Raw genomic sequence first — 115,343 nt, forward strand, 5'->3', positions numbered from 1 at the left:
GAGATCCCAAAGTGTGGCAAGAAGGAGACACGTATTATTGTGTAATCGGAGCGCAGCGAACAGATGAGACGGGATGTACGGTGCTGTATCGCTCAACAGATTTGAAAAGCTGGGAGTTTCTTGGCGAAATTCGTACGCAGTTAACTTCCTTTGGTTATATGTGGGAGTGCCCCGATTATATGGAGATGGACGGGAAGGGTATGCTTGTCTTTTCCCCACAAGGCTTAGATGCCACGGGAGATCATTATCAGAATATTTATCAATCCGGTTATCTGATCGGTGACCCACTGAATCTACAGACGAGAGAGTTCAATCATGGTGAATTTCAGGAACTGGATCGTGGATTTGACTTCTATGCTCCGCAGACGATGCAGGGACCGGACGGAAGACGCATTCTGGTTGGATGGATGGGACTTCCCGATCTGGCATATCCGACAGATGATAGTGGTTGGGCTCATTGCCTGACTATTCCTCGGCAGTTGTCACTCCGAGACGGCAAGTTAATCCAACAACCTGTTGCAGAGATGGTGCAATTGCGTCAGCAAGAGGAAGGGACTCATATTCGCACAACGATTGACAATGAGAGCCGATCCTTCGCTGGTTTTGAGGGGATTTCCTATGAGCTGAAATGTGAGATAAGCCATGTAGATGCAGAGGTTGTAGGCATCGAATTCCGGGCAAATGGAACAGAAAAAACGGTTCTTCTGTATGACAGAATTCAGCAGAAAGTTGTCCTGGATCGGACGATGTCTGGTACTAAATTGGCAGAGCAGAATGGCGTTGTACGACGGTGCACGCTTACTGCAGACGTGATTAAGTTTCATCTGTTCGTAGATTCGTCTTCGGTCGAGATCTTTGTGAACGATGGGGAAGAGGTCTTTACTAGCCGGATTTTCCCAAGCCGGGACAGCGTGGACATTCGTTTCTTTGCACACGGCGGCAAGGCTGATTTTGAAGCAACACAATGGCATTATTAAGTATTACGTGAGAGGAATGAGATAACATGTCGGAGAATCAACGCATTGCCCAGGAAGTCATTCATGCCATCGGGGGCAAAGAGAATATCGCATCATTTGCACATTGTGCAACACGTCTTCGCATCATGGTGAAAGATAAAGAAAAGATTGATCAGAAAACGGTCGAGAACATCGAGAAGGTGAAAGGCGCCTTTTTCAACTCAGGTCAATATCAGATTATCTTCGGTACGGGAACAGTGAATCGAATCTTTGAAGAGGTTGAGAAGCTGGGCATCGAAGGAACGTCCAAGGATGATGTGAAGAGTCAGGGCAAAAAGGAAGGAAATGCTTTTCAGCGGGCTATCCGCACGTTTGGTGACGTATTTGTACCCATCATTCCCGTTTTGGTCGCTACAGGACTGTTCATGGGATTACGCGGATTACTTACCCAGAATGAAATACTGGCTTTGTTCGGTGCAACACCTGATGATATCTCGGCCAACTTCCTGTTGTTCACTCAGATCCTGACGGATACAGCCTTTGCATTCCTGCCTGCGCTTGTAGCGTGGTCCGCGTTCCGTGTATTCGGGGGAAGTCCGGTATTGGGTATCGTACTAGGGCTAATGCTGGTCAATCCCGCATTACCGAATGCTTACGCGGTGGCAGATGGATCAGCACAGCCGCTGCATATGTTCGGTTTCATACCTGTCGTGGGGTATCAGGGATCTGTTCTGCCTGCATTCTTCGTTGGTTTGATTGGCGCCAAGTTCGAGAAGGTACTAAGAAGACGGGTGCCTGAGGCACTGGACTTAATTCTGACTCCTTTTATTACGTTAACGGTTATGATTACGCTCGGACTTTTCGCCATTGGTCCTGTATTCCATTCCCTTGAAGAGTGGGTGCTGCATGGAACAACTGCTGTATTGGATCTTCCGTTCGGAATAGCAGGTATTATCATTGGATTCTTCCATCAGATTATTGTCGTTACCGGTGTGCATCACATCTTTAATTTCCTGGAAATTCAATTGCTGGAGAAGACGGGATTCAACCCATTCAACGCAATTATCACCTGTGCTATGGCTGCACAAGGAGCCGCTTGTCTTGCCGTTGGTCTGAAGACCAAAAATATGAAACTCAAAGCACTCGCGTTACCTTCGTCTTTGTCCGCATTTCTGGGCATTACCGAGCCAGCTATTTTCGGAGTTAACTTACGTTATATGAAGCCATTTATTATGGGACTGGTTGGTGGTGGCGTAGGTGGTTTCATCGCTTCCCTGTTCCATCTGCAGGGTACAGGTATGGCTGTAACGGTTATTCCCGGTACACTGCTCTATCTGAACAGCCAACTGCCGTTGTACATCTTGTCCAACGTGGTTGCCATGGCCATTGCTTTTGCACTTACTTGGTTCTTCGGATATAAGGATCAACCGGTTGCAGAGGCATCGGTGAGCCATGACAACAGTGGAACGTCATCAGTTGAAGTTAATAGTGTGGATTCTAATTCACAAGTCGATTCAACTAAAAATGTGATTACAAGCAATCGTCCTAAGGTAGATTTACTCGAAATCGCTTCGCCAATGAACGGTACCCTCGTTGCTCTGGAGCAGGTTCCTGACCCGGCGTTCTCGGAAAAACACATGGGTGAGGGCATTGCCATTGAGCCATCAGAAGGTAGAGTGTATGCACCATTTGACGGTGTCATCGCACATGTCATGAACAAGAGTAAACATGCGGTGATTCTGGAGCATGAGACAGGTGTACAGATGCTGGTTCATATCGGAATTAATACGGTTGGACTGAAAGGAAATGGTTTTACCGCACATGTGAATAGCGGAGATCGTGTAACTGCAGGACAATTGTTGATTGAATTCGACATGGATATCATTCAGGCTGCGGGTCTGCCGTTGATTACACCTGTGCTGATTCCAAGCGGGAACGAAGCGATAACAACGGTTACAGCAACCTCAACCGGTCCTGTGCAAGCCAATGAGGAAGCAATACTTGTTGTGAAATTCAATGAACCTCAATAAGTGATCGTTTCAAATAGAAATGTAGTGGAACATGGATGAAGTAGAATGCAAATCATAAAAGGCAAAGGGAACTTGAGTGTATCATCAGGTTTCCTTTGCCTTGTTCTATTGCTTTTCTTCCAACCAAATTAATTCAAAAGGAATAATACGTCAGCGCATAATGCATCAGAAAAGTTCGAATTTCTTCCCGGCTCAATTTCGAGGAGCCATCATTTCGTGTTTCCAAGTTGAACAGCAGATTACGGACAGCTTCCTCCACGAACAGGACACGTTCGTTTCCCCAGATTTCTCGATGTTGCTCGATATGACGTATGGCCTGGGTGGGCTGCATGCCTCTTAGTCTTCTGAATACCGAAGCCCAGTGTACAAGATCTGTAGGGTGAGCTCCTTCAGATAGTTTGAATTCAGCGAATCCATGTGTCTCCCCGCATGAGATCTTGAATAATCCACAGTAGCAGGTTACATGTTCAGTCTCAATGCATGGCAATCTCTGCATATCGTATCGAATAATCTCCATCGAACTGATTCGAGGATCAGCACTCATCTCTCGCTGTATGCCCACATCACAACTTGCAATCAAACCGTTCAACCTCCATAGCTAAAATAAGCTTATTGTTATCGTTGTTCTGCCGATGATATTACGATCAAACGAGCATGAAGTAAAATAATCCAAGAGTATAATTATGCGTGTTTTAAGTCTTTTTTACTTTGAATCTGTTCATGTAAGCGATTAAAAGTAGATATATCTACGATTATGGCTCGGTTAATCAGGTTTCTCTAATCGCCTATGAATAACGGAGATATGAGGAGAACCAGAGCGTAAAGGGCAGATTAGACAGGAAATAAAGAGAAATACGGTCTGGAATCAATCAGAAAGGTGCAGAATCGGATACGGCTCAATTGCAGAAAGGCAGATAGAGGACTATGATTCGCACATAACGTACTTGAAACGAAATATGCAGGATCTGATGTGAAGGCGAGGTAGACAGCAATGGATGAGGCAATGATTGTTGTATCAACAGGACACAGTGTAGCGGGGATGAACTTTGTAGATGTATTGTTAAAAAAGGGGTTAGCCTTCGTCGTGCTTGTACACAGTGAAGAGGAACGGGAACAAGTTCAAACACTTGGAGCAGTGCCTGTGCGTCATATTCAAGAAATGGAAGGCATGCAACAGGTTCGTCCCGAATATATGGTCACAAACGCATTTGTGTTCGAGAATAATCTGCCTCAGTGTTGCCAGGATATCCAGTTGTGTCACAGCTGGTGTCCGCAACAGCTCTATGTCGTTTCCAGTAACAAATCTCCAGTAGGTCTTGTATATAAGGGACTTGGTGCAACGTATGTGATTGATAGCCAGAGTGGGGATGTTTCGTTTTTATTGTAAACGGGAAAAACGTTCTGTCTAAGCCGATTGCACTGGACAGAACGTTTTGTGATTCCCACGGGTATAGAATAAGTTGGGAATCTTTATACCTGTTATGAAGCTACGCCAATAACGCTGGTTCCATTTTTCGTGATTTTGTACGTAATCACATCTCCGTTCCAGAAGTGGAACTTAAGGGTTACTTCGCCATCATTGGTTTCATTGAAGAAGTTTGGTTTCAGCTCAATCACATTACGATCGTAATCTGGGCTAAATGTATAGGAGAACTCTTTGAACGAAGTCCAGTTCTGTGGACCGGCGTTTTCTCCGTTTGCATATGTCGCTTCCATGGTAGCGAGTTGATTGCCGTTAAACGTAGTCGGAATAGCAAATGCACTGGTCGTACCAGTCGCATCGCTCAACGTAGGTGTGTCATATTTAATGATATTGAAATTCCAGTCGGCACCTTGGTTGAATCCTACTGTGAGTGTGGCATTTACACCTAAATCACCAGAGGCTGTCAATTTGGTTAACAGGTTGGATTTTAACGTAAGTACATCTTTTCTTATCGTATAGTCTTTACCTCTGACAAGAGGCGTAGTGCCATTCTTCAAGGAATTGAATTTGTTGCCATTCAGATTAAGTTTTACTTTTTTATCTTGGATGGCTTCATTTTGTTTAAGATATACGAGGTCCGTTTCAGCTGTGGATGATCGACCAGTCCAGCTGGCTTGCATCGTATTGAATAATTCTTGGTCAGACCAAGTAAAGCTTGTACGTCCGAAATGCTGCCCATTGTCCCATAACATCGTTGCCATCTGTTTTTGACGCAGGTAATGTCCAACAAATTCGAAGAATTTCAGCTTTTCACCTTGCTCAATGACACCTGTGTGCTGATCAAATCCAAGCAAGCCATACTCACCAACGATCACCGGGATGCCTTTAGCTGTAAAAGCGTTGTATACCCGATCGAATGTATCGGTAATGTCTTTTTGTACTTCTTCGTTATACGTGGTGTTACCTGCGATGTTCACACTGAATGGCCAGAACCCGTAGTAGTGAACGGTTGCAATAATATTGGTGTCATTCAATTTTTGAATGGTCTTATTCAGTTCATCCAGATCAGGTTGAGCAGAAGAGGTATGCATCGTTGGAAGAACAAGCGGACGTGTCTCGTTGTTCCCACCCGAAGTTCTTACGATTTTGTGAAATGAAGTATTCAACTCGTCCAGCATGCGATATCCAATTGCTGCATCGGTTGTGCCGCCTTCGGAAAAGCGGGGTTCGTTAACACTTTCGAACATGAGCTTATCGGATGCATCTTTGAACTTGTCTGCAATCTGAGTCCAAGCAGCGTTATAACGTGCAAGCACGTTGTCATGGTCTTTCTCCATGTAACTGATCCAACGCCAGGAATCATGGTGAAGATTGATCATGACATAGAGATCGGCATCGAGGGCCCAGTTTACTACTTCTTGAACCCGATTCATGTAAGCGGAATCAATTGTATAGTCGGGTGCGTCACCGATGTGGGCTTCCCAGGTCACAGGGATACGGATACTGTTGTAGCCCTCACTTGCGATCGATTGAATCAGTTCCTTTGTAATGCGCGGATTGCCCCAGGCTGTCTCATCTTCACCAACGGCATCCAGAGAGTTACCCAGATTCCATCCAGGCTCCATGGCGTTCACGTAGGCCTGCATTTTGCTTGGCGCAGCTGAGGTACTGGCTTGTTCACTATTGTCAGTTGCAGCGGAAGCCATAGCCGAAGAGAACAGAGACAGAATCATGGCAGTTACAAGTGTAAGAGAGAGGACCGGTTTACGGTTTTTTTTCATCAATATAATCTCCTTATAAGATAGAATGGTTGAACTTGAATAGCTGTTAAGCAGGATTGAAAATAATGCTCAACGCAAACAAAAAACTACTTGTTAATACTGGAATCACCACCGATTTATGTACTGAAAGCGTTTTCGTAATTTACTATATCATGATTAAATTTTGGACAATACCAGCACAATTGGAATAAAAATCATGTGAAAATCAGTGGTTTTGTTATATTGATAGATTGTTTAGTAAGCGTTTATTTCATTGGAAATGAAAATCATATGGTTGCTTTTTAATGATAACTAGATTTAAATACCCTGGGAGGGATGTAAAATGAAGCTGGATGCACATCAACATTTCTGGGAATACAATGTCGCCGAGTACGGATGGATTGGAGAAGAGATGAAAGCCATTCGTCAATCTTTTCTCCCGGAAAATCTTGAACCTTTATTGGTCCAATCGGGACTGGAGGGATGTATTGCGGTACAAGCCAGACAATCACTGACAGAAACCCAATGGCTTCTGCAACTGGCAGATCGGCACGAGTTTATCAAAGGTGTTGTCGGATGGGTGGATCTATGCTCGGATGATGTTCGGAATCAACTTGAACTGTTCGCGTCCAATCCGTATCTGAGGGGAGTACGTCATGTCGTACAAGATGAACCTGATCTTCAATATGTATTGAGAGAAGACTTTCAGCGCGGAATTTCATTGCTCAAAGAGTATGATTTGGCCTATGATCTGTTGGTATCCAAGGAGCAACTGCCTTATGCCGTTGAACTGGTTAAGACGTTTCCTGAACAGCGATTTGTACTTGATCATCTAGCCAAACCCGACATCAAATCAGGTATACTCTCACCATGGAAAGAAGCGATTGAGTCATTGGCCGCACAACCTAATGCGTCCTGTAAGCTTTCAGGGATGGTGACGGAAGCAGATTGGGCAAATTGGACTCCGAGCGACTTTACAGCCTATCTGAATATCGCTATAGAAGCATTTGGAGCAGACCGGTTAATGTTTGGGTCCGATTGGCCAGTAAGCAATCTTGCGGCTTCGTATAATGATGTATGCGGTCTCATTACGACTCACATTAATGCCCTACCTATGGCAGATCAACAGATGATTCTTGGTGGTACATGTGCCACGTTTTATCAAATATCGTAGTGGGCGCTCCATAGTTAAATCAGTTTCAAGAAGTTGACAACTGTTCTGATTCTTGCTAAAGTTTTATCCAATCCGCATAATTGTGATCTGGGAATGTTACCGATATGGGCATAACCTGAGCTGGCTTGTTTACACGTAATCGTGTACCCAGGCTGGTTCGGGTTTTTTCTATTTAAGTTGAACAAACGATTTTACACGGGACGACTGCGCGGCCAGAACAATCTTCCAATCGCTGTTATCCCCAGATTTTTTGAATCCCTTTTTAAAGGGGAAATCCGGTGATAAAGGCGAACGCGCCGCTTCTCCAGATTTTTTCTGTCCTCTCCGTTTATGTGTAATCGTGTAGTTCAACTTAAATAGTTTGTCTTATTAATATTTCTTGCGATTTGAGCGGGTAGCTGAATTACATATTTGGAAGGAGAATGATGATGACTAATTTTAAATTTCCTAAAGATTTTCTATGGGGTGGAGCCATTGCTGCCAATCAGGCGGAGGGCGCGTATCTGGAAGATGGCAAAGGGCTGAGTATCGTTGACTTGCTGCCGACCGGAGAGAACCGCAGAAGTATTATGAAAGGAAATGTTCCAGCTTTTACGCCGCTTGCTACCGAGTTCTATCCTTCGCATGAAGCGATCGATTTCTATCACCGTTACCCTGAAGATATTGCTCTATTTACAGAAATGGGATTCAAAGCACTGCGTGTCTCCATTGCCTGGGCACGGATTTTCCCAACAGGAGAAGATGCGCAGCCGAATGAAGCCGGATTACAATTTTACGATAACCTGTTTGATGAACTATTGAAGAACGGCATTGAACCAGTGGTTACATTGGCTCACTTTGATGTGCCTGTGCACCTGATCGAGAAGTACGGCAGCTGGAGAAGTCGTGAACTGGTAACGCTTTTCGAGACTTACGCGACTACGGTATTCACTCGATACAAAGACAAGGTGAAATACTGGATGACTTTCAATGAGATCAACATGCTGCTCCATCTTCCGTTCCTTGGGGCGGGACTTGCGTTCAACGAAGGGGATAACATCAAAGAAATTCAATATCAGGCTGCTCACCATCAACTGGTTGCAAGTGCACTGGCAGTCAAGGCATGTCATGAGATTATTCCTGGTGCCATGATTGGTTGCATGCTTGCGGCAGGAAGCTTCTATCCGTATACCTGTAATCCGGAAGATGTGTTCCAGGGGATGGAAAAAGATAGAGAGTCCTATTTCTTCATCGATGTGCAGTCACGTGGGGAATATCCGGGTTACGCCAAACGTTTCTTCAAGGACCACGAATTGAACATCGTTATGCAGCCGGGTGATGCGGAAATCTTGAAAAATCATACCGTAGATTATATTGGCTTCAGCTACTATTCAAGTCGTACAACGAGTACTGATCCGGAAGTCATCAAAAATATGACCAGCGGTAATGTATTTGGCTCGGTAGCGAATCCATATCTGGCGAAGTCCGAATGGGGTTGGACGATTGATCCTAAAGGTTTCCGTATTACCGCCAATCAACTGCATGACCGTTATCAGAAGCCACTGTTTGTCGTTGAAAATGGATTTGGTGCCAATGACGTGGTTACACCGGAAGGTGAAGTGGATGATGCGTACCGGATTGACTACTTGAAACGGCATGTAGCTGAAATGGGTGAGGCCATTCAGGATGGGGTGAACATCATTGGTTACACCAGCTGGGGACCTATAGATATTGTGAGTGCTTCCTCAGGTGAGATGAGAAAACGCTATGGTTACATTTACGTGGATCGTAATAATGAAGGTCATGGTGAGCAGACACGACTGAAGAAGAAGAGTTTTGAGTGGTACAAAAATGTAATCGAATCCAACGGAACGAATCTGGGAGAAGAGTAGTTTATATTTTTCTGAATTAAAATGGTCTTGTACGGCATTAAAACATCGGAAGTTTCATCAATATAAATTGAACTAAGCATTTCACAAAACGGAGAGGTAAAAGCTTTCTATGGAAAGCTACTTCGTAAGCATAAACTCGCCTTTATCACCGGATTTTCCCTTTAAAAAGGGATTCAAAAAAGCTGGGGATAACAGCGATCGGAAGGTTGTTCTGTCATCGGAGTAGCTAGTGTGAATAATATCAAGTTTCAATTTATATAACCATGGGACTTCCGATTGTCCTCACATTGAAAGCGTTGACATATAGTCAGGTTCGCGCTATACTTGACGCAATTATATCGTTTCTGGGATTGTTACTACATGACGTAGGCAAAACCTAAGCACCAAAAAAAGCAGACCACCATGTCTTGTTTATTTTGTGATGCTTCAGGTTTTTTTTGTATGCCCAAAAGACGATGTATAACTGCCAAGAGAGTGGAACGTGACGGGGGGATTGAAGTGAAAATAGCAAAGGTTATCAACAATAACGTCATTAGCATCTATCAGGCGGATGGAGCAGAGCTTGTGGTGATGGGGCGTGGGATTGCCTTTAAGAAAAAGCCGGGGGATAAAGTAGACGAGACCCGCATCCAGAAAGTATTTGCATTGAAAAATAAACAAACATCCGATAATTTCAAAATGCTACTGCGCGAAGTTCCGATGGAACTGATTGAAATTGTGGAGGAGATCATCACGTATGCGCGTGAGAATCTGGGACGAAAGTTGAATGAGAACATTTATGTATCCCTTACGGATCATATTAACTTTGCGATTGAACGTTATCGGGAAGGTGTGGAGATCAAGAACGCATTAATGTGGGAGATCAAGCAATTGTACAAGCCCGAGTTCGGACTTGGCCTGAGGACGCTGGAACAGATCAACACTCGAATGAATATTGAGCTTCCAACCGATGAAGCCGCTTATATTGCTCTTCACATTGTCAACGCAGAGATGAATGAAGAAGTCATTACGACGATGAATATTACGAAGTTTATCCAGCAAATTATTAATATAGCGAAATATCATTTCAAAATGGAATTTGACGAGGATTCTCTAAGTTATTTTCGCTTCATCACACATCTGAAGTTCTTCTCTCAGCGTGTGCTTAGTGGTATGCATTACGACAACAACTATGATCATTTCTACGACATGATTAAGGAGAAGCATCCGGATGCGGCAGCATGTACGGAGAAAATTGAGTTGTTTGTCAAAAAGGAATACAACCATGAGCCGACCAATGAAGAAAAATTGTATCTGACGGTTCATATCGAACGAGTGGTTAATCGATAATATTTAAATGTTGACAATAATGGTTTAATTATAATAATATGTGATTAACAGGAATTGAATACGATTTAACTGGGATTGTTACTGGTTATGCAGGCAAAACCTAAGTCATGAGAAGGTCAGGACCATTGTGTCCCCTTGCTCAAGGCTTAGGTTTTTTGCGTGCAAAAAAATCGGTAAGAGGCCTGTTTGAGAAAAAGTGGGGGTGCAGATCATGAGTCAAGAGAAACTGGCCAAAGAGATTGTAGAACTGGTTGGCGGTGAGAAAAATGTGGAATCGCTGGTTCATTGTGCAACACGATTACGGTTTGTATTGAAGGACGATGCCAAGGCAGACAAAGCCAAACTGGAGAAAACAGAAGGCATCATCGCAGTCAAAGAAAATGGAGGACAGTTCCAGGTGGTTGTTGGTAACAAGGTGCCTGAAGTCTATAGTGCCATTGGACAGATCAGTAACATTCTGGACGATTCGTCAGATAAAGAAAAACCTCGCAAAGCTGCCAAAGGGCTCGGGGGGATTATCGATATCATATCCAGCATCTTTGCACCACTTCTTGGTGTTATGGCGGGAGCGGGTATTCTAAAAGGGTTATTGTTGATTGCAAGCAATATCGGATGGCTGGAAACGACAGAAACAACATATACGATCCTGTATGCAGCAGCAGATAGTCTCTTCTACTTCCTGCCTCTGTTGTTAGCGGTTACAACAGCACGTAAATTCCAGGGAAATATGTTTGTCGCGATGACGATTGCAGGAGCACTAATCTATCCGTCCATCGTCACGTTGAAATCAGAGGGAACACCAACGGATTTCTTCGGTATCCCTGTAATCCTGATGAACTATTCATCTACGGTTATTCCTATCATTTTAGCTGTCATTGTCATGAGCAAGTTGGAGAAGTTCTTTAATAAGTCACTTCATGATAGTGTGAAAAACTTTGTTACACCATTATTTTTGCTGGTCATTATGGTACCGCTGACACTGTTGGTATTCGGACCATTTGGCGTATACGTTGGTAACGCAATTGCAGCTGGACTCGTTGCCGCTTTTGGATTTAGTCCATTGCTCGCAGGAGCCGTTATGGGTGCAAGCTGGCAGCTGCTCGTTATCTTCGGAATACACTGGGGTCTCATTCCTGTATTCATTAATAATGTCGCCGTGTATGGCCAGGATGGCGTTAAACCGGCTGCAACGGCTTCAATCTTTGCCCAAACGGGTGCTGCTTTTGGGGTTATGCTGAAAACGAAGAACAAAAAACTGAAAACATTGGCGGGATCATCGACGTTGACGGCTTTGTTCGGTATAACGGAACCGGCCATCTATGGGGTAACATTACCACTGAAACGTCCATTCATTGCAGGAGTTATCGGTGGTGCAGTTGGTGGAGCTATCATTGGTCAAGCGGGCACATTGGCATTTGCATCCGGCGCACCGGGCTTGCTGACCTTGCCAATCTTCTACGGACCAGGTGGACAAGGCTTCCCAGGATTGATTCTGGGTATCGTAGTATCCTTTGTCGTCTCGGCTGTACTGACATACATCATGGGTTTCAAAGATCCAGTTGAAGAAGAAACAAAAAACGAACCTGCTGCATCTACCGAGCAATCTGTTAGTGCAGCGGATGCTTCAGACGAAGTTGTATTTAGCCCAATTGAAGGAACAATTGTGGAATTGTCGGAAGTTCCAGATCCGGCATTTGCATCCGGGGCAATGGGTAAAGGAATAGCGATTGAGCCAGCTGTCGGTAGAGTCGTAGCGCCTTTTGATGGTACCGTTACCGTTGCATTCAAGAAAAAACATGCCTTGGCAGTTGTGTCAGACACGGGTGCTGAAATATTGGTTCACGTCGGAGTCGATACCGTTAAATTGGATGGACAGCATTTTGTCTCCCATATCAAAGAAGGAGATCGAGTTAAAGCGGGGGATCTGTTGCTTGAATTCGATATTGCACAGATTAAGGCCGCTGGATATCATACGGTAACGCCTATTATCGTAACGAATTCCGCCAACTACGAGGAAGTCATTCCTCAGGCTACAGGTCAGGTTCATAGCCAGGAGCTTCTATTGAAGTTGAACAGCGGAAAGGGACAAGAATAAAATAAGAATAGATATAAATTCAATACTTTAGAGTTTACATGGTTCCGTTGACATGGTGGAATTGGAAAATTATAATTAGATTGGTATATCTATTACATGATACTGAAAGGTGGATTATTGAACATGACACATGCGATGAGACTGCGTTTTCTTCCTTTGAATCGGTAATTGAATACGTTCAAAGGCTCTGACCATTGGTTCAGAGTAAACGGGATCAGTCTGTCATTTTCAATCATCCTGACCTTAAAATACTTGTTTAACTTGTTTTCCGTTTACATTGAATCACAGGCCCTGGCCTGTGATTTTTTGTTTTTTTATCACTATTGCAATTAGATATGGTGTTCAATACAGACTACTGGAGGTACCGCTATGATGACGTTACTGTTCTATTGATACGAGCTGGCACGATAAGCTCGTATCGATAGAAGCATGCTTCGCTATCGATACGAAATAAATCTTATTTCGGAGGTAGCGAATATGGAAAAGACATGTTTTGAATTAGAACAGGTTGAGATGACCTATATGGATAAAGCAGTACTGAACATTGAGCGACTGGCTGTGCATCAACTGGATCGCATCGGTATAGTGGGTGGTAATGGTCAGGGTAAAAGTACGTTGTTGAAACTCATTGCAGGACAGATCCAGCCGACAGCCGGAAAGGTGAAAAGGTACGCTGAGTTTGGCTATTTGGAACAAGTGGAACCACCCCAGGCAATGGGAATCTGGAAGTTGACGGGGCTTTATTGAGTAAATTAGCCATACCTCAACACGACCAATTATGGAGTGGCGGAGAACAAACCCGTATGAAACTGGCTCAAATGTTCACTCATTACCACGAAGTATTATTACTGGATGAACCAACAACCCATTTGGACCAAGAAGGCATTACATTTTTACTGGATGAATTACGTTATTACTACGGGGCAATCGTGCTGATCAGTCATGATCGTGCGGTTCTGGATGAATTAGTGACCACGATCTGGGAAATCCATCAAGGTGAGGTTCACGTATATTCCGGTAACTATAGTGATTATCAGGCACAGAAGAGGCTGGAGCGTGAACAACAAAACCAGGCCCATGAACAATTCTCCAAGGAGAAAAGACGATTGGAGCTGGCCGCCCGGGAAAAGATGAAGAAAGCCGAGAAAATAACACAGGCTGGAAGCATGTCCAAAAAAGAATCCAAGGCAAAACCAAACCGAATGGTTGAAACGAAATCCAAAGGCACCAGTCAAAAAGCGGTACACCGCGCAGCTAAAGCGATTGAACAGCGGATGCAACAACTTCACGAGGTAAAAGCGGTGCAAGAGGATCGGCCTATGATCTTCCGTCAGCCAAAGACACTGGAGCTGCATAATCGATTTCCGATTATGGCAGATCGCCTTACACTTGAAGTGGAAGGTAACGTATTGCTGGAGGATGTAAGTTTTCAAATTCCATTAAAACAAAAAATAGCGATAACCGGAGCCAATGGCAGCGGGAAAAGCACATTGCTTAACCATGTTTTCCATGGTGGAGATCACATCACGATGTCTCCAAAAGCAAAGCTCGGTTATTTTCAGCAAATGAGTTATCGTTTCACGACAAAAGAGACCGTATTACAATTCCTGAAGAATCGTTCGGAATATGAGGAGTCAGAGCTGAGAAGTGCGTTGCATGCGATGCAGTTTACAGGTAATGACTTGCTGAAGAATGTTGGGACATTAAGTGGAGGGGAAGCGATTCGTATTCAATTATGTCACTTGTTTCTGGGCCAATATAACATTCTATTGTTGGATGAGCCAACGAATTTTCTCGATATGCATGCACTGGAAGCATTGGAGCGTTTTATCAAGGCGTATGAGGGAACGATTCTGTATGTATCTCATGATCAGAGGTTTATTGAAAATACAGCAGATCAACAATTTCAGATTTCAGATCGGCGATTGCTTCAGGTGACTATATAAGTTGAACTAAAGAATATTTACACGGATCACTCCGATGACAGAACAACTTTAGAGGGGAAGAGAAGTAACAAAAACAGCCAAAGTGATTTTGGCTGTTTTTGTTTTAGAATATGGACGCTCGTGATCTAATACCTTATGTAGCTTCTGTTAAGACTCCGCTTTTACAACCGTTGAATGCATGTTACCTGTGAGTCGTTGTGGTGGGAAAACCATGCGCACGGGCGCAATGATGATGGCAGCAAATACAGCTTTGATCAGATCCCCTATAATGTAAGGATAGAATCCTTGAATCATAGCCTCAGGTAGGTCCATTTTGTATGCATAGGCCAGCCAAGGAACTCCAGATACATATACGAGCAGTGAACCAAACAGTTCAAATATGATAAAAGCGAGAATGAATCCTGTGACACCTTTGATGTTGATTCGTGCAAGCAGTAATCCAATTAATAATGCGGAGATCGGCCACATCATCACATATCCTCCAGTAGGTCCAAGAAGCACCGCAAGTCCTCCGGTCCCGTGCAGTAATGGGAAACCTAGAGCAGTGAGCAGAACAACCATGGTAACGCTGAGGAAACCATAAAGTGGACCGAGTAATCCTCCGGCTAGCATGACAGCCAAGGTCTGTAATGTTATTGGTACAGGGGAGAAACCAATAGGAATGCTTATGTAACCAAAAAGCACTAAAATTGCGGCCATAAGTGCGCTGAATACAATGCCTCGCAAAGATAATTTCATGTTTGAACAATCCTCTCCATTTTGGTAATATGATTGTTAACCAATTGAATAAATGTGGTTAACGATTAGGATCGTACCACATAACTATAGAAAGGGAAAGGACTAATTTACAATGCAAGGCAACATGCCAATAATTATATTAGAGGACGTTCGTGTGCATTATGCTTCCGAAGGTGATCAGGTGAGGAAAGCGCTGGATGGGGTATCATTCACGCTGCAGCAAGGGGAATGGATTAGTATTGTAGGGGCGAATGGTAGTGGGAAAAGTACGCTCGCTGGACTACTGATTGGATTCACTCCGCTCTCGGGAGGGCTGCGGAATATCTCGGATGAACTTACCGTTCGGGGTGTATTGCAGCAACCAGATACACAGGTACTGGGCGATACGATTGAAGAGGAGTTTCATTTTGCGTTGTCACCATTAATGAATACTGTAGAAGAACAATCGGAGCGCAGGCAAGACGCATTACATACTGTAGGACTTCATTATCCACCGGAGATGGCCATCTCACACTTATCCGGTGGGCAGAAACAACTGCTAAACATTGCTGTGGCGCTCGCGGCCAAACCGGATGTATTGATTCTGGACGAGCCGACAGCCATGCTTGATCCAGGAGCAAGAGACCGCATCGAGGCCATCGTTCAGAAGATTACCGAGCGGGGGACAACGGTAATCTGGATAACGCACCATCTGGAAGAGGCGACCTTGTGTGATCGAATTATTGCTATTGAACGTGGGCGTTGTGTGTACGATGGGGAGCCTGAGTCCTTTTACTATGAAAAAGAGACAAATGAGAAGGTTACCCGGGAAAATCTAGTAAAGCTATCCCCCTGTCAACGGTTAGGGTTGGACCCTCCGTTTACGGTAAAGACTGCATTATTGCTTAAGCAAAAAGGCATGAGGCCAGAAGCCATGCCACTGCGGCCCGAGCAATTGGCTAAGGAGGTCGCACGTTGGAGATCGAATTAACCAATATACGTATAGAAGCATCGGATTCGAGCAAACGTGCACTGCTTGAAGATGTGACTATACAGTTAAACAGTGGGGAAGTCACCTTGCTACTGGGCTGTACGGGTTCGGGAAAAACGACTTTGCTACAGACACTGGCTGGCCTGAAACCTCCTGATGCAGGCAGTATTACATTGGATGGTACGCCTTTCTGGAAAGAAGGGAAAGTACCTCACTCGATTTTATTGCAAATGGGGCTAGTATTTCAATTTCCGGAGCAACAACTGTTTGCCCGAAGTATTCAGCGTGAATTCCACTATTCACTGCGTCCCTATCGACTTTCCGAGAACGAACAACAAGAGCAGATCACAAAAGCACTCAACCAATGGGACCCGCCAGTGTCTCCTGAGATGGAACGGCGATTTCATCTGGATAGGTCGCCATTTGCACTAAGTGGTGGGGAGAAGCGCAGGCTTGGACTTGCTCTCGGAAGTGTGACCAATCCACACTGGCTTCTGCTGGATGAGCCGAGCGCCGGGTTGGAAGCGCAAAGTGTCGGACTGTTGCTGGATGCAATGGAGCAACATCGTCTGGCAGGTGGTGGAGTTGTGGTAGCAACCCATGATCTGGATAGATTCTTGCCTTGTGCGGATCGGGTATTGTTGTTGCAGGGAGGTCGTCTAATCGCCGATCTCACACCGAGACAACTTCACGAAAGGCCTGAACTGCTGGAGCAGACAGGGATCGGCCTGCCACCTTCGATGAGACTGGCGCAGCAGTTCAGAACAGTGGGTCTTGATCTGCCTTTTACCGCGATGACGCCAGAGGAGATGGCTGAAAGCATTGTTCAGTCCACGTCAGTTGAGGTGGGAGCTCAGAACGAATCGATAGATGCGTCTGGGATAGGGAATATAGTTGCCCAGAGCGATGTAATGGAGACTATAGATGGGGAAGATCCGAAGTTTCTTCCGAACACCTTGACTCATTCAGGCGGATTATATGGAGTGATGGACCCTCGTCTGAAGTGGATTTTGTATATTTTACTGGTCACCGCCGCGATGCTTCAACAGCGCTGGCTGGGATTAACGTTAACACTGGTGCCGGTAGTGGCCGCACTTGCCGTTCTTCCGCGTCAGACGTTGGCTGGATGCATGAAACTAATGAAGCCACTGTTATTATTTTTCCTCATATCAACGTCGTTATCTGGAACCACCCTTTCAACTGAGGCAGGCGGTCTGCACTTTGGTTTTTCCCTGGCACAGGCGGAGGGCACTTTGCTTAATGTATATCGTTTGTTTATCGTTACTTTGGCAAGTCTGTGGTTTTCACTGACGACGCCTTATGGCCGGATGGTAGAAGGGCTGAACTGGGTACTCGGTATCGGTAAAAAAATGAAGCTACCCGTAGCTTCGTTTGCTCTTGCTGTATCGTTAATCTTTCGGTTTATCCCAATGATCTGGAGTGAGTGGCAGCGATTCTCACTGATCGTACGGGCACGTGGGAAGGCCGCTTTAAAACCCAATACCGTGCGAATTCGTGACCTAGGTCCGATGGTGATTCCTTTGTTAATGGCACTGTTCCAACGTGCAGAGGATATGACCATTGCGATGGAAATGCGTAAAGTTCGAGAAAACTCTTTGCTTGGAGCACGTTCTTCGTTATTGGTATGGTCCAAGCGCGATACCTGGATTAGCATGGCTGGCCTCATTGGTTTTGTACTATTAGTATGGATTCGCCAATTGTGATGGCGATGATGATCGTGATGGATCCGGTGATGGATCAGAATCTTAAACGCAGTGTTTTCCAATAATCATGCATAAATGTGTTTGACCTCGCTCACAATAAGTGTACGTTGATCATCTGAAGTGGATCAGGAGGGACGAACGATGAAAGATAAGTTTTTGCGTGAAGAACGGCAGGAATATACCGATGTGTCTACGGTGGAGTCGCAGCGAAACGATATCACACTCGAAGAATTCCCGGAGGGTCCTTATGGTTCTTCTTTGTTATCCGAGTCTCTTGGGAAAAGTTCTCCGTGGAGGGTGGATCAGCGGTCTGCACATCGTTTTGATTATGAAAATCATGAGCTTCATGAAGGAGAGGTACGGGATTACCCGGGTCAGGATGTCTTCGACCAAACGGTTCCGGATAATGTATCCAAGCCTCAATACCCGGAAGAATCGTAATGAGATATGGACATTAATTAGAGCGTAGCCTCCAACAGGTTTGTCCTGTTCGGGGGCTATTTTCGTTAGTATGGGTTATTATATTTGTAGCTTGGAGTAAAAATTGGTGGAATATGCGGAGGATTCATAATGAGAGAGATCGATTATAGCCATTATTTCTGGCAGGATGATAAGGTCAGATTGCGTGCTTTGCGTGAGGAAGATTGGGAAGATCATTATTATAATCGCTTTGACACACCTGCCCGTCGTTTATTGGAGTGTGCCGTAGAGCTGCCGCCAACCCATGCCGAGGTGAAGAATTTCACGGAAAACTTCTCTGATTTTTCTTTAGCCAAAGGACGGATCATGTTCACGATTGAGAATATGGATGGTGAGAATGTCGGAGGTGTGAATCTGAACAGCATTGATGAAAGGAACGGTACCTTTAGTATTGGCATCCAAATTGACCGGGATCATCGCGGGAAAGGGTATGGAACCAGAGCCGTTCGAATCTTGCTGAAATATGCCTTCTTCGAGCGGAGGCTTAACAAATTTAATGATTATGTGCTCGAAGGAAATGAACCTTCCGCAGCCATGATGAGAAAGCTTGGATGTGTCCAGGAAGGTGTGCGTCGCCAGGTGATCTATACGGATGGAAAATATCAGGATCTGATCCTCTTTGGATTAACCAAAGACGAGTTTATGGAAAAAGAAGGGCTTGTTTGAAGTAAAAGCGGATAAGTTGAAATTAAATGTATTTTAGGAGGCATTATGAACCGACCCGTACTAAACGATGAATTAATCATCGATTGCAAGGATGTTTATTTGCGCGAGTATCGACTTGAGGATTTGGAAAAATTGCAGGAAATTACCTGGCAACCCGAGGTGTATGAGTTCCTACCAGGATGGAACGCTACGATTGAAGAGAGGACCCTGTGGCTCACCGAATATGAAATTCCTGAGAATCAGCGTTTTAAACAAGCTGTGATGGCCGGAGGGGATATCGGAGAGTTATACTTGCGTATGGCTATCGTACTCAAAGAAAATGATGAGTTTATAGGATGGTGCTGCTCGGGCATCAAGGATGAACTGCCAGCACCCAATCGGGAGATTATGTACGGTATTTCGAAAGATTTCAGGAACCGTGGCTATACAACACAGGCAGTAAAAGGAATGGTACAGTATTTGTTTGAGCATACAAACGTTGAGGTGCTGAATGCCATCGCATTGATTACCAATCAGGCATCCAATAAGGTAATACTGAAATGTCATTTTGAACCGGTCAGCTCGATCGAGATTGAGGATGAAAAATATAACCATTACCAACTGCGGAAGCAACAAGGTCATGTTTAATGTATTTGTCTCAAGATGGTTGTATTGACGTGATGATGTCAGGGCAAGAACACAGTCCCCTGAAAAATAGCTATAACATTAGCATTTCAAATCAGGTTAGACAGTTATTACTGGCTGCCTGATTTTTTTCGTCGTTTAGTCTATAGGACAAGCTTAAATTAATAATTTTCTCCACGATAATAACGCTCCAATTTGTTATCCAAATGAACAAGCTGTGCCTTTTTCTCCTCGATATCATTCAACAACTTTTGCTTTTGATCTTCAATCAGTTGGGTTCTTTCCTTCAGGGTGGAGGTTCCTTCATTGACCTGATCATGATACTTTTTGATGTCTTCCACACTCATCCCGGTTTCGCGGAGACATTTGATAAAAACCAGCCAGTTCAGATCATCCTCCGAATAAAGACGGTTATTCTGCTCACTGCGCGCAGCAGGTTTCAACAGTCCCTTCCTTTCGTAAAAGCGGATCGCTCCGATCGAGACCTCAACTTTTTTCGCTACTTCTCCAATGGTTAACATGTTAAGCCCCTTTTATAAAAAAAATTTGACCTACACTAAGTGTAGCATAGTAACTTATACATTGTTCAATATAAATCAAATTAGGGAAAGAAGGATTCGCATGAAAAAGACTGTCTTTGTAACCGGAGCTAATAAAGGAATTGGATATGAAATCGTCAAGCAGTTGGGTGAAGTGGGTTGGAAAGTTATCCTTGGCGCACGCAGTGTCGAACGGGGTGAAGCAGCTGTTTCGCAGTTAACTTCCAGGGGATTAGACGTAGAATTTGTACAGATCGATATGAGTGACTTGAACAGCATCAAGCAGGCAGCCGACACGATTAACAATACTTATCCCACAATAAACCTTTTGATCAATAACGCGGGTATGCCGGGTGCGTTCTCTCATTCTTTTTTGGATACCAGAGAGGAAGATTTGCGGAACGCCTTTGAAGTTAACTTTTTCGGCACCTTCCGTTTGAATCAGCGATTGTTCCCGTTAATCAAAGATAATGAAGGCACAATCATTAATGTATCGACAGACATGGCTTCTCTGGACCATATGCAAAATGCGGAATTTACGTTAAATGCCTTCGATTATAACTCATCCAAAACGGCCAACAGCGCCATGACACTTTCGATGGCTTATGAAGTGAAAAACAGCAGGGCTCAAGTCTTTGCGGTAACGCCCGGGTTCACATCAACAGATCTTAATGGCAATGCCGAAGGTGGTAAATCAAAAGAAGCCGGGGCTGCGATTATCGTGGGGTATGCGACTGATGGCAAACGTCATAACGGGGAGTTTCTAGATGAGAACGGTGTGTACCCTTGGTAATCGACCGTTAGCAAAAGCAACGATAGTATGGAATGAATTTTAGAGCATGTCTTTAAACACACACTCAAACTCAGGAAAGCCACATGAGGATGGGGATGATGGTCAAAAAACTAGGTCCAATCTTGCTGATCCCAGTGAATGCGTAGACAATTTTCTAACGAACTCAGAACGTCTTATTCGTCCTTTAAGTACGCTTCTTAAATTGTAAGGAACATCAGACACGCTATTTCCCTAAATCCCCTGAGAAAAACGCAGTAAACGTCTGATTATTGTAATATAACGTGGCTCAGGTTCATTAGATTTCTGCGGGAGCTTCAAATCCTTGAATAAGACGTCTCAGATTCGTTAGCCTGAAAGTCTGAAAGCTTGAGACGTATCGGGCTACCACTCTACCAAACGGATACCCAAAGAATCCCCCACTCATTTCTCAACCGAAATGAGTGGGGGATTCGTCATGCAATGAAAAGCGGAATTAATGTGAAGATCGGAATTAAAATGGAAGAAAGGCAGCGTTTGGAGAGCTTGCCTAGAGCTAGCGTAATGATCAAGTAGATCTTGCGTAAAGCTGCGTATAGCCAACGTAAAGCCTACTTGCAGCCGAAGCTCAGCTTAGACATCAGCCTTATACAGCGGCATCAAAATCGTAAATTCCGTTCCCAAGCCTACCTGACTTCGTACCGTAATCTTCCCACTATACGACTCCACAATCGAGCGGGTAATGGCTAGACCGAGACCTGCGCCTCCTTGTTTTCGCGAACGAGAACTGCTTGTGCGGTAGAATCGCTCAAAGATATGGGGCAGATGTTCAGGTTCAATGCCTGTGCCGTTATCCTTCACGGACAATTCAGCCTTATGGTGCGTGGCATATAACGTTATGGAGATGGCCCCATGCTCTGGATCGGTGTGTTGCACCGCATTATGGAACAGATTCAGCACAACCTGCTTCAGCTTATAAGGGTCAGCCAGTACATGGACCGCAGCCGTCAGGTCGAGATGAATGGACCTCCGCTGAGCCATCATGGCCAGTTGTGGTTGCATTTCGAGTAGCAGACTGTCCAGCTGAATGACCTCCTGTTCCTGCTTTGGAGCCTGATCCAGCTTGGTTAGTAACAACAAATCTTCAACCAATTTGTTAATTCGCACTGATTCGCCGTGCATGCTGTCCAGCGCTTTATACAATTGATCTTGATTGGTCGCTGCACCCCGCTGCAGAACTTCAATAAATCCATGAATGGAGGTGAGGGGGGTACGCAGCTCATGGGAAGCATCGGACAAGAAACGCTGCATCTGTTCTTTCGATTCCCGCTCCGCTTCAAACGAGTTCTCCAGCCTTTCAAGCATGCCATTAAATGAAACTGCGAGCTGATCCACTTCTTCTTGTCCCTGAACGACGGGAAGGCGTTCTGCGAGGCTGCCTGCATCGATCTGCTGTACTTTATTCACCATGTTAGATAGGGGAACCAGCGTCCGGCGTAATACCTTAGTGTATAGAATAAGACCGGCTACCATGGCCAACAGCGATAACATGAGGAAGATTAGAAGCTGTTTAATAATCAAGTCTCTCAGTGGCTTCGTAGCCGTGCCCATCTGCACCATCGGTAAACCGCGATTGCGTGGACCAGGTGAAGCAAATACAATCAATTGCTCATTCCCTTGGCTATCCGTGACGATCCGGTAGGGAATATGTTTTTGTTCTTTCAACTCATCTGTAATGTCCTGATATTCAGCGGTTGATAGTTGAGGGGCTTTCAGACCATCTTCCCCAAAAACATCCTCGAACGTACCTTGGTTATCAAACAGGGCTAGTGAACGGTCAGGAATAAACAACACCCGATTGCCAGACCCGTTACCTGCTTGTCCACCGAAAGGATTGTTGGAAGAGCCACTACGTGACTGGATTCCGAGCCAAACCGGGGGCATGGACATGAGCTGTTCTTCCATGGTTTTCGCCTGATTGCGGTAGAGAAAACTTTCCATGATCCAGAATTGCAGAATGCCGATTAACAATAGTAGCCCGGCAAGCACGAACAGAGAACGTGAGAGCAATTGCGAACGCAGGGAACGAGGCCAGATCCATTGGTGTAGACGTCCTAAACGAAGTTTGGTTTTCTTAGGCAGCGAGTTCATCAGAGATCCACCCTATACCCGACACCCCGAAGTGTGCGAATGAGTCTATGCTCTTTATCCCCGAGTTTGTCACGCAAGGAGCGTACGTATACCTCTACAATATTTTCTTCCCCGCCAAAATCATATCCCCACACGCGGCTTAGAATGGTCGCTTTGCTGAGTACAATCCCGTGGTTAAGCACTATAAATTTTAACAGTTCGTATTCGGTAGGAGATAACTCCATGACTTGATCCTGATAGGTGATTTCTTTGCGCTGATCATCAATTCGAAAGGGACCATGAGTGACGGCTCCGATTAATAAAGGAAATTGATTACGCAGTCTGGCCTGAATCCGGGCGAGCAGCTCGTCGAAAGCAAAGGGCTTGATCATGTAATCGTCAGCACCTAGCCACAAGCCTTTAACCCGATTCTCGACTTCGTCCTTCGCTGTCAGCATAATCACGCCAACCTGGGCTCCGGTCTTACGCAGACGCTCGACCACTTCGAAACCATCCATCTCTGGCATCATCACATCCAAAATAGCCATATGTGGCCTGAATTCAAGCGCCAACTCAAGTGCAGCTGCTCCATCGGGTGCGGTGCGCACATCGAAGCCTTCATTGCTTAATCCAAGCTCCAGAAATTGCAAAATATGTGGTTCATCATCAGCCAATAGTATTTTAATTCCGCTGCTAAGCTTCATAGTGTACGTTCTCTCCTTGCTTGATCCATCTAGATTTCTCCCTCACTTCGGAGGGACTATATGTAGTATTATCGCTTGCCAAACTGAAATTTAGCTGAAAGGATTGTGAATTATCCTCAGACAACATTCAGCGGGCACTCATCCCAGCTTTATTTTGGCATGTCACAATACTAGACATGAAGAACTTTGAAGGAGTGATTACCATTGAATAACACCAAAAGAAGGATGGACCTTGTCCTTCTGCCGATCGTATTACTGGCGGCATTTCTGAACGGGTACGGCATCTGGAATGATCAATATGCCAATTCCTATTATACGACCGCCGTCGGCAGTATGCTCAGCAACTTCCATAACTTTTTCTATGCATCACTCGACTCGGCAGGCTCGGTAACTGTTGACAAACCACCTGTTGTCTTCTGGATCCAGACGGCCTTTGCCTATGTATTCGGATTGCACGGATGGAGCGTTATTTTGCCTCAAGTATTAGCGGGAATCGGTTCGGTGCTCCTGATCTATTTCATGGTGAAACCTACATATGGTCTTGCAGCAGCACGAATTTCGGCACTTTCATTGGCGACTGTGCCTGTCGTAGCAGCAGTCAGTCGGACCAACAATATTGATAGCATGCTGGTGTTTACGCTTCTGCTGGGTTCATGGTTTTTGTTCAAAGGCAGCAAACAAGGCAGTGCTTGGCGCATTCTGGTTGCCTTTGGGTTCATAGGCTTAGCCTTTAATATGAAAATGCTTCAAGCTTACATGATTCTTCCAGCTTTTTACTTGTTCTATCTGCTTGCATTTCAGGCGAAATGGAGAAGGAAGATCATCCTGCTGATCGGCAGCACAGCGGTTCTGGCGGTGGTTTCCTTATCCTGGGCGGTTACTGTGGATTCTATACCCGAAGACGAGCGGCCTTATATCGGCAGCAGTGAAACAAACTCGGTCATGGAACTGGCATTTGGATACAATGGCCTGTCCCGTCTAACGGGTCAGCAGAACACAGCAGGTAACGCGGGGATGCCGAACGCTGCTGGGCAGGGCAATAATCGTGGCAATCGAGCGGATTCGACTTCTGCTCCTAATCAGATGGGAAGTGGTGCCCTTGGTACGGGGCAAGATGTCAATGCACCGGATAACGATAATATGAATGGTTCGAACAGCATGAATGCCATGGGCGGTATGAATGGGCCGAATGGTAATTTCCCGAATGGGCAGATGCCGAATGATATGGAAATGCCAAACGGAAGAAATTTCGGCGGTAATGGTGGCGGAGGCATGGGAGGCATGTTTGGTACGGGGGAGAAAGGTCCTCTGCGTCTGTTCCAGACTGAACTGTCAGGTCAAGCCAGCTGGCTTCTGCCAGTTGTATTGCTTGGATGCATTGCCATATTTGCAGGATTAAGACGGAGAAATTTTACGAACAAGCACAAGGAGGCTTTGTTCTGGCTCGCCTGGTTGATTCCCGTTGCTGGCTTTTTCAGTGTGGCAGGTTTCTTCCACCAATATTATCTGATTATGCTTGCACCTCCAATTGCGGCGCTAACTGGCGCAGGATATGTAGCCATGTGGAAGTTATATCGTGAACGAATTGGCTGGCAGGTGTGGTTGCTTCCGTTATCCGTGCTGCTGACGACCTTGTTCGGCTGGTATATCATGCAGGTGTATAACGATACGATTGGTGCAGGCTGGTCCATTAGTGAATTGATCGCAGGTATTCTGGTCACGGTCATCCTGGTCGTTATGCTACATCGTACACATCGCTGGAAACAGGGCTTCATTATCGCAGGATTTGTAGTCATGCTGATCGGTCCAATCTATTGGGCATTCACCCCAATTACTTATGGTGGTAACAGTATGATTCCGGCAGCAGGGCCTACAGGTTCCAATGGCATGTTTGGCGGAGCCGGCATGGGTATGCCGATGGGTAATGGTGCAGGGGTCACAGAAATGCCTTCAACGGGTGGCCGCGGCGGAATGGGCAACCGTAACGAAGAAGTCGATACAGCTACACTGAATTATCTGAAAGAGCACAATACAGGCGAAACGTATCTCTTCGCCACAACAGACTATAATCAGGCAGCACCTTATATTATCGACGAGAAAGCATCGGTAATTACGCTGGGAGGTTTCTCCGGGTCAGACCCGGTGTACACAACGGAGGAACTGGAGCAACTCGTCAAGAGTGGGCAAGTGAAGTACTTCATGGTTGGTGGCATGGGTGGCCGAGGCGGAAACTCGGACATTAGTGATTGGATCAAAGAGCACGGTACCGAGATTCCAACCTCAGAATGGCAGACAGGTACCGACAGCGGATCTACGGATAGCGGTGCCGCAGGAAACAGAGCTGGATTCGGATTCGGCGGACAGACCACCTTGTACGAAGTGAAATTGTAGCCGAAATGAAAATCTCGAACGAAGTCCATTGGAAAAGGGAGGGGACAAACATGGCTCAAACGTACCGATACAGCATTATTATTCCCATGTATAACGAAGAAGCGGTGATCGAGGAGACCTATCGACGTCTGAAGAAGGTCATGGGCAGCACAGGAGAGAGCTATGAACTGCTGTTCGTCAATGATGGCAGCATGGATCGAAGTGCTCAAATGATCCGTGACTACGCCCGTTGGGACGAGAGTGTGAAGCTGATTGATTTTGCTCGTAACTTCGGTCATCAGATTGCGATAACAGCGGGTATGGATTATGCAGCGGGGGATGCCGTCGTCATTATCGATGCGGATCTTCAGGACCCTCCCGAACTGATTCTGGATATGATCGCCAAGTGGAAAGAGGGCTATGAAGTGGTGTATGCCCGTCGCACCAGACGAAGTGGGGAAACCCGCTTCAAGAAATGGTCAGCCAGTCTGTTCTACCGTGTACTGCGTGCCTCAACGGATACAGATATCCCGGTGGACACCGGAGATTTTCGCCTGATTGACCGCAAAGTATGTGATGAGATGAAACGTCTTCCGGAGAAAAACCGGTTCGTGCGCGGGCTGGTCAGTTGGGTCGGATTTCGTCAGACTGCCATTGAATATGAACGTGATGAACGCCTGGCAGGCGAAACGAAATATCCGCTGAAACGCATGCTGAAGCTGAGCCTGGATGGTATTACGTCATTTTCGCATAAACCGCTCAAGCTCGCAGGTTATGTAGGTGCGATCCTGTCGGTAGGCGGATTCATCTATATGTTAACTGTTATTAGTTCGGCCATCTTTACGGATTCAACGATGAAGGGGTGGCCCTCCATTGTGAGCATCATGCTGATGTTTAACGGATTCATCCTGATCATGCTGGGCATTCTGGGCGAGTATGTTGGCCGAATCTATGATGAGACCAAGGCGCGTCCGCTATACATTGTGAGAGACGTGGTTCAGGCCGATGCCCAGCAAGCACAATCCCGATTGACAGCCCGAGTTGCTCACCATGACTAATCGTCTGGTCACACTCTTCAAGTTCGGAATTGTGGGTGTCGCGAATACGGCAGTGGATACGGTGGTGTTTTCTTTGCTCGCATTGGTCGGCGTACCGGTTTTGATTGCTCAAGTAATCTCGTACAGCTGTGGTGTTGCGAACAGTTATTGGCTGAACGGCAGGTGGACTTTTCGAGATACAACACGAGGGGGCGGCGATAGAGCGAAACTTATTCGTTTTCTAATCACCAATCTCGTCGTTCTCGCGTTATCCGCCCTCATTCTGATGACTTTGCACGATGTGCTGGGTTGGAGTCTCGTGATGAGCAAGATCCTGGCGACCTTGATGGGGATGGTTCTGAACTATATGGCCAGCAGATATTGGGTGTTTCGTATACCTATCAAATGAAAGGAGTGTATGATGTAATGCGAATTAAAAAAGCAGTTATTCCGGCAGCGGGTCTTGGAACCCGTTTCCTGCCAGCGACCAAAGCACAACCCAAAGAGATGTTACCGATCGTAAACAAACCGGCCATCCAATACATTGTTGAAGAAGCAGTGCAATCAGGCATTGAGAATATCCTCATTGTGACTGGACGCAACAAAAAATCCATTGAGGACCATTTTGATAAATCGGTTGAACTTGAACACTCTTTATATGCCAAGGGCAAACAGTCTTTACTGGAAGAGGTGCAGGCGATCAGCGAGATGGCCAATATTCATTTTATTCGTCAAAAGGAACCGCTTGGACTAGGGCACGCGATTGGGTGTGCACGGCAATTTGTAGGGGATGAACCTTTCGCGGTATTGCTCGGAGATGACATTATGGTGTCTGATCCGCCTGCACTTGCACAGATGGTCCATCTCTACGAAAAGACAGGCAACCAGATCATCGGTGTCCGTCAGGTAGACGCGGCAAATGTGAGCAAATATGGCATCATTGATTCGAATGGTGCAGAGGACCGGGTTCACCGGGTTACCAATCTGGTCGAAAAACCTTCTCTTGCAGAAGCTCCATCCCGAACAGCCGTAATGGGACGATACATTCTGAAACCTTCCATCTTTCCCATTCTGGATCAGATCGAGAGAGGGGCTGGAGGGGAATATCAGTTAACGGATGCCTTGAAAGAAGTGAGTCAGGTGGAGGAACTGTTGGCCCTTGAACTGCAGGGGCGCCGCTACGATATTGGTGATCAATTCGGATATATTCAGGCGATCTTGGAGATCGGACTAATGCGCAAGGAATTACAGCCCATGCTGACCCCCTATCTTCAGAAGCTTGCAACCCAGTGGGCATAGGGATTGATATGTAGCTTCCTGTAACGCTACAATGAGCAAGAAGTTCAAGTTGCTCTTTGAGGAGTGAGGAATCATGAATGAGTCTATCATCAGGGACCTTATTAAGTATATGGACGTGGAGGACAACGCCGCCATTCAGTACGTTCAGACCGAGCATCGGATGAAACTGGGACTCTTTTGGGGAATAGAGGAAGGTAGCCGGGTTCTGGAAATCGGATGTGGTCAGGGAGATACAACGGCCGTGCTTGCACACTTGGTGGGGGAGCATGGGTACGTTCATGGTGTAGATATTGCACCTGAGGATTATGGTGCACCTCTGACCGTAGGGGAAGCGGCAGCCAAGCTGCGGAGATCTCCGCTGGGTGATCGAATTCGAATGGATTATGATTTTGACATACTAAGTGATCAAGCCCAATTCGCCGAGAATGAGTTTGATGTTATCGTACTTTCCCATTGTTCATGGTACTTGAAATCGTTTGACGAACTCGCCCAGATTCTTAGCAAGGTTAGGACGTGGGGACATCGGTTATGTTTTGCCGAATGGGATGCACGAGTTACAGATGTGAGCCAGCTCTCACATTGGTTATCCGTTCTGATTCAGTCCCAGGTCGAATGTTACAAGGAGAACAGCTTCTCCAATGTGCGCACGCTCTTTACACCGGAGGATATCCAAGAGCTTGTCTCTGCGGCGGGCTGGATGATTAAGGAAGAGACTTCGATCCATTCTCCCGAGCTGCAGGACGGTCGCTGGGAAACCGAAATGACACTGGCAGAAGCGCCTGTGGAACTGAAATTGCTTCCGATCCCGGACAAAGTAAAAGCGCTTCTTCTTTCCGAACTGAAATTACTTAAGACACATCATGTCTCGGGGCCAGGGAGTCCATTGGGAACGTATGCGATTGTTGCGAAAAAGCAGTAAAGAAATAGCCATTTGCAGCAAATTTTAAAAAATGTGTTTACTTCATCACAGTAATTTTGATATTATAATCGCAATATCAAATGCGACGAAGAGACGAGTAGATAAAATTCATTCTTTCAAAGAGAGCTCCGGTAGCTGAAAAGGAGTAAAGAACTTTTTATCGAATAAAGACTCAGAGCAGCACATCGGAACTTAGCATTTAAGGGATGGTGTGACAGGAGCTCCTGTTACAGAGCTAGAGTATGAACGGTCTACAGCAAGCATCATGGTTGTATTCCTTACTTGAAGAGGCGGATATGGTGACATATTGGCGAATCTGGGTGGTACCACGAGAGTTCAATCTCGTCCCTGAGACTATTGTCTTGGGGATGGGATTTTTTGGTTTTTCCGGGGCTGTGACTACACGCTTTGGAATTGCCTGAATAGTGTTAATTAGGAAGTCAATTTCATAATACGTTTTTGGTGAGTTATGATATTGATACAAAGAGAAGCATCACTCAAACCGAAAGGAAATGATGATTAAATGTCAGCAAAATTGAAAGTCGGTATCGTCGGAGGAACGGGAATGGTAGGTCAGCGTTTCGTGGACCTGCTCGATCAACATCCATGGTTTGAAGTAACAGCTATTTCTGCAAGCGCCAATTCTGCAGGTAAAACATATGAAGAATCCGTACAAGGCAGATGGAAACTGGCAGTTCCTATTCCGGAAGCTGTGAAGAAAATCGTTGTTCAGGATGCTTCCCAGGTAGATGCTTTTGCCAGCCAGGTTGATTTTATTTTCTGCGCGGTTGATATGAAAAAGAATGAAATTCAAGCACTCGAAGAAGCTTACGCTAGAACAGGCACACCTGTGGTGTCCAATAACTCGGCTCACCGCTGGACGGCAGATGTACCAATGGTAATCCCTGAGATTAACCCGGGACATCTGGACGTGATTGAAGCTCAACGCAAACGTCTGGGTACCAAAACTGGATTCATTGCAGTAAAACCTAACTGCTCGATTCAGAGCTATGTGCCAGCACTGCATGCCTTGCGTGAGTTCAACCCGACTCAGGTTGTCGCTTCCACGTATCAAGCAATCTCCGGAGCAGGTAAAAACTTTACGGACTGGCCCGATATGCTCGATAATGTCATTCCATACATCGGTGGCGAAGAAGAGAAGAGTGAGCAGGAACCACTGCGGATCTGGGGTAGCATCGAAAATAATCAGATCGTGAAAGCATCTGCTCCATTAATTACAACACAATGTATTCGTGTTCCGGTAACGGATGGGCATCTGGCTACTGTGTTTGTAAACTTCGAGAAAAAACCAAGCAAAGATGAAATTCTGGAGCGTTGGTTGCAGTTCAAAGGTCGCCCACAAGAGCTCGCTCTGCCAAGCGCACCAAAACAATTCATTACGTATTTTGAAGAAGAGAACAGACCACAGACGAAACTGGATCGTGACATCGAACGCGGAATGGGTGTTTCCACAGGCCGACTGCGCGAAGATTCACTCTATGATTACAAATTCGTTGGATTATCCCACAACACGCTCCGCGGAGCAGCAGGTGGTGCGGTTCTGATCGCTGAACTGCTCAAAGCTGAAGGGTATATTCAGCCGAAATAAGCATTAGATTAAAGAGATTACATTGACGAAAAACGCCGACAATCATGTCGGCGTTTTTTTACATTCAAGTATTTTGTTAGGCGGCAGATGTCTTATCCGACTTTTGCAGAAGCTGAGAGCGGCGACCGAGCAGATAACCTGTCAGGGAAGCGAGCATTTGTTGGAATACCATACCAAGCACGACGGGGACAGCAACAGGTGGTGGAAAATAAGAAACAGCCAGTACTGCGCCTGCGCTGATATTACGCATGCCTCCATTGAACACCAGAGCGACCTGATCGGCCTCATTCCAGCCCAGCAATCGGGCGATGAAATAACTCAGCGCATAACCGAATGATGCCAGGAAAACAATGATGACCGCAAGACCAGCCAACTTCCAGTTGAAATCCGCCAAGTAGGGTGCAACGACAGATCCGTTAATCGCGACAACAGATGCCATAAACAATTTGGATAACGGATTCAATCTCGGTCCCCAGACCGGGACAATAGCGCCTTTAGTCCACTCATTCAAAAGCATACCGAGCAAGGACGGCACAACAATCATCCAGAACAGACTGCTCATCATGGCTGCCGTATCCAATGTGACACTGGTGCCGATTAACAGAGATAACACGCCGGGCACAACGAAAGGCGCAAGCATGGTATCAATCAGGATGATGGAAAGTGTAAGTGCGATATTGCCCCGATAGATACTGACCCAGATGAAGCTGCTGATCCCTGTCGGAATCACGGCTGCCAGAACAAGGCCTGTTATGGTGTAAGCATCTGTAGGGAAGACCAGATGACCCATGCCCAGAGCGATGAGAGGCATAGCCAGATGCAAAATAAACAGACATACAAACAGGGGGAACGGCTTCTTCAGCACGTTTACAAAATCCCGTATCCCAAGACTGATACTTCCAGCGAACGTCATGAACGCAAAGAGCCAAGGGGATAAAAAGGTATAAGAAGAAAGAAAACTCCCGCATAACACGCCAATAATAATGCTGATTGGGGTAATCAGTGGCATGATGCGGTTCAAGCGTTGGTTTATGGCTTGAAGCATAATCATGACATCCCTTTACCGTGTGATTCTACTATTATACATGTTAATAACGCCGGCTGCAGACCCATTTGCAATGAAGCAGTCTGAAAAGGTATCATGGACTTGGAACAAGGATTCCGAATAGGAGAAGGGGAGATGATCATGTTCATAAGAAAAAGAAAGCACACGTTAATGATGACAGGCCTTATTGCATCAAGTATTCTGCTGATTTCAGCCTGTTCTGTCGTGGAACAAGCCAATCAAAGTCTAAATTATGTGAGCGGGGCTACTGATTATATAGAACAGGTATCGACCGCCGGGGCTGATCTGCAAGAGCTCGCTTCGGGTGCGGTGAATACCCCGGAGATTACGACGCAGATTCAAGAGAAAATCGATCTGATTCAAGCAGAAGCGAGCGAATTTTCTCAGCTGACGGCACCAGCAATAGGAGAAAGCATTCATGAGAATCTGGTCAGCTACAATACGCAATTAACGGAAGTCGTGGACAATTTCGAGAATACGATTGCAGAGCAAGGCTTTACGGCTGAAAACTGGGAGAAGACGGGCATTCCTGAACTGATTACCAACATCAATAATTTGAAAGATCCGCTAAGCGGGCTTCAGGGAGAATAAGATGAATTAATCTAACTACATGAAAAGGGTGAGACATCGGAGTGATTGAATTACCGATATGTTCGCCTTTTTTATTTTCCGAAAACTCATGCATATTTAATGTCACTGGAGCTAGACTATATCAAGTAATCATGAGATGCATATGACATTTATCTCATATTCATGTGAAGATGATCTGTGATTTGACAAGGCTGTGACAGAGGCGTATGATAAAAATATAAGTTAATAAAATATAGTTACTTACTATAAGTTTATGGTGTGACTAAATATATTTTGCCAAAGGAGACCTACGTTATGACTCAACACAATGGAAAAGTAATCATTATTACAGGTGGAGCTAGTGGTATTGGTAAAGAGACAGCACTTCAACTTTCGGATCTAGGTGCGACTATTGTTATCGCTGACTATAATGAAGAGGGTGCGAAGAAGCTTGCCGCAGAGATTGAAGCAGCAGGTGGAACAGCGGGCGCATATAAAGTGGATGTATCCAAAGGGGACGAAATTAAAGCTCTCATCGACTGGACAGTAGAGCAATATGGTACGCTGAGCGGTATTTTCAATAACGCAGGGATCGGACTCGTGAAGCCGTTTCTGGAGATGGACCCGGAATCCTATCACAGAGTCATTGATGTAGATCAACACAGTGTGTACTATGGCATGTATTATGGTGCGAAAAAAATGGTTGAATTGAATGTACAAGGTACCATTGTAAATACAGCTTCGATCTATGGAAGTGTTGCGGCAGTAGGTAGTTTCAACTACAACGCAGCGAAGGCTGCTGTTGTCATGATGTCCAAATCCGGTGCACTTGAACTTGCTGAGCATGGAATTCGTGTAGTTGGTGTAGCACCTGGCTTTATCGAAACCCCGATTCTGGGTGATGACCAAGCCATGAAGGATGCGCTTGCTACTCAACATATGCGTGGAGAGCTTATTCAACCGGAGAAAGTAGCCAGTGTGGTTACATTCCTGTTCAGTGATGCAGCAAGTGCAGTGAACGGGACAACCGTTGCCGTAGATGATGGATTCCTCAGCTTCAAAACTAAATAAGTACCCTTTTAATATAAAGGTACTCATTTCAGAAAAAAGAAAAACAGAAAAAAACGGTGCAGAACGATTTATTCGTTTTGCACCGTTTTTGTATTTTCATTATAAAGTAATCGTAGCGTATGAGATGGAAATAAGTTTGTCGAATCATCCCGAAAATTCAGAGATCATGATACAATTAGCAAGGTTGTATCTGTTTATCATTTTGTGGTGTCATATACAATTCGAACGCCGAGAGAGCCATAACTCTCTTCTTTGTAATGACATTGAGAACAGGTCTTGGTCGAGCATAATGCATCGTTATGAACTTGTAATTTTTCGTTGCACTGTGGACATTTATTTTCAAAAAGAGTCTTTAACACGTTAAACATGATTAATCACTCATTTCGGATTAATTTACTTGGTTTTCATTATAACGGATAATATTCGCCGTGTATACCACTTTTACGTTGAATCGAAATGAGATATATATTGCACGAAAGGAAGCGCATAACCGATGGATCTTTTGCTTTTTGTCATCATGTTTATACTGGGTCTGGTCGGTTCATTCTTCTCCGGTTTGTTGGGTATTGGTGGGGCCATTATCAATTATCCGCTGCTGTTATATGTTCCATCCTGGATGGGATTGGAGCCGTTCTCAGCACATCAGGTATCGTCGATCAGTATGTTTCAAGTGTTTTTCGCTTCACTTGCTGGTGTGATTGCATTTCGCAGAAAAGTAAAAACGGGTAGAAGTGGCGGGGCGATCGTTCACCGCGGATTGGTGCTGTACATGGGTTCCAGCATTCTTGCTGGCAGTCTGATTGGCGGGTTCATATCCGGTCATCTGGACGGAAGAATTATTAATCTGATCTATGGCATTCTGGCGATCATTGCGATTGTACTCATGCTCATTCCCGGAAAAGGGAAGCTTGAGACATCCGCTCCACTGGTGTTTAACCGATGGGTTGCGGCAGGTACTGCTTTTGCAGTAGGAATTGTGTCTGGAATTGTTGGTGCGGGGGGTGCTTTTATCCTTATCCCAATCATGCTGACGATTCTCAACATCCCCGTACGAACGACGATTGCTTCTTCACTGGCGATTGTATTTATCTCGGCCATTGGCGGCGTTATAGGGAAAATTACGGGTGGAGACATTCCGCTGGAACCCATCATCTATACGGTAATCGGAAGTCTGCTAGGGGCATCCCTTGGTTCACGAGTTAGTTCGATGATCAATGTGAGCTTACTTCGGTATGCATTAATTGTCATCATCGCCATCACGGCGGTTAAAGTCTGGTCTTCTATTCTGTAAAATCATCTACGTGGGAATGAACAATGACGATTTCGTAACCAAACGGTTGGATCGCCGTATATAGGTTATGAACATGAGCTGAAGCGTTGGATACACGATTAAATGAGTTCAGTTTTCGTCCATGGAGCACCTCATACTCCTTTCATGGATACATGTTTAACATTAATAGAAGTTGAGGTATCCATCCTATGAATAACGTACTTACAGACCAGGCTGATGCAGGTTATCGGCTAGCTGAGCAGAAAGCATCTCAGTATTTTACTTCTCTTAGACAGCAACTTATGGCTAATACGTATACTACAGCACTTACCCAAGATATTCATGTATGGCAAAAAAAACATATTCATCGTTTTGCCTGGCTTTCTCTTTTATCACCAAGCAAAAGAAAACCGGATCCTCGGGATGTTCATAGATATATCCATTGGCTGAATACTACTGGAAAGCTGGATGATTACCTGGATCGGAGTATCTCATATATTTATATGCGAGATTTGGGGCAAGCCCTTGATTCTCCAGATACGCAAGCCCGAGTACAGCACGTTGTCCAGAATACCAAAAAATACTTTATGGGCTCTGCTACTGGGCGCAAAGGACAGCCCGATTATATCAGTCTTGCTGCGTTGTACCGGTGGGGACAGAAGGAGCACATTGAACCTGCCGTCATCTGGGTAATGGACAAATTAAAGAACGTAGCATCCAACATCCCGAAAGAGCTGGATGCAGAGCAGGCGCAGCGGAAGCTCATCAAGATCATTCTCGGCGTGGTCCTTCATGTGGACGATGAGATGAACGAGCAGACACCACCTGAAGAACGTGCCCAAAGATTTGATGCAGCGATTCGACTCGGTTATTCGTACGGTTTGACGTATCCATTTGTGGACGACCTACTGGATTCTCAAGCCCTGACTGTTCAGGAAAAAGAGCAATATTCTCTGATGATACGTGATGCACTTCTTACCGGGGTCGTACCTGATCTTGGAGAATGGAAAGGCAGCAATCTTGAAGTGATTGAATATGTGCATTCCGAGCTTCGGGAAGCATTTGAGTATATCAAGAATTATCAGCATCCAGAGAAACAGCGCACGTTCCTAGAGCAATCCTATGTGTTCTTTCAGTCTCAGGAGATTGATCGTAGCAAGAAATTAGCCAATGCGAATTATAGCAATGAAGAACTGTACATTCCGATTATTATCAAATCTTCTTCCTCCCGATTAATCGTTCGGTCTGTTCTCAGTGCGCCAGTCGATGAAGGATTCGATCTGCGGACGTTCTATTACGGGATATATAATCAGCTGGCCGATGATTTTGCCGATATGTTTGACGATATGGAAGAAGGGGCAGTGACTCCGTATACGTACTATTTGAAATATCGAGATTTGCGCCCTGATCTGATTAATCCGTATGAATTGTATTGGGCAGTCATCTCTCATCTGATCCATGATGTATACAACTCAGACGCCAAGACCCGTGAGGTGATACTGGATCGTGCTATTAACGGGCTGAAGCGTTGTAAAGAACGGTTGGGGCAGGAGAAATATGATGAAGTGATGATGATTTTTGCCTCTGGGCAGCCTGAATTCAACCGACTGGTTCAGCAGATGGTGCGAAAAGCGGATGACGTTGATTTCTTGGATAAATTGTTACGGGATCAGGTCGTGCTTCAATTGAAAAACGACAAGCAGGAGAAAGAGGAGTTCAAGCAGACCATTCGAACGGTTCGCGAACAGATTAATGTGGAGTTGCAGATTGCGAAACCAAATGGCCTTCATGAGATGAAAGAAACGCTGATCGATGCAGCCAATTACAGCTTGCAGGGAGATGGGAAAAGGCTACGCCCCATATTAACCTGGGTTATGGGTGTCCGCGAGTATGGTTTACCTGAATCATCTATCGTTCCGCTGCTTAGATCGCTGGAGTACATGCATACCGCTTCCCTGATCTTCGATGATCTGCCTACACAGGATAATGCTTCGACAAGGCGTGGACGTTCTACGCTGCACCACGTACACAATAGCGCCACAGCAGAGCTTACCGGTCTATTTCTTATCCAGAAGGCGATTGGAGAGCAATCTTCATTGGATCGCTTTGATGCGGCAACCGTGCTCACACTCATTCAGTATTCAGCTGAAAAAGCAGAGGATATGTGTATGGGGCAGGCGATGGATCTGAATTCCAAAGGTAAGGCATTGACGCTTGAGCAGTTGAACATGATCTGTTTTTACAAAACAGGTATTGCCTTCGAAGCTGCTCTGGTCATGCCAGCCATTCTTGCCCAAGTGAAGGAAGCGGAGATAGCTACGCTGAAAAAGTTCGCTTATCATGCGGGGATCGCCTTCCAGATCAAGGACGACTTGCTGGATTTCGAAGGAAATCACCTCATTCTTGGGAAACCAGCAGGTCAGGATGAGCGGAACAACAATTCCACCTTTGTATCTATTCTCGGTGATGAAGGCGCGAAGAAAGCGATGTGGGAGCATTATTGTCTCGCCACAGATGCATTGACTGAGATGCCGAAGCCTATTCCGTTTTTGAGACATCTATTGGATTATCTCGTTGGTCGCGAGCGCTAACCCATTATTCTCACAATTCCTTGTTTCATATGACTTATAATGAGATATAACGACAAAGGTCGGGATTCCATACGGATGGATTCCAGGCCTTGTTTGGTTTTATAGACACAAATTCCTTGGAAAGATTTGTTTCAACGGCTGAAATTCTGGGTATTAAGCAGGTACTGTTGTGTTTAAACCGGCTAATTTTTATAAAACAATTTATATCAGGCGAAATTTAAATTTCGACATTCTTTATCTTGAGTTTATATGCCAAAAGGAGAGCTTACAATGCAGGTTCAAAAGGTCGATCATCATGAATTGTTCGAACAGATCTATAACCAAGCGCCTATTGGAATTGCACTCGTTGCTCCGACAGGACAATGGATGAAAGTGAACCCTGCTTTTAGCTATATGCTTGGTTATACAAGTGATGAATTAATGGCTCTCAGTTATCAGGATATTACGCATCAGGATGATTCACCACAAGATGTGATTTATAGTTACGAGTTATTTGAAGGTAAATCAAATGAGAATAAATACGAAAAGCGTTATATCAATAAAAATGGTGATATCTTATGGTGCTCCATGCATGTTTCCTTGGTTCGAAGTGAAATTACGGATGAGCCGCTTTACTTCATTTGTCATATTATTGATATTACCAATCGTAAACTGTCTGAACAAAAGCTTCTAGATAGTGAAGAAGTGTTCAAACTTATTACGGATCATGCTCAGGAGATCATTTATATTGCTGATTTAGAGGGAGTTTGTCGATTCTGCTCACCATCAGTCCAACGTCTATTGGGTTATTCTCCGGAAGAAGTGATAGGCCAAAATAATAACGCTTACTTCCACCCACAAGATCTGGAACGGATCTCACAGATGGACTTAACTAAAGGCAATCTGTTGAACATTAGAGTTCGCCATAAAGATGGGTATTATCTGTGGTTTGAAACGACATATAAGGTCTTTGGTGATGCTGAGCATGATCAGCAGATTCTTTCGATTGGGCGGGATATATCTGAGCGAAAAAAACAAAAGGATATCAGTGCAGAGGCGGAACGCATCGCATTAATTGGCAGTTGGGAATGGGATATGGTCAAAGACCATATTACAGTTTCAGATCAGATCTTTGAGATTTTTGAACTTGAACGCACGTGCAAACCATATCGTGTAAGTGATGTTTTTGATGCTATGGATTCTGCGGATCTAGCCTATTTACAAAAACATGTTACACGGGTAAAACAGGGTGAAGCGCTCGATTTTGAATACAAACACATCAGCTCTGACGGAAGTGAAAAGTATCTTCACTTGCGGGGGTTGATTACACTCGATGAGCATCGTCAGCCAATCCAGCTCAACGGCACACTACAGGATATCACGGAACGCAAGCGCATCGAATTTAAATTGCAGGAATCTGTGGAGCGATACACCTCGCTTAAGAAATACAATCATGATGCCATTATCTCGTTTAACATGGATGGTAATATCATGAATGCTAATCCAGTAGCGGTGCAAATGACGGGCTGTCCTGTGGCTGAAATGATTGGCACAAGCATAAGCAGATTTGTCGGAGCCAGTAATCTGGGTCTGATTCTGGGCATTGATTATGAGTTGGCTGAAAAGGAGATCAACGCTGTTCGGCACACGGATGGATCTGAGACAGAAGTTTTGGCTACACTTGCTCCGATCATTATTAATACATCCAATGTCGGGTTTTACCTGATTGCGAAGGATATTACGGAGCAGAAAAAACTGCTTGTAGCCAAAGAGACAGCGGAGAGAATGAATAAGGCCAAAAGTGAATTTTTGGCGATGATGAGCCATGAAATCCGCACACCTATGAACGGTGTAATTGGGATGACGGATTTGCTCCTGGATACCCCCGGACTTAGCGGGGAACAAAAGGAATATATCGAAATCATCCAGAAGAGTGGAGATTCTTTGCTGGCCATTATTAATGATATTCTTGATTTCTCCAAAATCGAGTCAGGCAAAACCGATCTGCTAGACGATCCTTTTGATCTCGTAGAGATCGTGACAGAGACGGTGCAAATCGTAAAACCACTAGCTCGTGAAAAAAAGCTTGACGTTCGTTTGTGCATAGATGATGCCATTCCATCTCCGGTGTATGGTGATGCTTATCGTCTTAAACAGGTACTTACCAATATCATCGGCAACGCCGTCAAATTCACTTCAGAAGGCGGCGTGGAAGTGAAGGTGGGGGTTAGGGAGCATTGCAGCAGTAACGTGCAGCTTTATTTTAAGGTAAAGGATTCCGGAATTGGGATTCCGGTTGAGAGAAAACAACAATTGTTTGAACCGTTCTACCAACTGGAGAATTTTATGACCCGCAAACCTCAAGGTACCGGTCTTGGCCTAGCCATTAGCAAGAAACTGGTGGAGCTCATGCAGGGAGAGATCTGGATCGAGGAATCGGATGAGCCGGGTACAATATTTATATTTACCGCCCGATTTAAATTAAATAACGGTGAAGAGAGCAACAGCATAGATCAACAGCAGAAGAAGAGCAGAACATCAGCCTTGCGGATTTTAATTGCAGAAGACAATGAGGTGAATCAGCTCGTCCTTAGCAGGATCATTGAGAAAAAAGGACACTTCGTGGATCATGTGGCGGACGGTGTTGAGGCGGTTGAGGCGGTCAAACACAATTCATATGATATTATCTTCATGGATGTGCATATGCCAAGGCTTAATGGATTCGAAGCGACAAAAGTGATTAAAGAAATTAAGCCATCTGAGGATTGTCCATATATTATTGCGGTAACTGCAAATGCCGTAAGAGGAGACATGGATAAATGCTTAAAGGCAGGCATGGATGCATATATAAGCAAACCGATTAAAATCGAATCCATTATGCAAGCTTTGGAGACCTATTACATCAAAAATAATCTCTGAGTGCACTAAAAATCGATCGGCATAGAGCCGCTAGCTTATCATAAATAGGCTAGCGGCTTTCGTATTATCAGGTTAGCCAGTAATTACTGGTTGGCCTTTTTTTGTGGTCGTTTTACGATGGGGGAAGCCGGGAGAACGTAGCGGCTTTAGGGGCTTGGACCTCGTAACAAAAACAGTTCTCCCACGACCTCCAAAAGACCATGTTTGGGCTGGTAGGGGCAGTTGACCCCGTATAACAAGCGAAGCTATGGGTTTGGAACCATCGTGGAAAAGACCGGCGAAACGAAAGATAAGGAGTGAGGACATGGAACCTGTTGTTGGTGTAGATGTCGCTAAAGGTTCAAGTGTGGTGCAGGCATTTCGAAAACGAAATGAGCCTATTGGCAAAGCAATTGTCATTGCGCATGGAGCGAGTGGGTTCGAACAATTCACGGAGATGTTAGGCGCGCTTCAAGTCGAAACGGGTGTTGCTCCAGTGGTCGTTTTGGAAGCGACGGGGCATTATCATCGTGCTTTGGTATCCTGTCTAAATCGGAGTGGCTACACCTACTACATTGTAAATCCCTTGCAATCCAAGCGAGCCAAGGGAACGCAGTTACGCAAAGTTGAAACAGACGCTGCAGATGCTTGGCATCTGGCAGAGATGTACTATCGCGGCGATGTGAAACCCCATCGAACTTGGGATGAGACATTTACGGAGCTACAGCATTTGACCCGGCAGCATGAGTTTGTCACGGGAATCTTTGTACAGGCGAAACTGAACAGCAGAGCCTTGCTGGAGCAAGTATTTCCGGTGTATGAGCAGATATTTTATAATGTGTTTTCAACAACATCATTGACAGTTCTGTCTCATTGTTTGGAGGGAAGTGTGACGAATTGGAACGAAGTCATTCAGGGAAATTCGGGACGATCCCATTCCAAGCGATGGACCGATGAAAAAGCTAGAAAACTGGAAGAAGTACTGGATGAATGGAGAGAAATTCAGCGTAGCCCGCTCAAAGCAAGGCACTGCTTGGCATGGTGTCTTTATTATTGACGATGATCCGACAGCTGGAGGAGCTTGAAAAGCAAATGGAGGACATGGCGAAAGGCCTGCCCGAGGTTGAACTGGTGAAAAGTATTCCGGGGATTGGAACGAAACTGGCCGCAGCCATTGTAGCTGAACTAGGTGATGTAAAACAGTTTAGTGATGCGAAGCAACTTGTGGCGTTTGCAGGCCTTGACCCCGGGATTTTCAGTTCGGGAAAGTTCACAGCGACCAGTACACGAATCACGAAACGAGGCTCTAAAAGGCTTAGACGTTCACTGTATTTAGCAGTGCAATGCGGAATGCGAAAGAATGCCAATGCAAGAATCCGGTCGTACTATGAGAAAAAAAGAAAAGAGGGCAAGCCCTACAAGGTGGCCGTGATTGCCTGCGCGAACAAGCTGTTGCATCACATTTTCGCCATCTTGCAGAAGAGCCAGCCCTACCAAGGGTAATCCATATTTAACTAAAACCTCCATAGCCGTGGAGGTTATTCGTGTTGGTCGGAAAAAGTATATCACGAAAAGAGAACTCATCCAACCAGAAATGCTTGACAAACATTAGCTGGTTTTTGTTTTTGTTTCAACTATTGAAAAGCGTGCCTATGGATTTTTGATCCACAGTTTGGAGATGTCCATATATCCGAATTCTGCGATTTGCATGCCGAAAATGCTCTGATCCAGTTCAGCCTGCTTGTTCATGTGACAGCCATGCAAGATCCAGCAGTGATCACGCAGCAAAGCCTCGACTTCATCCAGAAGCGCTGTACGGTCTGCCCGATGGAGCTGAGCGAAATGATCCAGTTTGTCATCCACCAGGGACTGGAAAGCAGGAGACATACACATATGAAAATGATTGGACAGGTTTTTGAAAAAATGAATCATGCCGAACTGCCAGTCTTCCTCCAGTATCTCCTCAGCCAGAATCAATTGCGCGCTCAAGGTTTCCTCTGAATTGAGATAATCCACAACAGCCTGCATGCTGATGTTCAGACCGATGGACTGCGCACGACACTGAAACCACTCCGCAACGTCTGCATCCTTATTATGCTTATACGATAATGTTATCGTCTCGCCTTGGTACCCACAGTTAAGCAATAATTCACGAGCATGCTCAAGAGAGGCGGCTGTCCAGTCTTGGGCTACACTTCTCCAGGGCAGGAAGCTGCTGGCTGGTGTAATTCGATTTCCACCGAGATCTCTGACAAGTGCGGCCGAATCATAGACGATCCGCAGGGCTTGTCGAAATAGGGGATGATGATGGATACCTTCCTTTTGAAAATTGAAAAGCATATACTGACAGCCCAATGTCGGATAATTGATACTGTTCGTCTGATCACAGCCTGTTGCGAGACTCAATCGATCTGTACCCGGTAGCTCATAATAGCGATCATTCGGACTCAAGTCAGGCACAAACCAAAAATGGACTTGATCCAGATGTGGCCGGATGCCGTAATACGCATCGAAAGCGGCAAGCTCTAGCACATCTTTATTCTGCTCTATGATCTGAAAAGGGCCGGTACCTATTAAGGTATTGGTTACATTGTAATCGTAGGGCAGGATCGTCATCCGAATGCAACTGAACAGATGCAAGAAGAACCGATTAGGCCGATGTAGAACAAACTTGATACAGTAATCTCCAGCTACTTCCGCACGTTCGATATCCCGATACAACCAGATGGACGGACTATGCACATCTATCAACCGTTGCAACGTCGCTTGCACATCCCGGGACGTCATGACACGGCCATTGTGGAAACGTACACCTTTCCGGAGATAGAAGGTCCATAAACGATGGTCCTCGCTGCACTCCCACATGTGAGCCAGTGCTGGCAGGAATGATTCCGTCTTGACATCATAAGTGATCAACGTATTACAGACCTGGCTCAGCAGATAGGTTTCAAATGCAGTATAAACAAAGGCTGGATCCAGATCACATAATTGGCGAGACCTCATGATGCGTAGAATATCCTGACCAGAGGCAGTTTCATCCTGGCTGTGAAATCCCATCTGTTGATGAAGGGAAAGCAGGAGCTGTTCTCGCAGTGAATCCTGCAACTGAACGGTTCCGATGAGTTCAATGGCTTCTTTCATTTTGCCTTTACCCAGAAGTTCGGTAAAACTCGCTTCCAACGCTTCATTCATGCTACGCAGCATCGTTAGCTCCGAATGATGTCCACGACCACGTCCGGGTTGCCAGTGAATGAAGCCTTGCTCCTCCAATTTTCTGAGAATGAATTTCACATTACGAGGGGTGCAGCACAAGGCGGCGGACAGGCTGTCAATCGTTACCGCTACAGGTTCATGAAGCTTGAAAGAAAGCTGTTCGGCCCCGGCGAGCCTTATAAAGTGTGTATGTAGGGTATCCATGGTCATGACTCCTCTATTAAAGGTGAAAAGTGTGATCATGTGTTTACACTTTTACTTCTCCCTTTTATCCTTACAATTATACATTAGTAGAGGTTGTTCAAAAAGTGCTGAAAACCGGACTTTTTGAACACGCATTGGAGCAGTCAGAATAGGAGAAGTTCGCATGAAGCAATATTTAAGGCAAATCCACCCCTTGGCATGGACCATCATTATTGGAACCATGTTTGGACGTCTTGTGACGTCGATGAGTATCCCGTTTCTATCCATCTATCTGACACGTGTACTGGAAGCGACCCCAACACAGACCGGTATTACTGTTGCGGTCAGCTCGTTGGCAGGTGTGATGGTCAGTTTTTATGGAGGTTATATCTCGGACCGGATCGGTCGCAAAATCGTGATGTTAGTCTCGGTCTTTAGCTGGGCAGGTGTGTTCTTCATTTTTTCGGCAGCAGAGCATCTATGGGTGTTCTTTGTGGCCAATACGTTAAACGGATTATGCCGCGCAGTATTTGAGCCCACCTCCAGAGCGCTGTTATCGGATATTACTTCACCGCAGAACAAATTGCTGGTGTTCAACCTCAGATATGCTGCAATTAATCTTGGTGTGGTTTTTGGGCCAATTATCGGCTTTCAGCTGGGATCATCAGAATCGACGTTTCCGTTTGTGATTTCCGGCTTGGTATACATAGCCTATGGACTTGTATTATTTCTGCAATTCAAGCTACAGCATGCCAATCTGCCAGAGCGTCATCATGCAACAGCTCCACGTTTGCGTGAAGCACTCATGACCACTGGCCGTGACAGGGTATTTCTGCCGGTATTGATTGGTACCACATTTTGTGTGCTGGGTTACGGACACTTTAGTTCTACGTTGGCACAGTACTTGGCGAGGAGTCCGATCTTTGAAAATGGAAGCCAGATGTTCTCGTATATGCTCTCTTTGAACGCCATAACGGTGCTTATTATTCAATATCCACTGGTACGAACCTTCCGAAACTTTCCACCACTGGTTCCTCTGATTGTGGGTAACCTACTGGTCGCAACCAGTCTGATGATGGTCGGAATCGCTGAAGGCGTACTCATGATGATGATGAGTGTCATACTATTTACCATTGGGGAAGTGCTGTTGTTCACGATGATGGATATGCTCATTGACCGGATTGCGAAGCCGGAATGGAAAGGAACGTATTTCGGGACCATCGGCTTCAATAATATCGGTAGTGTCATCGCTCCTGTAATGGGTGGTTTACTGTTAAGTCAATTTGGAGCAGAGAATGGACTCGCCGTCTTTGTACCGATTGCGCTGACGACTGCACTGGGAGTACCTTTTCTTCTGATCGCACATAGACGTCTTGTTGTTAGAGAGAAGCAAACAGAGCACACATCCATGAGTATGTAGCGGGAAAAGAAAAGATTAATGACATGAATTAAATAACAATTCAGTTAAAATTATCTTGACGGATGTTAATCCAACGAATACAATAAACAACAAATATGTGAAACGGGTGGGATGATGATTATGTTTATGCCTATACAGATTTCGAATCGATAACTGAATACGCATGAACATAGTGACATTAATCCAATTTTTTGCAATGATCGCGTTGGGACAGTCATGTTTGTGCACCCCTGTCGTGGACGCTCATCATTATTGCGATGCGGAGGAAATGCGGGAAATGCTTTGCATTTCATCCGGTCTCTTTTGCTTATAAGCTGTAGATGAACATTAGTTCATCTATGGCTTTTTTGCATGCATTCCACCAATCCGTTCACATGGAAAGGAGCATCTGAAGCGTTATTTTAGTAAAAAACTAACCTGTTAAGAAGGAGAATGTACAATGGTCAACTTACGTTTTGCATATCAAGTATGGGCGGGAAATCCCGACTTTAATGTCATTATGTATGACTCATCCTAGTGGCGATAACAGCGATCGAGAGGTTATTCGGTCATCGTAGTCGCAGTGCAATGTTCTTTAGTTCATTTTATATAAATAAACCGATAAAGAGGTGGGACCTGTGCCCAAAACAGAGAAACGCTCCATGTCATGGCTGCTGCGCTATCTGAAACCCGTTAAAGGACGGCTGGCCGTGCTTTTGATCATGTTGCTGACATCAACGGGACTTCAGCTTTTGAATCCTCAAATTATCAAACGATTTATCGATACAGCAGCGAGTGGGGGAGTGCTTACCAATCTCATTCAGCTCGCAGGAATATTCCTGGTTGTAGCCGTGTTTAATCAACTCATCACAGTAGCGGTCAGTTATCTTGGGAATGATGTGGCCTGGCGGGCCACGAATCAGCTGCGCGGAGATCTGCTGAAGCACTGTCTGCGTCTCGATATGCGTTTTCATAATGTGAAGACACCTGGAGAGATGATTGAACGTGTGGATGGTGACGTAACGAGCATCTCCAATTTTTTCGCGATGTTCATTGTGCAAGTGATCGGGAGTTTTGTACTGCTGGCCGGAATCCTCGGGTTCATGTTCAGCGTCAACGTACCTATTGCTTTGGTCATGACCGTGTTCACCTTGTTATCGATCCTGTTCATGGTGTTTATACGGAATCTGGGAGTCGACTCTTCCAAAAATGAGCGGGCGGCAAGTGCTTCCCTGTTCGGATTAATTGAAGAACGCATTGCCGGGATTGAAGATGTGCAAGCGAATGGTCATGTGCCTTATGTGATGAACCGGTTTTACCGCACGATGCGCACGGTATTCCGTAAGGGGAGAAAAGCTTGGCTGCTACGGGTTATTCCGTGGAATACGACGGTAGTTCTGTTCGCTCTGGCGGTCACTGCGGTGCTTTTGCTAGGTGTACATTACTATATGGAAGGTCTAATTAGTATCGGAACATTATTTCTAATCTACCAATATACGCAGATGCTGAATGATCCGATTGAGATGCTGGGAGATCAGGTGCAAGAGTTCCAAAAAGCAAAATCCGGCATGTTGCGCTCCAGAGAGCTGTTGTCCATGCAGAGTGAGATTGAAGAGGGCGCAGAGGAGCAATTGCCTGAAGGACCACTTGGTCTGGAGTTCAGTCAGGTTCACTTCAGTTATAACCAGGATAAACCCGTATTACAGGACATTAATTTTGCAATTAAGCCTGGTGAACGTCTGGGAATTATCGGTCGCACAGGCAGCGGCAAATCGAGTCTTAGTCGTGTGCTTCTCCGGCTTTACAATCTGGATCGGGGCACGATCCGTGTAGGTGGAACGGATATCACAAAGCTTTCATTACAAGCGCTCTATCGCCGGGTGGGAATGGTGACACAGGATGTGCAGTTGTTTGATGGCACGCTGCGTGACAATCTGACCCTGTTCAATGGGAATGTATCGGATCAGATGATCAAGGAGACGACGGATCGCCTTGGACTTAGCCAATGGATTAATTCACAACCAGAAGGACTTGATACGTATCTGGCTGCAGGTGGATCTTCATTGTCGGCAGGGGAAGCACAGTTATTTGCCTTAACCCGCGTATTCCTGACCGAACCGAGTCTGGTTATTCTGGATGAGCCGTCGTCACGTCTGGATGCTGCGACCGAAGGTATGCTTCAATCTGCAATTGACCAGTTAATGAAACGATCCACCGGAGTCATCATTGCTCACCGACTGGCTACACTGGAGAAAGTGGACCGGATTATGGTGCTCGGTGATGGGAAGGTACTGGAATTTGGAGCGAGAGAAGAACTTGCCAGTAACCCGGCATCTCACTATGCCAGACTGCTCATTACAGGCCGAGAGGAGGAATTGGCATGACTGTAGCAGGATTTATAGGCCGTTTGTTTCGATTCAGGCCTTTGTTATTTATAATCAACGGATTGTTATGGTGTATATTTCACTCCTTACCGCTAGCCATTGGTATTGGAATGCAATGGTTTTTTGATCGGACGACAGCGGGGTCCAATGACTACATGTGGCTTGCTGTGCCGCTCATCTTTATTGCTTTGGTCCGTATGGCACGGGTGGGTACATTTTTTGTAGCCTTCTATGCATGGGTTACGTATCTGTATCATGTTCAGGCAATTTTGCGAACCAACATGCTCGCAGCGATCATGCGCTGGCCGGGACGTAATCTTCCAGCTTCACCAGGGGAAGCGATGAGTCGCTTTCGGGATGATGTGGATGAAGTCGTTGAGTATGTGGAATCATGGGTGGACTTCTGGGGCCGGCTCGTATTCGCCGTCGTGTCTATCGCCATTATGGCGAACATTAATTGGCAGATCACATTGGTTGCCGTCCTGCCATTGGTGGTCGTGACCTTGCTCAACAATCTGTCCGGGAATCGGGCTCGAAAATATGCACAGGTTAATCGAGAAGCGACTGGGCGAATCACCAGTTTTATTGCGGAAACGTTTGGAGCTGTGCAAGCCCTGAAACTGGGCCAGGCCGAAGAGAATGTCTCTTCACGTTTTAACCAGTTGAATGAAGATCGTCGCCACGCTGCACTTCGAGACAATCTGTTTAAGCAGTGGATGAGATCCTTGAACCAGCATGTTCTAAGTATCTGTACCGGATTGATTCTACTGATGTGTGCAGCTGAGATGAAAGCAGGGAACTTTACCGTAGGTGATTTTGCCTTATTCACCAGCTATCTGGCCAATATCGGATTTAGCATTTCACTGTTTGGCTATATGGTGTTTCAGCACAAAAGGCTCAAGGTTTCCTATGATCGTATGCGTAAGCTATTCCGTCCAGGGGAAGAAGACCAGATCATGGATTCGAGAGAAATCTACCTGTATGAAGATCCGCCGGAGCTTGTAAGTGAAGAGAGAGATCCTAAGGAGAAATTGCAATCCCTTGAGGTGAAAAATCTGACTTATCAATATCCGAATTCTGCAAATGGTATAGAAGAGATCAGTTTCCGTCTGAAGCGCGGACAATTTTTGGTCATTACGGGACGGATCGGATCAGGTAAATCAACGCTCGTGCGAACACTTCTTGGACTGTTACCCAAGCAAAAAGGGGACATTCACTGGAATGGAGAAGCTGTTGATCCAGCTACTTTCCTGATGCCGCCTAGAGCCGCGTATACCCCACAAGTGCCCAGATTGTTCAGCGATACGTTGAAAGAAAATATCGTACAGGGCAAGCAGGGGAATATCGAGCAAACACTTGAAAAAGCCATTCGTCTGGCTGTGATGGATAAGGATATCAAACATCTGGATCAAGGGCTTGAGACCCCGGTTGGTCCGAGAGGGGTGATGCTGTCAGGCGGTCAGATTCAGCGTGCAGCCACAGGACGTATGTTAATGACAGAGGCGGACCTGTTTATCTTTGACGATCTGTCCAGTGCACTGGATGTGGAGACAGAACAGCTAGTATGGGAGGGCTTGTTCCAAGAGCCGGATGTAACCTGTATCGCGGTTTCTCACCGTAGGGCAGCACTTTCCAAAGCAGATCATATTATCGTGATGAAAGATGGACGCATTGAAGCTGAGGGAAGTTTAGCCGAATTGCTTGCCACCAATGAAGAGATGCAGCTGCTGTGGCAAGGGGAGCAAACTCCCGCCAAAGTTGGTTAGCTATAAAAAGTTAGAAACGATAATAAAAAAATCAAAAAAGCCTTACAGACAACTCTTCAAAAGAGGATAATCTGTAAGGCTTTTATCGTTATAACGAGTGAAACGATGGAATATTTTTATCTCATCATCTGAGCAATCAAGGAATACGCAATGATAACCAAGAAGATAATAGTGATATGGTTAATGGAGAAGATGAACATCCGTTTGGACCATTTCTCTGTTTCTTTCTTATCAAAGGTAGCCACACTAAGAATGAGCCAGGCCAAGCTAACCAGAAATGCCACAATAGCGACAAATGGACTCATCGGCCAGAATAAAAAGCTGGAGATCAGTAACAGTACCAGATACACATTCGTCTGAATGTATGTCCGTCTGATGCCTTTAACGACAGGCAGCATAGGAACGCCAGCGGCCTTGTATTCGTCAAAACGACGAATCGCAATCCCGTAGAAGTGAGGCATTTGCCATAAGAGCATCGTAACAACCAATGCCCAGATCTCGAAATGACCCAGTTCCGGTGAAATGGCTGCCCAACCGATGAGCGGAGGCACAGCACCCGAAAGACTTCCCACTTCCGTGTTGTAGATCGTTGTACGTTTGGTCCACATCGTGTAAGGGAACACGTAAAGCAACAGACCCAAAATACCAAATACAGCAGCAGATGGAGAAGCAATGTACAGCATGATGCCACCGATGACGGTGATTGCAATACCGAGAATTAGACCCGACTTGGTATCTACGCGTCCCGTAACTGTAGGACGTTTTTTCGTACGTTCCATGATCGCATCAATATCACGATCATACAGATTGTTAAACACCCCTGCAGCTCCGATAATGAGAGAAGACCCAATAAAGGAAAGGATGATCGGTACAATATTAGCTAAGATTGAAGCATCAAATACATATAAAGCCAAACTTAAACCCGCAAACATGGCGATCAGGTTGGACTTGATGATTCCGATTTTGATCGTATCGAAGAATACTTTCGGAATCGAGCTATACTCCAGGCTGATATTGGTCTGTGAACCATTATTCAATGTTTTCAAGAACTCACTTCCTATATCTATACTTGTATATTATGTCGCTATTATACCATTCAATACACTATGTGATTTAATTAACGTTTTAGTATTTAAAATAATGTCATTTGATTGTGAACAATTTAAAAACAAGGTGCTTTTTAATTGTTAAATAATTATTTCTGTGTTACAGGAGGGTATTTCTACGATATCCCGGCTGGGTTGAAAAAGACCGATGAAGATATGTCTTGCAAAATGCTTAAGTATTGTTTATTGTAGATATAAGATATCTTTAATGGTCTTGTTTGGATATGTTCTTGTAAATCTCCGATATTACTTTTCTTAAGAGAAAGCGGAGGTTATTTTTAAAGATAAATTAGAGATATTAAATGTCTTGAAAGGGTGAATAATATGAGTAATATGAATCAACTCTTGGATGTACTTATTATTGGTGGAGGACCCGCGGGGCTTAATGCAGCACTTGTGCTTGGCAGGGCTCGTAAGAATGTCATGGTCATAGACGATGAGACACCTCGAAACTGGGTCACAAGGGAGACTCATGGGTTCGTGACAAGAGATGGGGCCAGTCCTCGTGAATTCCGCAAGGCAGCCAAAGAACAGATTGCAGCGTACCCTTCAGTTCAATTTGTATCCGATACAGCGAGCACTGTGACAGGAACAGATGGTGATTTTCAAGTTACAACTGTACAGGGAGGCACGTATCAAGCTAAGAAAATTCTTTTTGCAGTAGGAAAAAAAGACCTTCCGCTGGATATTAAAGGTTTGACAGAAGTATACGGCAAAAGTGCGTTTGTGTGTCCATATTGCGATGGTTGGGAGTTAAGAGATCAAGAATTAGTTATTATTGTTAATGGAGCCAAGGCATTTCACATGGCCATAACCATATCCGGCTGGACGAGCCGATTCACGATCTGCACGAATGGGCCAGATGAATTAACGGACGAGCAGCGAGAAGAATTACAGCAGCATGGTGTTCGAGTACTGGATTCACCAATTCGATCCATTGAATCCAGCGAGGGAATGGTACAGCATGTATTACTGGAGGACGATACCCAAATTTCGTGCACCGGGATCTTCTTTGGGCCTAAACTGGCTACCGGCTCAGAACTACCCAAGGTGATCGGCTGCGAAATTACGGATGCAGGAACAGTTGTCGTTGACGAGTATGGCAAAACGACCGTTTCGGGTGTATTCAGCGCCGGAGATGCGGCATCAGAAATGTATCAAGCCATTACCGCTGCTTCTCTTGGAGCATTAAGCGCTGTAAGTATCAATAGTGAGTTAAATATGGAAGCATGGAATAAGCGAAGTAAATATTAAATGAAATTATAAAGAGCTACTGGCTCATGGAGTAGGGGATTGCATATGCAATCCTCTATTTGTTGTTGTTCAACTTAAACGTGGAATAGTTCAAATGAAAGTAATTCAGGCAGAAGAAAATTTGATTTTATATTAATTTTGGTTTATTTTATTATCAAATGATACATATTACTATCATTATTATTTATATTATCATCAAAGGAGAGATCACTTATGAATGAAAGCAGAGTAGTCATCAAATGGCTAACGAATACCTTGCTCCACGGCGTACAGATAAGAGGTGATCATCATGAGTGATGCAACATACATTCCACAGCCCAAAATGTATGGGCCACTTGGCAATCTGCCCTTAATTGATAAAGATAAACCCACGCTGTCGTTAGGCGTTCTGGCTGAACAGCATGGACCGATATATCGACTTACCGTTCCCGGTTATTCCGGTTTAATCGTATCTGGACCAGATCTTGTCGCGGAGTTATGCGATGTGTCCCGTTTTGACAAGTTTGTATACAATGAACTCGAAAACGTACGTGCCTTTGGAGGGGATGGTTTATTTACAAGCAGAACATCGGAGCCCAACTGGAAAAAGGCTCATAACATTCTGCTTCCCACCTTCAGCAAGCAGGCCATGAAAGGTTATCATCCCATGATGGTCGATATTGCGGAACAGCTGATCAATAAGTGGGCACGCCTCAATTCCAACGATACGATTGATGTTGCGGACGATATGACACGCCTTACGTTGGATACCATTGGACTATGTGGATTCAATTATCGATTTAACAGTTTTTACAGACAGGATCACAGTCCTTTTATTGAAAGCATGGTTCGGGCATTAAATGAAGCGATGCAAAAGAGCTCGCGTTTGAAAATTCAAAATCTGCTTATGGTCAAAACCAAACGACAGTTCCAGGAGGATATACAGACGATGTTCTCTCTGGTAGATCAGATTATAGAGGAACGTAAAGCGAGTTCAGCACCCGAAGAGGTCGACTTGCTCGCACGTATGTTAAATGGCAAAGATCCGGAGACTGGCGAAATGCTGGATGATGAGAATATTCGTTATCAGATTATTACATTTCTCATTGCCGGACATGAAACAACGAGTGGTTTATTATCCTTTGCCCTATATTTTTTACTGAAAAATCCGGAATCGCTCCAAAAGGCGTATGAAGAGGTTGATCAGATTTTGGTCAGTGACTCACCACAGTACGAGGAAATTCTTCAGCTTCCCTATATTCGCATGATTCTCAGTGAATCGCTCCGTCTATGGCCAACAGCCCCGGGATTTGACGTATATGCCAAAGAAGATACCGTCATAGGTGGCAAATACCCTTTGAAGAAAGGGGAAAGTTGCAGTATTCTTTTGCCCCAGCTTCACCGTGACAGAGAGGCATGGGGAGAGGATGCGGAGCTTTTCCGTCCGGAGCGATTTGAGGATACGACGAAAGTGCCTCATCATGCGTATAAACCTTTTGGTAATGGGGAGAGAGCATGTATCGGAATGCAGTTTGCTTTATATGAAGCAACACTTGTGCTTGGCATGGTCCTCAAACATTTTGAACTGATCGATTATAGCAATTATGAGTTGGATGTTAAACAGACGCTAACGTTGAAGCCGGGTGACTTCCGAATTCAGGTGAAAGCACGCACGACTTCGCAAACGATGAATAAGGCTGCTGTATATGCAGAAGAAAAACCTGCTCCTGTAGTTCATAAAAATGTAGCAAGTGACAGCCAGACGAGAGAAATGCTGACCGTTGAAGCAGACGGTAACCCATCGGTCCTGGTGTTATATGGTTCCAATCTGGGAACGGCAGAAGGCATTGCCAGAGAGCTTGCGGAGAAAGGCCGTTCTTATGGAATCCCAAGTGAAGCAGCCACTCTGAATGAGTGGAAGGGCCGATTACCTCAACAAGGTGTCGTTCTCATCGTTACTGCTTCGTATAACGGTAAACCACCGCAAAATGCTACGGCATTTGTAGACTGGTTGAGGGGAGCGGAGTCAGAGGAAGCACAGGGGGTGAACTATGCCGTTCTGGGCTGTGGAGATCGGAGCTGGTCCGGGACGTACCAGAGCATTCCGCGATTGATGGATGAGAAGCTTGAAATATTGGGAGGTAAAAGAATGTTATCCCGCGGTGAAGCCGATGCCGGAGGTGATATGGAGAAACAAGTTGAAGCTTGGCAACATATGTTGTGGCCTCAGGTGTTGAATGCTTTGGGGATTAACGCTGAAATGGTGGAGTCCTCCCTACCAAGCACTAGCAGGCTTCAAATGGAGGTTGTCCGTGAGAAATCGGATATGCCGCTTGCACGAACTTATGATGCCAGCTATGCTACGGTTGTGGTGAATAAAGAACTTCAGGCGCTGGGAAGTGGGAGAAGCACACGTCACATCGAGGTGTTACTGCCTGAAGGCATGAGTTATCGAGAAGGCGATCATCTCGGCGTGTTGCCTAGCAATCAGAAGCAGAATGTGGATCGGATACTCCGTCGGTTCGGACTAAGTGGGGATATTCAAATTCAATTAACTTCGGACGTCAGCCACCTTACACACCTTCCACTGAACCGTCCCGTCGAGCTATACGAGTTGCTCACTCACTGTGTGGAATTGCAGACGCCTGTTACCAGAATACAGTTGCAGGAGTTAGCTAATCATACGGTATGCCCACCTCATAAGCGGGAACTGGAAGGCATGTTGGACGAAAATAGCTACAGGGATTATATTCTTGCGAATAGAGTCACCATGCTGGAACTGCTGGAAAAGTATGAGGCGTGTGAGCTGCCTTTCGAAAGGTTCCTTGAACTATTGCCACCGCTCAAGCCCAGATATTATTCAATATCCAGCTCGCCAAGCCTCAATTCAGAGCAAGCGAGCATAACTGTATCGGTAGTAAGAGAGCCTGCATGGAATGGTAAAGGCGAATATCTGGGAGTTGCTTCATCGTACCTCGCTGGTTGTCAATCCGGAGAACGTATTCTGATGTTTGTACGCACACCTGAATCCGAATTTCATCTGTCGGAAGAGGCTGACGTTCCGATGATCATGGTGGGACCGGGGACGGGAGTTGCACCTTTCAGAGGTTTCCTTCAGGCGAGAGCTGTCATGAAACAGAGAGGTTTGTCTCTGAGTGAGGCGCATTTGTTCTTTGGGTGCAGGAATGATTCAGATTTCATATATCGTCAAGAGCTTGAACAATACGAGCAAGAAGGGATCGTTAAGCTTCACACTGCTTTTTCTCGTGCGGAGGGCAAGCCCAAAACGTATGTACAGCATTTAATGAAGGAGGATTCCGAGCAGTTGCTTCACATGCTGATGAACAAAGGAAAACTCTACGTATGCGGGGATGGAAGCCAGATGGCTCCTGCGGTGGAAGAGACTCTGCGGCAAGCATATCAGGAGGCGCAGGGAGCAACGGTGCAGCAAGCGAAAGACTGGCTTATCCAGCTTCAGGCCGAAGGACGCTACATGCAAGACGTGTGGGCAGGTAATAAACGAACAAGTGAATCAGTTAAGGCCGTGCATGAGGAGGTACATTAAGACGGATTCGACTCCATTATGTGCTTTCACAGTCCTTGATCTAATTATTTTAACAAACAGCCGCTTAATCTGGAGCTTTGCATCCAAATTAGCGGCTGTTTTGATCGGTTGATACATCTTATAAAGTGCATTAAGGATTACAGATTATAGCTCATAGAGTTGCTCGTATTTACTAGTCAAATATCGGATCAATGGAGCGGTGTTAATTCCTTTCCCAGTGATAGACTGGATTAGCTCGTTCGCCGATCGTGATTTACCAAATTGATGAACATGAGTTGTTAGCCATTCGGTAATGGTCTCGATATTGTCTGATTCAATCAAATGATCATAATCGGGGAGATCGCGGCGAATGGCTTCGTGCAATTGTGCTGCATACACAAAACCGAGCGTATAGGAAGGGAATAAGCCAAAGCCTGCTGTCCAATGTCCATCCTGTAAAATCCCATCCAGATGAGTAGGGGGACGAATCCCCAGATATTCCTCATATTTATCATTCCACGCGTCAGGTAACCCATCATAATCTACTTCTCCAGCGATAATGGCCTGTTCCAGCTCATACCGAATAATGAGATGTAGGTTGTAGGTAAGCTCATCGGCTTCAAAGCGGTTAAACGTAGGTTTTACGGCATTTAATGCAAAATAAAAATCATCCAGATTCACGTTGCCAAACGTTTCAGGTTTGATTTTTTGCAAGCTGAGATAGTTATTTTCCCAGAATCCTTTATGCCTGCCAATGAATTTCTCATAGAAGATCGATTGTGATTCATGAATGCCATATGAAGTGAAGATACCCAGTCCGGTATGAATCAAATCGGGATTAATATTCTGCGTATAGAGCGAGTGTCCTCCTTCATGCAGTGCACTCCACAGGGAAACACGAACGTCATTCTCTACAAACTTGGCTGCGAGCCTTGCATCGTATGGATTAATAGCAGAACTGAATGGATGGACGGTTGCACCGAATTGCCCGGCATCAAAATCGTACCGAATAGCATCTAACAGTTCAATGCCAAGCTGTCGTTGCTCTGCTAGCGGGAAAGGACGAGTGAATATGGATGTATCCGGTTGCTTGGAGGAAGCCGCGACACGGCGGATCAGAGGTAACAGGGCGGATTTCAGTTCACTGAAAATGCGGTTTAATGTGACGGTATCCAGGTCGGGGTCGAATTGCTGCACGAGTGGATCGTATGCATGCTGCTCGTACCCCCAATAACCGGCAAACTTCAGGCTTGCATCGAAGATCTGCTTCAAATGCGGGGCGAAAATGGAGAAGTCATTGGCGGCTCTGGCTTCGAGCCATGCAGCGTTAGCAAGACCTTGTTGGTGTACAAACGCCTGATATTCTTCTCTGGGAATCGCGCTCCAGCGTTGATATGTTTTCAGATGCTCCGCAACAATTCTACCGGTCAGTTCATCAACGTTCGCATTCCGTGCTTCTTCCTCCAGTCTCAAACCAAAATCCGGTTCCGTCTGTAAACGAAATAGCTCTCCGGCTAAGGTCGCTTTGGCACGTGCAGCGTATGAAGCGCCTTTTTTGGGTGCTCCTGTGCGGGCATCCCAGGCGAGCAGGGTTTGAACCTGCTTATAATGTTCTATTTTTTCGATGTGCTGATTAAGCGCAGGGTCCAAACGTTCGAGTGTGGTCATGAATGATGACTCCTTCCAGATAAAGGATGAAATTTAAGTTGAATATTACCATCGGAATACTTGGATGTATATAGTTTCACGCTTTTTTCATAGTTTACAAAAAATGAATTAACACATTAATAATGCTTATTTTACAAAAACACGCCTTTCCCTTAGCCTGAAAATACCAATTTTCACTAATCCGACATGAACACTTGTATATCATTCAGGATCGTGAAATCGGATTTACCATTATGCATGAGAGCGAGAGGGGTTACATGATGAGAAATCGAACCAAACCTGCATTAATTATGATTCTGGCATTCCTGCTTCTGGCAGGTTGCGCATCGGGTGGACAAGATGAGAACACGCAAGCTTCATCATCATCAGGGGACAATCAATCCCAACAAACGGGTGCTGAAGTCAAGACCGGCGGGACATTGAACGTTGGTTATCCAACACAACCGGTCACGCTGGATGCACACGTTTCTTCCAATACAGCGGTCAAGGATATTTCACGTGAGATCTATGAGCAACTGGTGACGTTGGATAAAGACGCACAGGTCATTCCACTACTGGCTGAATCTTATGAGATCAGTGAAGACCAATTATCGTATACATTCCATCTGCGCCAAGGTGTGAAGTTTCATAATGGCAAGGAGCTACAGGCAGAGGATGTAGTAGCTTCCCTGAATCGCTGGATCAAGCTGTCCAGTCATGGTAAAGCGAATTTTGTAGGTGCAGAGGCGAAAGAAACTGATCCATCTACCGTGGTCCTGCAATTAAAGACACCATTTCTGTTAACTCTTCAACTCCTTGCTGATCCGATTCCGGCAGCAGCCATTTATCCGAAGGAAGTCGTGGATGAGGCAGATGACAAAGGCATCAAATCCTACATCGGAACAGGTCCGTTTCAGTTGGAGGAGTGGAAACAGGATCAATATATTCATTTGAAAAAATATGAGGATTACTCTGCCCGTTCCGAGCCAAGTAATGGAGCGGGCGGCAAAAAGGAAGCGCTGGTTGATGATTTGTACTTCCGCTTTGTCACAGACGAGTCGACCAGATTGGCCGGAATTACGTCTGGGGAATATGACATTGCCTTAAATATCTCTGTGGATAATGAACAGCAAATTGCGGGCAACCCGGAGCTGCAAACGTTCCTCAGTCCAGGAGGAATGATTGGCTACTTCTACAACAGCAATGACGGCCTGTTCAAGAACGTCAAGCTTCGTCAGGCGGTTAATGCCATCCAGAATGCGGATGACATTCTGACGTCTGCATTCCGTGATCCGCAATTTTATGTGAAGACGTCCTCGCTGGTCCTTCCGGAATATCCGAACTGGTACTCGGAAGCGGGCAAGGAAGCTTACAGCCAGGCCAATGCGGATAAAGCAAAGCAATTGCTTCAGGAAGCCGGTTATAACGGCGAAGAGATCAAAATTTTCACGACGAGAGATTATGTGGACCAATATAACGTAGCCGTTGTTTTGCAGCAGGAGTTGGAGTCGATTGGGATCAAGGTCAAGCTGGATGTCTATGACTGGCCAACGTTGCAGGAGAAGCTCGGGACAGGTACAGGATGGGATATATACCCAATGAGTTATGCATTCCGGCCTACGTTCTATCAATACTCGTTCTGGGGAGGCGGAGCGGGGCTGTTAAAAAGCGAGAAGCTAAACGAGCTGCTTCAGGGAATTCGCACGTCTGAATCGGTAGAAGCCGCAAGGCCGCTGATCGATGAATTGCAGCAATTTGTATGGACCGAAGTTCCATTCTCTCAGATCGGACATACGAAGCAGGTTACAGCGCTATCGAAAAACATCAGTGGATTCCAAAATATTTTGGGTCCTATATTCTGGAATACAACCAACAACAAGTAGCTGAAACAAAGGGCAACGGGTGAAAAGGCGTAGCATCGCTTTTACAGGAATACGCCTTTCCGTGTGCCAACACGAGAGTGAGGTGCCCTCTTATGGGTGGATATATCGTTCGGCGGTTATTATCCTTGATTCCGGTTTTGTTCGTCGTCGCCATCGTTGTGTTCTCCATCATTCATGTCACACCGGGTGATCCGGCTGCCATTCTGCTGGGTGAAGAGGCGACAAAGGCCGACATTGATGAGTTAAGAAGCAAATTGGGGCTGGACAGACCCATCTATGAGCAATTTGGCATTTGGATGCTGGGGTTGTTATCAGGGAATCTGGGGGAGTCCATCTTTCTGGACAAGCCTGTGACAGAGGCATTTTTTGAACGGCTGGCGCCCACATTATCCCTCGCCATCATTGCACAGGTGATCGGTGTTTTTCTTGCCTTGTTCCTTGGCATTACAGCGGTCAAGCGAAGAGGCACGATCGTGGATCAATCGGTGATGGGATTCTCCATGCTTGGTATATCAATTCCGAGTTTTCTGCTGGGATCACTGTTAGTCATGTTCTTTAGTGTAAAGCTGCGCTGGCTACCAGTTGCAGGATATCAGCCGATTAGCGAGGGACTGTGGCAGCATATCAAATACTTGCTGTTACCAGGCATCGTGCTCGGCATCATTCAGGCAGCGCTCATTACCCGAATGACAAGATCGTCCATTCTCGATGTGATGTCCGGCAATTTTATCAAGACCGCGAAAGCCAAGGGAGTCAAAGAAAAAACGATTGTGTATACGCATGCGTTACGTGTTGCGTTTATCCCGATTCTAACGGTGATTGGGGAATCATTCGGTGGGCTGGTTACAGGCGCTGCGGTCATTGAAACGTTATTCAATATTCCGGGCGTTGGGCAACTTATCGTGAACTCGATTAGTCGAAGAGATTATTCGGTTATTCAGGGTTCGGTGCTGCTGGTTACGGTGGCTTATGTGTTCGTGAATCTGATTGTTGACTTGTTGTACGGTTTGGTCGATCCACGGGTTCGATTAAGCAAGAAATAAACGGGAGGTGGACACCACGTGATAACCAATCCGGGAACGACCATCGCTCCGTCAGGACTTCACAAGAAGGGAAAGAATAGACGTATCGCATTCAGGCGTTTTATGAATAATCCCTTGTTAACTACAGGGGCGGGAATTTTGTTGGTTGTTGTTCTGCTGGTCATCGTTGGGCCCTTAATTACGCCGTACAGCCCGTTACAGATTGATCCGGTGAATCGCCTCAAAGGTCCGAGCGGGCAGCATGTTTTTGGTACGGATAACTTTGGTCGTGATGTATTCACTCGGGCCGTATATGGTTTGCGTATTTCAGTGGCAGTTGGTTTCGCTGTTACGGCCGTGGCATCTTTAATCGGTATGATTGTGGGACTGTTATCTGCAAGTTACTCGGTGCTGGACCACATATTTATGCGTATCTGTGATGGTTTGTTTGCTTTTCCATCCATTCTGCTCGCTATCTCCATTATGGCTGCACTTGGTCCAAATCCGGGAAATGTCATTATTGCCTTGAGTATTATCTTCATTCCATCCATGGCTCGAATTATTCGTTCCAAAGCGCTGGTGATTCGTGAGCTGACTTATATCGAAGCGTTGCATGCACAGGGAGCCAGCAGCTGGCGGATCATCTGGATTCATATGGCACCCAATACACTGTCCCCGCTTATTATCCAATCCAGTTTTATATTTGCCGTATCGATCCTGACGGAAGCTTCATTAAGTTTCCTGGGTGCGGGTATTCCTTCACCCTCCCCAAGTCTTGGGAATATGCTCTTTGACGGGAAAACGGTAATCTATAACGCTTGGTGGATGACAGTCTTTCCTGGCATTTTCCTGGTACTCGTTGTGTTGGGGCTTAATCTGTTCGGTGATGGTCTAAGAGATCTGCTCGACCCGCATGCTAATAAGGTGAAAAGGGGGAGACGACGTGGGAAAACAACCGCTGCTTGAGGTGAAGGATCTGAAAGTATCCATTTCAACCGAAAAGGGAACGATTCACCCGGTGGAAGGTGTATCCTTCCACGTTCTTGCTGGTGAGACGCTTGGCATCGTAGGCGAGTCCGGTTGTGGAAAAAGCGTAACCGCCGAATCCATCCTCAGATTGTTTGATGAAGACTACGTGGATTACTCCGGTGAAGTCCTCTACGAGGGAACCGATCTTTTAAGCTTATCGAAAAGACAAATGGAAAGCATTCGTGGCAATGAACTGTCGATGATCTTTCAAGACCCCATGTCTTCCCTGAATCCGGTACAGACCATCGGTAAACAAATTGCCGAGAGCTTGAAGCTGCATCAGGGCATGAATGGCAAGCAGGCGCGCCTTGCTGCGGTAGACCTGCTCCGAATGACGGGAATTCCTTCACCGGAAAAGAGAGTAGATGAGCATCCGCATGAAATCTCAGGTGGTATGCGACAACGGGTCATGATTGCCATGGCGTTGGCCTGTAATCCCAAACTGCTGATCGCGGATGAACCAACGACTGCGCTGGACGTAACGATTCAGGCTCAGATTCTGGAACTGATCGAGAGTCTGCAATCGAAGACGGGGCTGGGGGTTATCCTGATCACACATGATCTGGGTGTTGTCGCAGAGACATGTACAAGGGTGGCTGTTATGTATCTGGGCCAAGTCGTGGAGGAGGCCAGTGTGGACGATTTATTTTTCGATCCGAAGCATCCCTATACGTCAGGTTTAATGAAATCCATTCCACGAATAGATGGTGAACAACACAGCAAGCTGCACGTCATTGAGGGAACGGTTCCAGCGCTACATCAGATTCCCGAGGGATGCAGGTTTGCTCCCAGATGCGCTTATGCAGATGAACAGTGCCTGCGAGCAGCACCTCCATTGAAACAGGTGGATGAGAAACATTCGGTACGCTGCTGGTATCCCGGAATAGCAACGATTCAGGAGGAGACACATGAACTCGAAATCATTGGTTGAGTCGAAGCCGCTATTACAGGTAAGCAATCTGAACAAACATTTCCCAGTTCGATCTTCTTTTGGGCGAACCAAAGGACAAGTCAAGGCGGTGAATGGTGTGTCCTTCGACATCCATACCGGGCAAACCTTCGGTTTAGTAGGAGAGTCCGGTTGTGGCAAGAGCACACTTGGTCGATCCATTCTCAGACTTGTCGAACCGACGTCCGGGAAAGCATTTTATGAGGGGACAGACATTCTCGGATTAAACAAAAAAGAATTGCGAAATTACAGGCAACATATGCAGATGGTTTTCCAGGACCCGTATACCTCGCTGGACCCTCGCAAACGTGTGGGATATTCAATTGAAGAACCGCTATTAATCCATAAGAAAGGCAATAAACGGGACAGAATGGAGACAGCCCTGTCATTGCTGCGCAAAGTCGGATTCAGTGAAGAGCATTATGAGCGCTTTCCTCACGAATTTTCCGGCGGTCAACGCCAGCGGTTGGGCATAGCCAAAGCGCTGGCCCTTGGGCCGAAGCTTATTATATGTGATGAACCGGTATCGGCGCTGGATGTATCGATCCAATCCCAGGTCATCAATTTATTGGAAGAGGTTCAGGAGGAGCTGGGAATTTCCTATTTGTTTATTGCCCATGACCTTAGCGTGGTACGTCATATTGCCGATCGCATTGGCGTGATGTATTTGGGCGAAATGGTAGAGCAGGGACCCGCAGAAGCGTTGTTCGCCGATCCACTCCATCCGTATACCAAATCTCTGTTGTCAGCGGTACCCATTCCGAATCCGCGTGTGAAGCGGGAGAGAGTGGTACTAAGCGGGGAGATTCCCTCTCCACTTAATCCTCCCTCGGGCTGTGTTTTTCATACCCGTTGTCCTTATGTGATGGAGACCTGCCGTCAGGTCGTTCCGCAGAAACGCTTCGTCACACCAGAGCGAGAAGTGCAGTGTCATTTATATAACGAATAGTGGTCAATTCAACATGGAAGAGGAGGAATACAACGATGAGTTTTCGTATCACAGCTGAAAAGTGGAAGGACGAGGCGATTCGGCTCCGCCGCCATATTCACCAGAATCCGGAGCTTGGTCATCAGGAATTTGAAACGGCCAAGCTGGTTGCCCAATTTTTAACGGAGGCTGGCCTTGAAGTACACACGGGTGTAGGTGGAACAGGGGTGGTTGGGCTTCTGAAAGGTGGGCGTGACGGCAGAACGATTGGGATTCGCGCTGATATGGATGCCCTGCCTATTGAGGAGAAGACCGGATTGCCATATGCCAGCACTCGCGAAGGTGTGATGCACGCTTGCGGGCACGATGTGCATACAGCGATATTACTCGGTACAGCAGCGGCCTTAAGTGAGCACAGGGATGAACTTCAGGGAACGGTGAAATTTATTTTCCAGCCTGCGGAGGAAGTACGGGGAGGAGCTACGGATCTGATTGAGGCAGGTGTATTGCAGAGCCCTGAGTTGGATGCGATTATTGCCCTGCATGTATGGCCGGATTTGCCCGCAGGCAAGATTGGATTACGTAAAGGAGCCATGCTGGCCGCGGCAGATGCTTTTGATATTCGGGTGACGGGAAAAGGGGGGCATGCTGCGTATCCTCATCGCACGGTTGATCCGGTTATTATTGCTGCCCAGATCATAACTGCGCTGCAAACGGTCGTATCCCGCAACCTGTCTCCACTGGATTCTTCGGTCATCTCGATCACGAAGCTGCAAAGCAATAGCAACGCCTATAATGTTATCGCTGGTGAAGTGCAACTCAGAGGTACGATCCGTACGCACAATCCCGAGACGCGTGAAGCCGTGCCAGTATATATGAAGCGTCTCATTGAGACGATTGCGGAAGGTTTTGGTGGTCAAGCGGAATTCGACTATTACCGCGGCGGTTCTCCTGTTATTAATGATGATTACGTAGTCGACGTGATTGAACATGCAGCGGGGTCTGTGATTGGTAGGGAATCGGTCGTTTATCTGAAAGAACCATCCATGGGCGCCGAAGATTTTGGTGCTTATCTTGAATATGTGCCTGGAGCCATATTCCGGCTCGGAACGGTGGCAGAGGGAGATGCCCGCTCACAGCTTCCTCTTCACAGTGATTCAATTATCTTTGATGAGCAAGCTATTGTCACAGGCATATCGGTTCTTGGCGAAACGGCCATTCATTATTTGAACCAGAGCAATGATGATGAATCATGGGTTGCATTAGGCGTTGCAGCAGGCAAAGAGGAAAGGGGGAATGCAAATGGCTGAGTTGCAGCAACAAACGGAGCTGAATGTCGTTCTGCATGAGATCAATCGTGATCTGCTGCTTGAATACAACAAAGAGATTGCTAAGGAGATTCGTTTGTCCGGATCTGAAGAAGAACTGCGGGCATTTCGTTATATTCAAGAGCAATTGGAGAGCTTCGGTCTGACCACGGAGCTTACGTTTAACGAGGCTTACATTAGTATCCCGCTCCGAGCAGAACTCCGGGTTGGTGATATCTCTTTCACGGCTATTACACATTCGATGTCGGCCCAGGCGGAACAATTGAACACGGAATTGAGATTCCTGGATCTGGAAGAAAAAGACCAGAACTCCAAGGAAGGTCAGCGGATCAACAGCGCGGTGATCGTGCACGGACTGGCGAATTGGACAACCATTCACCGTTTGCAGCAGCAGGGTGCCAAGGCAATCATATTTATTAATAATGGTGCGTATACGCATGAGATGATCGTTTCTTCCGTCTGGGGGAATCCGACACCAGAGGATGATGGCTATCCTGACATTCCGGTGCTATCGGTCAATAAGGCTGACGGAGAGCAACTTAAGTCGCTGATATCCGCGAGTGATGGTGATTCGGTAAAGGTTACGCTGCATGCCGAGGTGAAAACGGGCTGGGTCAAGATCCCTACACTGATTGCAGAGATACAAGGCACGGTGGAGCCGGAGTCCTTTATACTTTTCAGCGGACATGTGGATTCCTGGCATTATGGTGCGATGGATAACGGCTCCGCTAATGCAGTCATGGTGGAAGTGGCACGTGTATTATCTCTGTACCGTCATTCTCTGCGGCGTTCGGTTCGGTTCGCTTTTTGGTCCGGGCATTCCCATGGCAGATATGCGGGTTCTGCGTTATACAGTGATCTTCATTGGGAGGATTTGCACGAGAATGGCGTGCTCCATATCAATATTGACTCTGTGGGCGCCAAGGGTGCCAGCAATCTGGCTGCGGCGAACACAATGGCAGAGACTAAGGGGTTATGCGAGCAGGCGATCCGGATTGTAACGGATGAGCCTTTCCGTGGTTCGCCTTTTGGCAGGTCGGGGGATCAGTCCTTTTGGGGCGCCGGACTTCCGTCGGCTTTCATGGGTTTATCCTATCAGCCTGAAGGCTGGTTTGGCTGGTGGTGGCATACGACGGAGGATACGTTGGACAAAATTGATGGAGATGTTCTGGCAAGGGATTGCAGAGTGTATCTAGCAGCACTCTACCATGCCGCGTCATCTCCGATCATTCCCATTGATCAGAGACCAGCTGTTCAGACGTTATCGGACAGAATCGGCTATTACGCCGAGCTTGCCGGGGAGCATATAGACTTTTCATATATAACAAGCAGGGTACAACATCTTCAGGCTATTACGGATCGATTCTATGAACGAGTTGAACGTGGTTCCTTGCCGGATACATCACTTTCAGAGGTGAATCGAACAATATTGGCACTCAGCAGATGGCTTGTTCCCATCAACTACGTTCAAGGCAGCCGTTATGATCATGATCTCGCAGGCAGTCATGTGCTGGTACCCGCTCTTGCGGAAGCCGAACAGTTGGCTACGGCCGCAGGGGGCAGTGAAGTCTTTTACAGGTTAAGAACATCACTTGTACGTCAGGTGAATCGTATCGGTTATGAGATTAAACAGGCGATTCTTCTTGTGACCGAAAGCGAGAGGCATGTCCATTCCAACTGAATTGCATAAAGGAGAGAACATCATGACTGAACGAAGATTTATTGGTAAAAAGGTAGTCATTACTGGGGCTGCTGGTGTATTTGGACGTTGGATTGCAAGAGCATATGCAGCCGAAGGGGCGAAACTTTATCTGTCCGATATTCGAGAAAACGCTCTAAGGGATGTAGCGGATGAACTGAAGCAGGAGGGTGTGGAGTTGCACTGGCATGTGACCAACCTTGTTGACGAACACTCCGTCAATGAATTGGTTCACGTGGTTGAACACCAATGGAATGCGCCAGATGTTGTGATCAATAATGCAGGGATATACCCATATCGCACACTGATGAACATGACGCTTCAGGATTGGAATGATACGATGGATCTAAATCTGGCAGCACCGTTTCTACTCACACAGCAGTTTGCCAATCAGATGATTGTAAGCGGGGTGGAAGGCTCCTTCATTAATATAAGTTCGGGAGCCGCTTCCACCGCCGGTGTTGGCATGGGGAATTATTCCGTTTCCAAAGTAGGGATCGAGATGCTCACCAAAACCTTTGCACTGGAATTGTCACCATATCGAATTCGGGTTAATGCCGTTGTACCGGGATATGCACCCGGCAGTGAGGTTAGTGTGATGACACAGGCACATACGGAACATATGATTAAAATTACACCCTTAGGTCGGACGTCAGGTCCCGACGATGCTCCTCAAGCCATTTTGTATCTAACCTCGGAACTGGCTTCATTTATAACGGGCAGCATACTGACGGTAGATGGCGGACGCACAGCGGGCAGACTGAAGTAGCGAATGAGTCCTATACTATGATTGCAGCTGGCAAGTCATTTTATGGCAATGCCAGCTTGGAAGGAAGCTCGAACTCTGGAACGTACAGGTTACTTTGGAGTAGGGCGGCTCGAATATCCATCATCAGCTTCTCGCTCGCAGTACCAAGCGGAGTATTTCGTTTACGCAAAACGCCCACGATGGGGCCAACCTTCAGATCGGCAATAGGTTGGATAACCGTTCCCGGAATGGCAGGAGAGATCGTAGCTATGGGAGCAATCGTTATACCCAATTTGGCTTGTACATAATATTTGTGAGATCGGATATTACTTATTTCGATACCCTGATAATCACTGTCAATTTTCTCGGCCAACAGTTGTTCAATTCGAATTCGAATCGGGCAATTCGGAGGTGTGAACAGAAACGGTTGCCCTTTGAGATCCTGCAAATGTATTTCAGTAGCTTGAGCGAATGGATGCGTGTTGTACAACAATAAGGCCATGGGTTCAAAAAGAAGAGGCTGAAACTCGGTATCCAGACTAGTTTCTGGAGAAGGGCAGACGGCAAAGTCAAGCTGTTCATCCACAACCAGCTCATTTAGCAACTTGCTGTCCCCAATACGGATGCTGAGTCTGATCTTTGGATTCTTCTCCACAAACGAAGACAGAATCGCCGGAAGTCTGTGACTCGCTGTTGGCTCGGATACTCCGATTCGCACATAACCGGCTTGCCCTTGCTGGATGTCCGAGATTGTATTCGTTAAGTACTCATATTCTTTAAGAAGCTGATCGGCTCTGGCGTAAAAAATTTTCCCCGCTTCCGTCAATTTAATCTTCTTTCCTCTGTCAATTAATTTCACACCGAGATCCCCTTCAAGCTTCTGAATGTGTTGTGTGATGGCGGGTTGTGAATACTGCAATGCTTCTGCTGCCTGCTGAAAGCTTCCAAGCTTTACAATGGTTTGAAAGGTCTTAATCATTCGCATTTCCATAGCAAACACCTTTCTTTATAAATGTATGTTTTAAATAATGATCTACAATTTCTCGATTAGTATAGCATGAATAATGCATACTATTCCAATTGGAATTTAATATTTTGATAAACTCACCAAGCGCAGTCGCTTGGTGTATTTTCTTACTTTTGAACTGTTAACGTTTACATTAAAATTTGAAATAAAAATGATTGACAGTACTGATCTGAGCGGGTTTAATTATATAGACCGATTGTTATAATTATTTGAAGGAAGTGGCTTTCGTTGAGTGAAAAGTCTAATGCTAGAGAGTCCATTGTCAGCACAGCAGCCAGACTGTTTTTTTCACAAGGATATCATGCGACCGGTCTGAATCAGATCATCAAGGAGAGTAGTACGCCGAAAGGGTCGTTGTACCATTATTTCCCGCATGGCAAGGAAGAGCTCGCGCACGAGTGTATTCAAAAAGCCAATGAACATATCCTGGAGACATTTGAGAAAACATTTGCAGCTCATGACAACACGGGGGATGCCATTCAGGGATTTATTCATGATTTGGCTCATGAAACAGAAGCAGCTGGTTTTACCGGGTTTTTGCCATTCAGCTTCTGGGCAGCTGTGGAGACATCATGTATTAGTCAGCAGTTGCGTGTTGCGTGTCAGGGTGTATTTGCAGATTGGCAGCATGTGATTAAGAAACATCTGATTCTGGATGGCGTTGGTGAAGAGAAGGCGCGGGAGACGGCACTGCTGGTGATTTCCTTGATCGAGGGAGCACTGATTATCAGCCTGACGAATCAGGATAAACAGCCTCTGCTGACGGCTGCTGATTATTTGTCGGTTGTGGCGAAGAATGCCAGACAGATTCAATAAGTTATACCAAGAGACAGAGAAAAAGAAAGTTCGATACGTTTGAGGAGGATGGGATCGTGGAGGTTTCCATGAAGGCTGATTCTGCACAGAATCAAGAAGAAACAAAGCAATATAAGGTATTTCCGATTTTGTTCGCCATGCTGCTGAGCGGCTTTATTGGTCTGTTTGGAGAAACGGCATTAAACGTGGCTTTGACGCCACTTATGACTCTACTTGAAGTAGGTCCTACAACAATTCAATGGTTAACCACAGGTTATTTGCTTGTGTTGGGAATCCTGGTACCTGTATCCGGTATGCTGTTGCAATGGTTTTCCACAAGACAGCTGTTTACAACATCCTTGATTTTCTCAATTGCAGGAACATTTGTTGCTGCACTTGCACCTAGTTTCGAAATTCTGTTGGTGGCACGCGTACTGCAGGCGATAGGTACAGCGCTATTGTTGCCACTGATGTTTAACACCATATTGGTTATTTTCCCGATTGAGAAACGTGGCGCGGCCATGGGATTGATCGGTTTGGTTATCATGTTTGCACCAGCAAGTGGTCCGAGTATCTCCGGTTTGATCCTGGCTAATCTGAGCTGGCACTGGATCTTCTGGATCTCCTTGCCGTTCTTCCTGATCTCACTGGTATGCGGCTTGTTGTTCTTGCCGAATATTTCGAAGTTGACCAAGCCCAAAATTGATGTATTATCCATCATTCTATCTACAGTCGGCTTTGGTGGTATCGTATACGGCTTCAGTAGTGCAGGAGGACATGGAGAAACTGGCGGTGGCTGGACAAGTCCAGTTGTTATCTCCACGATCGTCATTGGCGCACTGTCCTTGTTGTTATTCAGCATCCGTCAGCTGAGAATGAAACAGCCAATGATGGATCTGAGAGCGTTCAAATATCCGATGTTTACGATTGGTCTGATTCTGATCTTCATCTGTATGATGATGATGCTGTCATCCATGCTGATCCTGCCAATGTATCTGCAACAAGGTATGGCGGTTACAGCGTTAACTGCCGGACTAGTTCTATTGCCGGGTAGTTTGTTGAATGGATTACTGTCTCCAGTTATGGGGCGTCTATTCGATAAATTCGGTCCGAAGTGGCTTGTGATTATTGGTCTGGCTATCGTAACGATTGTACTCTTCATGTACACTGGAATTACACCAACAACAACACTGGCTAAAATCATTACACTGCATGTGTTCATGATGGTCGGAATCTCGATGATTATGATGCCTGCACAGACGAATGGTCTGAACCAATTGCCACGTGAGTATTATCCACACGGTACTGCCATCATGAATACACTGCAACAGGTGTCCGGAGCGATCGGTACAGCAGTTGCGGTAAGTATATTGAGCGCAGGACAATCCAGTTTCTTAAGCGGTGTGGCGAACCCGGAAAGTCCAGAAAATCAACTGGCAGGTTTCACGTCAGGTGTACAGAATGCGTTTGTATTCGCATTAGTTCTGTCGATTATCGGTTTGATTACTTCACTCTTTGTGAAACGGGTCAAAGTTGGAGCTCAGGCTGGACAACAAGGTCCTATGCATTAATCCACTAACTAACAATAACAATTTGATATTGTATAAGAGCGATGTGTTCCTTAACCTTAAGGACGCATCGCTTTTTTTTGCGTACGTATTCTGTCTTTTTTGTCTTGACGTGAAACGGGTTTCAGCGATTAGAGTAAATATATAGCCGGACTATAGTGGTTCGCAGGAATGATTTTCAGAGCAAATACTTCATGTTCCGGCAAGATTGTATATGTTCATATTAATATAAAAGGTTAATATAGAATGTATTAGTGCAATTTTTAACCATTTCGAAAACGGTTTATATTTTATTTTTACTCAAGGAGACATCGTTATGATAATCATCAATTCCATAGGCAATAACATCGAAAAGATGCTGTTGCATTACGAAAAAAATAACCATCTAACTCTACAGGCTTCGCTTATTAGCAATAGCTCGGTTGTATATAGATTGCAGGATTATTGTCTCAAAGTATACGCTTCACGTGCAAAATTGGATGGGGAAATGGAAAGTGAGGCGCTTAGGTCACTGCAAAGTCATCCTTATGCACCTAAATTGTATGCGTATTCACCAGGAGAGTATACCCTGACAGAATGGATTGAAGCATTCAATCTAAAACAGTACCGTGAGGCATATGGACAGATTCCTCCCAACTTGATATACGATATGTTTACGACGGAACTTCAGCAGATTCATGCAGGATATTGGGACTGGGATGTCATCCGATATGAGAATTTGCTATGGACGGAGACAGGTGATGTGAAAAGAACAGACTTTTGGTTGTGTGAACCTGTGAAATCCAAACGTGAGAGTTTGTATAACCAGGTCATTCGAAGAGTTGATAACATCTACAATGGGGATCAAACCGAGATGGAGGCGATGGAACATTACTTCTATCGTCACCAGTTGACGTCGTCGGAGATCGAAAAAGCCTTCGCCGATTTCAGATCCCAACGGCCAAGACTGGCGATAGCACAATAAATCTCATACTTAAAACCCCAAAGAGTTCGAGAATCTTTGGGGTTTCTTTCAAGTTACTTCTTCACCAGGGCCAATATCTCATCCGCAACGAGATCCGGGCGATATTGATGGATGTAATGATCGGTATCTTTAATGGTTATTTGTTTCGATTCATTAGACCAGGATTTGAATTCAGCTTGAGTTTTATCCCATTCTGGTTCACTGGCACCGAGGTAATCAGCCGTCAGTATGGTGAGCGGAAACGGTAAGGTTTGCTTGTGATCTACGACCACTTTGGCATTGGCAGCTATTTCTCGTAATTCATCCAATGTGTTCGCATTGCCATAGTTATATAATAGGGCAGTTGTATCCAACTTTTTCAGATTGTCGGGTACAAGTTTCAGTTCATTGCGATTGGCATTGGAAGTCTCGACAACCATGTCAGATTGCATGGAGAGGCGGAATAGTCCGGTTTGGATACGGAATTTATTCGCAAAACCACCAATTGTATCTGCCAAAGAGTCATCGTCATTCGAATAATATTCGGGACTTCCGCCATCAATCATGACGATGCCTTTCACGAGATCCGGGTACTTCTGTGCGAAACGGATGGTTTCCAGCGAGCCGAGTGAATGTCCAACTAATACATAAGGTGGCTTCTGTCCAGACACCTCTAACAACTCGTGTAATTCCTCTGCCACGGTATCGACATCACGTTTCTTATCTGTTCGATCACTATATCCATAGCCAAATCGATCGTATACAGCGAATTTTGTATTGGGAGCAAGTTTTTCATATAATGGATAATAATCCACATAGGGATTAGCTGTACCCCAGCCAGATGCGAGCACTACCGTTACATCACCTTCTCCACCAGTATATAGATGCATATTGTCTCCGTGGACTTTGTACAGCTTTCCGGGAGGCACGAGCATTTTTGCATCCTGTCTTATACCCACTTGTTGGTAGATCACGCCAGTACCCAGAAGTAAAATAACTAACGAGAGGTCAAATATCAAAAACTTAATTAATCTTTTGCGCCATTTCTTCATGTTCTCTCACATACTCTCCATGTATTTTCTCTATCATATATGCCCAATCTTATACGAGAGAAAACAGAGTCTTAATTCTATCTTAATTAACCGAAAATTGAATATCAACGGCCAATGAATTACTATATAGCTACGATATAAGTTGAACCTAGATTGATTATATAGAACAGAAGGTATGCACAATGACAAAATACGAAAATCAGCTCCCGACATCAGCCGGCATGAACTTCAAGTCCCTGATCAGTATATTGAGAGATTCCATGCGTGGCAATGTAGAGCGGAGGCCATCTGGCACGATGCCTATGGAGATATGTGAACCTGCTGAAACCTTCAGTGCATCCGATAATCCACAGGTTACATGGTTCGGACATTCGGCTTTTTTACTCGAAATTGAAGGGCACAGATTACTCTTTGATCCTATGCTTGGCAATCGTCCATCACCTGTATCCTGGGTGGGTACCAAACGTTACAGTACCAATCTACCGATTCAACCAGAGGATTTCCCGGCTCTGGATGCAATCATTATATCGCATGACCATTATGACCATCTGGACTATGACTCCATCCGCAGATTGAAGAATAAAACAAAACGATTTATCGTGCCGCTTGGCGTACGTCGGCGACTGATTCAACTGGGTGTGCCTTCGGAACAGATTACCGAGCATAACTGGTGGGATGAGTTATCGTTCAAAGGTCTAACATTCGCTTGCACACCAGCGCGACATTTTTCGGGCAGGGGCTTGTTCGACCGTAATTCTACCTTATGGTGTTCGTGGGTTATTGCTGGACAACATACGAAGGTGTTCTTTAGTGGCGATAGCGGATACGGTCCTCATTTCAAAGAAATTGGTAGTAAATATGGTCCATTTGACCTGACGTTGATGGAGTGCGGGCAATATGACGAGCGTTGGTCCAACATTCACATGATGCCGGAAGAAACAGTGCAAGCACACTTGGATGTTGGTGGTAAGTTGCTCATTCCGATTCATTGGGCCGCATTTACGCTCGCCTACCATGCCTGGAATGAACCCGTTGAACGAATCACGAAGGCTGCTCATGCCTTGAAAGTTAACATTGCAACACCCAAAATCGGTGAGAAGGTTGTGCTTCATACGGAGGATTATCCTACACATCCATGGTGGAGACCGGAATTAGGATAAAAAAATAAAAGCGTTCAGCTCATCGAATGAGTGGACGCTTTTTCTATTACATTTTACATCAGGATTGACAGTGCACTGTAGATTAACAACATACCCATCACGATATTAACAGGGCGCTCATATTTTAATAGAAAGCTCTGGAATAACAGACCACCGAGCGCCCAGGTCATATTGGCACTAATACCGATAAAGGTGAGCAGCAAGGAGAATGCGATTAGTTGAACATGGGACTGCCCAAGAGGCAGAACAAACACGGATATGGCAGTAAGCCCATACAGAATGACTTTGGGATTGATGAATTGTAGGGTGAACCCAAATAGAAATGAATAATGATTAACCTTGTTTTCTTGCGAATCTGCAGGTTTACTTCGCATGATTTTGAGCGCCAGATAGAGCATGTACACACAACCTAACAGGTTCAAGACGGGTGTAATCCTCGGGATGTATTGATGAAGAATAAGGTTGAAATAACTGGACAAAAACATAATAAGCAGGCAGCCGGCTGCAACTCCACTGATAAACGGAAGGGTCTTGCGAAAACCCTGATTTCTTGCATGCGTCATGGAAATAATGTTGTTCGGTCCAGGTGTAAATGAAGCGATGATTGCGTATGTCACTAAAGGTATGATGTTCATGTGTCCTCCACGTTTTCTTGGTTGTGTGATATAATGGTCTGAAATGTACGCTATAACGTACGTTCTTTATCATTGTACAGTATGTGCGTTATAAAGCACAATTGAATTTTAAAATGAGGAGGATGGATTTTGAAAAACATTAATAGTATTCTTGCCCAGAACTTGAAAGAGCTTCGGGAAGTAAGAAAGCTTAGTCTGGACAAAGTTGCTGAAATGTCCGGCATTAGCAAAACCATGCTTGGTCAGATTGAACGTGGCGAATCCAACCCATCGATTGCAACCGTATGGAAGATTGCCAACGGTTTGAAGATTTCCTTTACTGCTTTGATCCACGAGCCGAAGTCTGATACTACCGTTGTAACGGGCGAAGATATTCAAGTATTGATGGAGGATGAGGGAAGGGTTCGCATATATCCGCATTTTCCTTTTGAAGAGGGTCGTCGTTTTGAAATATATATGATGGAGATGGACCCTAAGTCTGAGTTGAATGCTGAACCGCATATCAAAGGTACGGAAGAATTTATTACGGTCTTTGAAGGTGAAGTTACGATTCGAGTAGGGGCGGAAGATTATAAGGTGAGTTCAGGGGAGTCGATCCGTTTTGGAGCGGACAAGCCTCACGCCTATGTTAACTCAGGTGCTAAGATGAACAAATTAAACATGGTCATTCATTATCCGAAGTGATATGTAATTCAATGAAATGCCAACAAAGCAGCCTGATGTAATGAACTGCAACTCCCTTGTTAGTCGTCTTTAACAAATGGGGTACAGTTCACTACATTGGCTGCTTTATTGATGTGTGCACTAATGGAGTCTAGCGCATATGATATGACTCTTAGTTAAGGTTTTTCTTTGGCCTGACGCTGAATTTCCTTGGCTGTTAATGCTTTGTCATACACTCTTACGTTATCCAGACTGCCTTTGTAGAACGGATCAGCCGCATAACGACTCTTGCCTACATAAGCTTCCGTTACCTGCAGATCTTTCGGGTTAAAGGTGATTTCAGAGCTGCTTGCAACCGATGTACCATTCACATACAGAGTACCTACATCACCCTGAAGGGTTACAGCCACATGAACCCACGCTTTGGAAGGCAGTGGATTTGCAGCAATCAGACTCTGATCCCGACCCTCGTTATGAATGGTGAATTGTAGCGCTCCATTATGCTGGGAGGGAGTAAGGAACATATGCCTAGTCAAACCATTTCCAAAGTCAAAAATACGCTGCCAGGACCCGCCGCCGTCCCAATTGACCCAAGCGCTAAACGTGAAATCCGTTGTATCTGTGATCAGGCCAGGTAATTGGATGAAACTGTCTGTCCCGTTAAATGTGGCAGCCTGATTTTTGCCACCAGCAGCAGAACTGACCACGTTAAAAGCTTGTCCGTGATATTCATTTTTACTGGAATCCTGTGCGACTTTGGCAAGTTTCTTGTGTTCAAAAGTATACTCCCCGAGCAACGGGCTTATCGCTTGCTGTGGAATGATAACGTTAAACGTTTTGGAGCTTAGCGCAGTTCCTTTACGAATCGTTGCGGTTAATTTTACTTTGGAATCACCCTTACCAGCGCGTGGTCGCTGCACTACACCTGTAGCGGATAGAGCCGAAGTGTTGGAGCTTTTCCACGTAATCTCTGCATCACTTGTTCCCTTAGTAGGCAGAGATAGGTTGAAGAACACATGATCCGTATTGCTAATGCTCAGATCCTTTTTCACCGCATCTACAATGTCTTGATCGCTCCGTTCAACACCTTGACTTCCCCAGATGGCTACCCCGGAGGAGGAGAGGGCGCTAAAGGTCAGAACCGTACTTTGAGATTCCGAGTTCCATTCATGCGTGAAAACGCCTTTGTAGACAACGTTATTCGATGTGATCTGAACCTTGTTGTCTGCGCCAAGACTCCATGTTCCTGTCACGGCACCATGAATCTGCCCATCTGCCGTGAACTGAACGGTCCGGGATGGCTTGATGTCCGCCGTGATGTCCTTACCATGATTCACCCATTGGTACTGACCAGCAATATCCTGAGTTGTCAGTTGCGTTGTATCCTCTCCCAAAGCCGCATAGCGATAGGGAGAAACAACGGGCCATCCATCTGCATTCATATGCATCTCATGTACGCGAACTTCATGTTCTTCGCCACGCCCTGGAAAGCGAGTATGGAAGATGAGAAATTGTTTGCCAGTCTCCGGATCAACATAAGCAGAGTTATGTCCTGGCGAAACATAGCCACTACCTAGGCCTGTGCCTGGATCACCGATCTGTCTCTCGAACAGGAAGTTCCCCATCAATTTGACTCCAAAAGGCTCGATAGAACGATCATCAAACAACGGTTTATCCTTGTCCGCTTTAACGTTGATCATATCGTTTCCTTCCGCATCGAGGAAAGGTCCATCCGGTGTTTGGGAGCGGGCTACACGAATGTTATATCCTCCATCAGCACCTAGCCCGCCGTAAGACAGGTACAGATAATAATAATCGGTTTCTGGACTGTAGAGCATGTATGGGGCTTCAATACGACTATGGTTGCCTCCCGTCAGCTTCTTGCCATAACCTTGATTCGGCAGCGGTTTGCCTGTCGTCTCATCCATCTCCAGAATGAAAATCCCTCCGGAATACGAGCCATACACCATCCATAACTTGCCGTTCTTATCATAAAAGACATCTGGATCGACCACATTGGGATGAATCGTTGCATCGTAAATGGTACCATCCTCACTGATCTGATCCCACATGCCGGATTTCAACAGAATGCCTTGATCCTTATAAGGCCCTTCGATATTGTCTGCGACAGCAATGCCGAGCGCTGATCGGGGAGAGTCGCCTTTACAAGCATTGTAGTACATATAAAATTTACCGTCCGCCAATTGAATGACATCTGCTGCCCATAACGTATCCGTCTGCGCCCATTCCAGCGCTTCAGCGAATTCCTTGGTTACATTGGGGACAACGGGGTTGTTATCCGTAACACCGGATGCGACCAAATCCCAGTTCAGAAAGTCTTTAGAATTAGCGACTTGCAGGTGTGAACCAAAAATATAAAACGTATCATCCACCTTAATGACAGAAGGGTCATGAACGGAAACATTTTTGAATGATGGAGCAGGATTTGCGAAAGGTGTGGTGGAAGTCTGCGAGTTACCAAAGGTTGCCCCTGAACCATTTGCGAACACCGAGACCGGCGCCAAAGCTGTTGCAGTAAGTAATGTGGTGCTTAGTACAGAAATGTTAAGTACGCGTACCCAATAACGTTTCATACGTTTCCCCTTTCCTATTCCCCGGAATGAAAAATCAACCGATACTTGGCAACACACGATAAAAGGTTCGGCAGACCTCCTTTGAGTATTTCATTATATCAAGCGCTTTCATTTGTTATATTATCAATTGGTTTATATGTTTGTAAACCATAAATGTAATGTTTATAAGACTAAAATGAAAAAATGAAGAGAGCCGGTAAGAGCTGATAAGGCTCATTACATTCAAACAAAACAGGTATTATTCTCAAATTTAGGATTGAAATTAGGTTATGTGATGGGATATTATTACGTTTAGATTAGGTGTTTAACTATTTATCAATCATTTTATATTTATACGAATTAAAGGCGAGTATTCTGTAACGACAATTCCAAACTACATAGGAGGTAAGAACATGACCACATATCAAAACCATTTAATCGCACAATACACGTTCGAAGATGCTGTTCAGATTGGGAAAGACAGCTCCGGGAACGGAAATGATAGTTTGGCAAAAGGCGAGTTCCCCCCTGTCATATCCGAGTTAAAAGGAAGATCGGCGGTAACTTTCAACGGGGGAGCGAATGGAACTTCTTATCTACAATTACCGTCGGATCTGCTTCGTGATGTAAGCGATAACACGGGAATTACTATTGCAACTTGGGTATTTCTCGGCAAAGGGTCCAATGTGTGGGAGCGCATTTTTGACTTTGGTAAAGGGGAGAAGGGGCCGTATTTGTTTCTGACGCGTCAGCTCCTGGGTACGTTATATGCCGGCGATAATCTGGTTGTCCACCCAAGTCGAGGAGTTGCAAGTGGAGAATGGTTGCATATTGCACTCTCTGTGGCAGGCAGCCAAGGGGGAACGTTGAGCAGTGCGGGTCCGATTGTGTATGTGAATGGGGAGAAGGCCGCAGACGGTTCAATCAGTCAGACATCCAGTGGCAATTATGCCAAATTGCGCGAATGGTTTGATTCGTTCACCGATCCTGAGAATTATAGCCAGAATTATATCGGACGTTCCCAGTATGCAGCGGATGTGGATTTTGCAGGTTCGTTATCCGACTTTCGGATCTATGGGGCAGCGCTCACCATGGATGAAGTCATTGAAGTGATGTGTGAGTCACTGACAGATGAAGCGATTGTGAAGCTTGCGGCGGACAAGTACTTGTCCTTCCCAAACCGAATTATCACCAAAGATGTGTCACTGCCAGCAGATTTGCTGGGTGGTAAAGTGAAGGTTCAGTGGAGTTCCAGTGAGCCGGCAGTCTTGTCCGAGAACGGAGAGGTTCAGGCAATCACATCGGCACAAGAGGTTACCCTCCGTGCGCTTCTGCACAGAGGAGATCGTAAGCTGAGCCAAAGCTTTGACGTGTCTGTTGTGCCGGCGCATCTCCCACCTTATACGGTCACCATCCATGGGGATCAGAAGGTGGCAGACATCAGTGAAGTCATGTATGGGCTTTTCTACGAGGATATTAACAACGCGGCAGATGGCGGAATCTATGCAGAGCTTGTTCAGAATCGATCATTTGAATCCTTTGCATTCGATACGTACTCGCATGACTCTGGAGAATGTGGTTGTTCGACAGGGCGAAACCGTGAGCCTTTGTTTGCTTGGTCAGGCGATACGGAGAAAATGCTCGTACGGCATACGGATGGACTGAACGTTCACTTTAACGTGGAAGACCCTGAAGTCAATGCTTATTATGTAACGGTTCAGGATGGGGCAACGATTCGAAATCGCGGATTCTCAGACTCCAACCAGCATTGTGCCATGTCCATCAAGCAGGGTGAATCGTATGACTTTACTGTATGGGCAAAAGCAGAATCGGCAGGAATGATCACCGTTCAATTACAGAATGGAAATGACACTTCCATCAGTGATTCGGTAACACTACATGTTGAAGGCGGGAACACATGGAAGAAATACGCTTTGCTTCTGACTGGAACCGAGACCGTACTTGGTCAACTGGCACTTACGTTTGAAGGTGAAATCTCCATCGATATGGTGTCCTTAGTCCCTCGGAATGTATGGGGAGCTGATCCGGCAGAAGAAGGAATATCGGCTACAGCACATGCCAACTATACAGGTAATCCGAACTATCGATTGAGAAAAGATCTAATCCAAGCACTCGCAGATCTACATCCGAAGTTCCTGCGTTTTCCGGGAGGATGTATCTCGGAGGGATCTTTCATCTGGGATAACGTATATGACTGGAAGGATTCTGTGGGTCCGGTTGAGCTCCGCAAAGAGAATTATAATGTCTGGGGTTACATGATGACGATGGGGCTTGGCTATATGGAGTACTTCCAACTGGCAGAAGATCTGAATGCTGCTCCGGTTCCAGTCATGGCTTGCGGTGTGTTATGTCAGGCACGCTCGGATTATGCTCACCCTGCGGGTGGCGCTTTGCGGGAGTATTATATCCGGAACTTTACAGACTTGATCGACTTTGCGCTCAGTACAGACTTTGAACACAATGAATGGGCGGCGGTACGAAGCCAGATGGGACATCCTGAACCGTTCGATCTTCGTTATCTCGGCGTAGGCAATGAGAACTGGGGCACTGAATTTTTTGCCAACTTCGAAGTATTCAAACGTTCAATAGATGACTACATGAAGCAGAACTATCCTGATCATGAACTACACATTATCTCGACGGTTGGTGCTCAGGCGGATGATGATGCGTACCAGGAAGGATGGAAATTTCTCAGCGGGAATCTGACCGGATCAGCTCAGGTTGCTTTTGCAGATGGCACAGAGGTGATTGAGGAGACGGTAACCTGGTATGAGAATCAGGACAATTACATGGATACCATTGCGGATGAGCACTACTATCGATCCAATGAATATTTGCTGAACAACGCGGATCGGTACAATTACTATGACCGGGCTTATCATGAAGATGGAAGTATCGATTGGAAAGAAACATCCAAAGTATTTGTGGGAGAATATGCTTCCACGGACAAAAATACGCTGGCGGGTGCGGTTGCAGAAGCTGCAATCATGACTGGCTTTGAAAATAATGCGGACGTTGTTCGTTTGGCTGCCTATGCGCCATTGTTCAACAAAGTACTAACGGACGGTACCTACCGCTGGACGCCAGACTGCATCTGGTTTGATGATGAAACGGTGTGGTACACACCGAATTATTATGTACAGCAGCTCTTTGCAAAATATGTAGGGGATCAGGTGCTTGAAACTTCGTTTTCCACCTATAGCAAAGGCAAACCACTGAATCTCATTCCGCGTGGTGGTATTGAAATTGCAACAGGTCATGCAGACATCATAGTGAAACGAGTCATGGTCACGTCCAATGTGGATGGCAGTATGATGTTTGATGAAGATTTCAGGGAACGTACAGCGCCTAGTGAGGCATGGAGACAGATTCCTGGATCGGAAGGATACACGTTAATCGCAGGGAAAGGGATCATTTTGAAGGCACAATCAAGTGGATTGAATGGATTGTATCTGCTGAATGACAAATGGACCAACTATAAAGTTCAAGTTGAAGCTGAAAGAATTTCAGGTGAGGATGGTTTTTACATCGGCGTGGGATTGACGGATATCTCGCCCGAGAACAAGGATGTCATCGAGTACGCGATCAGTTACGGTGGAAATGCCTCGGGAGTGAAGGTGTACAAACAAGGGATCGAGGGTTACACATTGGGGGATTATTCATCCAGTTCGGCAGCAGGTAACCTGAGAGCGGCCAACTATGAACCACTCGTGAATGGGACCGATTATACGATCACGGTTAACTATGGTGGTGACACAGGTAAGAACCTGATCTGCTCTTATACAGACGGTCGCAATACCAGTAACGTTCTGGATTACAAGCTGGAAGCTTACAACCGGGAAGTATTCCACTCTGTTACGAAAGACGCACGATATGTGTATGTGAAACTGGTGAATGCAGATAGTGTAGATAAATCAACCCGGATTTGCCTTCAGGACCTAAAGGTTGATGCTTCAGCCAGACTAATCACGCTTACTGGAGAAGATCACTTAGTGCATGTTCCGAATGTGAATCAGAAGAATGATGAGAAAGTGGTTCCCCAAGAACAGGAGATCACACTGTCCGATACATCGGTGGTGGTTAATTTAGCTGCTCATTCAGTGAATGTATTGGTGATGGAAATCCTGAATTAAATCAACATCGTGAACAAGAGACCGCGGATATCGCGGTTTTTTGGCGTTCCAGGGGAGAGAGTCAACAAAAGATACCCAAAGTAAATAGCCCACACTATTGCGGTGATCTGGCTGCTCCTATAATAAATGTTGAAGGAGGAGTCAGCTTATGCGTTCCAACTACAAACAATTTATCCGAAATGTTCCGCTTCATCTCATGATTCTGCCTGGACTGCTCATTATTATTGTATTCGGTTACATTCCGATGGCGGGACTCTCTATTGCCTTTCAGAATTTCTCTCCCATTGCCGGATTCAAAAATATGAATTGGGTGGGTTTGGACAATTTCAGGTACCTGTTCGATCTACCGGGATTCTCGCAGGTTGTATGGAATACGGTATTTATATCGACGATGAAAATTGTTTCCGGCTTGGTGATTCCGGTACTTGTAGCCTTATTGCTCAATGAGGTTCGCAAGACAGGATTTAAACGAACGATCCAGACCGTGATTTATATGCCTCACTTTTTCTCATGGGTTATTCTGGCGGGAATCATCGTAGATGTGTTATCTCCAAGCACCGGGATCGTTAATATGTTGTTGAAAGCCGTGGGGATTGACCCGATTCAATTCCTGGCCAGTAACGAGTGGTTCCCTTACATACTTGTCATCACAGACCAATGGAAAGAATTCGGATTTGGAACGATTATCTATCTGGCTGCGCTCACTAATATTGATAAGTCTCTGTATGAGGCCTCTGTTATGGATGGCGCGGGAAGATGGAAACAGACATGGCATATTACACTGCCAGGCATTCGCCCGATCGTGATTTTGATGGTAACGCTTAGTCTGGGAAATGTACTCAACGGTGGCTTTGACCAAGTGTTCAACCTCTATAATCCATTGGTATATGAATCAGGAGATATCCTGGATACGATGATCTACCGGATCGGATTACAGGATGCACAGTATTCTGTATCGACAGCGTTGGGTCTGATCAAATCTGTCGTTTCCTTCATTTTTATCGGACTTGGTTATTTCTTGGCCTATCGGTTCGCGAATTATCGGATATTCTAGAAAGGAGGCAGAATCATGCACCACGCTTCAAGAGCTTATCGGTGGTTCCTAGGGTTTAACTACGTCATCCTGACGATTCTTGCCTTGTTATGCCTGTTCCCGATTGTGAATATATTAGCGATTTCATTTAGTTCGAGTGATGCGGTCAAAGCGGGCAGTGTCACATTCTGGCCTGTGGATTTCACGTTGTCCTCATATCAATACATTCTGGAAAATCAGCAGTTTCTGAACTCATTCGGCACGAGCCTTCTTCGTGTCGTTCTGGGGGTTACGACCAATTTGATCTTCACGATTCTGGTAGCTTATCCGCTCTCAAAAGAGGCTGCCAAATTCCGCTCAAGAACGTTCTATGCGTGGATTTTTGTATTCACGATGTTATTCAGTGGAGGACTAATTCCTGGTTATCTGGTGGTTAAGGAAGCAGGCTTGTTGGATTCGATCTGGGCATTGATTCTGCCAGGTGCCGTTCCGATCTTTAATGTGCTCCTCATGCTCAACTTCTTCAGAGGTTTGCCGAAGGAGCTTGAAGAAGCTTCCTGGATGGATGGGGCAGGACATTTTCGCACACTATGGAGCATTTATCTTCCGATCTCTCTACCAAGTATCGCTACCATTACGCTGTTTGCCATGGTAGGACACTGGAACGCCTGGTTCGATGGCATGATCTACATGAAGAGTCCGGAAGGCTATCCGCTCGCTACGTATCTTCAGTCCATGTTACAGCAGGTGACGATGATCCAGAGCGAGATGATGACGCTGGAGGATGCGACGCTCTTAAGTCAGGTATCGGATAGAACGACTCAAGCTTCCCAGATCTTTTTGTCCGTTATTCCGATTCTGCTCGTGTACCCATTCCTGCAGAGGTATTTCGTGCATGGGCTTGTTGTCGGAAGTGTAAAGGGATAAGATCGATAGGAGGAACACCGATGGAAGGAGCCGATTTCCGGCTCCTTTTTTGCAATTTAAGAGAGTGAGGAGAGGAGGAGGGAAATATTGCATTTCATCCGGGGGAGCTGGAGAGAGACATCTATTGTCGTCAAATTAATGATTGCTTTTGTGCTGGTCATTCTGCCCTTGTACGGGATAAGCATTATGATAACACAAGTCAGCTCCAAGCAGATGCAGACAGAGGTGGAGAAGGCGCATGAGTCCAAATTGTACTTCTACCATAATCATCTGCAATTCGAATTGGAGCGAATGAGTGCGCTGGTGACCGAATTTTCATTTGATGAACCCATGTCCACGCTAAGTACACGAGCTGCGATTATGAGCAGGTATGAAGTCACGTCCAGTCTGAACAACATTCACAACAAGCTGAGTCAGATCATGGTAACGAGTCCCTACATTAGTGATGTGGTGTACTACGTTCCCGCTCTGCATAAACGGGTCAGTGCAGCGGACGGAATTCGGGACGTAGAGGATACCGAGTGGAAGAATCTGCTTGCCACGATGGGCAATCTGAATGGCGAATTATCGCATTCCAATAACGATCTCTATTTCCTGAAAAGTAATCCATATAACATGAACCATGAGGAACCGCCTAATTTCATATTAGGAATACGCTTGTCTGCTGAAGAATTGAAACACCGATTGCAACAGCTGTCGGAAACGGGGGAAAGTGAGATTACGCTGAGTTTCGGTGAACAGCAGCATGTGGTGATCTCTTCATCGGAGCAGCCAGCACCTGTAAAACCAATTCGAACAGTTTCGCCTGAACCGACCGAGTCCATGCAAGTTACGAAGTTTCAATCTGATCCATATCTCTATTATTCGTTACATGATAAGGATCACTCGTTCACGCTGACTGCCACTATTCCCCAAGATGTGCTTAGGGCGCCACTGGAACAATACAAATTGTGGTTATGGATGGTGACCTTTCTGTCGATTGTCATCATTATCATCTTCTCGTTTTCGATCTACAGAGCGATTCACCAACCTTTATCGGTGCTCATTCGAGGATTCAGAATGGCAGAGCAGGGCCAGACAAGCGTACATATTCCTTCATCCAGAAGGGATGAATTCGGCTATTTGTACTCTCGATTCAACCATATGATAGAACGCTTACATATTTTGATCGATGAGAATTATGTTGCACGGATCCGAACAAGTGAGGCAGAACTCAAACATCTGCAATCCCAGATTCAACCTCACTTTCTATACAACAGTCTGTTCAGCATCAAGCAAATGGCGGAAGTTGAGAATGTGGAGCTCATTCAGGAATTCACCGACTATCTGGGTCAATATTTCAGATACATGTCCCGGGATTCCCATAGCGAAGTATCGTTGGGGGCTGAGATTGACCATGCGCTGGTCTATGCATCGATTCAGAAAATTCGGTTTGGTTCAAGGATTCAATTGGAATTGGAGGATCTGGATGCGAGGTACAGAATGATTTCGATTCCCAGAGTCATCATCCAGCCAATCGTAGAAAATGTGTTCGAGCATGCACTTGCGAAGCGTAGTCAGGGAGGTACTCTACAGCTTTCATACCAACAGGGCCAGGGATACCTGTCCATTCGTATTGAGGATGATGGGGATCAATTAACAGATGAAACCTTGAATTACCTGCAATCTGCTTTCGAGGAAACAGAGCGGAAACATGGAAACGAAGAGATAACCGGACTCATGAATGTGAATCAGCGATTAAGAATCAAATTCGGGGCCGCCTATGGTCTTACAGCGCAGCGAAGTGAGCTGGGTGGGTTGTGCATTCTAGTGACAATTCCATGGGAAGGGGAGTAGCGTTATGCAGCGGATGCTTATTGTAGATGATGAACCCGTTATTTTGGATGGACTATACGCTTTCTTTCAAAAGGCGAACTTTCAAGACATGGAGATTATTAAAGCGTACTCTGCCTTTGAAGCCATCGATTGGCTGAACTCGGTCAAGATTGATATTGTACTCAGCGACATCTGTATGCCTGGTATGGATGGCATGCAATTGATCGAGCAGATTATGGATCGGTGGCCACGATGCAAGGTACTATTGCTGACCGGTCATAACGAATTCGATTATGCACACCAAGCCATTCGTAACCCTTGCGTTGTGGATTACCTGTTAAAGACAGAGGGAATGAGTCACATTCGAGCTGCGGTAGAACGGGCGTTAACACAGATATCAGAAGAAAATGATTTTCACTACCAAGCTGCATGGTTTCGTAGTAAATTGCCGCGAGCGTTGCCCCAGTTACAGCGTCAACTGTTACTGGATGTGCTTAAGCGAACGGATAGACATGATATCATTTCACTTCAAGAAGAACTGGATGCTGTGCAGCTACCTTTCGAATCCGATCAACCCGTTATTCCTGTGATTATACGAGTAGAGGAGTGGAACAACTATCAATCTCAGGCGGATCGTAGTCTCATTCGCTATGCCGTTGCCAATGTTGCGGAGGAGTTGCTACAGGATAAGGCCAAGGTGAAGGCGATAGATCTGGACACTCAGGTTATCGCATGCTTTATTCAATCGCAAGAGAAGCAACCATCACACGGATCTAATACGCAAGGGGAAAAAGGGAGTCAGCTGGATAGCTGGGTACAGACCCTCCGTTTTGTCTATGGCACACTGGAGTCTGTACAGCAATCCTGTGCGGACTGTCTGAACCTGTCTGTATCCATCATGGTCAGCGAGCAGGCGTTAGAGTGGACTAGGCTCAATCAGGCTATTGCGCAGTTACGTCTGTCGGTTCATGAGAGTCCGGGGCTGGGGATGGAGAAGCTGCTGCGTGTAAATATCCAGGATGAATTGCCATACACCCCTAGCATTTTGAATCAACAGGGTGCGGTAGCACTGCATCTGGAACAGATCAAACAGCGAATAACAGCTGGTGACCGGGAATGGATAGAGTCCTTCCGTAAATGGACCGAAGCTGCGAAGGAGGGACTTCAAGATCCGTTTTTTCGCATGAAAACGTATACGGGTGCAGCCAACGTACTCATTGAAGTTCTGCACGAATTAGGGTTGTATGAATCGGCAATGGAAGAAATATCGCTGTCCCGAATGCTGCATTTTGACATCCATACCGCATGGTCCGATCTGGTCATCTTTTATCAATCTGCATACGAATGGATGATCTCCAAACGAAGCAATGCCCGCCTGAATGACCAATCACAGATTCTGATTACGATCCATCATTATATCAAGCACCATCTGGAGGATGACCTCTCACTCACACGGATCGCACAGGAAGTCTCTCTTAACCCTTCTTATCTGTCGCGTTGGTACAAACGGATTACAGGTAAAGGCATATCCGACTACATCCATGACCGCAGAGTAGAGCGAAGTAAAGAGTTACTCCTAGGTTCTTCATGCAAAATGCATGAAATATCGGCAAAGGTTGGATTTAGCGATCAGCATTATTTTTATCGTTTCTTCAAAAAAGCAACGGGCTGTACCCCTCAAGAGTATCGGGATCAGAAAAGTTAGATCATATCTCAAATGGTAAATCAAAGATACCAGATGTCAATGGGATACACTCGAAGTGATAGCGCTTTCTTTGTAAGATGAAAATATACCTCACGGGAGGATAAAAAGGGGGATTCGCATGAATATATCATTCAAGAAGTTCTCATTATTAACGTTAACCATGGTGCTGGCCACCACGCTTGCAGCCTGTTCGTCTGGTGCGGGAAGTGCCGAGAATGAAGCTGAGCCGAACACACAGCAGGATGCAGGAGGACCACTTACGAAATATGACCCACCCATTAAATTGACTTCCACCATGAATGAAACGGGGAAAGAATCGCTCGCCCAAGGAGATACACACGCTAATAATATCTGGACCAGAGGATACAAGGATGAACTCGGTATCGATGTAACGTATGAATGGATTGTTCCGGATGCCAATTATAACGATAAGATGAATGTCACGCTCGCGAGTGGTGATCTGCCGGATGTACTGAAAGTGAGCGCTGTTCAATTCGAACAACTTCATGAAGCGGGAATGCTGGAAGATCTGACCGAAGTATATGACAAGTATGCATCCGAACTGGTTAAGGAGTTCATGTCCGCTGAAGATGGAGCGGGTTTGAAGCCGGTAACGAAGGATGGCAAAATATATGCCATGGTGAGCTTCCCAGGTTCGCTGGATTCCTCGGATATGATCTGGATTCGTCAGGACTGGCTGAAAAAGGTCGGTCTTGAAGCGCCCAAGTCCATGCAGGATGTCATCCAGATTGCAGAAGCCTTTACCTTCGAAGATCCAGACGGAAATGGCAAAGACGATACGTATGGCATTGCCTTGAACAAGGATTTGCCTATAAACGCGTTCTTGCTCGGTTATCATGGGTATCTGGAAACCTGGATTAAGGATGCTTCAGGTCAAGTCGTGAATGGAACGATCCAACCGGAAGTGAAAGAAGGATTGCGTGAGCTCCAGAATCTGTATCAGAAGGGTGTACTTGATCCCGAATTTGGCGTGAAGGATTTTGCTAAAATGATGGAGGATGTGAATGCAGGCAAGTCAGGCATGTTCTTCCTGCCACAATGGGCACCTTTTCAGGTTAGCAGCATGATCAAAAAAGACAAGAACATCGACTGGATGGCTTACCCGGTTCAATCCATAGATGATCAGCCAGCCAAAACACAGAATCATCTTAGTCTGGGCGGTATATTTGCCGTTCGCAAAGGCTACGAGCATCCAGAAGCGTTAATCAAGTTGCTCAATTTCCAGGCTGAAAAAATGTTCGGTGAGTCTGCCAAGGACGAACGGGCTGCTTATTTGAATGGACTGACAGGTCTTGGTTTTCATAATGCGACGGTCTCCAACCTGCCAGCCAACAAAAATGTGAAGGCACAGGATGAAGTAGAGCAGGCGCTCAAAACAGGAGATACGTCCGGATTGGAACTTGAAGCGAAGCTGTTCTATGACGATATTATGGATTATCGGAATGGGAATCTCGACAAGTGGCATATGGAGCGTATCTTTGGCCCAGAGAGCTCACAAGGTGTGATTAAGTATTATCGGGATCATGACCTGATTGTCATGAATGAATTCATCTATGCACCGACGAGAACGATGAATACCAAGCAAGCTACTCTGGATAAACTGAGAGCCGAGACGTTCCTGAAAATCATCTATGGTAACTTGTCCATTGACGAGTTCGATAACTTTGTTGGCAATTGGAAGAAACTCGGTGGAGATCAGATCACACAGGAAGTGAATGATACCATCGCTGCTAACCAATAGAATCATTGAATTCATATCATACAAGTACGAAAAACGAGAAAATGGTGCGCTCCCCAATGGGAGGCACCATTTTTATGCTTTTGATCATTTGCGTTTCAATAACAGAATTCCACTGATTTCTGACGTTTTGTAGCGGTATACCACTTTGAATCCAATATCATTGTCCAGCAAGCAGTTCAGTGCATTGATCAGGCGTGCACCGGGAACCAATGTAAATGTACATGGAGACGTATTACCAATCACACGCACACTTTGGATTCTGCGCGCAGAACCGGGAACGAGCGGATTTCTAGACCAATAGATTAATACCAGATCCGGCTGTGGAACAGCATTGACACGAGCCATCTAATCATCTCTTTTCTATTAAAGGTTCTTAATAGTAGATGACAAGGTGATGTAGAAGGTGCTAGACAAAAGACTTCATGAGCAATAAATGGGATTAATGTCTGCCATCCATATCGAGCACCCTTACAATTCACATCAATGCATGGGTATAACAGGTACTCATAAATGCATTTTCATTCCCATACATATATTCTGGAGGTGATTGGGATGAGCAAGGAACCTGTGGATGAGAACAAAAAGATTGAGCAAAGAAACACCTTTCTTCGGGATAATAACGGCAAAGAGATGTCTTCCAACGAAGGGGTTAAAATATCGGATGACAGCAATTCGCTAAAAGCGGGCGATCGCGGGCCCACGCTGCTTGAAGACTTTCTGATGCGTGAGAAACTGTCTCACTTTGACCGGGAACGCATCCCGGAGAGAGTTGTGCATGCCCGGGGATATGGAGCGTATGGTGAATTTGAGTTATATGAATCGCTTGAAGAATTAACATTGGCCCATTTTCTTCAAAATCCAGGTGTGAAGACACCGCTGTTTGTTCGTTTTTCCGAAGTTGCCGGTTCCAAAGGGGTCAACGAGACGAATCGGGATGTAAGAGGGTTCGCTGTGAAGTTTTATACCGAGGAAGGAAATTTTGACTTGGTTGGCAACAATATTCCGATCTTTTTCATTCAGGATGGGATCAAGTTCCCGGATCTGATTCATGCACTGAAGCCGGAACCCAATAATGAGATTCCACAGGGCTCGACTGCGCATGACACCTTCTGGGATTTCATTGCGAATAACCAGGAGTCGGCAGCCATGGTCATGTGGATTATGTCGGATCGCACGATACCGCGAAGCTTTCGAATGATGCAGGGATTTGGAGTACATACCTTCCGGCTGGTCAACAAAGAAGGCAAATCCAGGTTCGTGAAATTTCATTGGAGGCCCGCACTTGGCATGCATTCTTTGGTTTGGGATGAAGCTCAAAAGCTGGGAGGTGCAGATCCGGACTTTCATCGCAGAGATCTGTGGGAAAACATCAATTCCGGCAATTTTGCGGAGTTTGAACTTGGAATACAAGTTTTGGAGGAAGCGGATGAATTCAAGTTTGATTTTGATATTTTGGATGCAACCAAATTATGGCCTGAAGAAGACATACCAGTGCGAATCATTGGCAAAATGACGATTAACCGTAATGTTGAAAATGTATTTGCGGAAACCGAACAGGTTGCTTTCCATCCAGGGAACATCGTACGTGGTATTGACTTTAGCAATGATCCGTTGCTTCAAGGGCGACTGTTTTCATACACGGATACTCAATTGGCGCGGGTGGGCACGAATTATCAGGAACTGCCGATCAATCGTCCGGTATGCCCTGTACATAACAACCAGAGAGATGGAGCCTCTCGCTACACCATTGATCAGGGGAGAGTCGCCTATCATGAAAATTCGCTTGCCAATAACTCACCTTATACTGTACCAGGTACAAAAGGAGGGTTTGTGACATATCCTTCCCCAGTGCAAGGTCTTAAAGAACGGAAAACGGCGCCCAGTTTCCTGGATCATTTCTCGCAGGCACGTCTATTCTGGAACAGTATGTCAGGCTTGGAGAGAAGTCATATCATTCAGACACTTACGTTTGAACTTGGGAAGGTAAAGGATGTTTCTATACGTCAGCAGGTTGTAAATATGTTGGGTCATGTCAGTACAGAGCTGGCGACCATTCTGGCCGTTGAACTCGGAGTCAATGTACCTGACGTTCCTGAATCTCAAGTGACGAAGTCATCTCCTGCGCTCAGTATGGCGAATACGGTGTTTTCTCCCAAGACATTGCGTGTGGGGGTAATTGTCGGTGAAGGATTCGATGGCCCGAGTACACAATACATTTTGGAAGAGCTTAAGGCAGCGGGACTTCAACCGGTTATTGTTCATGAAAGACAGGGTGTGGTGCGTGGAGAGGGAAATGCCGAACTCAAGGTGGACGACAGTTTTTTAACCGGCTCGCCCTTGGTATATGATGGCCTGTTCATTGTTGGAGGACAGAAGGAAAACGAGTATTTTCAAAAATACACCCGATCCTATGCCATCGAAACGTACAATCATTTCAAACCGATCGGTGCGACACCAACGGGGGCAGCGATGATCCATCCGGTCGGCATTATAGGCAAACCCGGCGTCATTGTGGAACAACAGCCTGCGGCGTTTGCAGAGCAATTCATTCAAGCGATGACCCAGCAGCGCTTTTGGGATCGGACGTAGCCAAGTGGGATCAACTGGACATGGGAAGTTCATGCGTCTAAACTAGATAGACCAGACACAATTAGAAGGGATGCGCCGATCCAAACCATGTTACAGAAATTCGGGTTTACACAATATGAAAGTCAGGTATATGAGGCTATATTTGCGCAGGATGAACCGCTTGATGCCACATCCATTGTTAATCACTCCAACGTTCCCAAAGCGAAGATCTATGAAGTGCTCAACCGGCTGATCGACAAGGGAACGGTGCTGACAACGATGGATGGGAAGAAAAAACTATATATGGCAGTGGATCTTCAGTCCATTATTCATAAGATCAAGGCTGATTTTGAGAAAGATATTGAGGAATTGAAGAGTTACAAAATCAAACGTACCTTCACGGACGAGCATATCTGGACGTTGAAGGATGAGTCATCCATTGCTTCGAATATTGAACAGCTTATCGAGGAAGCAGACTCATCCATTCTTTTTCTGGCCTGGAATGAGCGAATGGAGAAATATCGTGAACTGCTGGAGCAGAAGGAACAACAGGGAGTATATGTTGAAGTGCTTGCTGTTGGGGGTATGGAGACATCCTTAACCCGGAAATACTCGTTGATTCCATTACTTGATGCGCCGGAACCTTCACAGCTGCTCATTGTAGATCATGCCTATTTGTTGTTTGCTGGTGTGGAACACGATTCATGGAGAGCCATCAAAACGATGTCCAAACCGATTGTCAAAGCCATGACCGATTATTTCTATCATGATGTTGCACTTACTCAAATTACGAAAAAATACGGTGATCAATTGTTACAAGATGCTGAAATCGAGCGACTGTTAACCAGGTTGATCTATTAAAACTATTCTCTCGGAGGATAGTTTTTTTGTTATATCTGTGTATGAAAACGATCATGAAAATAACTATTGAAACTTTCAGTTTTATAGGTTACTATCGTAGTTGTAACTTTTTGAGGAGGATTCAACATGAATAAGAAAGTATACGTGCTTGCTATTGCAGCATTTGTGGTCGGAACCGTTGAATTGATTTTGGGCGGCATTCTGGACCTAATTGCTACAGATCTTCATCTTTCACTGGCGAAAGCCGGGTATTTAATTTCTATTTTCTCACTGGTCTATGCATTGTCTGCACCGATCTTATTAAATATGACGGCCAGATTTGAACGTAAAAAAGTATATATGTGTACGTTGTTTGTATTTCTGATCAGTAATCTAATCTCTGCATTCAGTACCAGTTTTTATATGCTGATGGCGGGTAGAGCACTCGGAGCCGCAACGGGTTCACTTATATTTGTACTCTCCCTGACACTTGCAGCGCGCATTGTGGAACCACAGTATAAAGGACGCGCCGTGGGGATCATAACCATGGGAGGCAGCGCATCACTTATCCTTGGTGTACCACTTGGTATCTTTGTAGGCAACATGGCAGGCTGGCGTGAGGTGTTTATGTTGATTGCTGTTCTGACCGCAGTGGTTATGGTAGCGATCTGGATTGCAATGGACCGTGTGCAGCCGATTCCTGCTGTATCCCTGAAGAAACAGCTTACGGCGCTGTGGAATCCGAAAATGTTGGCAATCCATGCTACGACTTTGCTGGTACTCGCCGGTCACTTGACTTTATATGCTTATTTCACGCCATTTCTGCAAGAAACGCTGGGAGCCAGCGCGACGATGGTTACCTTTATCTATATGATGTTTGGTATCGCCGCTGTGGCAGGGGGAGGCATCGGAGGCATGTTATCCGATCGTCTGCATCCCGCTAAAGCTATTGTTATTGTGCTGATTCCCTTTATCGTGAGTATGGCTATCATTCCGTTCAGCGTAGGATTGCCTTTGATCGCCTTCTTGCTGCTGTTAAGCATCTGGAGTGCACTGAGCTGGACCGTTACGCCCGTTCAGAATAGTCTCATTATCAAAACTTCACCGGAAACAGCAGAAACACTAATCAGCACCAATTCAGGGATTGCACATGCAGGGATTGCACTGGGTACCTATATCGGTGGTATGGTGATTGATCATTCATCGATTCTGAATACCGGATGGGTTGGTTCGGTGCTGATTTTACTTGGTTTGGTGTCTGCCATCTATGCGATTAGTGTTAAGGAAAAAACTGTTCAGGCGGTTGCTTAAAATAAATACGTACAAAAACTTGAACCTCTGCATCCCATAGTCAATGGGGTGTAGAGGTTTTTTTGCTGTATCAGAAGAGCACGCAAGAGTGGATTAAACTACTTTCATGTCGAGCAAGACTTGCTTTATCCATCGTAATCTATATAATTAAAATAGTTTTAAAAAGTATTGTCTAATGTCGAAATACACGATGTGTACCAAGGAAGCGGTGATCATTACTATGAAGACGGAAAAACAAAAAATGTTAGATGGAGAGCTGTACATGGCTTCGGATCTCGAATTGTCTGAGGACAGGGAGTATGCAAGAAGAATGACGCGGACGTTCAATCAAACGACGGAAACGGACGGTGAGCTTCGCACCAAGTTATTGAAGGAATTGTTGGGATCTACAGGTGAACACCTGAGTATGGAACCTAATATTCATGTGGATTATGGATATAACATTCATGTAGGTAATTATTTTTATGCCAATTTTAACTGTACGATATTAGATGTGTGTGAAGTTCGTATTGGAGACTATTGCTTAATGGGACCTGATGTACATATCTATACGGCTACTCATCCACTACATCCACATGAACGTAATTCGGGTGCAGAATATGGCAAGCCAGTCAAGATTGGAAATAATGTATGGATTGGCGGTAGAGCCGTTATTAACCCGGGGGTTACCATTGGAGATAACGTGGTCATTGCTTCCGGGGCTGTGGTTACGAAGGATGTTCCGGATAATATGATCGTGGGAGGCAATCCTGCTAGAATCATTAGAGAGATAGAGCTTTAACTTATTTTAGATAGAAGATGGGAAGTGCTTACGAAATGATGACTGAAAAAGAGAAATCTCAATTAGGGCTCTTATATAATGCCAATTATGATCAAGAGTTAATTGAAGAGCGTTTGTATGCCAAAGGACTTTGTTACGATTATAATCAGCTTCATCCAGCTAAGATCAATGAAAGAGAAGCTTTAATCAAGAAACTGCTGGGGAAAACGACCGATCGTTTCCTGATTGAACAGCCATTTGTATGTGATTACGGCTATAATATTGAAATTGGTGAGAACTTCTATAGCAATCATAATATTGTGATGCTGGATGGCGGCAAAATTACTTTTGGTGATAACGTTTTTGTTGCTCCAAATTGCGGATTCTATACTGCAGGTCATGCTTATGATGTAGAGCAACGTAATGAAGGTCTGGAGGTCGTTGGACCTATCACGGTGGGGAATAATGTGTGGATCGGAGGAGGCGTGACTGTTCTGGCTGATGTAACCATTGGTGACAATACAATTATTGGTGCAGGGAGCGTCGTTACCAAGGATATTCCATCTGGTGTGATTGCTGCGGGGAATCCTTGCAGGGTCATTCGCAAAATAACGGAAGAAGACAAAACAAAGTACAGCAGGGAAATAGCGAAAAACATATAGTGAAGAATAAATGGTAAACAACGTGATAGTGGCTAATGAGAATGCCTGATGTGTATCATCGGGTGTTTCATTTTGAAAATAAAATCCCCCAGACAGAAAACATGCCAAGGTATCGTATAATCGACACTTTTTCATGTGATTTGTCTGGGGAATACGGATGTATCGCTACATTTGCTTAAAGATCCTTAACGCTGCAAACTTTTCCCGTTGCTGCTGATCACTTCTTTGTACCAATGGAAGGATTTCTTGCGATAACGTTCGAGTGTTCCTGATCCATCGTCATGACGATCAACATAGATATAGCCATAACGTTTTTTCAACTGGGCAGAAGACGCACTGACAACATCAATACAACCCCATGATGTATATCCCATAATCTCCACGCCATCTTTAATGGCTTCGCCGACCTGAACCAGATGATCATTCAAATACTGGATGCGGTAGTCATCTTCGACGGTTTTCTCGCCGTCAGCACCCGTGATCAACTCATCGACAGCGCCAAGACCATTTTCTACGATAAACAGTGGTTTTTGATAACGGTCATAGAACATATTAAGCACATAACGCAATCCTTGCGGGTCAATCTGCCATCCCCATTCACTTGCAGGCAGGTAAGGGTTAGGTACACCACCAAGCAGGTTACCTTCTCCTGCGACTTGTTTCTCCGGGTCTGCTGTCTGACAGATACTCATGTAATAACTGAAAGAGATGAAGTCTACTGTGTTCAGCAGCATTTCCTCGTCGCCAGCTTCCATCTGAATCTCAATCCCATTTTCCAAGAAGTATCGTTTCATATAACCAGGGTAGCGACCTCTTACATGCACATCACCGAAGAAATAGTTGCTATGCTCGAATTCCATGACTTTGATCATATCATCTGGATTTGGTGTCAGCGGGTAAGTCGGCATGCTGAGCATCATACAACCAATCTGTGCCGTAGGAATAATCTCATGACAGAGCTTCACAGCAGAAGCACTGGCTACAAACTCATGATGGATCGCCTGATACAGATCTTGTTTGCTAAGCTTCTCCTTCGGCGTATAGATGCCACCGCTCATGAACGGTGCTTCGAGAATGGAGTTGATTTCGTTAAAAGTAAGCCAGTATTTTACTTTGTTCTTATACCGTTTGAATACGGCAGTCACATAACGCTCATAGAATCCAACCATTTTCCGGTTAACCCAGCCGTCGTATTCTTTGGACAGGTGAAGTGGTGTCTCATAGTGTGAAAGTGTAACCAGCGGTTCGATCCCGTATTTGTGACACTCGTCAAACAGATCATCGTAGAATTGCAGACCTTCTTCATTCGGTTCCAACTCATCACCGTTCGGGAAAATCCGGGACCAGGCGATGGAAGTACGGAATACTTTGAAGCCCATCTCGGCAAATAGTTTCACATCTTCCTTATAGCGATGATACAGATCGATACCGATCAGTTTCATGTTATCTTCAGTTGGTTCTTCTGTGATTGGCCCCATGATGCCTTTGGGAGCTACGTCCTGAGTAGACAGGCCTTTGCCGCCTTGATTGTATGCACCTTCAGCCTGGTTGGCTGCAATTGCACCACCCCACAGGAAATTTTCCGGGAATTGATAGGTTTGATTTTGAGAGTTGTTCATGTGTATCGCTCCATTCATCCAAAATTGATTGTTGTAGATTAACAATAATATTGCATAAAAAAAGCTTAAACGTTGTAACGGGTTACACGTCAAGTTTTACTTTTGACCCCAATCTAAGGCATACTATTATTCTAAATAAGTTCAACTAAAATTTACACGAAAACGGAGAGGACAGAAATAACCAGAAGAAGCGAAGCGGTCGCCTGAAAGCTTTCTGAAAGAAAGCTACATCGGAAGAATACGCTGTCCCCGGATTTTCCCGATTAGATAAGGGAGTCAAAAAATCTGGGGATAACAGCGATCGGAAGGTTGTTCTGTCATCGAAGTGCCAGTGTAAATAATCTTAGTTGAACTTATATAGTTCGTTAGCAAGAAGGGAGTCTCCGATGTCCAAGTTTGATGAAATTATGAAGCGGTCCGGTTACTCAAAAGCGACCGTGTCACGGGTGATTAATCATTCTCCGCATGTTAGTGATGAAGCAAGACAGATCATAACGGATATTATGAAACAGTTGAATTATATTCCCAACCGAAATGCGGTATCGTTATCTACCGGGCAGACCAAGCAGATTGGAATTGTGACATCTACCACAGGTGAGATCATTCTTACGTTCATGAATCAATTCATTGATACAGCCATGGATTTTGGATTTCAGACGATTATCTATACATCCCGTGGAGATCGGGATATTGAATTGCAGGCGTTCGAGGATCTGCGCAGTAAACGAGTTGATGGGCTTGTTATTATTGCTTGTGTTAATGACCCACGCAAACTAAAGGCATATTGTGAGTATGGGCCCATTGTCTCCTGGCAGCGAATGGGGAACGACGAGATCCCGTCAGTTGCGATGGATCAGGCTGAAGGGTACAAGTTAGCTCTGGAGCATCTGGTTTCGAGAGGATACACTCGAATTGCCAATGCATTTGGCAGGGCTGAAAGTTTGAATACCCAGAGCCGCCGAGAAGCCTACGAATCTTTCATGAAGAGTAGAGATATGCCTGTGTGGACTGAAGCGTATCAATATTCCGTGTTCAGCTCCTCCGATGGTGAAGAAGCGATGCGAAGAATGGCAGAGGGACCAGAACTTCCACAAGCCGTATTATGTTCGAATGATTATGCAGCCATCGGCATTCTGAGTGAAGCACGCAGACGAAATATTCAGGTACCGGAACAACTCGCCATTGTGGGGTTTGATGATATCGAGCTTTCCCGTGTTCTCGGAATTACGACCATACACAATCCGATTGCGGAGCAAGCCACCCAGGCTTTCCATCAATTGTGGGCCATATTGGGTAAAACAGAGTTGAAGACAGAGCGGCTGACATACCAGCTGATTGAACGTGAGACGACTTGAATCCGTAAGACCTGAAGTGGGAATCAGGTTTTATGGATTCAATAATTATTCAAATTTGAAGCATCTTCGAATCAAACCCATACGTTATACTGAAGATGAGCTTCAGAACGACATATCTGTACGGAGATGTGGCGTGAAGTTTTCGTATCATGTTACAAGTTACATATTTCACAAACGATTTGCGGGAAAGGTGAGAACTAACTTTATGAAGACAGTGACAGGCCGGTTTAGAATTGCGGGCATATGGGAAGGTGTATCTTTACTTTTATTGATTTTTATTGCTATGCCCCTGAAATATTTTGCAGATATCTCTTCCGCCGTAGCCGTAATGGGCATGATTCATGGTGTTTTGTTTCCGTTGTACCTTATAGCGCTTGTACACTTGGCAGTGGTCAAAAAGTGGAAGGTAACACGCTGGTTGATGGGTGGGCTCGCTGGCCTTTTGCCGTTTGGAACTTTCGTATTTGAATCCTATCTTCGGAAGAGAGATTGGAAATAAAACGTAATAGAAAAAAGCAGGCGACTAATTCGGAGGTTATCCAAATGGTCGCCTGCTGGCTTCTGTACGAGTACTACTTTACTGTACCTTGCTGACGATCAGACAGCAGGCTTACTCCAATATCACCAGAGGCATTCGATACAGGTGCATACGCCGAGAAGGAAGTAACAACTACCAGGGCAGTGAACAGAAATAAGAATGATTTTTTCATACCATAACCTCTTTCATATGGGGATATATTCCATTTGATTCTAACGCACATAGGCTATACTTGAAAAGAAAAAGTTTAAATGAGCAAGCTATTGAATGACTGAAAGGGTTGAGCTTCAATGAAAGATATTCATGAGTTAACTTCCATAGAAATGGTTGAAGAAGTTATTCAACAACATGAATTGGTTTTTTTGTATGTATCTCGTCCAGAGTGCAGTGTATGTCACGCTTTACTCCCCAAGATCAGGGCTTTGCTTGAACCTTATCCATCAATATACCTGGGTCACATTAATGCTAATGAAGTGGAAGAGGTTGCGTCCAAGTTTCTTATTTTTACCGTTCCAACAATGATCATGCTTGTGGAGCAGAAGGAATATATTCGAGCGGATCGTTTTGTTCGCTTGGAACGCTTGGAAGAGCAACTGCAACAGATTCACTCCATGTATATGCAGGATGAGGAATAGAAAGCTAAAGCTTCATGAAGGCGGCACAAGTGAGCCGTTTTTTAGCGTCCGCAGTGGCATATAGCTATAGATAGAGAACGCGATGTCTAAACTCACAAATTAAAGTGTTGCCATGAAAACGGTTTTATGATAATTTAAACATTATAAAAACGTTTTTATAGCAAAGGAACAAAATCTATGGCAAAGATAACGATTAAAGATGTAGCAAGGGAAGCGGGCGTATCCATATCTACAGTCTCCAATGCCTTAAATGGTGTGGATGTCTTGAACCCGGAGACGAAATCGCATGTTCTCAAGGTGGCAGAGCGTTTAAACTATGTGCCCAACCTGAACGGCAAGCTATTGAAGTCGGGTCAAACCAAAATGCTGGGTTTTTTCACCACAAGTGTATCGGGTCCGTATTTCTATAAGCTGGTGGAGTCGATGTCTCGCGAATGTGACCGGCTTGGGTATGGTTTGAATGTATTTGTGACCAAGGATAAACATGTTATTATGAGTAACATTCTGGGGCGGCGGGTGGATGGTGTCATCATTTACGAAGAGCTTCGGATCGACGAGCAGGATATTATCGCCATGGAGAAAGACAAGATCAAGGCTGTTTTTTTGGATCGGGTCTATCAGAGCGATACGATGGGCAGTGTCATTTTTGACTCGTACGTGGCGGCTTGCGAAGCTACCAAGTATTTAATTGGGCTGGGGCACAAGAAAATTGCTTATATTTCGGGTGTGGATACGATGTTTGACAGTGTACAGCGTAGAGATGGCTATCTGGCTGCCCTGCGTGAATACCAGCTTCCAATCGATGAAGATTACATTATACAGGGGTATTTTGAGGAGGAGAGCACGTATAGTGCTATAAAATCTTTTCTTCACTTGCATCCTGGCAAGCGGCCAGATGCATTTCTTGCAGGGAATGATTTGAGTGCTATTGGTTGTATGCATGCGTTGAAATCTGGGGGCTTTGAAGTGCCCCAAGATGTTAGCGTCGTGGGTTTCGATGATATCGATATCGCCCAGTATTTTTCCCCACCGCTCACAACGGTAAGAAATCAAATTGCAAGACAGGGTATCCTGGCCATCAATCAACTGGTCGGTATGATCAAGGAGAAGGAACAAGGGGCTGCACAGAAATTGGCGGGTGAGCTGGTGGTGAGAGGTTCAAGCCACGTGAAGATTGACCGGAAAGACTATCGTACATAAGCTGGCTCAGCTTCTCCGGTCTTTTTTTACATAAATAAAAGCCAAGGGGGTTTTTATGTCGAAAAATAAAAACGTTTTTATAACTAGTGAAAATGGAGGGGAGTAAAAGAACGTGGATAAATTAGCCGTAGAAACATCAACCGGTAAAAATGCGATCAGTCCCAATGGAAAGAAGCCGATCGGACAACGAATCAAAGAATTCATAGTGGATTATCGAAGACAATGGGAGATTCAATCAATGATCATCCCCGGCATTATCTTTATGATTATATTCTGTTATATCCCAATCTACGGGTTGACGATTGCCTTCAAAAATTACACGGTCATTGATACACTGGCTACTGCTCCTTGGGTAGGGCTGGATAATTTCAGAATCATTTTGTCAGACAAATACTTCTGGGATGCGGTCGTGAATACACTGGGAATCAGTTTTTTGAAACTGGGTATCGGGTTCGTCATTCCGATCATTCTCGCGATTATGATCTACGAGTTAAACAGCGGACGATTCAAGAAGTTTGTGCAAACGGTTTCATACTTACCTCACTTTTTGTCCTGGATCGTACTTGGGGGAATGCTGATCACCTGGTTTTCAACAACGGGGTTATTTAATCAGTTGTTGCTTAGTCTGGGAGTGATCTCGCAACCGCAGAACATTTTGCTGGATGCAGGCAAGTATTGGTGGATTGCTACGTTATCGGATATCTGGAAAGAAGCAGGTTGGGGAACGATTCTGTATCTGGCGATCATGGCGAAGATTGATCCTACGTATTATGAAGCTGCCAAAATCGATGGTGCAAGCCGTCTTAGACAGATATGGAATATCACATTGCCTAACATGAGATCAATCATCAGTTTAAATTTGATTCTAACTGTAAGCGGTTTATTAGGGTCCAATCTGGATCAGACACTGGTTCTCATGAACTCCCAGAACCGCGACAAAGCGGAAGTCATTAACTCGTACGTCTATCGTATGGGGATGTCTCAGGGTGACTTTTCATATGCAACGGCCGTTGGCTTGGGTGTCTCAATCATATCTGTCATTCTACTCGTCACGGCAAACAAAATCACAAGCAAATTAAACGATAATCAATCTGTGTTGTAGAAGGAGGCATCCCGCGTGAATGGAAAGGTGGCAAAAGAAGATCTCGATAGCCGGATCTTTGATACCTTAAATATAATTTTGTTAATCATCTGTACGGTTGTTATCCTGGTTCCGCTCTGGAATGTCATCATCTCTTCATTTAGTTCAGGCAAAGCGCTGGCGGAAGGTGGATTCATCTTCTGGTCACCGGAATTCTCGCTGGAGAATTACAGAGCTGTATTCAACGATCAGGGCATCTGGCAGGCCTTCTTCATATCTGTGTCCAAAACAACGATTGGCGTTGTTACACATGTGTTCTTCTGTGCCATGGTTGGTTACGGTCTGAGCAAAAAGTACATAAGAGGCCGTAAATTATACGTTGCCATGGGTGTCATCACCATGTTCTTCTCCGGCGGCATGATCCCAACATACCTGTTAATCAAATCACTCGGATTGTTAAACAGCTTCTGGGTGTACATTATTCCGGCGTTATTCAGCTTCTATGATGTCGTGATTTTGATGAATTTCTTCCGGAATGTCCCGGATTCGCTGGAAGAATCGGCCAAGATTGACGGCGCAGGGGATTGGCATATTTTCCTGAAAATCTTCATTCCACTCTCCATGCCTGCCATGGCTACAATTGCGCTATTTAATGGGGTGGGGCAATGGAACGACTTTATGACAACCAAGTTATATATTACCGATCAGTCGCTGTATCCACTCCAGATGATGTTGTACGAGATTATCGTACAGTCACAGACACAATCCATGCAAAATGTCGGGGGTTCGGCCGTTATTGAAACAACGACCAAAGGCGTGCATTTAGCCACCATTGTCATTACAACACTACCTATCGTGCTCATCTATCCCATCGTTCAGAGATACTTTATCTCGGGAATGATGCTCGGAGCAGTCAAGGAATAGGAGCAACAAATACCCCATTTTGAGGAGGAACAAAAACATGTTGAAGTTGAACAAGGCATCAGGAAAAAAAGGAATTAAAATGTTCGCAACACTGCTCGCGGCCGTACTTATGATCGCAGGTTGCAGCGGTGGATCTGGGGGATCTAGTGAAGGGAATTGGGTATCTATTGAAGATCGTTATACGGTTGACCCGGAAAAGCCAGCTTGGCAGCTGGATAAAAAGGAAGAGGCTACCGACCTGACGTGGTACGTCAATGCAGACTGGTGGAACACCGATTTTGGCAAGGATATTGTCACCAAGAAAATCAAAGAGGATCTGAACATCAATATTAAATTCATCACGGGTGATGATACCAAGTTAAATACCTTTTTCGCCGGTGGAGATATGCCTGACTTGCTGACCGTATTTGATTCGAATTCTCCAGTGGTGCAAAAAGCTGCAACTTGGGCTATGCCGCTGAATAATCTGTCTGAAAAATATGATCCTTACTTCAATAAAGTTGCGGCTGCCGATACATTGAACTGGTTCCAGTTGGCAGATGGTAAAACCTATGGTTATCCGAACTATTCCAATACACAAAAGGATTATGATAGCGGTAACATTCCAGCCAAGACGGCATTCATCATTCGTAAAGATGTGTACGAAGCTTTGGGCAGCCCTGTTATTGGAACACCAGAAGAATTCCAGGGTGTGATGAAACGAATTAAGCAAGAGTTCCCCGCGCTGATCCCGTTTGGATTCAACTCCATTGGTGAAGGAACAGGTTCACTAGGGGATACGTTGCAAGATTTTATCGGCGTTCCGCTGGAGACTGAATCAGGAGAATTCTATGATCGTAATCTGGATGAAGATTACCTCACGTGGTTGAAAACATTGAACACCGTGTACAGAGACGGCAATATCAGTGATGACAGTTTTGCCGATGATGGAACCGCTTTTGAAGAAAAAGTGAAGTCCGGTAAATATGCGACGATGCTGCTTGACGGTACACCTCAACAAGGAGGAAACCTGCAAATCTACATGAGTGCCAATCCAGGCAAAGAATATGTTGCTATTGATGGACCGCAGAGTACCAAAGGTAATGCACCAACATTGAATCAATCCGGAATAACCGGGTGGATGATCAATTTCATATCCAAGGACTGTAAAGATCCGGCCAAGGCCATTCAGATATTCACATACTTGTTGAGTGAAGAAGGGCAGACGCTCATGAATTACGGGATCGAGGGGGAAACCTACCAAACCAAAACCGACGGTAGTGTAGAATTGCTGCCAGCGGTGAAAGACCTGCAACTGAATAACGCGGATCAATTCAAAAAGGACTATCGGATGGGTGAATTTATGTTCTTCGGTCATGATCGCCATAAAGCGCTGAGTGCAGATGCATTTCCGGAAGCCATCAAACAGATGCAGGAGTGGGGCAAAGGCAAGCTGAAACCACATTTCATTCTGGAGAATATTAGCCCGGATCAAGGTACACCTGAAGCTCGTGCGTTGTCAGCAATCAACACAAAGTGGAATACAACACTGGTCAGTATGGTACGTTCCAAGGATGATGCCTCGTATGAAAATGCACTGGCTTCTTACAAATCATTTTTAGGTGAGAACCGTTGGGAAGAGATTGTGAAGGTACGCAGTGAGAAGATGAAATTGAACAAAGAGAAACTAGGCATTCAATAAAACAAATATGGAGGGAAATTCTATGACTACTTTCAAAATGTACAAATCGACAGGAGAAGATGAATTATTTGTATCCGTGTCCTCGGATCAATTTCAAGTTCTTGCTCCTGATCGGAAAACAACGACTATCCATCTGGATGATCAGCTAACGTATCAGGAGATGGACGGCTTTGGTGCTTCTTTTACCGATTCTTCTGCCTATTTAATCAACCAAGTCTTGAATGAGGAGCAGCGGGATGAGGTCATGTCCCGATTGTTCCATCCGGAGAAAGGAATCGGGCTCTCGGTCATCCGTAATCCGATGGGGGCTTCAGATTATGCGAGAACGGTATACAGTTATAACGATATGCCAGAACAGCATACAGATCCAGAATTAACTCAATTCAGCATTTCACATGATAAAGAGGACGTTATTCCTTTAACGCAAAAGGCTTTGGCACTGAATCCTGAACTGAAACTGTTTGCTTCACCATGGAGTGCACCGGGATGGATGAAAACGAGCGGATCGATGATTACCGGACAATTAAAGACGGAATGGTATCCCGTTTATGCTAAATATTTCGTGAAATACATTCAAGCCTATGCAGAGCATGGATTACCGATCCATGCCATCACACCACAGAATGAGGCGCTTTATGAACCGGGGCATTATCCTGGTATGTTGATGCCTGCCGAAGCGCAAGCAGATTTTATCAAAAATCATCTCAAACCAGCCTTTGTCAAAAACGATATTTTTACGAAAATTCTCTGTTACGATCACAACTGGGACCAGCCGGACTATCCGCTTACCGTGCTGGAACAAGCGGGTGAGGAAGTGGACGGAGTGGCCTGGCATTGGTATGGGGGCGATGCTTCTGCTCAAACGAAGGTCTATGAAGCATTTGCAGGTAAAGAAGTGCACTTCACCGAAGGCTCAGGCGGGGAGTGGATCCCGCCCTTTGAACAGGCCTTCTCAAATGTGATGCGAACGGGAATTCAGATTCTTCGCAATTACAGCAAGTCTTTTGTACTGTGGAACATGGCACTGGATGAGAACAACGGGCCTACGGTTCCGGGCTTTGGACGCAGTACGTGCCGTGGGATCGTGCAGGTGAATCAGCAAACAAAGGAGCTTACGTATACACTCGATTATTATGCCCTGGCTCATTTTAGTGCTTTGATCCGTCCAAAGGCTGTTCGCATTGAATCAACGTCCAGTAATGATTCGATCTTTTCTGTGGCGTTCAAAAATATAGACGGTTCCGTCGGATTAGTCCTCTTCAATGATGGAGAAGAGACGGAGAATGTGCAGACTAATCTGCGAAATGAAGAGCTGTTATGTTTCCAAATGGAAAGTAAAAGTGCCATATCCATTTTAATTGATCCCAACCAGTAAAAAGAGCTGAGCATCAGGGCTTACGTCTTACGTTGTCAGTACCGTTGTTTGTCTCCGGTATTCCGTAGGCGTGAGCCCTGTATGCTTTTTGAACTGTCTGGAGAAATAGTATAAGTCACTGAATCCGAGATGCTCGGCGATGGCCGTTATCGTGTTCGGTGTACAGGTGAGCAGTTCCTTGGCTTTATCGATTTTTTTGCCAGTAATGTAGAGGATCGGAGGAACACCGATCTGTTGCTTGAAGAATCGAATGAAATAATTGGGATGCATGTAGGCGATCTGGGCCAGTTCCTGAACCGAAATATTCTCTTCGATGTTGGAATCGATGTAAGCCAGAATGGCAGATAATTTCTCCATGACAGGCACGTTAATAAAAGAGATCTGATCCAGATCGAGATTCATTATATAGTGGGACAATAACTCCGTCAGTTTGCTCTTGGCCATCATATGGGCATAGACTTCATCGGATTTTGCATATGTCAGAATACTGCTGAAGATTTCCTGAATCAACTCAGGGTGATCTATCGTAGAAATGTGCGGGAACTTTAGAATTTGGAACAAATTGATTCCCCCAACCTTTGCACTAAAGTGACACCAATATTTGAGAAAAGGACGATCGTTAATTGCAGAGTAGGATTGTTTGATCCCCTCTGGCATTAAGATAAGCTGATTAGGCGTAGGGTAATACTCTTCATTGCCAATCTTGAGCCAACCTTCACCCTCACATATGAAATAAAATTTGCTGTAATCCGGCGTGTAATCCAGATCCCGCCAATCGGTGTCGCACCGATTGTAGTTGACCATAAATAATTCAACTTGCAGATTGGACAGGTAGTTCGTAAGCAAAGTTTGGTGATTCATATTCTTCATCTCCATACAAGGTTAGTATTGTCCATCTAAAAGTTAGTGTTCTGCATGTCTATCCTTCCGCTGTAGAACTACAATACAAATGCAGACGATAACGGAAGGAATGAGAAAATAGCATGGATAAAAACGAATATTTGCAACAGATCGAAGCAACGATTGCCAAGGGGAAATTCAAGGACAATTGGAGTTCACTTAGCGCATTTCAAGTTCCTGAATGGTACCAGAAGGCGAAATTCGGCATTTTCATCCACTGGGGGTTGTACTCCGTCCCGGCTTATGATAGCGAATGGTATTCGCGAAATATGTATATTCAAGGTTCCAAAGCTTATGAACATCACCTTGCGGTGTACGGACCTCATAAGGAGTTTGGATATAAAGACTTCATTCCGATGTTTCGTGCAGAGAAATTCGATGCAGATGAATGGGCAACGTTATTTAAACAGGCCGGAGCCAGATATGTTATGCCTGTAGCTGAGCACCACGATGGTTTTCAGATGTACAAGAGCGATATCTCTCACTATAACACATATGAAATGGGCCCCAAACGGGATCTTCTGGGTGAGATGAAGGTTGCTTATGAGAAGCAGGGACTGACCTTATGTGTATCGTCCCACCGTGCCGAGCATTGGTTCTTCATGTCTCACGGGAAGGAATTTGAGTCAGATATTCAGGAGCCCCTGAAGCGCGGTGATTTCTATTGGCCTGCCATGCCGGAACCGGATCATCATGATCTGTATGGTTCGCCTCCAACCGAGGAGTATCTGGAAGACTGGTTGATTCGTTGCTGTGAGCTGGTGGATCAATATCAGCCAAAGGTCTTCTATTTCGATTGGTGGATTCAAACGGTTGCATTCAAACCCTATCTTAAGAAATTCACTGCTTATTATTATAACAAGGGCGAAGAATGGGGCGTGCCTGTAGCGATCAATTATAAACATGAGGCCTATATGTTTGGCAGTGCCGTTCCGGATGTGGAGCGGGGACAGTTTGCTGAACTCAAGCCCTATTTTTGGCAAACCGATACGGCTGTCGCTAAAAACTCATGGTGTTACACGGAAAATAATAACTATAAATCGGCCGAGGAAATCCTTCGGGATCTCGTGGATATTGTAAGCAAAAACGGAAGCCTGCTGCTGAACATTGGACCCAAAGCAGACGGCAGCATACCGGATGAAGATCGGGACATTCTACTGACCATCGGCAAGTGGCTGGAAGTGAATGGGGAAGCGATATATGACACGTCATTCTGGCGTACGTTTGGCGAGGGTCCAACAGAGGTGAAGGAAGGGCAATTCACGGATGGGGATACGAAGGTATTTACGAGTGAAGATATACGGATTACGGTAAAAGAAAGCAGTCTGTACGCGACGGTTCTTGCCTACCCGGATAACGGGGTGATTCACATTAAATCGCTGAAGGAACATTCTCACCATTTTCAAGGCGTTATTCAGGACATTCAGGTCCTTGGGTACGAGGAACAACCGCAATGGGAAAGAACGGCGGACGCTCTGACGATCACAACGACAACTGTGAAGAGTGATGCGCCGGTTGTTTTCAAAATTAAACTGGATTGAGTTCTCTTATAAAAAGTGGAACCCAGTATATAAACGAGGTTAGCTCTCACTGCTATGAAATGAAAAAAGCGCATTCCGGAGTTTAGATACTCTAGGGAGTGCGCTTTTTTAAAGGTTGATTCCTCTTTTTGAACTTAATCGATTTCTACAATGGATTACAATCGCTTTCGGGTTCGAGTTGATGAAAGGCGAGATTTGGTTCCTCGTTTATGGAATAGTTGATGTGTCTTCCGTTTGCGCTTAACTGCACGATGTGGGATGTGACGGGAAGTTTTCTTATGTTTTGGTTGTGATACTGATGGAAGTGTGGGCAGTTCACATGATTCCTCCGGTATTTTCTTCAATGCAGTGTAGTTTATGGGCAAGATATTCATGGCCTGCATTGTTCGGGGAATTTCCTCACTAATGAATACGGCAAGTTCGCGCTCCCGAATGTCCGTCCATTTCGAAATTCCACGCAGAATGTCGTCTACATAGCCGGGGTGACATACAATCTCAGTGGTTCCTTCTTGCAGAGTAAACAAATGATGAAGCAGTCGCTGTAAACCTTCATTGTCTCCATAAGTATCCAACAGAATCGTCTCGGTCATTCGGGGGATGGGCGCATGGGGGATAGAATGAACGATCTGAGATTTGCGCAGAGGCACGTTTTCCCGGATGGCTTTATCCGCCATAATTTGATATATCATGGGATCGTTCTGATGTAACAAGTGATGGGAATCCAAATGTGCAGGAAATCGGGAGGTTTCTATAAACCGATTCCATTGTGCATCGAGTTCTTTGCTGATATCAACGGGATCTCGTACAAAAACACTATTCCCGTTATGAAAAGAACCATCTTGTTTCACTAAAGAAGGTACGGTGTCCGGATTGGAAAGGGGGCATCCGTAAGTGAGGTTGAAATGCAGACCGATTCCGAGTTCAGGTAGTGACCGGGCAAAATACACTGCATGATCAAATCCCGGCATATTGACCATCATCGAAGTACTCGTAATTCCTCCTGCCTGGTAGGCTTTGATAATTCCTTCGTTAATGGCAGGCGACAGTCCGAAGTCGTCCGCATTAATAATTACTTGCCTGCTCATGTCTGTCACTCCCCTTCCTCGAATTGAAAACAAATCGAATATCATCTCCCCAATATATTAAAGGAGCCATGGGGTGGACCGTTCATTCGCACAGGTCTGCTAAAAATCTTACTCCTCGAATGAACATTTCTGGTCGTTTGGAGTCTGTCAAATTTAGCCTGAACCTTGCAAAAGAAAGGGATGTATGTCCACTCGCAGATATAGATATTCAGATCATATGTGGTGGCGTGAACATTACATGATGAGATATAAATTTTGATATGAACGGCATGAACATGCTCATGTCGTTCTTTTCCTTGAATAGCAACCTTGATTATAAAGTTCTAGTTATATAGAACCATTAGAATCTATTATTCAGCAAAAGAAATACATAAATACGAAAAACAGAGATGAATACGTAAGCGACATGAGACATATAAAAGCATTAAATAGACTTATTTTCTATATTTTTCAATAAAAGTGCTTGTATATATCGAATAATGATTTTATACTATACCAATAAAATCCAATTAAATTCCTAATTGACTATTATATGTAATTTAAACTGTTTTCTAACTCACTCGAACCACGATCGAAATACATATTGACTACTCCTTAGCAAGCGTTCTGCTAACGCTCCAGATCACCCTTCCACATGAATGCTTATATACATTCACTCGTTGCATTACTCATACACCCACACCCTTCACTCTCATGGCTTAACGCGAGTTGTTCCATCTCCCAAACTTCCAAGCGAAAAATCATAGACTGATCTGCTATCTCTTCTGACTCATATTGTTCCTTAACCAGACTTGTAAAGGAGGTGAGGCTTTATGTGAAACCCAGGACGTCTATTTCGTCCGTAATAAAGATCATTTTACCGTTTTATTCTGCAGAGAAGGGCATATGTACCAGACTAAATTACAAAACCGGGTAAAAGGAGTGGAAAAGTTTGATAAAGATTAATCGGTTACGCAAGCCCATCTCCATGGGGCTCTCGCTTCTCCTTGCATTTTCGATCGTTCATCCGGTTTCAGCTGAAAACTCCCCATCATCCAAATTGGATATGAAATCTGGACTCGCCAAAGTTACGGAATCCAAAGTAAACGCCAAGTTGACCAAAGAATTTGAGGGTAGCGAATATGTTACCTATCTGGTGAAAATGAAGGAGCAGGTGGATACAGCAGAGGTCTCCAAACAGGCGCTGGAAAAGGCGACGATCGCCAAACAAACGGCCTCAGCCACGAAGCTGTCCGTTCGAAATTCCGTCGTCAGCTCTCTGCGGGAAACGGCCTCACGTACACAATATACATTGGAAAGTTATCTGGAAAAGGAAATTGACCTGGGCAAGGTCAAAGAATATAAAAGCTATTTTATCGTCAATTCATTGGCAGTAACGAGTACCAAAGAAGTCATGGAACAGATTGCGCTGCTGCCTGAGGTAGAGAAAGTTCTACCGAATGAGACAAGATACTTACAGAAAGCGGAAGTAAGTAAAGAAGCGGCGAATGCGGCTCCAGCCAAGGATGTTGTCCAAACGCCAACTAAAGACTCTTCAGTCGGAGTTAAAGACAAGGAGCCTGCTGTCAAGGACAAGCTAGCGACAGAGAACGTGGAATGGAACCTGGATTACATCAATGCGCCAGCCGTTTGGGATCGGGGCATTGATGGAACAGGAATTGTCGTTGCCAATCTGGACAGCGGTGTAGACTATACCCACCCGGCGCTTCGCAGCAAATGGCGGGGATTGGATGCTTCGGGCAATATCGTTGATCCAGAACTAAGCTGGTATGATCCGCACAGTAACGCTTCCCTCCCTGCGGACGAAGACGGACATGGTACTCACACGATGGGTACGATGGTTGGCTCTGAAGCGGATGGCACCAACCAGATCGGGGTTGCTCCCGGTGCGAAATGGATTGGTGTACGGATATTCAATCCGGAAACAACGGATGCCATTATTCTGGATGGCGGACAGTGGTTGATCGCTCCGGTCGATGCGGAAGGCAATCTGCATCCTGAACTTGCACCGGATGTCGTAAACAACTCATGGGGCGGAGGTGCAGGACTGGATGAATGGTTCCGGCCTATGGTCCAAGCCTGGCGTGATGCGCAGATCTTTCCCGAGTTCTCCGCAGGTAATGTAAGACTGACGAATCCGGGTGGTCCCGGCTCTGTTGCGAACCCTGCGAATTACCCTGAAAGTTTCGCCACGGGAGCCACAGATATTAATGGCAACCTGGCTTCCTTCTCGCTGCTGGGTCCATCTCCGTATGGTGAGATCAAGCCAGAAGTATCTGCCCCTGGGGTAAATATCCGTTCAGCAGTTCCGGGTGGTGTATATGAGGGAGGCTGGAACGGCACGTCGATGGCAGGCCCGCATACAACTGCGCTTGCCGCACTCCTGCTACAGGCCAATCATTCCCTTACTGTGGATCAGCTGGAGCAGATCATTACAGATACAGCAACACCGAGAACGGACAGTCAATATCCGACCTCCCCTAATAACGGTTACGGTCACGGCATCATTAATGCCCTCGATGCTGTGGGTTCTGTACTCGAAGGAATCGGTACGGTATCCGGCAGAGTAGTTACAGCCGGAGATGATCTGGAAGAGCCGGTACTGGCACATACCCCTGTCAATTCTGCCTTTACAGGCATCGATATACCTTTAACCGCTCATGTGACAGATAACGTCGCGGTAGTCTCCGTCGAGGCTTTTGCCAAAACGACAGGTACCAACCAGTACGTCTATCTTCCGATGAATCGAATTGCTGGAGATAGCAAAGATGGTACGTATACAGCGACCATTCCGGCATTTCTTATTGAGCCACAAGGCGTGGAGTATTATATCCGCGTGAACGATTACGGCAACAACGGTTTCGAAAGTCAGGTATACAAAGTGGCTGTGTCCAATGGTGTTCAGCCAGGATATCTTCAGGATTTTGAAGAAGATCAGCTGGGCTTCACCACTGGTGGGACCGGAAGTACCTGGGTATGGGGAGCGCCAAGCAGCGGTCCTGGAAGTGCATACTCCGGTGAGAAGGTGATTGCAACCAACCTGCAAGGGACTTATGTGGCGAATAGTAATGCCTATCTGCTTGCGCCGCCAATTGATCTTACCGAGAGTCCGGAAGGTGCATTATTATCCTTCAAGCACTGGTATGATTTGGAGAATAACATCGACTTTGGCAAGGTATACATCGCTTCCGAGGACAGTGACTATGTGTTTGAAGAGTTGCTGAGCTTCACGGGCACGGGTGGCAATTGGAAGAAACAATATGTGGACCTTCGCGAATACGCGGGACAGCAGGTATTTATCAAATTCAATCTGACGAGCGATAACTCGGTGCAAAAGGCGGGTTGGTACATTGATGATTTCGCAGTAGAAGCCTTGGATGAGATTGCGCCGGGGGCACCTGCCGGATTGTCTGCGAATGCTGATATTCTGGGCAATGTAGCCTTGAGCTGGACTGGACCGAGCGATGAGGATCTCGAATCCTATATCGTATATCGTTCCACAACAGCAGGTACTGGTTATGAATCCATTGGAACTGCAACAGGAACAACGTTTACGGATACGTCTACCGTGACGGATTCGACGTATTACTATACCGTTGCCGCACTTGATTACAGTGGCAATGAAAGCGAAAAGTCGAATGAGGTTTCCATTACAGTAGAGGTGCCTCAGGACATCTATATCGATCATTTTGACGGCAGTGATGATAATGGCTGGACTCACTCGGGAACCAAAGATGAGTGGGAACGGGGCATTCCGGTAACGGGACCTGCCAGCGCTGTTTCTCCGCCGAATGTCTGGGCGACTGATCTGGACAATACGTACGAGAATGGCTCCAACTATTCACTCGTATCTCCGGTTATTGATTTGACGGATGTATCCGAAGGAACCCTTACGTTTAATCATTGGTACGAGATTGAGAGTGGATACGATTACGGTTATGTGGAAGTTACCAAGGATGGTGGAACGACATGGTCGGAATTGGGCAAATTCTCACACAGTACAAACGGCAAACAATGGGCACCGGTATTCTATGACCTGGATGCACTTACCGGTAATGAAGTTCAATTCCGGTTCCGTCTGACCTCAGACAACAGTGTTGTGAAGACAGGCTGGTTCATTGATGATTTCCGTGTACTGGGTGTTGCTGCGGAGGCCGTAACCGAGGACAGTGCGGTTGTGCTTAACAGTGACAAGCCGAAACCGTCCTATGATAACCCTTGGTACAAAATTTCGCGGACAGACAAAGCGGAATTCAACAAAACGAAACAGCAACAACCGGAAGTTGAAAAATCAGGAACAGGTTCGGTTAATCCACAAAGCCTGCCTGCCAGTGCAACGGTTACCGTGCTGGAAACCGGTCGTTCAGTGAAAACGGATTCGGCTACAGGCAAGTATAGCTTCACACACGTAGCGGGTGATTTCACGTTAAAAGCTGAGGCATATGGGTATTATCCTCGAACTCAGCAGGTAACGATCACCGACGGCAGTGGAGCCAAAGCCAACTTTAATCTGGAGGCAATTCCACATGGACAGATTGAAGGTGTAGTAACCGATGAGCGGACAGGACAACCACTGGCCGATGCTTCTGTTCTCGTGGTGGAGGATGCCAAGGTAGGCGAAGTTCGCACAGGTTCAGATGGTAGCTTCGTTATTCAGGTATTGGAAGGAAGCTATACTTTATCCATCAGGGCGGCTGATTATTACAGTAAAACGGTCACTGTAACGGTACCTGGTAAAGGTACGGCAGAGGCGAATGTTGCCTTGAAACCATTCATCGGTTTCCCAGGGGAAATTGCTTATGATGATGGAACAGCAGAGAACGCACGAGCTTTTAACGCTGCGGATAACGCTTGGGCGGTTCGAATGACACCAGAGCTGGAGACCGCTCAACTTACAGGTGCATCGTTCCGATTCTGGAACACCGAATGGCCTGTACCTGGAGGTACAGCGTTCCAATATGCCGTCTATGATGCTTCGGGTACTGGCGGTGCTCCGGGACGACAACTGGCTGGACCATTTGACGGTACTGCACTTCGTAACGATCAATGGACAACCGTTGAATTCCCGGAACCGGTCATTGTAACAGGTGATTTCTATATTGTGTATGTACAGAGTGTAGCTGGAACTGGTGCTCCGGGACTGGCTACTGATGAGAATGGTACGAATGCAGGTCGAAGCTGGCAGCGAGTAGGTGGCGCATGGAGCACTTCACCTGCAGAAGAAGGTAACTACATGATTCGTGCAGTTGTGAGATATCCGGTAAATGCACCTGTGCTTACGACACCAGCGAACACATACACGAATCAGTCAACTTTTACGATATCGGGAACGTCTCCTGCATCCGGTGCCCAGATCAAGTTTTACAACGGCAAGGATATGGCTGGCACTACAACCGTGGCGAATGGGAAATTCTCGTACGGTGTGAAACTCCGTTCTGGGATTAATGCGATTACTGCCGAGGCAGTGGTGGATGGCAAAACAACCGACCGTTCACTCCCCGTCGTCCTTATTCTGGATCAGACCAAACCGCAATTGACGATTTTCACGCCTGCTCAAGGGGATCGCATCAATGCAGAAGTGGTTCATGTAACGGGTAATGTCGTGGAACAATTCCTCGATAAAGTAACCGTTAACGGACAAACCGTACAAGTGGGCAAAGACAGAAGCTTCAGTCATCGCGTATTGGTCAATGAAGGCGAAAACACGATTACCATTACAGCAACCGATATCGCTGGCAACAAAACAACCGTAACACGTACCGTCTACGTGGAAACGGCATTGCCAGAACTTACGAACATTACGCCAGCTGAAGATGTTCGCATCACATCAGGGGAGAGTGTCACCGTTTCATTTGACAGTAAACCTGGTCTGCAAGCCTCTTTCCGAATTCAGTTACCGCTGAATCTGAATGCCCAAGGGGCAGGAGAGATTCCATTGGTGGAGACTGAACCTGGTCGTTACACAGGTACGTACACTACACCTTCATCCCTTGTTCTTGAGGGCGGAGTTATCGTGATTCGTGCCCAGGATGCAGCTGGCAATAAAGTAGAGACGGAAGCAGCTGGACGATTGTTCGTCAGCGCAGCACAAGAACAATCAGTTCCAGAACCAGATTCGAGCCCAGCAGAGACGGAATCTAATGAATCCAGTTTACCGTCCACTGAGGGTCTGCAACCTTAATTATTCAAAGTGTGAACCCGATGTTAACTACGTTTTGACTATCTAAGCAAGAAGCCGATAAGCCGAGGTATCAGGGCTTGTCGGCTTTTTGTTATATTCTCTTTTCATAGCTGACGCCTAAGATTAGTTCGAGAGAATTGCATATACTGCATGGTTTGCAGCATTAGGATCAACAAATACGACAACAGGAGGAGTGAACAGTGGGAGTTGATGCATTACAACGATCCCAACCGCTACGAAGTAAATGGCTCAAAACCAAAATACTGCTCAATAACTCGGCTATCAAACCATTTATCCCTGATACGCAGCGATTTAGCCAATCTAACCTTAAGTCCATGCTGGGGAAATATAGAATGGTATATATCAAACCTGAGATAGGCACCTTTGGAATGGGAGTCATTAAGGCTGAGATGGACAATCATCACCATTTTGCCTACCAGATCCATCAAAAGCGTCTGACGTTCAACAGCTTCGAATCGTTTCATCGAAGTCTGACCCATCTGGTTAAGCATAAGAGTTATCTCATCCAGCGAGGGATTCATCTCCTGCAACATAACAACAGGCGCTTTGACATACGGGTAATGGTTCAGTTGAATCCCGGGCAGAA

85 protein-coding genes, 1 pseudogene and 1 other annotated feature (2 of these 87 cut by a window edge) are annotated in these 115,343 nt (G+C 45.5%); of the genes and pseudogenes, 67 read left to right on the forward strand and 19 right to left on the reverse strand.

All coding sequences use genetic code 11. From position 1 onward, the window contains the following. On the forward strand, nt 1-977 hold the 3' portion of the coding sequence (locus tag OM416_RS24145) for a glycoside hydrolase family 32 protein (protein WP_264933801.1). The gene continues 499 nt to the left of window position 1, outside the view; only the last 977 of its 1,476 coding nucleotides appear in the window; its start codon lies beyond the left edge, outside the window; the stop codon is at nt 975-977. Nucleotides 978-1,003: 26 nt separating this feature from the next. Then, nucleotides 1,004-2,986, forward strand: a complete 1,983-nt coding sequence (locus OM416_RS24150; RefSeq protein ID WP_264933803.1) for a sucrose-specific PTS transporter subunit IIBC — start codon at nt 1,004-1,006, stop codon at nt 2,984-2,986. A gap of 133 nt (nt 2,987-3,119) precedes the next feature. Here OM416_RS24150 and OM416_RS24155 read toward each other — a convergent pair whose 3' ends face one another. Further along, nucleotides 3,120-3,566: a hypothetical protein gene (locus OM416_RS24155; protein ID WP_264933806.1), complete on the reverse strand. Its 447-nt coding sequence runs from the start codon at nt 3,564-3,566 to the stop codon at nt 3,120-3,122. Between the two features lie 411 nt (nt 3,567-3,977). Between OM416_RS24155 and OM416_RS24160 the strand changes: the two genes are divergently transcribed. Continuing rightward, nucleotides 3,978-4,373, forward strand: a complete 396-nt coding sequence (locus OM416_RS24160; RefSeq protein ID WP_264933808.1) for a hypothetical protein — start codon at nt 3,978-3,980, stop codon at nt 4,371-4,373. A gap of 92 nt (nt 4,374-4,465) precedes the next feature. On the opposite strand, the gene OM416_RS24165 is transcribed toward OM416_RS24160, so the two are convergent. Continuing rightward, nucleotides 4,466-6,193 carry a cellulase family glycosylhydrolase gene (locus OM416_RS24165; protein ID WP_264933810.1) on the reverse strand — a complete coding sequence of 576 codons (1,728 nt, stop codon included), beginning with the start codon at nt 6,191-6,193 and terminating at the stop codon, nt 4,466-4,468. A gap of 319 nt (nt 6,194-6,512) precedes the next feature. Here OM416_RS24165 and OM416_RS24170 point away from each other — a divergent pair, with 319 nt between their 5' ends. From OM416_RS24170 to OM416_RS24190, 5 genes and pseudogenes are all read left to right on the forward strand, one after another. Continuing rightward, complete coding sequence (locus OM416_RS24170) at nt 6,513-7,343, forward strand: amidohydrolase family protein (protein ID WP_264933812.1); 831 nt, start codon at nt 6,513-6,515, stop codon at nt 7,341-7,343. A 428-nt stretch (nt 7,344-7,771) separates the two neighbouring features. Then, nucleotides 7,772-9,214, forward strand: a complete 1,443-nt coding sequence (locus OM416_RS24175; RefSeq protein ID WP_264933814.1) for a 6-phospho-beta-glucosidase — start codon at nt 7,772-7,774, stop codon at nt 9,212-9,214. Nucleotides 9,215-9,712: 498 nt separating this feature from the next. Next, nucleotides 9,713-10,543, forward strand: a complete 831-nt coding sequence (gene licT, locus OM416_RS24180; RefSeq protein WP_264933816.1) for a BglG family transcription antiterminator LicT — start codon at nt 9,713-9,715, stop codon at nt 10,541-10,543. 211 nt (nt 10,544-10,754) lie between these two features. Continuing rightward, entirely contained in the window at nt 10,755-12,638 is a 1,884-nt protein-coding gene (locus OM416_RS24185) for a beta-glucoside-specific PTS transporter subunit IIABC (RefSeq protein WP_264933818.1), read from the forward strand. A gap of 477 nt (nt 12,639-13,115) precedes the next feature. Next, nucleotides 13,116-14,584, forward strand: a pseudogene (locus OM416_RS24190) (Msr family ABC-F type ribosomal protection protein). Nucleotides 14,585-14,731: 147 nt separating this feature from the next. On the opposite strand, the gene OM416_RS24195 reads toward OM416_RS24190, so the two are convergent. Then, entirely contained in the window at nt 14,732-15,322 is a 591-nt protein-coding gene (locus OM416_RS24195) for a biotin transporter BioY (RefSeq protein WP_264933820.1), read from the reverse strand. Between the two features lie 112 nt (nt 15,323-15,434). Between OM416_RS24195 and OM416_RS24200 the strand changes: the two genes are divergently transcribed. The 5 genes from OM416_RS24200 (at nt 15,435) to OM416_RS24220 (ending at nt 19,789) form a co-directional block, all read left to right on the forward strand. After that, on the forward strand, nt 15,435-16,292 hold the full coding sequence (locus tag OM416_RS24200) for an ATP-binding cassette domain-containing protein (RefSeq protein ID WP_264933822.1): 858 nt from the start codon (nt 15,435-15,437) through the stop codon (nt 16,290-16,292). After that, nucleotides 16,277-18,016, forward strand: coding sequence for an ATP-binding cassette domain-containing protein (locus OM416_RS24205; RefSeq protein WP_264933824.1), 1,740 nt, complete (start codon nt 16,277-16,279; stop codon nt 18,014-18,016). The genes OM416_RS24200 and OM416_RS24205 overlap by 16 nt, the downstream gene beginning before the upstream one ends. A gap of 141 nt (nt 18,017-18,157) precedes the next feature. Further along, nucleotides 18,158-18,457 (forward strand): hypothetical protein, encoded by a 300-nt coding sequence (locus tag OM416_RS24210; RefSeq protein ID WP_062834168.1) that lies wholly within the window; start codon nt 18,158-18,160, stop codon nt 18,455-18,457. A gap of 129 nt (nt 18,458-18,586) precedes the next feature. Continuing rightward, nucleotides 18,587-19,162, forward strand: coding sequence for a GNAT family N-acetyltransferase (locus OM416_RS24215; protein WP_264933826.1), 576 nt, complete (start codon nt 18,587-18,589; stop codon nt 19,160-19,162). A gap of 45 nt (nt 19,163-19,207) precedes the next feature. Then, nucleotides 19,208-19,789 (forward strand): GNAT family N-acetyltransferase, encoded by a 582-nt coding sequence (locus OM416_RS24220; protein WP_264933828.1) that lies wholly within the window; start codon nt 19,208-19,210, stop codon nt 19,787-19,789. 158 nt (nt 19,790-19,947) lie between these two features. Here the strand turns inward: OM416_RS24220 and OM416_RS24225 are convergent, their stop codons facing one another. Next, nucleotides 19,948-20,307 (reverse strand): MerR family transcriptional regulator, encoded by a 360-nt coding sequence (locus OM416_RS24225; RefSeq protein ID WP_264933830.1) that lies wholly within the window; start codon nt 20,305-20,307, stop codon nt 19,948-19,950. Between the two features lie 100 nt (nt 20,308-20,407). Here OM416_RS24225 and OM416_RS24230 point away from each other — a divergent pair, with 100 nt between their 5' ends. Beyond that, the gene (locus OM416_RS24230; protein ID WP_264933832.1) at nt 20,408-21,118 is read left to right on the forward strand and encodes an SDR family NAD(P)-dependent oxidoreductase; all 711 of its coding nucleotides are present in this window, start codon (nt 20,408-20,410) and stop codon (nt 21,116-21,118) included. 609 nt (nt 21,119-21,727) lie between these two features. Here the strand turns inward: OM416_RS24230 and OM416_RS24235 are convergent. Together OM416_RS24235 and OM416_RS24240 are read right to left on the reverse strand one after the other, a co-directional pair. Next, nucleotides 21,728-23,245: a sensor histidine kinase gene (locus OM416_RS24235; RefSeq protein ID WP_264933834.1), complete on the reverse strand. Its 1,518-nt coding sequence runs from the start codon at nt 23,243-23,245 to the stop codon at nt 21,728-21,730. Next, complete coding sequence (locus OM416_RS24240) at nt 23,245-23,928, reverse strand: response regulator transcription factor (RefSeq protein WP_264933837.1); 684 nt, start codon at nt 23,926-23,928, stop codon at nt 23,245-23,247. Before OM416_RS24240 ends, OM416_RS24235 begins: the two co-directional genes overlap by 1 nt. Before the next feature lie 225 nt (nt 23,929-24,153). On the opposite strand from OM416_RS24240, the gene OM416_RS24245 reads away from it, so the two are divergent. From OM416_RS24245 to asd, 6 genes are all read left to right on the forward strand, one after another. Beyond that, complete coding sequence (locus OM416_RS24245; protein ID WP_264934039.1) at nt 24,154-26,319, forward strand: glycosyltransferase family 39 protein; 2,166 nt, start codon at nt 24,154-24,156, stop codon at nt 26,317-26,319. 50 nt (nt 26,320-26,369) lie between these two features. Continuing rightward, a complete protein-coding gene (locus OM416_RS24250) occupies nt 26,370-27,356 on the forward strand; it encodes a glycosyltransferase family 2 protein (RefSeq protein WP_264933839.1) in 987 nt (328 codons plus the stop codon). Then, nucleotides 27,349-27,744 carry a GtrA family protein gene (locus OM416_RS24255; protein WP_264933841.1) on the forward strand — a complete coding sequence of 132 codons (396 nt, stop codon included), beginning with the start codon at nt 27,349-27,351 and terminating at the stop codon, nt 27,742-27,744. Before OM416_RS24250 ends, OM416_RS24255 begins: the two co-directional genes overlap by 8 nt. A 17-nt stretch (nt 27,745-27,761) precedes the next feature. Continuing rightward, nucleotides 27,762-28,634, forward strand: a complete 873-nt coding sequence (gene galU, locus OM416_RS24260; protein ID WP_264933843.1) for a UTP--glucose-1-phosphate uridylyltransferase GalU — start codon at nt 27,762-27,764, stop codon at nt 28,632-28,634. A 73-nt stretch (nt 28,635-28,707) separates the two neighbouring features. After that, on the forward strand, nt 28,708-29,553 hold the full coding sequence (locus OM416_RS24265) for a class I SAM-dependent methyltransferase (protein WP_264933844.1): 846 nt from the start codon (nt 28,708-28,710) through the stop codon (nt 29,551-29,553). 76 nt (nt 29,554-29,629) lie between these two features. Continuing rightward, nucleotides 29,630-29,906 (forward strand) — a binding site (T-box leader). Nucleotides 29,907-30,076: 170 nt separating this feature from the next. Further along, a complete protein-coding gene (asd, locus tag OM416_RS24270) occupies nt 30,077-31,162 on the forward strand; it encodes an aspartate-semialdehyde dehydrogenase (protein ID WP_264933846.1) in 1,086 nt (361 codons plus the stop codon). A 76-nt stretch (nt 31,163-31,238) separates the two neighbouring features. Here the strand turns inward: asd and OM416_RS24275 are convergent, their stop codons facing one another. Next, on the reverse strand, nt 31,239-32,207 hold the full coding sequence (locus OM416_RS24275) for a bile acid:sodium symporter family protein (protein WP_264933848.1): 969 nt from the start codon (nt 32,205-32,207) through the stop codon (nt 31,239-31,241). A 141-nt stretch (nt 32,208-32,348) separates the two neighbouring features. Here OM416_RS24275 and OM416_RS24280 point away from each other — a divergent pair, with 141 nt between their 5' ends. The 7 genes from OM416_RS24280 (at nt 32,349) to OM416_RS24310 (ending at nt 42,110) form a co-directional block, all read left to right on the forward strand. Beyond that, nucleotides 32,349-32,819 carry a DUF6376 family protein gene (locus OM416_RS24280; protein WP_264933850.1) on the forward strand — a complete coding sequence of 157 codons (471 nt, stop codon included), beginning with the start codon at nt 32,349-32,351 and terminating at the stop codon, nt 32,817-32,819. 294 nt (nt 32,820-33,113) lie between these two features. Next, a complete protein-coding gene (locus OM416_RS24285) occupies nt 33,114-33,869 on the forward strand; it encodes an SDR family NAD(P)-dependent oxidoreductase (RefSeq protein WP_264933852.1) in 756 nt (251 codons plus the stop codon). A 493-nt stretch (nt 33,870-34,362) separates the two neighbouring features. Next, nucleotides 34,363-35,160, forward strand: a complete 798-nt coding sequence (locus OM416_RS24290) for a sulfite exporter TauE/SafE family protein (RefSeq protein WP_264933854.1) — start codon at nt 34,363-34,365, stop codon at nt 35,158-35,160. Between the two features lie 188 nt (nt 35,161-35,348). Then, on the forward strand, nt 35,349-37,730 hold the full coding sequence (locus tag OM416_RS24295; protein WP_264933856.1) for a polyprenyl synthetase family protein: 2,382 nt from the start codon (nt 35,349-35,351) through the stop codon (nt 37,728-37,730). A gap of 270 nt (nt 37,731-38,000) precedes the next feature. Next, the gene (locus tag OM416_RS24300) at nt 38,001-40,628 is read left to right on the forward strand and encodes a PAS domain S-box protein (RefSeq protein WP_264933859.1); all 2,628 of its coding nucleotides are present in this window, start codon (nt 38,001-38,003) and stop codon (nt 40,626-40,628) included. Between the two features lie 304 nt (nt 40,629-40,932). After that, nucleotides 40,933-41,664, forward strand: a complete 732-nt coding sequence (locus tag OM416_RS24305) for an IS110 family transposase (RefSeq protein ID WP_264933860.1) — start codon at nt 40,933-40,935, stop codon at nt 41,662-41,664. Between the two features lie 2 nt (nt 41,665-41,666). Continuing rightward, a complete protein-coding gene (locus OM416_RS24310) occupies nt 41,667-42,110 on the forward strand; it encodes an IS110 family transposase (protein ID WP_264934041.1) in 444 nt (147 codons plus the stop codon). A 147-nt stretch (nt 42,111-42,257) separates the two neighbouring features. Here the strand turns inward: OM416_RS24310 and OM416_RS24315 are convergent, their stop codons facing one another. Further along, nucleotides 42,258-44,024, reverse strand: coding sequence for an ABC transporter substrate-binding protein (locus tag OM416_RS24315; RefSeq protein WP_264933862.1), 1,767 nt, complete (start codon nt 44,022-44,024; stop codon nt 42,258-42,260). Nucleotides 44,025-44,187: 163 nt separating this feature from the next. Here OM416_RS24315 and OM416_RS24320 point away from each other — a divergent pair, with 163 nt between their 5' ends. The 3 genes from OM416_RS24320 to OM416_RS24330 all read left to right on the forward strand — a co-directional run bounded on the left by OM416_RS24320 (nt 44,188) and on the right by OM416_RS24330 (nt 49,552). Next, a complete protein-coding gene (locus tag OM416_RS24320) occupies nt 44,188-45,423 on the forward strand; it encodes an MDR family MFS transporter (protein ID WP_264933864.1) in 1,236 nt (411 codons plus the stop codon). A gap of 617 nt (nt 45,424-46,040) precedes the next feature. Further along, nucleotides 46,041-47,786, forward strand: a complete 1,746-nt coding sequence (locus tag OM416_RS24325; RefSeq protein ID WP_264933866.1) for an ABC transporter ATP-binding protein — start codon at nt 46,041-46,043, stop codon at nt 47,784-47,786. Then, the gene (locus OM416_RS24330; RefSeq protein WP_264933868.1) at nt 47,783-49,552 is read left to right on the forward strand and encodes an ABC transporter ATP-binding protein; all 1,770 of its coding nucleotides are present in this window, start codon (nt 47,783-47,785) and stop codon (nt 49,550-49,552) included. Before OM416_RS24325 ends, OM416_RS24330 begins: the two co-directional genes overlap by 4 nt. Before the next feature lie 116 nt (nt 49,553-49,668). Here the strand turns inward: OM416_RS24330 and cyoE are convergent, their stop codons facing one another. After that, complete coding sequence (gene cyoE / locus OM416_RS24335; RefSeq protein WP_062834191.1) at nt 49,669-50,598, reverse strand: heme o synthase; 930 nt, start codon at nt 50,596-50,598, stop codon at nt 49,669-49,671. Nucleotides 50,599-50,991: 393 nt separating this feature from the next. Here cyoE and OM416_RS24340 point away from each other — a divergent pair, with 393 nt between their 5' ends. Together OM416_RS24340 and OM416_RS24345 are read left to right on the forward strand one after the other, a co-directional pair. Beyond that, entirely contained in the window at nt 50,992-51,912 is a 921-nt protein-coding gene (locus tag OM416_RS24340; protein WP_264934043.1) for an NAD(P)/FAD-dependent oxidoreductase, read from the forward strand. A 289-nt stretch (nt 51,913-52,201) separates the two neighbouring features. Continuing rightward, nucleotides 52,202-55,456, forward strand: a complete 3,255-nt coding sequence (locus OM416_RS24345) for a bifunctional cytochrome P450/NADPH--P450 reductase (RefSeq protein ID WP_264933871.1) — start codon at nt 52,202-52,204, stop codon at nt 55,454-55,456. A gap of 144 nt (nt 55,457-55,600) precedes the next feature. On the opposite strand, the gene OM416_RS24350 is transcribed toward OM416_RS24345, so the two are convergent. Then, the gene (locus tag OM416_RS24350; RefSeq protein ID WP_264933873.1) at nt 55,601-57,103 is read right to left on the reverse strand and encodes a carboxypeptidase M32; all 1,503 of its coding nucleotides are present in this window, start codon (nt 57,101-57,103) and stop codon (nt 55,601-55,603) included. Between the two features lie 257 nt (nt 57,104-57,360). Between OM416_RS24350 and OM416_RS24355 the strand changes: the two genes are divergently transcribed. From OM416_RS24355 to OM416_RS24390, 8 genes are all read left to right on the forward strand, one after another. After that, a complete protein-coding gene (locus OM416_RS24355; RefSeq protein WP_264933875.1) occupies nt 57,361-58,965 on the forward strand; it encodes an ABC transporter substrate-binding protein in 1,605 nt (534 codons plus the stop codon). Between the two features lie 92 nt (nt 58,966-59,057). Beyond that, entirely contained in the window at nt 59,058-60,008 is a 951-nt protein-coding gene (locus OM416_RS24360) for an ABC transporter permease (protein WP_062834196.1), read from the forward strand. A 21-nt stretch (nt 60,009-60,029) separates the two neighbouring features. Further along, the gene (locus OM416_RS24365; protein WP_264934045.1) at nt 60,030-60,953 is read left to right on the forward strand and encodes an ABC transporter permease; all 924 of its coding nucleotides are present in this window, start codon (nt 60,030-60,032) and stop codon (nt 60,951-60,953) included. Continuing rightward, complete coding sequence (locus tag OM416_RS24370) at nt 60,931-61,947, forward strand: ABC transporter ATP-binding protein (protein WP_264933877.1); 1,017 nt, start codon at nt 60,931-60,933, stop codon at nt 61,945-61,947. The genes OM416_RS24365 and OM416_RS24370 overlap by 23 nt, the downstream gene beginning before the upstream one ends. Continuing rightward, a complete protein-coding gene (locus tag OM416_RS24375; protein WP_264933879.1) occupies nt 61,925-62,914 on the forward strand; it encodes an ABC transporter ATP-binding protein in 990 nt (329 codons plus the stop codon). Before OM416_RS24370 ends, OM416_RS24375 begins: the two co-directional genes overlap by 23 nt. 35 nt (nt 62,915-62,949) lie before the next feature. Beyond that, on the forward strand, nt 62,950-64,203 hold the full coding sequence (locus tag OM416_RS24380; RefSeq protein ID WP_264933881.1) for a M20 metallopeptidase family protein: 1,254 nt from the start codon (nt 62,950-62,952) through the stop codon (nt 64,201-64,203). Continuing rightward, nucleotides 64,196-65,902, forward strand: a complete 1,707-nt coding sequence (locus OM416_RS24385) for a M28 family metallopeptidase (protein WP_264933883.1) — start codon at nt 64,196-64,198, stop codon at nt 65,900-65,902. Before OM416_RS24380 ends, OM416_RS24385 begins: the two co-directional genes overlap by 8 nt. Before the next feature lie 22 nt (nt 65,903-65,924). After that, nucleotides 65,925-66,689 (forward strand): SDR family NAD(P)-dependent oxidoreductase, encoded by a 765-nt coding sequence (locus OM416_RS24390; protein ID WP_264933885.1) that lies wholly within the window; start codon nt 65,925-65,927, stop codon nt 66,687-66,689. A 40-nt stretch (nt 66,690-66,729) separates the two neighbouring features. Here the strand turns inward: OM416_RS24390 and OM416_RS24395 are convergent, their stop codons facing one another. Further along, nucleotides 66,730-67,653 (reverse strand): LysR family transcriptional regulator, encoded by a 924-nt coding sequence (locus OM416_RS24395; RefSeq protein WP_264933887.1) that lies wholly within the window; start codon nt 67,651-67,653, stop codon nt 66,730-66,732. Between the two features lie 270 nt (nt 67,654-67,923). Here OM416_RS24395 and OM416_RS24400 point away from each other — a divergent pair, with 270 nt between their 5' ends. The 3 genes from OM416_RS24400 to OM416_RS24410 all read left to right on the forward strand — a co-directional run bounded on the left by OM416_RS24400 (nt 67,924) and on the right by OM416_RS24410 (nt 71,022). Further along, a complete protein-coding gene (locus OM416_RS24400) occupies nt 67,924-68,511 on the forward strand; it encodes a TetR/AcrR family transcriptional regulator (protein ID WP_264933889.1) in 588 nt (195 codons plus the stop codon). Nucleotides 68,512-68,579: 68 nt separating this feature from the next. Next, nucleotides 68,580-70,061 carry a DHA2 family efflux MFS transporter permease subunit gene (locus OM416_RS24405; protein ID WP_264934047.1) on the forward strand — a complete coding sequence of 494 codons (1,482 nt, stop codon included), beginning with the start codon at nt 68,580-68,582 and terminating at the stop codon, nt 70,059-70,061. 313 nt (nt 70,062-70,374) lie between these two features. Further along, nucleotides 70,375-71,022, forward strand: coding sequence for a hypothetical protein (locus OM416_RS24410; protein WP_264933892.1), 648 nt, complete (start codon nt 70,375-70,377; stop codon nt 71,020-71,022). A gap of 53 nt (nt 71,023-71,075) precedes the next feature. On the opposite strand, the gene OM416_RS24415 is transcribed toward OM416_RS24410, so the two are convergent. After that, the gene (locus OM416_RS24415) at nt 71,076-72,053 is read right to left on the reverse strand and encodes an alpha/beta hydrolase (RefSeq protein WP_264933893.1); all 978 of its coding nucleotides are present in this window, start codon (nt 72,051-72,053) and stop codon (nt 71,076-71,078) included. Nucleotides 72,054-72,235: 182 nt separating this feature from the next. Between OM416_RS24415 and OM416_RS24420 the strand changes: the two genes are divergently transcribed. Beyond that, on the forward strand, nt 72,236-73,213 hold the full coding sequence (locus tag OM416_RS24420) for an MBL fold metallo-hydrolase (protein WP_264933895.1): 978 nt from the start codon (nt 72,236-72,238) through the stop codon (nt 73,211-73,213). A 53-nt stretch (nt 73,214-73,266) separates the two neighbouring features. Here OM416_RS24420 and OM416_RS24425 read toward each other — a convergent pair whose 3' ends face one another. After that, nucleotides 73,267-73,848: a LysE family transporter gene (locus tag OM416_RS24425; protein ID WP_264933897.1), complete on the reverse strand. Its 582-nt coding sequence runs from the start codon at nt 73,846-73,848 to the stop codon at nt 73,267-73,269. 129 nt (nt 73,849-73,977) lie between these two features. On the opposite strand from OM416_RS24425, the gene OM416_RS24430 reads away from it, so the two are divergent. After that, complete coding sequence (locus OM416_RS24430; RefSeq protein WP_264933899.1) at nt 73,978-74,532, forward strand: helix-turn-helix domain-containing protein; 555 nt, start codon at nt 73,978-73,980, stop codon at nt 74,530-74,532. A gap of 155 nt (nt 74,533-74,687) precedes the next feature. On the opposite strand, the gene OM416_RS24435 is transcribed toward OM416_RS24430, so the two are convergent. After that, entirely contained in the window at nt 74,688-77,105 is a 2,418-nt protein-coding gene (locus OM416_RS24435; RefSeq protein ID WP_264933901.1) for a family 43 glycosylhydrolase, read from the reverse strand. Between the two features lie 392 nt (nt 77,106-77,497). On the opposite strand from OM416_RS24435, the gene OM416_RS24440 reads away from it, so the two are divergent. From OM416_RS24440 to OM416_RS24465, 6 genes are all read left to right on the forward strand, one after another. Further along, nucleotides 77,498-81,238 (forward strand): alpha-L-arabinofuranosidase C-terminal domain-containing protein, encoded by a 3,741-nt coding sequence (locus OM416_RS24440; RefSeq protein WP_264933903.1) that lies wholly within the window; start codon nt 77,498-77,500, stop codon nt 81,236-81,238. A 148-nt stretch (nt 81,239-81,386) separates the two neighbouring features. Next, on the forward strand, nt 81,387-82,292 hold the full coding sequence (locus tag OM416_RS24445; protein ID WP_047842804.1) for an ABC transporter permease: 906 nt from the start codon (nt 81,387-81,389) through the stop codon (nt 82,290-82,292). Between the two features lie 15 nt (nt 82,293-82,307). Further along, on the forward strand, nt 82,308-83,198 hold the full coding sequence (locus tag OM416_RS24450; RefSeq protein WP_062834211.1) for a carbohydrate ABC transporter permease: 891 nt from the start codon (nt 82,308-82,310) through the stop codon (nt 83,196-83,198). A gap of 87 nt (nt 83,199-83,285) precedes the next feature. Next, a complete protein-coding gene (locus OM416_RS24455; protein WP_264933908.1) occupies nt 83,286-85,034 on the forward strand; it encodes a sensor histidine kinase in 1,749 nt (582 codons plus the stop codon). A 4-nt stretch (nt 85,035-85,038) separates the two neighbouring features. Then, complete coding sequence (locus OM416_RS24460; protein ID WP_264933910.1) at nt 85,039-86,718, forward strand: response regulator transcription factor; 1,680 nt, start codon at nt 85,039-85,041, stop codon at nt 86,716-86,718. 118 nt (nt 86,719-86,836) lie between these two features. After that, nucleotides 86,837-88,480, forward strand: a complete 1,644-nt coding sequence (locus OM416_RS24465) for an extracellular solute-binding protein (protein WP_264933912.1) — start codon at nt 86,837-86,839, stop codon at nt 88,478-88,480. A gap of 84 nt (nt 88,481-88,564) precedes the next feature. On the opposite strand, the gene OM416_RS24470 is transcribed toward OM416_RS24465, so the two are convergent. Continuing rightward, nucleotides 88,565-88,825 carry a hypothetical protein gene (locus OM416_RS24470; RefSeq protein WP_062834214.1) on the reverse strand — a complete coding sequence of 87 codons (261 nt, stop codon included), beginning with the start codon at nt 88,823-88,825 and terminating at the stop codon, nt 88,565-88,567. 207 nt (nt 88,826-89,032) lie between these two features. On the opposite strand from OM416_RS24470, the gene OM416_RS24475 reads away from it, so the two are divergent. From OM416_RS24475 to OM416_RS24495, 5 genes are all read left to right on the forward strand, one after another. After that, the gene (locus OM416_RS24475) at nt 89,033-91,069 is read left to right on the forward strand and encodes a catalase (protein WP_413775824.1); all 2,037 of its coding nucleotides are present in this window, start codon (nt 89,033-89,035) and stop codon (nt 91,067-91,069) included. 87 nt (nt 91,070-91,156) lie between these two features. After that, a complete protein-coding gene (locus OM416_RS24480) occupies nt 91,157-91,909 on the forward strand; it encodes a TrmB family transcriptional regulator (RefSeq protein ID WP_062834215.1) in 753 nt (250 codons plus the stop codon). A gap of 126 nt (nt 91,910-92,035) precedes the next feature. Further along, a complete protein-coding gene (locus OM416_RS24485; protein WP_264933916.1) occupies nt 92,036-93,199 on the forward strand; it encodes an MFS transporter in 1,164 nt (387 codons plus the stop codon). 220 nt (nt 93,200-93,419) lie between these two features. Then, complete coding sequence (locus OM416_RS24490; protein ID WP_264933918.1) at nt 93,420-93,980, forward strand: sugar O-acetyltransferase; 561 nt, start codon at nt 93,420-93,422, stop codon at nt 93,978-93,980. 38 nt (nt 93,981-94,018) lie between these two features. Further along, nucleotides 94,019-94,621, forward strand: a complete 603-nt coding sequence (locus OM416_RS24495) for a sugar O-acetyltransferase (RefSeq protein ID WP_264934051.1) — start codon at nt 94,019-94,021, stop codon at nt 94,619-94,621. 185 nt (nt 94,622-94,806) lie between these two features. On the opposite strand, the gene OM416_RS24500 is transcribed toward OM416_RS24495, so the two are convergent. Then, nucleotides 94,807-96,240 carry a glycoside hydrolase family 1 protein gene (locus OM416_RS24500; protein ID WP_264933920.1) on the reverse strand — a complete coding sequence of 478 codons (1,434 nt, stop codon included), beginning with the start codon at nt 96,238-96,240 and terminating at the stop codon, nt 94,807-94,809. A gap of 386 nt (nt 96,241-96,626) precedes the next feature. On the opposite strand from OM416_RS24500, the gene OM416_RS24505 reads away from it, so the two are divergent. Beyond that, on the forward strand, nt 96,627-97,595 hold the full coding sequence (locus OM416_RS24505) for a LacI family DNA-binding transcriptional regulator (protein WP_264933922.1): 969 nt from the start codon (nt 96,627-96,629) through the stop codon (nt 97,593-97,595). 205 nt (nt 97,596-97,800) lie between these two features. Continuing rightward, a complete protein-coding gene (locus tag OM416_RS24510) occupies nt 97,801-98,094 on the forward strand; it encodes a DUF3817 domain-containing protein (RefSeq protein ID WP_264933924.1) in 294 nt (97 codons plus the stop codon). A gap of 73 nt (nt 98,095-98,167) precedes the next feature. Here the strand turns inward: OM416_RS24510 and OM416_RS24515 are convergent, their stop codons facing one another. Further along, a complete protein-coding gene (locus OM416_RS24515; RefSeq protein ID WP_167350856.1) occupies nt 98,168-98,305 on the reverse strand; it encodes a hypothetical protein in 138 nt (45 codons plus the stop codon). 118 nt (nt 98,306-98,423) lie between these two features. Between OM416_RS24515 and OM416_RS24520 the strand changes: the two genes are divergently transcribed. The 6 genes from OM416_RS24520 to OM416_RS24545 all read left to right on the forward strand — a co-directional run bounded on the left by OM416_RS24520 (nt 98,424) and on the right by OM416_RS24545 (nt 105,029). Beyond that, a complete protein-coding gene (locus OM416_RS24520) occupies nt 98,424-98,768 on the forward strand; it encodes a thioredoxin family protein (protein WP_264933928.1) in 345 nt (114 codons plus the stop codon). Nucleotides 98,769-98,945: 177 nt separating this feature from the next. After that, nucleotides 98,946-99,968 (forward strand): LacI family DNA-binding transcriptional regulator, encoded by a 1,023-nt coding sequence (locus OM416_RS24525; RefSeq protein ID WP_264933930.1) that lies wholly within the window; start codon nt 98,946-98,948, stop codon nt 99,966-99,968. Between the two features lie 112 nt (nt 99,969-100,080). Further along, nucleotides 100,081-101,070, forward strand: coding sequence for an ABC transporter permease (locus OM416_RS24530; RefSeq protein ID WP_206099103.1), 990 nt, complete (start codon nt 100,081-100,083; stop codon nt 101,068-101,070). Nucleotides 101,071-101,085: 15 nt separating this feature from the next. Further along, nucleotides 101,086-101,973 (forward strand): carbohydrate ABC transporter permease, encoded by an 888-nt coding sequence (locus tag OM416_RS24535; protein ID WP_264933934.1) that lies wholly within the window; start codon nt 101,086-101,088, stop codon nt 101,971-101,973. Between the two features lie 37 nt (nt 101,974-102,010). Beyond that, complete coding sequence (locus OM416_RS24540; protein WP_264933936.1) at nt 102,011-103,654, forward strand: sugar ABC transporter substrate-binding protein; 1,644 nt, start codon at nt 102,011-102,013, stop codon at nt 103,652-103,654. A gap of 22 nt (nt 103,655-103,676) precedes the next feature. Continuing rightward, nucleotides 103,677-105,029, forward strand: coding sequence for a glycoside hydrolase family 30 protein (locus OM416_RS24545; RefSeq protein WP_264933938.1), 1,353 nt, complete (start codon nt 103,677-103,679; stop codon nt 105,027-105,029). Between the two features lie 27 nt (nt 105,030-105,056). Here the strand turns inward: OM416_RS24545 and OM416_RS24550 are convergent, their stop codons facing one another. Beyond that, nucleotides 105,057-105,890, reverse strand: coding sequence for an AraC family transcriptional regulator (locus OM416_RS24550; protein WP_264933940.1), 834 nt, complete (start codon nt 105,888-105,890; stop codon nt 105,057-105,059). Between the two features lie 122 nt (nt 105,891-106,012). Here OM416_RS24550 and OM416_RS24555 point away from each other — a divergent pair, with 122 nt between their 5' ends. After that, entirely contained in the window at nt 106,013-107,470 is a 1,458-nt protein-coding gene (locus tag OM416_RS24555; protein ID WP_264933942.1) for an alpha-L-fucosidase, read from the forward strand. Between the two features lie 155 nt (nt 107,471-107,625). Here OM416_RS24555 and OM416_RS24560 read toward each other — a convergent pair whose 3' ends face one another. Then, on the reverse strand, nt 107,626-108,555 hold the full coding sequence (locus tag OM416_RS24560; protein ID WP_264933944.1) for a carbohydrate deacetylase: 930 nt from the start codon (nt 108,553-108,555) through the stop codon (nt 107,626-107,628). A gap of 931 nt (nt 108,556-109,486) precedes the next feature. On the opposite strand from OM416_RS24560, the gene OM416_RS24565 reads away from it, so the two are divergent. Both OM416_RS24565 and OM416_RS24570 read left to right on the forward strand, forming a co-directional pair. After that, nucleotides 109,487-114,736, forward strand: coding sequence for a S8 family peptidase (locus OM416_RS24565; protein WP_264933946.1), 5,250 nt, complete (start codon nt 109,487-109,489; stop codon nt 114,734-114,736). 200 nt (nt 114,737-114,936) lie between these two features. Further along, a protein-coding gene (locus tag OM416_RS24570) for a YheC/YheD family protein (RefSeq protein WP_264933948.1) crosses the window boundary here: on the forward strand, nt 114,937-115,343 show its 5' portion. It continues 355 nt past the right edge of the window; 407 of the gene's 762 nt are visible here — the first part of the coding sequence; it begins with the start codon at nt 114,937-114,939; its stop codon lies off the right edge, out of view.

This window comes from Paenibacillus sp. LS1, from assembly GCF_026013365.1.
GTDB lineage: Bacteria > Bacillota > Bacilli > Paenibacillales > Paenibacillaceae > Paenibacillus.

Excerpts from the sequence above, each read along its gene's own strand:
- OM416_RS24150 (WP_264933803.1), top strand. The coding sequence starts at position 1,004 with ATGTCGGAGAATCAACGCATTGCCCAGGAAGTCATTCATGCCATCGGG.
- OM416_RS24160 (WP_264933808.1), top strand. The coding sequence starts at position 3,978 with ATGGATGAGGCAATGATTGTTGTATCAACAGGACACAGTGTAGCGGGG.
- OM416_RS24170 (WP_264933812.1), top strand. The coding sequence starts at position 6,513 with ATGAAGCTGGATGCACATCAACATTTCTGGGAATACAATGTCGCCGAG.
- OM416_RS24175 (WP_264933814.1), top strand. The coding sequence starts at position 7,772 with ATGACTAATTTTAAATTTCCTAAAGATTTTCTATGGGGTGGAGCCATT.
- OM416_RS24185 (WP_264933818.1), top strand. The coding sequence starts at position 10,755 with ATGAGTCAAGAGAAACTGGCCAAAGAGATTGTAGAACTGGTTGGCGGT.
- OM416_RS24195 (WP_264933820.1), bottom strand. The coding sequence starts at position 15,322 with ATGAAATTATCTTTGCGAGGCATTGTATTCAGCGCACTTATGGCCGCA.
- OM416_RS24200 (WP_264933822.1), top strand. The coding sequence starts at position 15,435 with ATGCAAGGCAACATGCCAATAATTATATTAGAGGACGTTCGTGTGCAT.
- OM416_RS24210 (WP_062834168.1), top strand. The coding sequence starts at position 18,158 with ATGAAAGATAAGTTTTTGCGTGAAGAACGGCAGGAATATACCGATGTG.
- OM416_RS24215 (WP_264933826.1), top strand. The coding sequence starts at position 18,587 with ATGAGAGAGATCGATTATAGCCATTATTTCTGGCAGGATGATAAGGTC.
- OM416_RS24220 (WP_264933828.1), top strand. The coding sequence starts at position 19,208 with ATGAACCGACCCGTACTAAACGATGAATTAATCATCGATTGCAAGGAT.
- OM416_RS24225 (WP_264933830.1), bottom strand. The coding sequence starts at position 20,307 with ATGTTAACCATTGGAGAAGTAGCGAAAAAAGTTGAGGTCTCGATCGGA.
- OM416_RS24230 (WP_264933832.1), top strand. The coding sequence starts at position 20,408 with ATGAAAAAGACTGTCTTTGTAACCGGAGCTAATAAAGGAATTGGATAT.
- OM416_RS24235 (WP_264933834.1), bottom strand. The coding sequence starts at position 23,245 with ATGAACTCGCTGCCTAAGAAAACCAAACTTCGTTTAGGACGTCTACAC.
- OM416_RS24240 (WP_264933837.1), bottom strand. The coding sequence starts at position 23,928 with ATGAAGCTTAGCAGCGGAATTAAAATACTATTGGCTGATGATGAACCA.
- OM416_RS24245 (WP_264934039.1), top strand. The coding sequence starts at position 24,154 with ATGGACCTTGTCCTTCTGCCGATCGTATTACTGGCGGCATTTCTGAAC.
- OM416_RS24250 (WP_264933839.1), top strand. The coding sequence starts at position 26,370 with ATGGCTCAAACGTACCGATACAGCATTATTATTCCCATGTATAACGAA.
- OM416_RS24255 (WP_264933841.1), top strand. The coding sequence starts at position 27,349 with ATGACTAATCGTCTGGTCACACTCTTCAAGTTCGGAATTGTGGGTGTC.
- galU (WP_264933843.1), top strand. The coding sequence starts at position 27,762 with ATGCGAATTAAAAAAGCAGTTATTCCGGCAGCGGGTCTTGGAACCCGT.
- OM416_RS24265 (WP_264933844.1), top strand. The coding sequence starts at position 28,708 with ATGAATGAGTCTATCATCAGGGACCTTATTAAGTATATGGACGTGGAG.
- asd (WP_264933846.1), top strand. The coding sequence starts at position 30,077 with ATGTCAGCAAAATTGAAAGTCGGTATCGTCGGAGGAACGGGAATGGTA.
- OM416_RS24275 (WP_264933848.1), bottom strand. The coding sequence starts at position 32,207 with ATGCTTCAAGCCATAAACCAACGCTTGAACCGCATCATGCCACTGATT.
- OM416_RS24280 (WP_264933850.1), top strand. The coding sequence starts at position 32,349 with ATGTTCATAAGAAAAAGAAAGCACACGTTAATGATGACAGGCCTTATT.
- OM416_RS24285 (WP_264933852.1), top strand. The coding sequence starts at position 33,114 with ATGACTCAACACAATGGAAAAGTAATCATTATTACAGGTGGAGCTAGT.
- OM416_RS24290 (WP_264933854.1), top strand. The coding sequence starts at position 34,363 with ATGGATCTTTTGCTTTTTGTCATCATGTTTATACTGGGTCTGGTCGGT.
- OM416_RS24295 (WP_264933856.1), top strand. The coding sequence starts at position 35,349 with ATGAATAACGTACTTACAGACCAGGCTGATGCAGGTTATCGGCTAGCT.
- OM416_RS24300 (WP_264933859.1), top strand. The coding sequence starts at position 38,001 with ATGCAGGTTCAAAAGGTCGATCATCATGAATTGTTCGAACAGATCTAT.
- OM416_RS24305 (WP_264933860.1), top strand. The coding sequence starts at position 40,933 with ATGGAACCTGTTGTTGGTGTAGATGTCGCTAAAGGTTCAAGTGTGGTG.
- OM416_RS24310 (WP_264934041.1), top strand. The coding sequence starts at position 41,667 with ATGATCCGACAGCTGGAGGAGCTTGAAAAGCAAATGGAGGACATGGCG.
- OM416_RS24315 (WP_264933862.1), bottom strand. The coding sequence starts at position 44,024 with ATGGATACCCTACATACACACTTTATAAGGCTCGCCGGGGCCGAACAG.
- OM416_RS24320 (WP_264933864.1), top strand. The coding sequence starts at position 44,188 with ATGAAGCAATATTTAAGGCAAATCCACCCCTTGGCATGGACCATCATT.
- OM416_RS24330 (WP_264933868.1), top strand. The coding sequence starts at position 47,783 with ATGACTGTAGCAGGATTTATAGGCCGTTTGTTTCGATTCAGGCCTTTG.
- OM416_RS24340 (WP_264934043.1), top strand. The coding sequence starts at position 50,992 with ATGAATCAACTCTTGGATGTACTTATTATTGGTGGAGGACCCGCGGGG.
- OM416_RS24345 (WP_264933871.1), top strand. The coding sequence starts at position 52,202 with ATGAGTGATGCAACATACATTCCACAGCCCAAAATGTATGGGCCACTT.
- OM416_RS24350 (WP_264933873.1), bottom strand. The coding sequence starts at position 57,103 with ATGACCACACTCGAACGTTTGGACCCTGCGCTTAATCAGCACATCGAA.
- OM416_RS24355 (WP_264933875.1), top strand. The coding sequence starts at position 57,361 with ATGATGAGAAATCGAACCAAACCTGCATTAATTATGATTCTGGCATTC.
- OM416_RS24360 (WP_062834196.1), top strand. The coding sequence starts at position 59,058 with ATGGGTGGATATATCGTTCGGCGGTTATTATCCTTGATTCCGGTTTTG.
- OM416_RS24375 (WP_264933879.1), top strand. The coding sequence starts at position 61,925 with ATGAACTCGAAATCATTGGTTGAGTCGAAGCCGCTATTACAGGTAAGC.
- OM416_RS24380 (WP_264933881.1), top strand. The coding sequence starts at position 62,950 with ATGAGTTTTCGTATCACAGCTGAAAAGTGGAAGGACGAGGCGATTCGG.
- OM416_RS24385 (WP_264933883.1), top strand. The coding sequence starts at position 64,196 with ATGGCTGAGTTGCAGCAACAAACGGAGCTGAATGTCGTTCTGCATGAG.
- OM416_RS24390 (WP_264933885.1), top strand. The coding sequence starts at position 65,925 with ATGACTGAACGAAGATTTATTGGTAAAAAGGTAGTCATTACTGGGGCT.
- OM416_RS24395 (WP_264933887.1), bottom strand. The coding sequence starts at position 67,653 with ATGCGAATGATTAAGACCTTTCAAACCATTGTAAAGCTTGGAAGCTTT.
- OM416_RS24405 (WP_264934047.1), top strand. The coding sequence starts at position 68,580 with ATGAAGGCTGATTCTGCACAGAATCAAGAAGAAACAAAGCAATATAAG.
- OM416_RS24410 (WP_264933892.1), top strand. The coding sequence starts at position 70,375 with ATGATAATCATCAATTCCATAGGCAATAACATCGAAAAGATGCTGTTG.
- OM416_RS24415 (WP_264933893.1), bottom strand. The coding sequence starts at position 72,053 with ATGAAGAAATGGCGCAAAAGATTAATTAAGTTTTTGATATTTGACCTC.
- OM416_RS24420 (WP_264933895.1), top strand. The coding sequence starts at position 72,236 with ATGACAAAATACGAAAATCAGCTCCCGACATCAGCCGGCATGAACTTC.
- OM416_RS24425 (WP_264933897.1), bottom strand. The coding sequence starts at position 73,848 with ATGAACATCATACCTTTAGTGACATACGCAATCATCGCTTCATTTACA.
- OM416_RS24435 (WP_264933901.1), bottom strand. The coding sequence starts at position 77,105 with ATGAAACGTTATTGGGTACGCGTACTTAACATTTCTGTACTAAGCACC.
- OM416_RS24440 (WP_264933903.1), top strand. The coding sequence starts at position 77,498 with ATGACCACATATCAAAACCATTTAATCGCACAATACACGTTCGAAGAT.
- OM416_RS24445 (WP_047842804.1), top strand. The coding sequence starts at position 81,387 with ATGCGTTCCAACTACAAACAATTTATCCGAAATGTTCCGCTTCATCTC.
- OM416_RS24450 (WP_062834211.1), top strand. The coding sequence starts at position 82,308 with ATGCACCACGCTTCAAGAGCTTATCGGTGGTTCCTAGGGTTTAACTAC.
- OM416_RS24460 (WP_264933910.1), top strand. The coding sequence starts at position 85,039 with ATGCAGCGGATGCTTATTGTAGATGATGAACCCGTTATTTTGGATGGA.
- OM416_RS24465 (WP_264933912.1), top strand. The coding sequence starts at position 86,837 with ATGAATATATCATTCAAGAAGTTCTCATTATTAACGTTAACCATGGTG.
- OM416_RS24470 (WP_062834214.1), bottom strand. The coding sequence starts at position 88,825 with ATGGCTCGTGTCAATGCTGTTCCACAGCCGGATCTGGTATTAATCTAT.
- OM416_RS24475 (WP_413775824.1), top strand. The coding sequence starts at position 89,033 with ATGAGCAAGGAACCTGTGGATGAGAACAAAAAGATTGAGCAAAGAAAC.
- OM416_RS24480 (WP_062834215.1), top strand. The coding sequence starts at position 91,157 with ATGTTACAGAAATTCGGGTTTACACAATATGAAAGTCAGGTATATGAG.
- OM416_RS24485 (WP_264933916.1), top strand. The coding sequence starts at position 92,036 with ATGAATAAGAAAGTATACGTGCTTGCTATTGCAGCATTTGTGGTCGGA.
- OM416_RS24490 (WP_264933918.1), top strand. The coding sequence starts at position 93,420 with ATGAAGACGGAAAAACAAAAAATGTTAGATGGAGAGCTGTACATGGCT.
- OM416_RS24495 (WP_264934051.1), top strand. The coding sequence starts at position 94,019 with ATGACTGAAAAAGAGAAATCTCAATTAGGGCTCTTATATAATGCCAAT.
- OM416_RS24500 (WP_264933920.1), bottom strand. The coding sequence starts at position 96,240 with ATGAACAACTCTCAAAATCAAACCTATCAATTCCCGGAAAATTTCCTG.
- OM416_RS24505 (WP_264933922.1), top strand. The coding sequence starts at position 96,627 with ATGTCCAAGTTTGATGAAATTATGAAGCGGTCCGGTTACTCAAAAGCG.
- OM416_RS24510 (WP_264933924.1), top strand. The coding sequence starts at position 97,801 with ATGAAGACAGTGACAGGCCGGTTTAGAATTGCGGGCATATGGGAAGGT.
- OM416_RS24515 (WP_167350856.1), bottom strand. The coding sequence starts at position 98,305 with ATGAAAAAATCATTCTTATTTCTGTTCACTGCCCTGGTAGTTGTTACT.
- OM416_RS24520 (WP_264933928.1), top strand. The coding sequence starts at position 98,424 with ATGAAAGATATTCATGAGTTAACTTCCATAGAAATGGTTGAAGAAGTT.
- OM416_RS24525 (WP_264933930.1), top strand. The coding sequence starts at position 98,946 with ATGGCAAAGATAACGATTAAAGATGTAGCAAGGGAAGCGGGCGTATCC.
- OM416_RS24540 (WP_264933936.1), top strand. The coding sequence starts at position 102,011 with ATGTTGAAGTTGAACAAGGCATCAGGAAAAAAAGGAATTAAAATGTTC.
- OM416_RS24545 (WP_264933938.1), top strand. The coding sequence starts at position 103,677 with ATGACTACTTTCAAAATGTACAAATCGACAGGAGAAGATGAATTATTT.
- OM416_RS24550 (WP_264933940.1), bottom strand. The coding sequence starts at position 105,890 with ATGAATCACCAAACTTTGCTTACGAACTACCTGTCCAATCTGCAAGTT.
- OM416_RS24555 (WP_264933942.1), top strand. The coding sequence starts at position 106,013 with ATGGATAAAAACGAATATTTGCAACAGATCGAAGCAACGATTGCCAAG.
- OM416_RS24560 (WP_264933944.1), bottom strand. The coding sequence starts at position 108,555 with ATGAGCAGGCAAGTAATTATTAATGCGGACGACTTCGGACTGTCGCCT.